This is a genomic window from Sphingomonas aquatilis, assembly GCF_014196115.1.
Lineage (GTDB): Bacteria > Pseudomonadota > Alphaproteobacteria > Sphingomonadales > Sphingomonadaceae > Sphingomonas > Sphingomonas aquatilis.
Map to the genome: position 1 here is coordinate 163833 of NZ_JACIDB010000004.1, position 112206 is coordinate 276038.

Below are 112206 nucleotides of genomic sequence, written 5' to 3' on the forward strand. Positions count from 1 at the left end.
GGGCAAGACCAGAACAAGATCATGGTCGGCATCATGGCCGGCGCCGAGGTCGGGCTGACGCCTTTTGCCGCGCTCCAGTCGATCGCCGTCATCGGCAACAACCCCTCACTGTGGGGCGACGGCGCGCTGGCGCTGGTGCAGGCGTCCGGCTTCTTGGAAGACATGGAAGAGACGGACGACGGCCAGATCGCGACGTGCCGCCTCAACCGCGTCGGCCGCTCTACGCCGATCGTGCGCAGCTTCAGCATGGAGGATGCGAAGAAAGCGGGCCTCGCCGGCAAGAGCGGTCCGTGGACGCAATATCCCGCCCGCATGCGTCAGATGCGCGCGCGTGCCTTCGCCCTGCGCGATGGCTTCAGCGACGTGCTGAAAGGCCTGCATATTGCCGAAGAGACGCGCGACTACCAGCCCATGAGCGGCATGCCTACGGTGCAGGCACAGCCCCTCTCTGCCGCCGCCCTGCTGGGCCATGCCGAGCCCCAGGCCAACGATGGCACGCTGTCTGACGATAACCCGAGCGCGCAGGAAGGGCCGGCCGACGAGGACCGCGGCGAGCGCATCACGGACGACCTGATCGCCGGCATGGGCGAACGCTGATGCACATCTGCGACGCGCGCACCGAACAGAACCCAACCGACTGCGCCTCCTGCTGCAAGATCATCGCGGCGGTCGAGGCCAAGTGGAGCCATCCCCATGCCCGCTAACCAAAGCACGCCAGAGGTCACGTTCGATATCCGGCGCAATCCTGAATCGATCTGGCTCTCTCCGATCTGCGACGACACTGCCGATCATGGCGACGGTCGCACTTGGGCATCGCCTGCACCGGAAGAGGTGTGCGAAGACCCGGAATGCGGCGAGCCCTGGGTCCGGTATGTCCGCGAGGATTTGGCTTCCCCGGCACGCGGGGGAGATGAACTGCGGGCCACCGCGCAATTCCTTTCCGATCGGCTGGACGATCTGGAATGGATGGACGGGGATCTGGAAAGCACGTTGCGCGACTTCATGGGTCACGTCGATCCTGCACACGCTCGCCTGAAATCCGCCCTCGCGTCTACCGACATGGCCGGTGCGGGGGACGTGGATGCGGCGATTGCGGTCGTTCGCGCGCACGCGACCCGCATCGGCGTCCCATCTATCACGATTGCCGCGGATCACCTTGCCAGCGTCGGCAAACCGATCGTCAATGCGGGGCAGGGCGAGCCATGCGACTTCTACCTCGGCGATTGCGTGCGGTGCGGGAAGCGAGCCGATCGCGATAATCAGCTCGAGCCGTGCGCCCGTCCGCGCCGTTCCGCCCCACAGGTGGAGGGGCTGACGAGCGAACGCCGCGACGATTACCGCGGCTGGCAGATCGAACATAACCCGCCACCCATTCCTACTCGTGCGTTTGACTGGACCGCAACCCACCCCAGCTTCGACGGCGAAGGCGACACCCGGCAAGTGTGGGGTGCGACCTGGGACGCCGTGCGCGCTGAAATTGACACTTGGCACGAGGAAAACGCAGCATGACGCCCGCACTCCACCCCGAAACCGAGAAGATGATCGACGCCTTCGCCCGGTCGCTGAAGGTGAAACTCGCCCGCGCGGAGGCGAAGTACGGCTATTCCGACAACTGGCGCACCGACGACTGGGAGGCCGACTGTCAATGCGATCTGGCGAAGCATGTCGCCAAAGGCGATCCGCTCGACGTTGCGGCATACGCGGCGTTCTGCTGGGCGCGGGGATATCGAACATCGCCTGTGGAGGGGCTGACGAGCGGGGAGGGGGAAGCTGACGCGGACCTGATCGCAGGCGTGAAGCGGGCGTTGCAGAACCCCGATGGTGAACATGACGGCTGGACGGATGCCGGCCTGAAGGACGTGTTTTTCCGCTGGCCCACCATCGTCCATGCGATCAACGCGGCCCTCGCCACGTCCCCCAAGGCCACCGCGACCGCGAGCGTGCGGGAGTGCGGTGCGGCACCCGATCACGCCGACATCATGGAGACGATTGAGAACGCGGCCGACGACTGGCAGACGAAGGGCTACACGTCGGCACTGGCCGAGGTGCGAGATATGGCGAATGTCGGGCGCGCGCTCATGGAGGCATTGCCAGAGGGCTATCACTACATGAACTACCCGTCCGAAATCGTGTCGGACCTGCAAAATCAAATATCCGACCTTCAGACGTTCGGGATCACGGACAGCGGTACCGCGACCGCGAGCGTGCGGGAACGCGCCAAGGACAAGGCGATCGGCCTGATCCGTGACCTTGTGGTCGAGTTGGAGACTTGGGAGCCGGAGTTGCTCGATGTGCTGCGCCTCACACCGCAAGCCAAGCTGTTGCGGGAATGGATTGCCAAGCCTGCCTCCCTCACGGACAGCGGTACTGCCGCCACCATCGGGGGAGAGCGGGCGTGAGCGGGCTGGACGAAGCACAAGACGCGCTTGACCGCATGAAGCGGGCGTATCAGCGCGGCACAGGCTGTCACCTGACCGCCGAAATGATCGCCGCGCTAAATTGCTCGATCGTCGGCCAGATGTGGGATGAGGAACGCCCCGCCACCATCGGCCAGCAGGACGGGGGGAAGTGATGAAGAACAAGCTATCCGACTTGAACGATCACCTGTTCGCTCAGATCGAGCGCCTGGGCGATGAGGAATTGACCGACGAGCAGATCGAAAAGGAAGCCAAGCGCGCCGACGCGATCGTGTCAGTAGCCGATCAGATCATCAAAAACGCGGACTTGCAGTTGAAGGCTGCGACCCTGCTTGCGGGTCATGGCTACCATTTCGCGCCGCACCTTGCGAACATCGCGCCCGATGCTGCCCCGCGCCAAATCGGTGACGGCAAATGAAAGGCTCGTGGATCCCCTACACCGCCGAGGAACTGGCGTGGATCGAGGCGCGCAAGACCGATCCACGGCATGAAACACATGCGGCGTTCTGTCGGCACTTTGGGCGCAATGACGTGTCCCTTCAGAACCTCAACGCCCTGTGCAAACGGAACGGCTGGCTGACCGGCAGGACTGGGCAATTCAACCCCGGCGATGTTCCCGTGAACAAGGGTAAGCGGATGCCGTACCACCCGAATAGCGCAGCCACCCGGTTTCAGAAAGGCTCCCGCACCGGTCGGGCGAATGCGCTCTACAAGCCTATTGGAACCGAGCGAATCACCGAAGACGGTTACCGCGAGCGCAAGATGCACGATGGGCTGCCGATGCAATCCCGCTGGCAGCTTGTTCAACGTATCGAGTGGGAAGCGGCAAACGGGCCGATACCGGACGGATACGCCCTCAAGTGCCTGGATGGCGACAAACAGAACTGCGCGCCTTCGAATTGGGAGGCGATCCCGCGCGGAGTGCTAGCAAGGCTGAACGGCGGTAGGCACCGTAAGACGCTGCCCTATGACGCCGCGCCCGATGAATTGAAGCCGCTGGTGATGAACGTAGCCAAACTGAAGCACCAGCTACATGTCGCACGCACATCGCCGCATGACCCCTCCATCCGGGACACGCCCAATGGACAATGAGGAACTAAAGACCCGCGAGATCGCGCAAGGAGACGTGCTGCACAGCATGGTCTTCGAACTGCTCAATGCGATGAAGCTGGCGACGACCCCGTACATGTCGATGGTAGACGACCCGCGCGATGCCATGTCCGCCGTCATGTCGGCTGCGTCGATGCTGGCAGGGGCTCAGTTCGGCAGCCTGATGGTGTTGGGCGCGGTCAGTCCGCAGGATACCCGCCGAGCCGTTGAAGCCGCCGGCCGAAACTTCCGCGAGGGCATCAAGATCGGTCAGTCCCAGGCTGCGCGGATTGAGCGGGAAGCAAACATCGGAGGCCGCGCATGACGCCCATGACGCCCGACGTGCCCGCGATCTGCGCTTCCCTCACGAAGGCGCAGAAGGCCGCTGTGCTGTGGATGCGCGAAGATGGGAAACCTCGTACCCATGATAAGGATGCGCCCCGAGAGGTTAGCTTCTGGGCCATCCGCAACCGGCTAGAGGGCGACCCTGAACAGCAAGTCGCCCGGACCTATTCGCTATGCAGGCGAGGCGATGGTGAGCGCCGCAAGGGACGGGTGTGGCCTGATACGACTTGGCGCCTCACCCCGCTTGGCCTCGCCGTCCGCGCCCACCTCCTGAAGGAGAAGCAGCCATGATGCCGCAGTATGACGCGCCACGCATGCCGGATGCCGTAGCCAAGGTGCAGCCGCCCCGCGATCATCCCGAATGGGAGCGACGGTTGCTGGAACAGCTGGATAAGGTGAAGGGGAGGGGGCATGGCTGAGGCACCCGATTGGCCGCGCATGATGAAGCGCACGACTGCTGCCCGGTATTGCGACCTCGCGCCCGCCAAGTTCACGCAGGAGGTTGCCGCTGGCCGTCTACCGCTACCGGTCAAGCTCGGCGGGGAAGACCACTGGTTCCGCGATGCTGTAGACGAGGATCTACGGCGCATTGCTGGCGCCGCAACAGATTGGCGAAAGGATCAGCCGGGCCTTGCTGCCTAAGTACGTCAAGCGCGTCCGCTCGAAGGGCAAGGACTATTACTACTTCGACACCGGCAAACTGGTGGACGGGAAGAAAGTCTACGTCCGGCTGCCGGCGCTGCGATCCTCGGACTTCGGCGGTAGCTACGCCACCCTTATGGGTCACCGCACGCGCAACGCTGGCGTGACGGTTGATCTAATGCGCGTGCCGAAGCTGGTTGGCCTGTATGAGAAAAGCCCGGCGTACCGTGCGCTGAAACCCGCCTCGAAGAAGCGCTATGACATTTACCTCCGAAAGCTAGAGAGACTGCTTCCTACCGCTCCGGTGGTCGAAATCACCAAGGGCGACATGCGAAAGCTGGTCGACGGGATGGCGGATAAGCCCGGCGCGGCAAATGCATTCCTCGCGACTTCATCAGCTTTGTTCACCTGGGCGATCGGCAACGAGTATATGGCCAAGAACCCATGCGACGGCATCCCGAAGTTCAAGATGGGCGAACATCAGCCGTGGCCCCCGCATATCCTGCGCGCCGCGCTGAAAACCGATGACGACACAATCCGTCTGGTCGCCCACCTGCTATACTATACTGCTCAGCGGATCGGCGATGTTCTGCGCATGGCGTGGAGCGATATCTATGATGATCGGGTCGCCGTCGCACAGGAAAAGACCGAGAAGAAGCTGCGCATCCGCCTGCACGGCGCGCTGAAGGTTGAGCTGGCCAAACACCCGCGGGCAGGACTGCTCATTTGCGTTGATGCCGCTGGCGCTCCGCTGAAACGCGACACCGTGTCGAAGTGGCTGTCCGAATATACCGCCGAGCTAGGCCATCGCTGCGTGCCTCATGGCCTGCGCAAGAACGCCGTTATCGCCCTTTTGGAGGCAGGCTGCCCCACAGGCGAGATCGCGGCGGTATCGGGTCAGTCTCTCCAGATGGTCGAGCATTACGCGAAGCAGCGCGATCAGGAACGGCTCGCAGATGCGGCCATTTTGCGTTGGGAGAACAAGCCGTGATTCTTCAAACCGAGGAAAACCGCGTCGATTTTGCTAGCTTTTCTGCGGGTTCGTGTTACCCGTCAAGTAACCCGACAGGTCGAGCGCCTCCAGCAGCCGAGCGTGCGCGGTTTCGACGTCCCGGACCAGCGCCGCATTCCCCAGCGCCGCCGGATCGATCGCCTCGGGCCACCAGCGCCGCACCACTCCTTCGATCGCATCCAGCTTTGCCGCATCGACCAGGAAACGCGGATCGACCGTCGCCGGGTCGGCGACCACGCGGAGCCGTAGGCATGCCGGCCCACCGCCGTTCGCCATCGACTGCGTGACGTCGACCGTCTCGACCCGGCGGATCGGCCCGTTGCCGGCCTGATGTCGCTCCAGCCAGCCCCAGACGGCGGCATTGGCGCGCGCCTCCATCGGCACAACCAGCGTCGGCCCGTCCGCCGTCGTGACGAGTTGGGCATTGAACAGATAGGAGGCGATGGCATCGGCCAGGCTCACCTCGCTGGCCGGCACCTCGACGATTTCCACCTCGGGCAGCAGGCGGCGCAGGTCGGCGTAGAAGCCGTCCTTGTCGGCAAAGGCCAATTCGTGCGCGAACAGCACGCGTTCGTTGGCGACCGCGACGACGTCGTTGTGGAACGCGCCCGCTGCCACGGCCTCCACCGATTGCTGCACGAACAGCGTCCGCTCGGGCGACAGGCGGTGCGCGCGCGCGATCGCCTCGCTGGCCGTCTGATGCTGGCGCGCGGGGAAGGGGCCGCCGGGCACCGTATAGACGAACACCTCGACGCCCGGCGCATCATGGCTCGCGCACAGCCGCATATGGTTGGCCGCGCCCTCGTCGCCGAACGGCACGGGCATGGGCCCGTGCACCGCAAAGGCGTCGTGCGCGAAGGCGGTGCGTAGCTGTGCCAGCGTCTCGGGCCATTCATGGCTGCGATGCGGCATCGTCATCAGATTAGCGACCAACAGATGGCAGCGGCCATCCGCCGTGTCCGGCGCGGGCGAGACGGTGGCGGCATTGGCCGCCCACATCGCCGACGCCGACATCGCCTGCGCCTGCAACAGGGCAGGGGCGCTCGCATAATCGGTCGACAGGCTCGCGAGCCAGCGATGGTCCGGCCGGCGATGCGGCAGCAGCACGCCCTGGCGCAGGCCTAGCGCCAGATTGCGTCGCATCTTGTCGAGGCCCTGCAAGGCCGCCGCGCGCGGCTGCGACACCTGACCCGCATGCGCGGTCGCGGCGAGATTGCCTGCCGACAGGCCGGCGTAATTGTGGCTCGGCCCGACGATCCCGTCGAAGTTGATTTCGGTCAGCATGCTCACCACCGCGATGCGAACAGGACGCGATCGTCGGGCTGCACGCCCAGCACCTTCGCGCAATCAGACGACAGCACCACGCCGTCGCCGACCATACGGACATGGCCGAAGGCGCAGCGGAAGTCCTGCAGCCGGCCCGCGGCGACCAGCGCCTCGTCCCCGCCATCGTCGTCGATCGCGATCACCGGGCAGTCGCGTGCGCTCTCGATCGTGCGCACCCGGTCGGTCCGCGCGGTCATCGTCGGTCCGCCATCGAAAATGTCGATGTAGTTTTCATAATGAAAACCCTCATTCTCCAACATGCGCATCGCCGCCCGGCCGCTCGGATGCGGCAGGCCGATCACCGCGCGCGCCGCTTCGGATAGCATCGCGGTATAGATCGGATGCTTGGGCATCAGGTCGGCGATGAATTGGTGGCCGTGCGTCGCATTGAACTGGTCGGCGTCCTGGAAATTCATGCCGAAGAAGCGACCTGCCAGACCGTCCCAGAACGGGGATCCACCCGCCTCGTCGATGATCCCGCGCAGTTCGGCGAGGATACGATCGGCGAAGCGCGCCCGGTGCGCGCGGATGAACAGATAGCGGCTGCGTGCCAGCAACAGGCCGAGCCCGCCCGCGCGCTCCCCCGGATGTAGGAACAGCCCACCGACCTCGCACGCGCCCTCCAGATCGGTGGTCAGCGCCAGCATTTCCGCGCGAAACGTGCGCTGCAGCTCCTTGCTGTGCTGCGTCAGCGTGCCCAGGCGATAGCTGTAGAAAGGGTGTTTCTGCCCCACCTGCGTGAACAGCTGACAGGTGCCGCGGACCTCGCCCGTCTCGCCATTCTCCAGCATCAGGACGAACAGCTCGTCAGTGATCGACCCATCCTCGCGCGCGAACGCCTCGCCGCTGCGGTCCAGCTTCGTGCGCAGTGCCTTGCGGTCGGGGGGCAGGTTGGTGAACCCTCCGCCGGTCAGCTTCGCCATTTCATAGAGATGCTGCAGATCGTCGGCGCGTGCGGCCCGAATGCGAAAGGTCATGGCCGTCCCCGCTGTACGATACGACTGATGGTGAGCGCCGACAGCGCCGCGCGCTCGGCGAGGCTGTCGACGATCATGAATTCGTCCGCCGAATGGATCGCGCCTCCGCGCACGCCCATCGTGTCGACCACCGGCACGCCGGCCGCGGCGATGTTGTTGCCGTCGCACACGCCCCCGGTGGCGCGCCAGCCGATGCTGAGGCCCAGGTCCGCGCCGGCGTCCGCGACGCAGGCGAACAGGCGTTCGGCACCAGCGTCGATCGGCTTGGGCGGGCGATTGAAGCGGCCATGCACCTCGATCCGTACGTCATGCGCCGCGGCGACGGCGGCGACGCTGTCGTCGATCGCCGCCTGCGCCCGTGGGATCGCATCCGCGGCGGCAGGGCGGAAGTTGACGCGCAGGATGGCGAGGTCCGGCACCACGTTGTTCGGTCCACCGCCATCGATCCGCGCCGGATTGACCGACAGGCCCGGACCGCCCGCCTCCGCCAGTCGTACCGCCAGCGCGGCAGCGGCGACGATCGCGTTGCGCCCCTCTTCGGGGTTGCGCCCCGCATGCGCGCTTCGCCCGCGGATCACGATGGAAAAATTGCCCGTGCCGCCGCGCGCACCGGCCAGTGTCCCATCGGCGAGCGCCGGCTCGTAGGTCAGCGCCGCGACCGCCCCGCGTGCCGCCGTCGCAAGCAACCCTGCGGACGAGAGCGATCCCGTTTCCTCGTCCGAATTGATGACGACGTCATAGCCGAAGCCATCGGCGCCTTCCGCCTCCACGGCGATCAGCGCAGCGAGCATCACGGCAAGCCCGCCCTTCATATCCGCCGTACCCGGCCCGTTGATCGTGCCGTCGTCGCGGTGGGTCAGCGTCTGAAACGGATGATCGACGGGATAGACCGTATCCATATGCCCGGTGAACAGCATACGGACCGGCGCCTCGGGCCGCACCCGCAGGTGCAGGTGATGGCCATGCGCCAGCGCGGCGACCGAGCCGTCCGCCGCGACCGCCTCGACCGGCTCCGGCTCGACCATCGCGATCTCGCCGGGCAGCACCGCAAAGGCATTGGCAAGCAGTGCGGCCATGTGCCCGACGCCGGCCAGGTTGCGCGTGCCGCTGTTCACCGCCGCCCAGCGCTCGACCTGCGCCAGCATCGCCACCTGGTCGATCCGCTCGACCAAGGCGCGTTCGTGGTTCGACATCCCTCTCATACCTGGGAGGCTAGTCGAATATGGTCTCCGATGAAACCAGGTTCAGAACGTATAGACCAGCGACGCCCGGCCGATCGTGTCGGTATTCTTGGACTTCACCGGCGGTTCGCTTTCATATTGGACATTATACGAAAACGCCGCGGACAGCGGCCCGATCAGCTTCGCATTCAGCGCGCTCGTGCCGCTCAGCGTCGAATTGGCGCTCTGCACGTAGGCGGAGGCGTTCTGCGTCAACGACAGGCCGGGCAGCACGCGCCAGTTGAACGCCAGCGTCCCGCGCGCGGCGATATTGCTCTGCCGGGTTTCGTCGGTGAAATGCGTCTGCCGGAACGCCGGGCCGAGCTCGACGTCGAGCCGCACCTTGGGGCTCTTGATCGCGCTATAGCCCGCACCCGCCGACGCCGAATAGCGGTTGTAATAGCCCAGGAACCGGTCCGATTCATATTGCGCGGCGCCATAGGCATACAGGCGGTCGTTGATCTTGTAGTTCGGTTCGTAGCTCGCGAGGTAATGTTCGCGCGTCGTGACGTTGGCGTTTTCCTGATAATCCGCCTGCACGTGGAATTTGTGGCGCCATTGCAGCCCTTCGCGCGTCAGGTCGAGGATCGCCGATCCGCCCTTGCTGTCGGTATTGCCGGTGGTGATGTAACCGCCCAGCTCCGCCCGGCCACTCCACAGGTCGAACATGCTCGCCTGCCTGATCGTGGTCTGCCGCGCCTGCGCTTGGTCGGTGCGCCACTTCTGCGCGATGGCGAGCACCGCATCGGCGCTCGCCGGATCGGCCAGCCGCGCGTATTTGACCACGACCGACACGTCGCCGTCGTTGCCGCTTTCGATCGCGGCATCCAGCATCGATCGGATCGCCGCGGGGATCGGCACCTTGGTGTCGTCCGGCTGGCCGCCATCGGCGACCGGCGCATTGGCGATCAGCAGGGGGGCAAGGCACAGCGAAAGGAGCAAGGTAGCGCGCACATCCGGCGCTCTAGCCGTTCGTCGTGCGTCTGACACCCCCCAACGCAGGTCAGCGCGGGCCCACTGCGGCGAGATGAGGCGCGAATGCGGCGAGCACGTCCTCGTACAGCGCACGCTTGAACGGCACGATCATCGTCGGCAGGTCGGCGGGGTCGCTCCATCGCCAGGCGCGAAACTCCTGATGCTCGGTCGCGATATCGATGTCGCGGTCCTCGCCCAGGAAGCGGAACAGGAACCAGCGTTGCCGCTGCCCGCGCCACTTGCCCTTCCACACCTTGCCGATCATGTCCGGCGGCAGGTCGTACAGAAAATCCTGCGGCGCCTCGACGATCAGCTCGACATGGTGCGGCGCGACGCCCGTCTCCTCACCCAGTTCGCGCACCGCGGCGTCATAGGCCTCTTCGCCCGGATCGATCCCGCCCTGCGGCATCTGCCACGCCTCCAGCGTCGTATCGATCCGCTGCCCGACGAAGACCTTGCCGTCGCGGTTCAGCAGCATCACGCCGGCACAGGGGCGATAGGGCAGGGCGCTGGGATCAGTCATCGTACGGCCTCCTGTCCTGCGGCCTGCGCCATGACGCGCGCCGCCTCCGCCTCCACGATCACGTCCTTCAGCGCCGCCAGATAGCCGGCGACGTCCCCCTGGCTCGACGGGATCGCCTTGCGCAGCGTGATGAAGCCATGGACGGTCCCCACCGCCTCGCGGAACACCACCGGTATGCCAGCCTGCACCAACGCGGCGGCATAGGCCCGGCCCTGATCGCGGATCGGGTCCAGGCTGGCGGTGACGATCACCGCGGGTGGCAGGCCCTCCAGCCGGCCGAGCAGCGGCGATCCGCGGCTATGCGCGATGTCGGCGGCATAGGCGTCAACGAACCACAGCATCGTGTCGCGCGTCAGCAGATAGCCGTCGGCAAACTGGTCGAACGACGGATAGGGTCGCGACGAATCGGCCGCCGGATAGATCGGCGCCTGGACGATCACCGGCACTGCCGCCGGCCGGTCGCGCAGGTCCATCGCCGCGACGATCGTCAGCGTGCCGCCCGCGCTGTCGCCGCACAGGATCAGCCCGGTAACGCTGCGCCCCAGTTCCGCCGGGCTCTCCGCCACCCAACGCGCCGCCGCCTCGCAATCGTCGGGCGCGGCGGGCCAGCGATGTTCGGGCGCCAGCCGATAGTTGACCGAGACGACCGGCACGTCGAGCACGCGCGCCATCTCGGCGCAGAAGCCCGCATGCGTGTCGATATTGCCGATCACGAAGCCGCCACCGTGGTAGAAGACCAGCACCGGCCCCGGCTGGCGGGTCTCGCGCGCGTCGAACAGCCGCGCGGGGATGGTGCCGCCGGGGCCAGGGATCGACAGGTCGCGGATCACCGCCAACTCGCCCACCGGCAGATCGGCGACGTCCTTCATCGCTGTGAACACCTGCCGGGCCGCCTCAGGCGTCATCTGGTGCGTGCGCGGCCCCGGCATCGCGTTCAGATAGTCCAGGAATCCGCGCACGTCCGGCCGGACGTAGGGAGTGGGGTCGGCGGTCGCTTCGGTCATTCGGCTCTCTCCGGCGGGCACCGCTTGGGGCGGCGCTCGATCGCTCCTACCTAGGCAGCGTGATCGCCGTCGTCCATCATCCCGCCTACGTCGCGCCCGCACCGGCGCGTTCCACCTATCGCTGGAACAAGAACGGCCTGATCCGCGACCTGCTGCGCGAGGCGGGTGACCGCGTGACGTGGCACGAACCCGAAGCGATGCCGCGCCGCTGGCTGGAGGCGGTCCACGATCCCGAATATGTTGCCGAGGTGCTGGAAGCGCGCGTCCCCGCGCCCAAGGCCCGCCGCATTGGTTTTCCGATCACCCCCGAAGTCGCGGCGCGTGCCGCGGCGGTGCCCGGCGGCACGTGGCTCGCGGCGCAGCTTGCGCTCCGCCATGGCTTTGCCGCCAATACCGCAGGCGGCAGCCATCATGCGCTCGCCGATACCGGCGCCGGCTATTGCGTGTTCAACGACCTCGCGCTCGCCGCGGTGCGGCTGATCGAGGGGGGCACTGTCGATCGCCTCGTCGTGGTCGACTGCGACGTCCATCAGGGCGACGGCACCGCGGCCTTGCTCGCCGGGCGACCGGGGATCGCCACCTATTCCATCCATGCCGAAAAGAATTTTCCCGCCCGAAAGGCGCGCTCGACGCTCGACGTGCCGCTTGCCGATGGCGTGGATGACGCCGGCTATCTCACCACGCTGGAAGCAACACTCGCGCCCTTTCTCGCCGAGCACTGGCCGCAGCTGATCCTGTACCAGGCAGGCGTCGATCCGTTCGTCGGCGACCGGCTCGGGCGCCTGTCGCTCAGCCTCGATGGGCTGGTCGCGCGCGAACGGCTGATCGCCCGGCTTGCGGCCGGCGTGCCGCTCGCAAGCACGGTCGGCGGCGGCTATGGCGACGACGCGATGGAGATCGCCCGCCGCCACGTCACTGCGATCCTCACGCTGGGCGAGGCGATGGCGCGCGACGCTGCGATTCCCTGACCCCCTTTCCACTGCGGCCAAGCTGCGGCATGAGCGCGCCCGACATGCCCGGGGACACATTTCAGCAACGCCTTTTCGCGCCCGCATTCCACCGCTTTCTCGACCGGATCGACACCGGGCTGGTGCGCGGTGGGATCGAGGCGCGGCTGCCCGATGGCACGCATCGGCTGCTCGGCGGGCGTAAGCCGGGGCCGGTGCCGCTCGTCACCATTCACCGTTGGCGCGCGCTCGTGCGCCTCGCCACGGGCGGTTCGGTGGGCTGGTACGAAGCCTGGGCGGATGGCGACTGGTCCAGCCCCGATCCGGTGCCGCTGTTCGACCTGTTCATGCGCAACCGCGTGCCGCTCGCCAATGTCGCGCGCGCCGGCGGTATCCCGAAGCTGCTGCTACGCGGCTGGCACGCGCTACGGCGCAACGACCGCAAGGGCTCGCGCCGAAACATCGCCGACCATTATGATCTCGGCAACGACTTCTATCGGGAATGGCTCGATCCCAGCCTCACTTATTCCAGCGGCATCTACGGTTCGGGCGATACGCTGGAGCAGGCCCAGCGCCGCAAGCTCACGGCGATCCTCGACCGCACTGACACCGCACCCGGCGACACCATATTGGAGATCGGCTGCGGCTGGGGATCCTTTGCCGCCACGGCATCGGCGGCGGGCCGCAGCGTCCATGGCCTAACTCTCTCGACCGAGCAGAAAGCGGAGGTAGATGCCCGTGCGCTTCCCGGCGTCGCGGTCTCGCTCACCGACTATCGCGACGTCACCGGCACCTATGACGCGGTCGCGAGCATCGAAATGGTCGAGGCGGTGGGCCAGGCCTATTGGCCCGCCTATTGCGACACGCTCGCGCGCGTCCTGAAGCCCGGCGGCCGCGCCGCGATCCAATATATCAGCATCGCCGACGACGTGTTCGAACGCTACGCCTCCAGCGTCGACTTCATCCAGCGCTACGTCTTCCCCGGCGGCATGCTGCTGTCGGACAGCCGCTTTCGCGCCTTGTGCGAAGCGCGCGGTCTCGTCTGGACCGATCACCACGCCTTCGGCCTCGATTATGCGCAGACGTTGCGCCACTGGCGCGAACGGTTCGACAATGCCGACAAGGCGGGCCGCCTGCCCGAACGGCTCGATGCCCGCTTCCGAGACTTGTGGCGCTATTACCTGATGTATTGCGAAGGCGGCTTCCGCGGCGGCGGCATCGACGTCGCGCAGGTCACACTGGTCAAGCAGGGCTAGGCCGCGCGAGCCAAAGTCCTCCCCCGCCAGGGGGAGGTGGCATGCCGCAGGCATGACGGAGGGGGAGGTCAGGGTACCGCCCTGTCACGAAAAACCTGCCGTCTGCCCCTCCGCGATCGCCTCGGGCGGCGTCACCTCCCCTGGCAGGGGAGGAACAATGCGCTGTCCGGACTGTCGATCAGCCCGACCCAAAGCCCAGGCCAACCCTCAGGCGTCTTCAACCTCGCGCGCCACCGGCGGATGCAGCCGCAGGCGATGGATACGCCGCTCGTCCGAATCGAGCACCTCGAACTTCCAGCCCGACGGGTGATCCACGCACTCGCCGACGTGCGGCACATGCCCCGCCAGCACCGCCGCAAGGCCGCCCAGCGTATCGACGTCGCTCTCGGCTTCGCCAAGCCGCGCATCGATCAGCTCGGCCGCATCCTCCAGCTCGGCACGGGCATCCGCGTCCCACGCGCCGCCGTCGATCGGCACCAGCAGCGCGCTCGGCGCCTCGTCATGCTCGTCCTCGATCTCGCCGACGATCTCCTCGATCAGATCCTCGATCGTCACCAGGCCTTCGGTGCCCGAATATTCGTCGAGCACGATGGCGAGGTGGACATGGCGCTGGCGCATGTCGGCGAGCAGATCCAGCGCGCCGCGGCTCATCGGCACGTACAGCGGCTCGCGGATCAGTCCGGCGATGCTCGTCGGATGGTCGGCGCCGGTCGCCAGGATGTTGAACACATCCTTGATGTGGACCATGCCGATGATCGTATCCAGCTGCCCGCGATAGACCGGCAGGCGGCTGTGCCCCGCCTCCGCGAAGATCTGCACCAGATGCGCGAAGGTCGTATTTTCCTCGACCGCGATGATGTCCGCACGCGGTACGCCGACATCGCCCGCGTCGCGCTCGCCGAAATGCAGCAGGTTGCGCACCATCTGCCGTTCCAGCGGCGTCAGGTCGCCCTTGGCGTCGGGGCCGGGATCGTCCTCATGCCGGTCGATCGCCTCTTCCAGCTGGTCGCGGAGCGATTCCTCCTGGCCGCCGCCGAAGATCAGCGTGCGCAGCCCGCGCCAGATACTCGATTCGTTGGAGTCGCCGTAACCGGCGCTACTTCGGTCCTCTGCCATGGCAGTCTGTGTCAGTCCTCACGCACGAGATAAGGGTCCGCGATGCCGAGCGTGGCCAGAGCCTGACGCTCGATCTCCTCCATCGCCTCGGCCTCGTCGTCCCCCATGTGGTCATAGCCTAGCAGATGCAGCGTGCCATGTACCAGCAGGTGCGTGGCATGTTCCTGCACGCTAACGCCCTTTTCGGCCGCCTCGCGTTCGCATACCCCATGCGCAAGCACGATATCGCCCAGCAACAGCTCGCCATCGTCGCTATTCTGGCTGACCGTATCGATCAGATCCGGCTGCACCATCGGAAACGACAGGACGTTGGTCGGCTTGTCCTTCTGCCGATACTGACGGTTGAGCGCGTGGACTTCGTCGTCGGAAGTCAGGCGGACGCTGATCTCGACGATCGCGGGCGTGGTGAGCAATTCGCCATGCGGCGTCCGCTCGATCGCCGCGCGCGCGGACCGGACGGCGAGCGCGTCCCAATCGATGACGTCGGGCCAAGGGGCCTCATGGGCGAGTTCGATGTGGATCATGCAAGGTCCGTCTGAGAGAAATCGTCACCCTTGTAGAGCAGGCGGGCGTCGTTGGTCTTGGCACAGGCATAGGCGAAACAGTCGCCCATGTTGAGGCGGGCGGGGTGGCGTGAGCCTTTGCCGTAACGCGCCGCCGCACGGATCGCTTCATCACGTTCCGGTTCGCCGATCGACACGACGCGCAAGCCGGCCTCATAGGCGAAACCGCTCACGGCTTCCGCTGCTTCGTGCAGGCTCACCTCCCGCAGACGGGCGATGGCATGGGCCGCTTCCCACGCGCCGACCGCACAATACAAGCGGTCGTTATGCGCCTCGATCGTATCGGCGAAATCGTCGGCCTCGGGTTCGCCATAGACAATCGCGACGATCGCCGAGGCGTCGACGAAGATGGTCAATCGTCGTCCTCGTCGTTGAGCGAATCGTAGAACGCCTTGTCCGCAACGAGGCCGGTCGGGCGACCTAACGGATGTGCCTCGCGCCACGCTTTCATGCGTTCGCGCAGCGGCACGTTAGGGGGGCGACGTTCCTGCTCCAGCTCACGCTTGCGGTGGAGCAGGGCATCGTGGACCGCGGCCGTCTTGCTCGTGCCGAGCAGCTCGGCGACTTCGCGCGCCAGATCGGCGGTGTCCGCATTCTTGATGTAGAGCGACGCCATCGTCCCCTCCGGTATATCCCGCCAAGGTGGCGAGGATATACGCTTCCGTCAATCGGCCTCCTCATACGCCTCGACGATCCGCCCGACAATCGGATGGCGGACGACGTCGGCACTGCTGAAGCGCGTCATCGAGATACCCTCGACGCCCTCCAGCCGCATCGTCGCATCGGCCAGGCCGCTTGCCGCGACGCCGCCGGGCAGGTCGGTCTGGTTGGGATCGCCGCAGATCACCATCCGGCTGTTCTGTCCGAAGCGGGTCAGGAACATTTTCATCTGCGCGGGTGTCGTATTCTGCGCCTCGTCGAGGATGACGAAGGCATCGGCCAGCGTGCGGCCGCGCATGAAGGCGATGGGCGCGATCTCGATCTCGCCGCTCGCGATCCGCCGCTCCACCTGCTCGGCGGGCAGACAATCGTGCAGCGCATCGTAGAGCGGCCGCAGATACGGATCGACCTTGTCCTTCATGTCGCCGGGCAGGAAGCCCAGCTTCTCGCCCGCCTCCACCGCAGGGCGCGACAGGATCAGCCGCTGGACGCTGCCGGTGATCAGCTGCGACACCGCCTGCGCGACCGCGATATAGGTCTTGCCCGTACCCGCGGGCCCCAGCGCGAAGATCATGTCGTGCGTGCTCAATTCGCGCATGTAATGCGCCTGCGCCGGGGTGCGCGGCACGATCGTCTTCTTGCGCGTGCGGATCATGATCGACGGGATCGCGCTACGTTCGGTGCTGACGATGCCGTCGAGCGTCGGTTCGGCCGCCATCGCGATCGACGCATCGACCAGACCCGTGTCGATCTCTTCGCCGCGCTGGATGCGCTGGTACAGGTCCTGCAACACGTCGCGGGCGAGCGCGACATTCTCGGCGGCGCCCTCCAGCCCGACGCGGTTGCCGCGTGCGGTGATGTAGACACCCAGCCGGTTTTCGAGCGCCACCAGATTCTGGTCATATTGGCCAAACAGCGTGGCAAGCAGCTGCGGCTTGTCGAACAACACCTCCGCCCGGCTGCGTTCACCGGAGCGGGCGGGGACGGGCTTGCGACTCATGCAATCCTTTCGTGCCGAAATGGCATGCACCGAATGTGGGATGCCCGCGCGCGAAAGGGAAGCGGCAAACGTGCCGATCTATGCGGCCTGCTTCACCCGCACCGCGCCCGCCATCGAGACCGGGCCGGCGGACAGCAGGTCGACCGTCACGATGTCGCCGATCGCCGCGTCGGTCATCATATGCACCGATTGCAGCCAGGGCGACTTGCCGAGCATCTGGCCGGGCAGCTTGGCCTTGCGCTCGATGAGCACGTCGCACGTCCGGCCGACGCTCGCCTGGTTGAACGCCTGCTGGTCGCGGCCCAGCGCGGCTTGCAGGCGCTGCAGCCGTTCGTCCATCACTTCGGGCGGCACGGCGCCGGCCATGTCGGCGGCGGGGGTGCCGGGGCGGGGGCTGTATTTGAACGAATAGGCCTGCGCGTAGCCGACCGCATCGACGAGGGCGAGCGTCTCGGCGAACTCCGCCTCGGTCTCACCCGGAAAGCCGACGATGAAGTCGCCCGACAGCGCGATATCGGGGCGTACGGTGCGCACGCGGTCGAGCAGGCGCAGGTAGCTGGCGCGGTCATGGCTGCGGTTCATCGCCTTCAGCACGCGGTCGCTGCCCGCCTGCACGGGCAGGTGCAGGAACGGCATCAGGCTCTCGACGTCGCCGTGGGCATCGATCAGGCCCTGCGCCATGTCGTTGGGATGGCTGGTCGTGTAGCGGATACGCGCGAGGCCGGGGATGCGGTCGAGTACACGGATCAGGTTGTGCAGACCCCGCCCGTCGTCGTCCCAGGCGTTGACGTTCTGGCCCAGCAGCGTGATCTCGCGCGCACCGGCATCGACCAGCGCCTTCGCCTCGTCGACGATCGCCGCGAACGGACGGCTCACCTCGGCACCGCGCGTATAGGGCACGACGCAATAGGTGCAGAATTTGTCGCAGCCTTCCTGCACCGTCAGGAACGCCGACGGCCCGACGCGGCGCCGCGCGGGCAGGGCGCCGAACTTCAACAGCAGAGGCATGTCGGTATCTAGCCCGGGTGCGCCGCTCGCCGCCTGCGCAACGAGGCCCGGCAGGTTGTGATACGCCTGCGGTCCGACCACGACATCGACGTTCGCGCGGCGGACGATCTCCTCGCCCTCCGCCTGCGCGACGCAGCCGGCGACCGCGATCATCGGCGCTGCCCGCTCAGCGAGGCGCGCGTCCTTGCGCAGTCGCCCGATGTCCGAATAGACCTTCTCGGTCGCCTTTTCGCGGATATGGCAGGTGTTGAGCACGACCAGGTCGGCGTCCGCCGCATCGGCAGCGGCGGTCATGCCCTCCGCGGTCATCAGTTCGGCCATGCGCTCGCCGTCATAGACGTTCATCTGGCAACCGAAAGACTTGACGTGGAAGGTCTTGGGCGCAGGCTTGGTGCTATCGGTGGGGGTCATGGCCGCGGGCCATACAGGAAGCGGGCGGGCGTCGCTAGCGCCCCCGCCTGACGGTCAGGCCGCGCCGATCGCCTCCCGCGCCCGCGCAGCGATCGCCTTGCGGCCGCCGATATCCGCCGGGTCGAAGGCATCGAGCATATGCAGCGTCACCGGAAACGTACCGCGCCGCCGCAGCACGCGCAGCGCATGGACCTGCCCCGGTTCATCGCCGACCCAGGCAAGCTCGGTCGTCGCCGGACCATAATCGACGCGCACCGGCTGCACCCGGCCGCCCGGCGGCGGCGGATCGAGCGCGGCGAGCAGCGCCGCCTTGAACGGCAGCAGCGTCGTGCCGTCGCTGGTCGTACCTTCGGGAAAGATCGTCACCGCCCAGCCTTCGGCCAGCGCATCGCGCAGCCGTGCGATCTGCGCCGACACATGCAACCGGTCCTCGCGCGTCACGAAGATCGTGCGGTTCAGCGTACACAGCCAGCCGACCAGCGGCGCCGCGCGCAGTTCCGCCTTGGCGACAAAGGCGCTGCCGGTCGCGCCGGCGATGGCGAGAATGTCGATCCAGCTCAAATGGTTGGCCAGGAACACGACGTCGCGCTTCAGCGGCCGGCCGATCACGCGCACGCGCGCACCGACGATCCACGCGACGCTGCCCAGGAACAGCCGCGGCCAGGGCGAGGGCAGGCGAACCGCCCGCCACAGGCCGTGGATGCAGAGCGCACCGATCAGGGCGATCACCAGCGCCGCCAACCGGATCGCGAGGCGCAGGTTGGCGATCACGCGCCCGCGCTTACGCCTTGCGATCGAGGCTGACGCCGTACAATTCCATGCGATGGTCGACCAGGCGGAAGCCCAGCTTCTCGGCGATCGCCTTTTGCAGCTGCTCCAGTTCCGGATCGACGAATTCGATGACCTTGCCCGTCTCGACGTCGATCAGGTGATCGTGGTGTGCTTCCGGTGACGGTTCGTAGCGCGCGCGGCCGTCACCGAAGTCGTGGCGATCCAGGATGCCGGCCTCTTCGAACAGGCGCACCGTGCGGTAGACGGTGGCGATCGAAATGCCCGGATCGATCAGCGAGGCGCGCTCATACACCTTTTCGACGTCGGGATGGTCTTCGGCTTCCGACAGGACGCGCGCGATGACGCGACGCTGTTCGGTGATGCGCAGGCCCTTCTGATTGCACAGGGCTTCGAGGTCGATCTTGCGAGGCATGAGCACCGTGTAGAACAGTGCGCTTGTTGCGAAAAGCGAAACCGACTCGCAACAGTGATCGAGTGCTACGATCGGTCGAGCCCGGTCGCGTTACACCGCCCGCCGATACGTATGCGCGTCGAACGCCTCGCCGCCGCGCCCGCGATAATAGCCGCGCCGCTCGCCCACCTTGGCAAAGCCCTGCTCGGTATACAGCGCTACCGCGGGATTGTTCGCGCGCACCTCCAGATGCAGGTCCGCGATGCCGCTCATCTGCGCCTCGGCGATCACCGCGCGGAGCAGGGCGGTGCCGATGCCCCGCCGACGAAAGGCGGGATCGACCGCGAGCAGCAGCAGTTCCGCCTCGTCCATCACGCTGCGCACCATCGCGAATCCGGCGGGGCGATCGTCGACCAGCGCCAGTGTCAGCCGCACGCCCGGCATCGCGAGCACGCCTAGACACTGATTGCGCGTCCACGCCTCGCCATAGCGGGGATCGAAGGCGGCGGTCATCAGCGCGTCGACCGTCGCGACGTCGCGCGGGTCGCCGGTGCGCAGCAGGATCTGGTGCGTCGCCATCAGGCCGCCGGCTCCGGCACGCGGCCGCCGGGCAGCTTGGCATCGGGCGCACGGCCGTAGACCGGACGCGCGGGCAGCGTCTTCAACGCCTCGGGCAGCAGCAGCGCGTCGCGCGCATCGGGCAAAGCGGGCTGGCCAGCGAGGTCGGTGGCGACCTGTTGCAGCCAACGCACGCCGTTGCCGACCGGATAGCGCTCCCCCAAGGCGGCGATCGCCGCCTCCGGCTTCAGCGAGGCGAGCGCATCGAGCGGCACCGGTCCGGCCGCGAAGCTCTGCACGAACACCTCGCCGTGTCCGCCCTCCAGCATCGCGGCGATCTGGCCCTCCCGCCCGCCGGCAAAGGCGGCGGCGGCGAGCAGCGACAGGCTCGAATAGCCGGCAACGGTGCTGCCCCAGCCGAGCGCCAGCGCCCGGGCCGCGGCGATGCCAACGCGCAGGCCGGTAAAGCTGCCGGGGCCGACGTCGACCAGGATATGTCCGGCGCGTCCACCATCGGGTAAAGCGGCGATCATCGGCAGCAGCTGTTCGGCATGGCCGCGCCCGACCTCGCGGTGCTCGGCGGCGATGACCTGCCCGCCTTCGATCAGCGCGATCGAGCAGGCGGCGGTGGCGGTGTCGATGACGAGAGTGCGGGCAGTCATAATGAAGCGCCTGCTTTGCGGCAGCCCGCGCGCCGGGGCAAGATGCGAGTGGCGGTTACCACGTGCCCTCCGTCACCCCGGACGTGGTCCGGGGTCCACTCTGCGGCGAGGGGAACGGCAAGAGGCTCCAGCTCCACCCCCGCGGGATGGTGGACCCCGGACCAAGTCCGGGGTGACGACGAATATGCGGAGGGACGCTCGCAATCGCCGATCGGCGAGGGTCTTACGCGACCGTGTTGAATTTCTCGAACGCCGGCCGCGGCGAGCGCGGGTGCAGGCTGGCGGGATCGCCATAGCCCAACGTCGCGATGAAGTTGCTGCGCACGCCCGGCTGGTCGGCGAAGAACGCCTTGTCCACCGCGCCCTGGTCGAAGCCCGACATCGGCCCGGTATCCAGCCCCAGCGCCCGTGCTGCCAGGATGAAATACCCGCCCTGCAACGACGAATTGCGGAATGCGGACGCGGTGCGCAGCTCGGTATTCCCGTCAAACCACGCCTTGGCGTCGGTGTGCGGGAACAGCTCGGGCAGATGCTCGTGGAATTCCACGTCCATGCCGATGATGACCGTTACGGGCGCCTTCATGATCTTGTCGCGATTGCCCTCCGACGCGCAGGCGGCAAGCTTCGCCTTCGCCTCGTCGCTGACGCACCAGACGAGGCGCGCGGGCAGCTGGTTGGCCGACGTCGGCCCCCATTTCATCAGGTCCCAGATCGCGCGCAGCTGATCCTCGCTGACCGCACGATCGGTATAATGATTGTAGCTACGCGCAGTACGGAACAGCGTGTCGAGCGCGGCGTCGTTCACGGCTTCGCTCATCAGACGGCCCTCACTTCGGTGACTTCGGGAACATAATATTTCAGCAGCTGCTCGATGCCGTTCTTCAGCGTCGCGCTGGACGACGGGCAGCCGGCGCAGGCGCCCTGCATGCGCAGGTACACCTTGCCCTTGTCGAAACCACGATAGACGATGTCGCCGCCGTCGTTCGCCACCGCGGGGCGGACGCGCGTGTCGATCAGTTCGCGGATCTGCGCAACGATCTCGGCATCGGCGGGGTCGTCGGTCGTCACCTCGTCGCTGTCGCCCGCCGGCACGCTGAAGCCCGCGCTGCCCTGGCGGAACAGCGGCATGTTGGCCGCGAAATGGTCGAGCAGGATGGCGAGCACGTCAGGCTTCAGGCCGACCCAGTCGACGCCCGGCGCCGCGGTGACCGAAACGAAGTCGCGGCCGAAGAACACGCCCGTCACGTCGCCCAACGCGAACAGCATCTCGGCGAGCGGGCTCGCCTCCGCTTCCTCGGGCGTCGCGAAATCGCGTGTGCCCGCGTCCATGACGATGCGGCCCGGCAGGAACTTGAGGGTCGCCGGATTGGGTGTGGCTTCGGTCTCGATCAGCATGGGGGCCATGTGGACCGCCTGCGGCTGCGGATCAAGCACAGCCGCAGAAAGGCTTTGTTTCCCGTCGCGAAGCGGGGAGCCTCAGCCCACCCGCTCGCGATGCCCCGCCGGGAAGCCCGCGATCGCCAGCGCCGCGATCCGATCCGCGACGACTTCCGGCGGCTTCACCGACTCCGGCGCCTCGCCCGGATAGGCGCGCGCGCGCATCTTGGTCCGCGTCGCGCCGGGATCGAGGATCGCGGTCCGGATGCCGCTGATCTCGCTTGTCTCGTCGCCATAGGCGCCGATCAGCGTCTCGAACGCCGCCTTGGACGCGCCATAGGCACCCCAATAGGCGCGCGGGTTGCGCCCGACGCTGGAGGTAACGCCGATCACCTTGGCCGCCGGCGCCTTGCGCAGCATCGCATCGAACGCCTGGATCATGGCCACTTGCGCGCTGACGTTCAGCGTCAGCACCTGCGCGAATTCCTTGGGGTCGATCGCCGGCACCGCCGCCAGCGTGCCCAGCATGCCGGCGTTGAGCACCAGCACATCCAGCGCCTGCCAGCGTTCGCCGACCGCGCTCGCCAGCCGGGCGATGCTGTCGGTCTGCGTCATGTCCAGCGGGGCGATCGTCGCCGATCCGCCCGCGTCGAAAATCGTTTCCTCGACCGCCTCGAGGTCTTTCGCCGTCCGCGCGGTCAGCACGACATGCGCGCCCGCCGCCGCCAGCGCGATCGCGGTCGCGGCGCCGATGCCGCGGCTGGCGCCGGTGACGAGCGCGAGCTGGTTTTCGAGTGGTTTGGCCATCAGTTCACCCGCTCTTCGAGCATCGCGAACTGGTCGACGTCGGCGACATCGTCATGGTCGGTCAGCGTCGTCGGATAGTCGCCGGTGAAGCAGGCATCGCAATATTTCGGTAGCCGCGACGCGCGCTGTTCCTCGCCCAGCGCCTTGTACAGGCCGTCGATCGAGACGAAGGCGAGCGTGTCGGCATGGATGAAGTCGGTCATGCCGCCGACGTCATGCTTGGCCGCGAGCAACTTGGCCCGCTCCGGCGTGTCGACGCCATAGAAGCAGCTGTGTCGCGTCGGGGGCGACGCGATACGCATATGCACCTCGGCTGCGCCGGCATCGCGCATCATCTGCACGATCTTCAGGCTGGTCGTGCCGCGGACGATCGAATCGTCGATCAGCACGATACGCTTGCCCTTGATCAGCGCCCGATTGGCATTGTGCTTCAGCTTCACGCCCAGATGACGCACCTTGTCGCCCGGCTGGATGAAGGTGCGGCCGACATAATGCGAACGGATGATGCCCAGCTCGAACGGAATGCCCGATTCCTGCGCATAGCCGATCGCGGCGGGAACGCCCGAATCGGGCACCGGAATGACGAGGTCGGCCTCGACCGGCGCCTCGATCGCCAACTGCGCGCCGATCGCCTTGCGCACCGAATAGACCGACTGGTCGCCCGCGATCGAATCGGGGCGGCTGAAATACACCCATTCGAAGATGCACGGCCGCGGCGCCACCGCTTCGAACGGCTTGATCGAGCGGATGTCCGTACCCTGCACGATCACCAGTTCGCCCGGCTCCACCTGCCGTTCGAAGGTCGCGCCGCACACGTCGAGCGCCACGGTTTCGGATGCGAAGATCACCGCGCCGTCCAGGCGCCCCATCACCAGCGGCCGGATGCCGAGCGGATCGCGGCAGGCGATCATGCCCTCGGGCGTCATCACGACCAGGCTATAGGCGCCTTCGACCTGCTTCAGCGCATCGATGAATCGGTCGAGCAGCGTCCGGTAGTTCGACGTCGCGACGAGGTGGATGATCGTCTCGGTATCGCTGGTCGACTGGAAGATCGACCCGCGCCGCACCAGCTCACGCCGCAGCTTCATCGCGTTGGAAATATTGCCATTATGCGCGACCGCAAAGCCGCCGGTCGACAGGTCGGCGTACAGCGGCTGGACGTTGCGCAGCGCCGTCTCGCCGGTCGTCGAATAGCGGACGTGGCCGACCGCGGTGGTACCGGGTAGCGCGCGGATCACGTCGTCGCGATCGAAATTACCCGCGACGTGGCCCATCGCGCGATGCGTGTGGAACAGCGTACCGTCGAAGCTGCTGATCCCGGCGGCTTCCTGTCCGCGATGCTGCAGGGCGTGCAGCCCCAGCGCGACCAGCGCGGCGGCACTATCGCTGCCGGACACGCCGAACACGCCGCATTCCTCGCGCAGCGTATCGCCGTCTTCGGTCGTGGTTTCGAACGGATTGGTAGTCAGCATGGGGAGGGGGCTCACATGACGGCGGGTGGCCATATAGGAGCGCAATCCGGCTTTGTCGCGCATTTGTCATGACCGATCGAACCGTTTCCCCTGCCTGCTCGTTGTGGCGCTTTCGGGAGTGGAGTCGGACGATGGCGAAGGATCACGGCGCACAGATCAAGGACGACGGCCTGTACGAAGAGCTGCGCAAACAGGGCAATTCGAAGGAAAAGGCCGCGCGCATCGCCAACGCCAAGGCGAACGGATCGCTCGACCACAAGGCGACGCACCTCGAAGATCGCACCAAGGCAGACCTGCTGAAGGAAGCGCGCGAGATCGGCATCGAAGGCCGATCGACGATGGACAAACCCGCTCTGATAAAGGCGATCCGCGGGCATAAGTGAGGGTCAATGCTAGAGGCGCGCGAACCTCGCCCCACTTCACCCGTGACCCCGGACTCGTTCCGGGGTCCACTCCGCGGCTGGGGGATGGTAAGATGCTCTAGTCGACCCCCGGCGGCCCGGTGAACCCCGGACCAAGTCGGGGGTGACGGTGGGGTTTGCGGCCCCCTATCGCGCCCGCTGCCTTACCCTTAGGCCGCACGCCGCCCAAATCTTCCGGCCCCTTCGCTGCTGGCACCGGCGAGGACACCGCCTTCGCCGCGGCCACCCGCACCGCGCCCAGCAACGCCTGATGCTTCATGCACTGCCGCCGTCCCACATCCCCCGTCACCCCGGACTTGTTCCGGGGTCCACTCCGCGGCTGGGGGAACGGCAAGAGGCTCTAGTCGACCCCCCGGCGGCCCGGTGGACCCCGGACCAAGTCCGGGGTGACGGCGCGTTTGCGGATGCCTACCGGCCGCCCGACACGGCATCACCCTTACGCCGCACGCCGCCCAAATCCTCCGGCCCCTTCGCCACCGGAACAGCCGCGGGCACCGCCGTCGCCGCAGCCACCGGCACGGCGCTCAGCAACACCTGCTGCTTCATACACTGCCGCCGGTCCGCGCGTTTGGTGAGCGTACAATTCCACAACGGTCGTTCGATCCCCGCATCCCGATCGCGCCAGTAACTGAACGCCATTGCCGCCACTTGCTCGGTCGTCAGCGGCGTCGCGGCGGGCGTGGCGGCGGCTTCGGTCCAGCCCGAAAAACGGCAGGTCTTGCGCTCGCCGCAGGCCTTCATCGCCACCGCGGGATACAGGTCCGGCATCACGCCCTTGGGCAGCGTCGCGAGGATCGTCTCGTTCGTCCCGTCCGCCACCGGCGCCGTCGCTGCGACCGTCGCGGCCGCACCATCGTCGCCCAGCATCCCCAACGCCTCCGCCGCATCGAGCAGCGCGGTATCCGCCTCGGCGAGCGCCGCGCCGGTCTTATGCGCATCGGACACGGGGGCGAGCTGGGCGATCACGGGCTCCGCGGAGCTCACCTGTCGGTTGAACGCGGGCGGCGTGCCCCACCAGCCCGTCCAGCGGAAAAACAGATGGCTGTGCACCGCGACCACCTTGTCCAGGCTCGTCTGCCAATAGGGGACGACCCAGTCGGTATGGTAATGCGTCGCATAGCCGACCGGTCGATAGACCGCGCCCGACAAGGCTGCGTCCGCCACGCCGCGTGCGCGTCGCCATTGGTCCGCGGTCGGGGTCCAGCGGCTGAGCGCATGGTCGCACGCGAAGCTGAACTGGCAGCCCGTGCTGCGCTCCTGCCCTTCGAAGATTACCCCACAGATCGTCTTCGGAAACGCCGGATGCCGCAGCCGGTTGAGCACCACCTGCGCGACCGCGCGCTCGCCTTCGGCATCGTCGCCCGCCTCGTACAGCACCCCTGCCGCCATGCAGTCGAGCGCCCGCGCCCGATCCTCCGCGCCCCCGGCGAAGCGGAACGGCCGCGCCGCCGGATTAGGCAAGGTAGAGAAGGGGATGGCGTCATTGTACGCCTTGGCATCCTCGGCCGACAGGTCGACGAACGCGACCGGCTCGACGTCCGGCACTTCGGCGGCGGGTACGACGTGGCGCGGGGGAAGCCGGACCGCCTTATGCGCTTTTGGGATCGCCGGCGGGTGCGCCACTACCCACGCCGGCACGCCGATCGCCAACAAGGCGGTGACGGCCAGCACGGGGCGCAGCCAAAGGGGGTAGGGGGCCGCGCCGCCGTGATTCGCCGAAGTCATTACGGCTGCGTGTGCTTCGCCTTGGGGCCGGAAGCAATCCGGCGTCCACTCGCCCCATCCTCGTCATCCCCGCGAAGGCGGGGATCCAGACACGCTACCGTTGCGAATCAAGCTGGGAGCTCAGCCAGTCTGGATTCCCACCTGCACGGGAATGACGGAAATGGGTTAGATGTGCCTCACTGCTCCGGCAGGAAGTCCGGCACCGACAGATAACGCTCGCCCGTGTCGTAATTGAACCCGAGCACGCGCGCATTGTCCGGCAGGTCCGGCAGCTTCTGCAGGATCGCCGCCAGCGTCGCGCCCGACGAAATACCGACGAGAATGCCCTCTTCGCGCGCCGAGCGTCGCGCCATGTCCTTGGCGACCGCGGCATCCACCTCGATCACCCCGTCCAGCGCCTGGGTATGCAAGTTGCGCGGGATGAAGCCCGCCCCGATCCCCTGGATCGGGTGCGGCCCGGGCTGGCCGCCCGCGATCACCGGCGAGGCCGCTGGCTCGACCGCGAAGACCTTCAGGTTCGGCCATGCCTTCTTCAGCGTCTCGGCAACGCCCGTGATATGGCCGCCGGTGCCGACGCCGGTGATGATGACGTCGATCGGCGAATCGCGGAAGTCGTTCAGGATTTCCTGCGCCGTCGTGCGGACATGGACATCGACGTTCGCCCCGTTTTCGAACTGCTGCGGCATCCACGCACCCGGCGTCGCATGGACCAGCTCGATCGCGCGCTCGATCGCGCCCTTCATGCCCTTTTCGCGCGGGGTAAGGTCGAAGGTCGCGCCATAGGCGAGCATCAGCCGCCGCCGCTCCAGCGACATCGATTCGGGCATGACGAGGATCAGCTTATAGCCCTTCACCGCCGCGACCATGGCGAGGCCGACGCCAGTATTGCCGCTGGTCGGTTCGATGATCGTGCCGCCGGGCTTCAGGTCGCCGTTCGCCTCCGCCGCCTCGACCATGGCGAGCGCGATCCGGTCCTTGATCGATCCGCCGGGGTTCGACCGTTCCGATTTGATCCAGACCTCCGAATCGGGGAACAGCTTCGACACGCGGATGTGCGGCGTGTTGCCGATCGTTTCCAGGATGGTGTTGGCCTTCATGGCTTGGCGTCTCCGTGGCTAGGTTCGGTTTGCAGGATTTCTGGCGGGTCAAAGGTTCGCGCGGCGCCGAGTTCCGGAAACAGCCGCGCCCACAGCAAGGTCACACCGATCGCGCCCAGCCCGCCGAACACGACCGCGCCCACCGGGCCGAGCAGCGAGGCCATCACCCCGCTCTCGAATTCGCCCAGCTCGTTGGACGCCGAAATGGTCAGCTGCGACACCGCGCTCACCCGCCCACGCATCGCATCGGGGGTGTGGAGCTGGATCAGCGACTGGCGGACGTACACCGACACCATGTCCGCGCCGCCCGCGACGATCAGCGCGACGAGGCTGAGCAGGAACGCCGGATGGACGAACACCGCGACGCTGCCGAGCTGAACCGTCCGCGTCGCCAGGCCGAGCGCGCCGGTGACGTGGCTTGCGATGCCGAAGGTCAGGATGGACAGGCCGAACACGACGACCGCGGCGAGCATCTTGACGCCGACATTGGTGGTCATCGGCTTGAACGAGAACCAGATCGCGGTAGTCGCCGCGCCGATCCCCATGCCCGCAGCCAGCACGCCCAGGCCCTGCGACCCGACATGCAGGATGTCGCGCGCATAGACAGGCAGCAGCGAGGTCGCACCGGCGAGCAGCACCGCGAACAGGTCGAGCGTGATCGCCGCCTGCACCAGCCGGTTGCGGCGGACGTAGGAAAAGCCCTCGGCGATTCGCGCCAGCGGCCGGTGGTCGGGCTGCGACGGCGGCTGCGGCACAGGGCCGATCAGGAACATGAAGGTCAGCGCGACCGCGAACAGCGCGGTGGCGACGCCATAGGCGACCTCGGGGTGGATGGCGTAGAGCAGCCCGCCGACGCTGGGACCGGCGATCGTGCCCACCTGCCACGCGATCGAGCTGACTGCGATCGCGGTCGGCAGGCTCTCGCGCGGCACCAGATTGGGCGCGAGCGCCGAATAGGCGGGGCCCGAAAATGCCCGCGCCACGCCGAACGCCACGGCCGCGGCGAACAGCGCGATCAGCGTCAGGCGCCCCGACCAGGTCAGAAACCACAGCATCCCCGCCGTAGCGACCAGCAGCGCGGTGGTGCTCCGCACGATCCAGCGTCGGTCGACGCTGTCGGCGACCAGGCCCGTGACCGGGGTCAGCAGGAACAGCGGCACGAACTGCGCAAAGCCGATCATGCCCAGCATGAACGCCGCCTGCCGCACGTCCATCGTCACACGCGCCAGATTGTAGACCTGCCAGCCGATGACGATCGACATCGCAGATACGGCGATCGTCCCGCTGAACCGCGACAGCCAATAGGCGCGGAAGTTGGCGATGCGGAACGGATGGACGGGGCGCGTGCTCATGTCGGACGAGCTTTGGCGTGGGCCGAGGGGAAGGGCAACATAGTTGCGCTTTTGCTGGCAGAGCAAAGTCCTCCCCCGCTAGGGGGAGGTGGCGCCGCGAAGCGGTGACGGAGGGGGAGGGGGCGGCCAGCTTCCCGTATGCGGGCGCGCCCCCTCCACCACGGCCTTGCGGCCGCGGTCCCCCTCCCCCGCTGAAGCGAGGGAGGACTGAACCCCACCAGAAACGCTACGTCACAGCCATCTTACCCCAGGGAATTGATGTTCCCCGTGAACCCGGCCTATAGGCTCGGTCACATCCCCAGGACCGTTGAGGTAATACGTGGCCAAATCGCCTGCTCCTCCCGCCGTACCGCTCAGCAATCGCGAGCGTCCCGCCGATCCCAAGCCGTTCGAGGCGACGAAGGAGCAACTGCTCGACTTCTACAAGCAGATGCTGCTGATCCGCCGGTTCGAGGAAAAGGCGGGCCAGCTCTATGGCTTGGGCTTCATCGGCGGCTTCTGCCACCTGTACATCGGCCAGGAAGCGGTCGCGGTCGGCCTACAGTCGGCGCTGGACGGCGACAAGGATTCGGTGATCACCGGCTATCGCGACCACGGTCACATGCTCGCCTATGGCATCGATCCCAAGGTGATCATGGCCGAACTGACCGGCCGTGCGGCCGGCATCAGCCGCGGCAAGGGCGGCTCGATGCACATGTTCTCGACCGAACATAAGTTCTACGGCGGCCACGGCATCGTCGGCGCGCAGGTGTCGCTCGGCACCGGCCTCGCCTTCGGCCACAAGTACAGCAACGACGGCGGCGTCTGCCTCGCCTATTTCGGTGACGGCGCGGCCAACCAGGGCCAGGTCTACGAAAGCTTCAACATGGCGGAGCTGTGGAAGCTCCCGATCATCTTCGTGATCGAGAACAACCAATACGCCATGGGCACCAGCGTCAACCGCGCTTCGTCGGAAGACCAGCTCTATCGCCGCGGTGAAAGCTTCCGCATCCCTGGCATCCAGGTCGATGGCATGGACGTGCTCGCCTGCCGTGGCGCCGCGGAGGAAGCGCTCGCCTGGGTGCGCGCGGGCAAGGGGCCCGTCATCCTCGAGATGAAGACCTATCGCTACCGCGGCCACTCGATGTCCGACCCCGCCAAGTATCGCAGCCGCGAGGAAGTGCAGGGCGTTCGCGACAAGTCCGACCCCATCGACCACGTCAAGAAGCTGCTTGAGGGCCACGGTGTGACCGAGGCCGATCTCAAGACGCTCGAACAGGATATCCGCAAGATCGTGAACGAAGCCGCCGATTTCGCCGAAAGCACGCCCGAGCCCGAAGAGGCCGAGCTGTATACCGACGTGCTGGTGGAGACGTACTGAGATGGCGATCGAGATTAAGATGCCCGCGCTGTCCCCCACCATGGAGGAGGGCACGCTTGCCAAGTGGCTCGTGAAGGAAGGCGATCAGGTCAAGTCCGGCGACATCATGGCCGAGATCGAAACCGACAAGGCGACGATGGAATTCGAGGCCGTCGACGAAGGCACGATCGGCAAGATTGTCGTCGCCGAGGGCACCGATAACGTGAAGGTCGGCGAAGTCATCGCCATGCTGCTCGAAGACGGCGAGAGCGCCGATTCGGTCGCCACGACGAAGAGCGACAGCCCCAAGGCGGACGAGAAGCCCGCCGATAAGGTCGAAGATTCCGCGCACCCGGCGCAGGAAAAGGTCGAGACGGGCACGCGCCAGATGTTCGAAGCGGCCGAGAACGAGGGCAAGCAGGACCCGGCGATCCCCGAAGGCACCGAGATGGTGAAGACCACCGTCCGCGAAGCGCTGCGCGACGCGATGGCCGAGGAAATGCGTCGCGACGAGCGCGTGTTCGTGATGGGCGAAGAAGTCGCGCAGTACCAGGGCGCCTATAAGGTGACGCAGGGCCTGCTCGACGAATTCGGCGACAAGCGCGTCATCGACACGCCGATCACCGAATATGGCTTTGCCGGCGTCGGCACCGGTGCGGCGATGGGCGGCCTGCGTCCGATCATCGAATTCATGACGTTCAACTTCGCCATGCAGGCGATCGACCACATCATCAATTCGGCCGCCAAGACCAACTACATGTCCGGCGGCCAGATGCGCTGCCCGATCGTGTTCCGCGGCCCCAACGGTGCGGCGAGCCGCGTCGGCGCGCAGCACAGCCAGAACTACGGTCCTTGGTATGCCAGCGTCCCCGGCCTGATCGTCATCGCGCCCTATGACGCGGCCGACGCCAAGGGCCTGCTGAAGGCCGCGATCCGTAGCGAAGACCCCGTCGTCTTCCTCGAAAACGAGCTGATGTACGGCCGCTCGTTCGACGTGCCCAAGCTCGACGATCATGTCCTGCCGATCGGCAAGGCGCGGATCATGCGCGAAGGCAAGCACGTCACGCTCGTCAGCTATTCGATCGGCGTCGGCCTCGCGCTCGAAGCCGCCGAAACGCTGGCCAAGGACGGCGTAGAGGCGGAGGTCATCGACTTGCGCACGCTGCGGCCGCTCGACACCAAGACGGTGCTGAATAGCCTCGCCAAGACCAATCGCCTCGTCGTGGTCGAGGAAGGCTGGCCGACCTGCTCGATCGCCAGCGAGATCGCCGCGGTGGTAATGGAACAGGGCTTCGACGACCTCGACGCGCCGGTGCTGCGCGTCACCAACGAGGACGTGCCGCTGCCTTATGCCGCGAACCTCGAAAAGAAGGCGCTGATCGACGCCGCGAAGATTGTGGCGACCGTCAAGAAGATCGTCTGATACGGACGGGAAGGGGGCGGCGCTGCCGTCCCCTTCGACCGCTTACGCCGCGAACAGGTCGCAGGTCGACGGCGCCGCCGAATTGAGCGGATTGTAGATCTGCCGGAAGTCGCGATTGTTGCGGACGATCATCGACGCGACGTAATGCATGCGGAACGGCTTCGCGAGCCACGCACTGACCAGCGGCTGATACTGGTAATTCACCTCGACGAAGATCACGCCCGTGTCGGCGGGCGCGCTGACCATACGGCCGGGATCGCCCATGCCGTTGGGGGCCAAGGTGCCGGCGTCCGACGACGTCGCGGTCGATCCGGCAGTCGCCGACGTCGTGCCATAGCTCGACTCGTAGCCTGCACCGCGCTTCATTCCCATGCATCGCTGCCAGTGAATGCGCTGCACGCGCGCGCTGTCATAGCTCTGCTGGATATATTCCAGGCTGGAGATCGTGACCCGGCCGTACGTCCCGAGCTTCAGCGGCGCACCCTGCAATCGAGCCGCCTGCAGCACGTCGTTCATGTCGCCGTCGCGCATCTGTTCGATGTTGTTCGCCCCCATCTGCCCCATGCGCGAGGCATTGTCGGCGAGGGCGAGCGTGATCTGGCTGATCCGCATATGCGTCAGCGCCTGATTGCCCATCTCCGCGCCATACAGGCCGAGCGCCAGCACGACCGGCCCGGCGAAGGCGAATTCGATCATCGCGACGCCGCGGCGGTTGCGCGCCAGCCGCCGCCACAGGGCCTTGGGCCGGGGTGTCAATTGCATAGACGATTCACCGTCGGTGCCGCCTGCGTCGCATAAGGCTGGTTCTTCAGCAGCGTCTCGGCAGTCACCGTCTGATAGGGCGAGGCCCCGATCAGCGGGGCGACCGGAAAGATCCGCGGATAGGTGATGCGCATGCGATACAGCGTCACGTCGTTCGCGCCGCCCTGGCCGGTCGTGCCCGGCTCCGCATCCCAGCTGCCGTTACCGTTGATGTCGCGATAGCATTCGCCCGGATCGCGTTGGTTGTTGCCGTTGGTATCCTCGAACGGTTCGGGGCCGACCGCGCCGAACGTCGCGTAGCTGAGCCGCGTCGAGCAATAGGTGCCCGGCATTGGCGTGGTGGCGCAGGACGCGATCGGCATCGCCATGACGCCCGTCATCATCTGCAGCACGCGTGCGTCGATGGTCGCGGTCTGCTGCGCGCCACCCTGAATCCCCGAATCGCGCGCCGCCTTCTGGATCGCACCGTACAGCAACTGCTTGACGTACATCTGGTACAGCATGTCGCCGAGGCCCATCATCATCAGCGCCATCACCGGAAAGATGATTGCGAATTCGACGAGGGTGACACCGCGCCGGTCGCGACCCAGCCGCGACAGCAGCTCGCGGCCGATCCTCATTTCGACACCCGCAGCAGCGCCACCTGGTTCGCGATCCGGCGGAAGGCCGCATCCAGCGACGCATTGTCGCTGGCGTAGAACGCCTGGCCGGGCGAGGCGCATTGCGTCAGCTGCGGCGTCAGCGTCTGGCCGAAGCCGATGACGAATACGGTGATGTTGCGCGCCTTGGCCGCGGTGCATTCGGCGAGGAAGCGCGCATTGTGATAGGGGACCAGGCCGTTGGCATCCGTACCGGTGCTCGCGACCCGGCCGTCATAGGCCTGCAGCCCGTACATGCCGTAAATCATCGGATTGGGCGCCATGTCGCCGTCGGTCATGAACACGATATACCGATTGGGCGCCTGACGCCCCGGCCAGGCGGCGGTATCGGTCGCGAACAGGCCGGTCGGCGACAGCAGCCGCGTGCCCCAGATCATGCCCGTGTCGTGATAGGTGCCGCCCTGCGCCTTGAAATCGACTGCGTTGACGTAGTCGGACACGTCGCTGCGGGTCATCACGCCCAGCCGGCGCACGGGCTTGCCGCACGACACATAGGCCGCCCGCAGGTTCGCGGTGTAGGCGAGCGACGTCCAGGTCGCCGTGGCGTTGGTCGTCGTGGTCGACACGTCGCCGTATACGAAAGGCGAGATCGGCGAATAGGGCCGCGCGGTATTGCCGGCATTGGGGTTGGACGTCGAACCGCGATAATAGACGACCTCCGGCCACATCGGCCGCCAGCGCGTCGCATCGCTGGTCGCGACGGCGTCCGGGTCCAGGTCGGGCGGCAGGTTGCTCTGGTCGAAGCTCAACGCACCGTAGGTGGTATTGCGCTCCTCCAGGCACCCCTGCCATTTGGCGGTCTGCCCGGTGACCTTGCTGGGATCGGGCACCGCATTGCCCAGCTTGAATTGGCTGACGTCATACGACACCGGCTGATATTGCCAGACCGGCATCTTGGGATCGGTGGTGACGGTGCAGGTGCCGCCGGAATAACTAGACCAGCTCGACGTGACATATTCCGCGGTGCCGTCGGCGCGGAAGACATAGGTCGCGACTGATCCGTCGGGGTTAATTACGTTCTGCGGCGAACGTCCCGTCGCGCGGTTGTTGCAGTTTCTCTGCGAGACATTGTAGCTGGTGCTCGACGTATCATCGCCATTGTTGGTTTCGCCGACGATCCGTCGCGACTGATAGGTCCAACTGTCGACGATGGCGCTCGATGGCAGCGCGAACCCGGCATTGACCGTCGACGTATAGGTGACGAAGCCATAGCGCACGTGCGTCGACGTATCCGCATTCGCCGTCATCGTGTCGTAGAAGCTGAGCACCGCCGATCGCAAGCCGGAAATCTTGGATCCATCCGCCTCGACCGCATAATAACCGGTCGTCCCGTCGGGACGGGTGTAGGTGCTGGTCTGGTTCGTGCAGCTGTTGGCGGGCGTGCAGGCCATCGACCCGGTCGTGTCGAGCACGAACATGACGTCCGAATCGGCGACGTCGAAGCGCGCTTCGCAGTTTACCGTCATCGTCCGCGCCGGCATGCCGAACATCTTCATCACCGTCGTCGGCACCCGGACGGAGGCGGTGCCGGCGACCTGATTGTCGCTCGTCTTGGTCGGCGTGAAGGGCACGGTCGCGCTGGTATAGGCCGGCGTCCCCATGATCCCGCTGGGGAAGTTGTTGGCGAAGAACGTCTTCGCCGTCGCCGCCGCGGCCGGGTCCAACGTGCCGCTGCTGCTGTCGGCCATCGCCTTGCGACCGGCCAGCGCACCCGCATCGCACGCCTGTTGCAACCGCACTTTCACCAGATACATGCGCCCGAAGTCGACCGCCGATCCGGTGAGTGCGGACATTGGGATCAGGAAGGCGGCGAGCATCGCGAGCGTATTGCCGCCCTTCGCCCGGGCGAAGCGGGACAGGAACGAAGGCTGGCCGTTGGTATCCGTCAGTTGCCGATCGATCGTCACGCCGCGCGAGCCCTGTCCATAATCGACTGATATTCTAAGCGCTTAATGCTGACGATTACGTAAATGCCGTGTCCGGTCCGGCCCTATCGCGCCATCCGCCCGACGCGGTCGCGGGGCTTGCAAGTCGCGATCCGGACGGGCAGCGATCCGCCACCATGGACGATCCCTCCGCTGCCCCGCCGCCCGATCGCGAACTGATGCTCGCCGCCGCCCCGCATGCGGCGCGGGATGCGCTGCGCACGCTGTTCGACCTCGACGATCGGCTCGCGGGCATCGTCCGGACGACCCGCGAACCGATGGTCGGCCAGATGCGGCTCGTCTGGTGGCACGATGCGCTGGAGCGGCTCGACACCGCGGCGCCGCCGGCCGAACCCCTGCTCCAGGACATCGCACGCCTGCTCCTGCCGCGTGGCGTGAGCGGCGCGGCGCTCGCTGCGATGACCGACGGGTGGGAAGAGCTGGTCGTCACTGATCCACTCAATGATCAGGCGCTAGCGCGGCATGCCGATTCGCGCGGGGGCACGCTATTCGCGCTCGCAGGACGTTTGCTGGGCGCCGAGCCGGCTGTTCTGCGGATCGCGGGGCAGGGCTGGGCCTATGCCGATCTCGCTCGCCATCTCACCGTCGCCCCGCTCGCCGATCACGCGTTGGCGCAGGCCCGCGCCACGCTTTCCCGAGCCTTCACCGCCACATGGCCGGCGCTAGTGCGATCTGTCGGCGTGCTCGCACTGCTCACATCGCTCGATCTGGAGGGCGGCACGCCGCTCGCCAAGGCGTGGCGCGTCGCGCGCTTCCGCTTCACCGGGCGATAGCGGCATTGCCTGCGCTGCATCGCATGATAGCCTTCCGCTGCAATCGGGAGGGCGGGCGATGTGGCGGTATCTGGCGGGTGGCGGAGCGCTGGCGGCGGCGGTCGGGGCAGGGGTGCTGATCGCCGGGCATCGTGGCCAGCCGGACCTGCTGCCCGCGCAACCGCTGGTCCAGCAGGCCGCCGCGCAGACCACCACCGACGCCGAAGACGCACCCGTTCCGGAAGCCGCGCCCGCCACGCGCGAACAGAAACGCTTCAACCGCTACGACAAGGATCGCGACGGACGCATCACCCGCGACGAATATCTCGCCGCCCGCCGCAAGGCCTTCGCCAAGCTCGACACCAACGGCGACGGCCGGCTCAGCTTCGACGAATGGGCGATCAAGGCGACGACCAAATTCACCGCCGCCGACAAGGACGCCTCCGGCGCGATGACCGCAGCCGAATTCGCCACCACCGCCGTCAAGCGGAAGGCACCGTCTCGCGCGAAATGTCCGCCGCCGCAGCAGGCTCCGTCGGAAGAGAGCTGAGCCACGGTTCGAACGCGGCGCGCGCCCGGTCGGTGTACATCCGCTTGCGATCCGCCTTCTTCGTGCGACCGGGGATCGGCGGCATCAGCCCGAAATTGACGTTCATCGGCTGATACGTCTCCGCCTCCGCACCGCCGGTGATATGCCCCAGCAGGGCGCCGAGCGCGGTCGTCACCGGCGGGGGGCTGAGCGTCTCGCCCCGCAGTTCGGCCGCGGCGAACCGCCCGGCGAGCAGGCCGATCGCCGCACTCTCGATATAGCCCTCGCACCCCGTGATCTGCCCGGCGAAGCGCAGGTTCGGCCGGTTCTTCAACCGCAGCGTCTCGTCCAGCAGTTCGGGCGATCGGATGAAGGTGTTGCGATGCAGGCCGCCCAGCCGCGCGAACTCGGCATTCTGCAAGCCCGGGATCGTCCGGAACAATCGCACCTGCTCGGCATGCTTCAGCTTGGTCTGGAAGCCGACGATGTTCCACAACGTGCCCTGCCGATTGTCCTGGCGCAGCTGCACCACTGCGTACGGCCAGCGCCCGGTGCGCGGATTGTCGAGGCCCACCGGCTTCATCGGCCCGTAGCGCAGCGTATCGATCCCGCGCTCCGCCATCACCTCGATCGGCATGCAGCCGTCGAAATAGGGCGTGTCCTTCTCCCATTCCTTGAACTCGGTCTTCTCGCCCGCCAGCAGCGCGGCGTGGAAGACCAGATACTGCTCCTTGTCCATCGGGCAGTTGATGTAATCCGCCTCGCCCTTGTCCCAGCGCGACGCCTTCCACGCGATATCCATGTCGATCGTGTCGAAATGGACGATCGGCGCCAGCGCGTCGAAGAACGCCAGCGCCTCCGCTCCCGTCGCGCCGCCGATCTCCTGCGCCAGAGACGCCGCGGTCAGCGGCCCGGTCGCCAGGATCGCCGGCCCCTCCGGCAAGGCATCGACCCGCTCGCGCACCAATGTGACGTTGGGATGGTTGGCCAGCGCCTGCGTCACCCCGTCCGAATAGCCGTCGCGATCCACCGCCAGCGCCGACCCCGCCGGCACGCGATGCGCATCGGCCTGGGCCATGATCAGCGACCCCAGCCGCCGCATCTCCTGATGCAACAACCCCACCGCATTCGCCTCCGCGTCGTCGGACCGGAAGCTGTTCGAGCACACGAGTTCGGCAAGCCCGTCGGTCTGGTGCGCCGGCGTGCGCTCACCGCTGCCGCGCATCTCGGACAGGCGCACGCGAAACCCCGCCTCGGCCAGCTGCCACGCCGCTTCCGATCCGGCGAGCCCGCCGCCGACGATATGGATGTCATGAGTCATGCGCAATGCCTCTAGGCGGCAGCGGGCAGGGGGGCAACGCGCGAGGGGCCCCATGCGTTATCCCGCCATGACGACCATCTACACGATCGGCTACGAAGCGACGACCATGGCCGACTTCCTCGCCGCGCTCATCAAGGCGGGGGTCAAGCGCGTCATCGACGTCCGCGCATTGCCGCTATCCCGCCGCCCCGGCTTTTCCAAATCCTCGCTCGCCGCCAGTCTGAAAGAGGCCGGCATCGATTACGTTCACCTGAAGGCGCTCGGCACCCCAAAGCGCGGCCGCGACGCCGCCAAGACGGGCGACGTCGCAACCCTGACCGCCGTATACGACGACCAGCTCGCGTTACCCGAGGCGCAGGCGGCGGCAGCCCAGATGCTCGACCTCGCCCAGGAAAAACCCAGCGCCCTCCTCTGCTACGAACGCGAACCGACCCACTGCCACCGCACCCTGCTGCTCGACGCAGTGGGTGAGGGGGTAGAGGTGGTCGATCTTTACGCCTGAGGCGCCGTCGCCTCCCGCAGCCGTTTCACCCGCCGGATGCGCGGTTCGCGGTCGATCTCCGCTTCGGCCTTGATCGACTGGCGCAGTTCGTCGCGCTTTTCGTGGATCGAGGCGATCACCGGGCCCATCGCGACGCCCAGATCGACCAGCACCGCTTCCGACAATTGGAGCGAGCTTTCGAGCGTCTCGGGCACCGCGTCGGTCACACCGGCGCGGTACAGTTCGGCGGCATGCTGCGGATCGCGGGCGCGGGCGATGATCGGCAGCTCGGGCGCCAGCGCGCGCATCCGCCGCGCCAGCCGCACGGTCAGCACCGGATCGTCCATCGTCAGGATGAGCGCGCGCGCGCTGGCGAGGTCCAACCGGTCGATCAGTTCGGCGCGCGCGACGTCACCGAACAGCACCGGATGCCCCGCCCGCCGCGCATCGGCGACATTGTCGATGTCGGCATCCACCGCGAGATAGCGCTGGCCGTGAATCTTCAGCATGTCCGCGACCATCCGCCCGACGCGCCCGAAGCCGATCACGACCGTCCCCGGCCCCTCGCCATCGTCGATCGGCCCCGCGTCGATCGGCGCGCGATCGATGCCGCGCGACAGCCGCTGCCCGGCCTTGGCGAGCAAGGGCGTGATCGTCAGGCCGATCGCGGTGACCGTCTGCCAGAAAGCGGCTGTCGAGGGCAGGATCAGCTGCGCCTGCGCCGCGGTCGCCAGCACGATCAGCGTCGTCTCCGACGGGCTGCCCATCAGCAGCCCCGTTTCGGCGGCGATCCCGCGCCCAGTCTGCGCGACGCGCAGCAGCAGGAAGGTGACGACCGCCTTAACCCCCACGACCGCGAAGACCGCGGTCAGCAGCGCCGGCCAATTGTCGAGCACCTCGCGCAGGTTCACGCTCATGCCGACCGTGATCAGGAACACGCCGAGCGCCAGCCCCTTGAACGGCGCGGTCATTACCTCGACCTCGGTGTGATATTCGGTTTCGGCGATCAGCAGCCCGGCGAGCAGCGCGCCGACGATCGGCGACAGCCCCGCCGCGGTCGTCGCGACGCTGGCGACGATGACGACCAGCAGCGATGCGGCGAGGAACAGCTCCGGGCTCTTCGTCCGCGCCGCTTGCGCGAACAATCGCGGCAGTACCAGCCGCCCGCCCAGGTACATCACCACCACCGTCGCCGCCCCGCGCAGCGCGACGCCGGCGATGCCGACCCAGCCTTCCGCGCTTGCGGTCGGCGCCATTGCGCCCAGCGCAAAGATGATCGGGACCAGCGCCAGATCCTCGAACAACAGCATCGCGAACGCGCCGCGCCCGACCGGACCCGTCGTCCCCACCAGCGGCAGCACGAGCGCGGTCGACGACAGCGCCAGCGCCAGGCCCAGCCCCGCCGCGCCCGCCCAATCCTGCCCCAGCAGATGCACCGCGATCGCGATCAGCACCGCCGACCCGATCAGCTCCGCCGGCCCGGTGCCGAACACCTGCGCGCGCATCGCCCACAGCCGCTTGAACGACAGCTCCAGCCCAATCGAGAACAGCAGCAGGATGATGCCGAATTCGGCGAACGGCTCGATCGAATGCGGGTTGGATATGGTGAGATAATAGAGCCACGGCGCCTGCGTGGTCAGCTGTCCCAGCCCGAACGGCCCGACCAGCATCCCCACCAGAATGAAGCCGATGACGGGGCTCACCCGAAATCGCGCAAAGGCGGGAATCACAAGCCCCGCCGCCCCCAGGATCACCAGCGCGTCGCTGAACCCCGCATTATCCAGTCCGATCGCCATGAGGGCGACTGTAGGGACCGTGGGCCATTTGTCAGCCCCCGGATGGCGTTTCTACAATCCGGCAACATATCGTCATTTCCGTGTGGCGCCCCTCCGTCATTCCCGCGCGGCGCGCCCCTCCCAAGAAAGCCTTTATTCCCGCGAAGGCGGGAATCCAGACTGGCTGGCCGTGCGGTTCCATCGCTGACGTCAGAGGTTATGGATTCCCGCCTTCGCGGGAATGACGGAGGGCAGGAGACCACCACCCCTCAAGTCGTCATCCCGGCGAACGCCGGGATCCATGGTCACGTGCGGCCGATAATGCGCGCTAGACCGGCGTCATCGTATCCATGGATCCCGGCGTTCGCCGGGATGACGAAGGGGGCCGGGGCGGATCAGCAACAACCCCTCACGCCGCCAGCTTGAAATCCTTGAATTGCTCCCGCAGCGCCGTCTTCAGCAGCTTCCCCGTCGCAGTGTGCGGCAGGCTGTCGACGAACACCACCGCATCGGGCAGCCACCATTTCGCCACCGCGCCCTTCAGATGCTCGACGATCTCGCGCTCGCTCACCTCGCTGCCCGGTTTGCGAACCACGACCAGCAGCGGGCGTTCGTCCCACTTCGGATGCGCGATGCCGATCGCCGCCGCTTCGGCGACGCCGGGACAGCCGACCGCGGCATTTTCCAGCTCGACCGAGCTGATCCACTCGCCACCCGATTTGATCACGTCCTTCGACCGATCGGTGATCTGCATCGTGCCGTCCGGATGCAGCACCGCGACGTCGCCGGTGTCGAACCAGCCGTCCGCGTCGATCGCATCCGCCTCCGAACCATAATAGCGTTTCACCACCCACGGCCCGCGGATGTGCAGCCGCCCGGCGCTGGTCCCGTCGCGCGGCAGATGCCGGCCCTCGTCGTCGATCACCGCCAGTTCGACGCCATAGGGGATGCGCCCCTGCTTGGTCAGCACGTCGAGCTTGGCATCCTCCGGCCAGTCGTTCCAGTCGGGCGGCGGCGCCGCGGCGGTCGCGACGGGCGAGGTTTCGGTCATGCCCCACAGATGCTTGACGTCGACGCCCATGCCCATCAGCCGCGCGATCATCGCGCGCGGCGCGGCGGACCCGCCGATCGTCGCCATGCGCAGATGGCGCGGGGTCTCGCCGGTCGCATCGGCATAGGCGAACATCGCCAGCCACACCGTCGGCACGCCCGACGATATCGTCACGCGCTCCTCGTTCATCAGCCCGCACAGTACTTTGGGGTCGTTGACCGCGGAGAAGACCAGCTTCGTCCCCGCCATCGGCGCCGCGAACGGCGTGCCCCAGGCGGCGGCATGGAACAGCGGCACCACCGGCAGCAGCACGTCGGCCGACGACAACCCCAGCACCGCAGGCGACGACGCCAGCATCGCATGCAGCACGGTCGAACGATGTTCGTACAGTACGCCCTTGGGGTTACCCGTCGTCCCGCTGGTATAGCAGAGCATGCACGGATCGCGCTCCGATCCGGTCGCCCAGGCATAGTCGTCGTCTTCCGAGGCGATCAGCGCCGCGAAACTGTCCGGACCGTCGCCGTCCATGACCACATAATGTTCGATGGTCTGCCATTGCCCGCGCAGACGATCGACGATCGGCTGGAAGGCGCGATCGTAGAACAGCACCCGGTCCTCGGCATGGTTGGCGATATAGACCAGCTGGTCGTCGAACAGCCGCGGGTTGATCGTATGGACGACGCCGCCCATGCCGATCGTGCCGTACCAGGCGATCAGGTGGTGCGCGTGGTTCATCGCCAGCGTCGCGATCCGGTCGCCCGCGCGCATGCCCAGCCGTTCCAGCGCCCGCGCCAACCGCCGCGAATCGCGCGCGACGCCCTGCCAGTCGGTCCGCGTCTGGCTGCCGTCCGCCCAATGCGTCACGATCTCGCGCGTGGGATGTTCGCGCGCCGCGTGATCGAGCAGCGTCGATACCCTGAGTTCGAAATCCTGCATGCCGCCCAGCATCCGTGGCTCCTCTCAGTCCTTGCGCATCCGTGCGCCTCTTGCCGAAGCGGACCATACCCGAGACAGGAGCAAGGGCAAGATGGCCGATGTGACGAAGAATTGCCGGCGGCGGGTGGTGGACGCTGATGGCCACGCCTCTCCGTCACCCCGGACTTGATCCGGGGTCCCGCTAACACCGTCTGCCAAAGCGGGATCCCGGCCTAGGCAGGGATGACGGGACATAGCTGCCGCCAAAGCATCGCAAGTCTTACCCCGCCCGGGGAACCGTACGGCGTCAGCCAAAAAGATCGGCGGGAACAACGCACCCCCTAACCGAGCGCACCGCGTACCGCCCCCTCCGTCACCGCTACGCGGCGCCACCTCCCCCTGGCGGGGGAGGACTTAGGAGAGCTTAACTTCCAGGGACCACCGCCGATCGCGACGACACACGCCCGGTCACGGTCGTCGCCGATCAGCCGAAGGGTAGCGCAGCCGTCAAGTCCTCCCCCGCCAGGGGGAGGGGGGCCGTTCGACGCCAGCCGAATGGTGGAGGGGGAGGACACGGCACGCGTCCTTACCGAACGCACCGCTTACCGCCCCCTCCGTCACCGCTAACGCGGCGCCACCTCCCCCTTGCGGGGAAGGATTTGGACGCCCCTAATTCCCCGACACCGTTGTCGACTGCGGCGACACGCGCCCGTTCACCGCGATCGCCGTCGCGGGCCGCGCGTTCATCCGCACCGCCGCGGCGCCCGGCAGGCCGGGGAAGCGCGGCCACATGCCCTGCGCCAGCGCAGACCGGCTCACCGACGCCTTGCGACCGCCCTGCGCCTCATACATCCAGTAATTGCGCAGCACGGTGGTCACGTAACCGCGCGTCTCCCAATAGGGGATGCTCTCGATATAGAGCAGCGGATCGCCATTATCGTGGACGATCGCATTCCAGTCGCCCACCGGGCGCGGGCCCGCATTATAGGCGGCGATCACCTTCGGCAGCAGCCCGCCCGTCACGCCCGCCATGTCGCGCAGCCGCTCCAGATGGCGCTGGCCGATGTCCATATTGGTCGCCGGCTTGGTCAGCGCGCTCTTGTCGACGGTATAGCCGCTCTCGCGCATGTAATCGGTCGCGGCGGCGGGCATGATCTGCATCAGACCATAGGCGCCGGCGGGGCTGACGACCTTGTTGCGAAAGCCGCTTTCCTCCAGCGTATGGGCGTAGACCAGCGCCTTATCGACGCGCCAGCCGCTGGTCGGCGTCCAGTTCGGCGTCGGATAGCGTGCCTCGGCGGCGGCGACGACGCCCTGCGGGCAGTTATGCGCCAGCCATACGGTGGTTGCCGGCAGGCTGAGCGCCTCGGCGACGCGCACCAGGCTGCCGAACTCGGACGGATCGCCGATCCGCGCCTGCTGGCGCACGACGCTGTCGGCCAGGTCGGTCTCGCCGATCTCGGTCAGCGCCGCGGCGACGCGGAGATTGGGCCGCTTGTCGAGCCGCGCCCAGTCGGCGGCGACCACCTGCGTCTGCGGCCGGCCCTTGTCGCGGATCAGCAGCGCCTGTCGCGCCAGCTGGCCGTAGAAGCTTTCGGAATATTGCGCGGCATTCTGCAGGCGCGGCTGCACCTTGTCGGGCCGTCCGCACACCATGTCCGCGCGCGACGCCCAATAGAGCGCGGCGGCACGCAGATCGACGTCGGTCGCACGCGCGGCAACGCCTTCGAAGCCGGTGCCGGCAGCGGCGCAGTCGTTCTGCCGCCACGCCGACAGCGCCCCCATCCAGCGACCCTGCACCGCCCAGTCGCCCACGCCGTTCGCGGCCTTCGCCGCCATCGCCCGCGTGTTCAGGTCGTCGCCGGTCAGGAAATACATCCAGGCGATCTTCGCCTGCCATTCGGTCTGTGCCTCGGGCGTCAGGCCCGCGGTCGATTCGAGCAGCACCTGCGCCTCGGCGCCCTGGTCGCCCTTGATATAGGGCTGCATCTTCACCGCCAGCTCGGCGGCGATTTCGTCGCTGCGGGTCGTCTTGGCGCGGACGCGGCGCGGCGCGCCATCCTGCCAGATGAGTCGTTGCGCGACGGGCAGCGGCGGGAGTTCGCTCGCGCCGCGTACCTTGGCCAGCCGGGCCAGATCGGCGGCTTGGGGCAGCTCGGGCGCTTCGTTGAGCAGCGCGACCAGCGGCTCCAGTTCGACCCTGGGCGATCCCTTGGCGGTATATAGTTCGGCGCGGGCGATGGCGTGAAGCGGACCCGGCTTCATCGCGTCGAGGCCCATCTGCGCATCCTGCCAGCGGCCGTCGCGGATCGCCTGGAACACTGCGCGATACCCCTCGCGCTGCGCGCTATCCAGCTGGTCGGGAATGCGATCGTTGCGGCTGGCGGTTGTGATCCGGGCGTCGCCGCCTGCGGATGTGCCGGGCTCGGCGGCCGAAGCGGCCTGCGGCACGGTCAGCGCGACGATCGCGGCCATCCCCAGTGCCGCTAGTCCTGACGCCAGCATACGGGTCATGCGGACAAATTCCCCATCAGCAATTGCAGGTCCTTCCAGGCCTCCGCTTTCGCCGCGGGCTTCTCGATCAGGAAGCGCGGATGAAAGCTGGCGACCACGCCTGTCTTTCCCCGTCTATGGTTAAACGCGTGTAAAGACCCGCGCGTCCCGGGCATTTCCGCCCCCAAAATCGCACGGCTCGCCGCATTGCCCATCAGCAGCAGCCGTTTCGGCGCGACGAGGCCGATGTGGTGCTTGGCGATATCGGCCAGTTGCGTTTCCACCTCGCGCGGCATCCGCCCCGCCACGGGCCGCTTCGCACACACCGAAGCGAGGTGGATCGTCTCACGCGACAGGCCGATCGCGGCGAGCATGCGGTCGAACAGCCGCCCCGTCTCGCCGCTCATCAGGATGCCGGCGGCATCGTCGTCCTTGTCGGGGCAATCGACCAGCACCATCACCGCGGCATCCGCCGGGCCGGTCGCCGCGATCGACACGCCGCGCCACGCCACTTCGGGCACGGCATCGCCGCCGCGCCATGCGATGAAGTCGGCGAGGTCGGCGGGCATCGCCGGGGCCAGCTCCACCGGCGCGGCGGGGGAGGGCGCCCGCGCGAAGACCGGCGCGACCATCGGCTGGGTCAGCCAGTCGCGCGGATCCGCCTCGACGAGCGTGTCGACGCCCGCCTCCTGCCACCAGTCGAGCGCGCTCGCGAGGCTCTCATTCCAACTGTGATGCTGATCGGCCCCCACGTTTCTCTCTTTCTGTAGGTTGACGTTTTCGTCAACTTGTCCGATCGCGGTTCAGAGACGAGACGTTGTCGGCCTGCGCCTGACCGCTATCCCCCGGCGCCGACAACCGCAACCGTATCCGGGAGTGGATGACAATGACGCAACGTGAATCGATGCCTTACGACGTGGTGATCGTCGGCGCCGGCCCGGCGGGCCTGTCGGCGGCGATCCGGTTCAAACAGGTGGCGGCCGAAAAGGGCGCGGACCTCAGCGTCTGCGTGCTCGAAAAGGGCTCGGAGGTCGGCGCACATATCCTGTCGGGGGCGGTGATCGATCCGCGCAGCCTCGACGAACTGCTGCCCGACTGGCGCCAGGACTGTCCGCTCGCCGAAGTGCCGGTGACCGAAAACCTGCACTGGGTGCTGACGGAAAAGAAGAAGTCGATCCTGCCGCACGCGCTGACGCCGCCGTTCCTGCACAACAAGGGCACCTATACCGGCAGCCTCGGCAACCTGTGCCGCTGGCTGGCGGGCAAGGCCGAAGAACTCGGCGTCGAAATCTTCCCCGGCTTCGCCGCCGCCGAAATCCTGTTCGACGATCAGGGCCGGGTGATGGGCGTCGCGACCGGCGACATGGGCGTCGCGCGCGACGGCACCCACAAGCCCGATTACCAGCCCGGCCTCGAGCTTCACGCCAAATATACCTTCTTCGCAGAGGGTTGCCGCGGACACCTCACGAAGGAAGTGATCCGCACCTTCGACCTCGCCAAGGACAGCGACCCGCAGGTCTATGGCCTGGGCGTCAAGGAGTTGTGGGATATCGACCCGGAGCTCCATCAGCCCGGCCGCGTCATCCACACGCAGGGCTGGCCCCTGGGCGACGATGCCAATGGCGGCGGCTGGCTGTATCATCAGGCGAACGGCCAGGTCAGCCTCGGCTTCGTCACCTGGCTCAACTATTCCAACCCCTACATCTCGCCCTTCCAGGAGATGCAGAAGTGGAAGACCCACCCCGAAATCGCCGCGATCCTGAAGGGCGCCAAGCGCGTCAGCTATGGCGCGCGCGCGATCAGCGATGGCGGGCTCCAGTCGATCCCGAAGCTCGTCTTCCCGGGCGGCGCGCTGATCGGCGACAGCGCCGGCTTCCTCAACGTGCCGCGCATCAAGGGCACGCACACCGCTATGAAGAGCGGCATGATGGCCGCCGAAGCCGCGGCCGATGCGATCCTGTCGCAGCGCCAGCATGACGAACTGGCCGCTTATCCCGAAGCGTTCGAGCACAGCTGGGTGAAGAAGGAGCTGTCGATCGTCCGCAACGTCGTGCCCTTGGTCAAGAAGTTCGGCGATTTCCTGGGGTCGGGCCTAGCCGGCATCACGATGTGGCTCGAACATTTCGGCCTCAAGATGCCCTTCACGATGAAGCACCACCCGGATCATGAGACGCTGTGGCGCAAGGATCTGGTGAAGGCCCCGGTCTATCCGAAGCCCGATGGCGTCCTGACCTTCGACCGCCTGTCGTCGGTGTTCCTGTCGAACACCAACCATGAGGAGGACCAGCCCGTCCATCTGACTCTGAAGGATCCCAACGTCCCCGTCGAATACGATCTGCCGCTCTACGACGAACCCGCGCAACGCTATTGCCCGGCCGGCGTTTACGAGATCGTCGGGCAGGAGACGGGCGATCCCAAGTTCGTCATCAACGCGCAGAATTGCGTCCACTGCAAGACGTGCGACATCAAGGACCCCACGCAGAACATCAACTGGGTGGTGCCGGAGGGCGGTGGAGGCCCCAATTATCCCAATATGTAAGCGTCTGTTCCTCGCGTCGGTTCTGAGCATCGCGGTCGCCGCGCCCGCTCAGGCCGATGCGGCACGCCGCGCCGATCCGGTCGCGGACTATATGCAGGCCCGCGTCGCCGATGCTGACGGTGATGTGGCGACGGCGATCGCCGGCTACGCCCGCGCGCTCGCCGCCCGGCCCGCCGATATGACGGTCGCGCTGAGGGCGTATCGCGAAGCGCTGGCCGCCGGTGACATCCCGCTCGCCACCCGCGCCGCCGCGGTGCTGCGCAACCAGCCCGGCGCGCCTGCCGACCTCGCGCTGCTCCCCCTCGCGCTCGCCGCCGCGCGCAACGACGCGACAGGCGCCGAGGCCGCCACACAGGCGCTCGCCCGCACGCCGCTGTCGGTGATGGTCCCGGCGCTTCGGGCGTGGATCGCCTACAGCCGCGGCGGAAATCCGAGCGCCCCGATCGTTGCTGCCAATGTCGGCAGCACGCCCGTCGCCCAGCGCCTCGCGGCCGAAACCGCGGCCTTGCTCCAGATCGCGATGGGCGACGTGCAGGGCGGCCTGAGCGGGGTGCAGGCGCTCCGCGAAACCGGCTCGCCCGTCGATCTGCGCCTGTCCGCCGCGCAATTGCTGTTCGGCACCGGCCATGCCGACGAGGCGCGCGCGCTGCTCGCCGGTGACGACCCCGCGCTCGCCGCCCTCCGCCAGGGTGCTCCCGCCAAGCCGACGCTCGCCTATGGCGTCTCGCGCCTGCTCGCCCGCGTCGCCGGCGACCTCGTCGATCAGGACGTCGCGCCGCTGTCGATCGCGCTCACCCGCACCGCGCTCGTCGCCTCGCCTGCCAATGATCGCGCCCGTCTGCTGCTCGCCCAGGCGCTCGCGGGGGAGGATGCGACCGATCAGGCGCTCGCGACGCTCGACGCCGTGCCCGCGTCCAGTCCCTTCGCCTCCACCGCCATCGCCGCGCGCATATCGATCCTCGCCCGCGCCGATCGCACCGCCGACGCGCTCGCACTCGCCCGCCGCGACGCCGAGCGTGCCGACGCCGGTCCCGCCGCCTGGCAGCTCTACGCCGATCAGCTCAGCACTGCCGGCAACAATGCTGAAGCCGCCCGCTGGTATCGCCGCATCGCCGAGGCGCAGCCCACCGCGTGGAACGCCTGGCTGCAATATGGCGGCGCGCTGGAGCAGGCGGGCGATTGGCCTGCCGCCCGGGCCGCGCTCCAAAAGGCGGTGGCGCTCGCCCCGGCCGAGCCGCTCGCGCTCAATTACCTCGGCTATGCGCAGGCCGAACGCCGCGTCGACGTTCCTGCCTCGATCGCGATGCTGCAACGCGCGCACGGTGCCAAGCCCGACGATGCCTCGATCGCCGATTCGCTCGGCTGGGCGCTGTTCGTCAACGGCGACACCGCGCGTGCGCTGCCGCTGATCGAGCGCGCCGCCGAGGCGGAGCCGACGAATGCCGAAATTGCGGAACATCTCGGCGACGTCTATTGGGCGCTGGGCCGCCGTTACGAAGCCCGCTACGCGTGGCGCGCCGCGGCGTTGACCGCTCCGGCCCAGGACGCCGCGGCGCTCGCCACCCGGATTGCACAAGGCCCGCCCGCCCGATGATCGTCGAAGCCGCCCCCGCCAAGATCAACCTTGCGCTCCACGTCCGCCATCGCCGGCCGGACGGCTATCACGAGCTCGAAACGCTGTTCGCCTTCGCAGCCGATGGCGACACGGTGACCGTCGTACCCGCCGACACCGACAGTTTCGCCATCACCGGCCCGTTCGCCGCGGCGCTCGAGACGGCATCCGGCCCGAACCTCGTGGAGAAGGCCGCCGGCGCCTTCCGCGAGACGTTCGGCACCGCCGGGCATCACGCGGTCACGCTCGACAAGCATCTCCCCATCGCCTCAGGGATAGGCGGCGGATCGGCCGACGCCGCCGCGACGCTGCGCGCGCTCGCCCGCCTGCATGGCGTCGCCCCGCAGGACCCGCGCCTGTTCGTCCTCGCCGAAACGCTCGGCGCCGACGTGCCCGCCTGCCTCGACGGCCGCACCACCTTGGGCACGGGTAAGGGCGAGGCGCTGATCCCCATTGCCGGCCTCGCCGGTATGCCGCTGCTCCTGGTCAACCCCGGCGTCGCGGTCAGCACCGCCGCGGTCTTCGCCCGCTGGGACGGCACCGACCGCGGCGGCATCGCCGGGGAGGGCGACCTCCTCACCCGCGCCATCACCGGCCGCAACGACCTGCAACCCGCCGCGCTCGCACTGGCGCCAGAGATCGCCGACGTCCTGTCGCTCCTCGAAGGGGCAAATGGCGTCCGCCTCGCCCGCATGTCCGGCAGCGGCGCCACCTGCTTCGCGCTGTTCGCGGACGAAGCGGCAAGAGACACCGCCCGCGACGCCGCCGTCGCCAAAGGCTGGTGGACCCTAGCCACGACCCTTACCTAAAAGGGCTATCCCTCCCGCTCTCCAACCGTCATCCCAGCGCAGGCCGGGATCTTATATTTACAGCGCGCCACCAGCGCCGAGAAAGACGCAAGCCTCCGCTGGGGTGACGCCAAAGGCTGCGAAAAGCCGCCGCTGCCACAAGCGCAACCCCTCCGCGTCCTCCGCGCCTCCGCGCGCAAAACCTCTTCGCGTCTTCGCGTCTTCGCGCGAACCATATCCACCAACTCCATGGCCCAAAACCAAAGTTCCCCTCTTGTTCTCATGGAACAAACATCGTACATACAGAACAGACGCGTTGCTCATGCTGCGCGCTTGCTCTAGCGAGGAACCCTCCCGATGGCCGCCAATCTGAAAGTGATCGACACCGGCATGGCAACCGCAAACGCAGACCGTCAAAAGGCTCTCGACGCCGCCCTCGCGCAGATCGACCGCGCCTTCGGCAAGGGCAGCGCGATGAAGCTCGGTCAGAAGGAAACGATGCAGGTCGAGGCGATCTCGACCGGCTCGCTCGGCCTCGACATCGCATTGGGCGTCGGCGGCCTGCCGCGCGGCCGCGTGATCGAAGTCTATGGCCCTGAATCGTCGGGCAAGACCACGCTCGCGCTCCATGTCATCGCCGAAGCGCAGAAGAACGGCGGCACCGCCGCCTTCGTCGACGCCGAACATGCGCTCGATCCCGTCTACGCCAAGAAGCTGGGCGTCAACATCGACGAACTGATCGTGTCGCAGCCCGACACCGGCGAACAGGCGCTGGAAATCACCGACACGCTCGTCCGCTCGAACGCGATCGACGTGCTGGTGGTCGATTCGGTCGCCGCGCTCGTCCCCCGCGCCGAAATCGAGGGCGAGATGGGCGACAGCCACGTCGGCCTGCAGGCGCGCCTGATGTCGCAGTCGCTGCGCAAGCTCACCGGTTCGATCAGCCGCTCGCGCTGCATGGTGATCTTCATCAACCAGCTGCGCATGAAGATCGGCGTGATGTACGGCAACCCGGAAACGACGACGGGCGGCAACGCGCTGAAGTTCTACGCCTCCGTCCGTCTCGACATCCGCCGCACCGGCGCGATCAAGGATCGCGAGGAAGTTACCGGCAACACCACGCGCGTGAAGGTGGTGAAGAACAAAGTCGCCCCGCCGTTCAAGCAGGTCGAATTCGACATCATGTACGGCGAGGGCATTTCGAAGATCGGAGAGATCCTCGACCTCGGCGTGAAGGCGGGCCTCGTCGAAAAGTCGGGCAGCTGGTTCTCCTACGATTCGGTACGGATCGGGCAGGGGCGTGAGAACGCCAAGAACTACCTGCGCGAGAATCCCGAAATGGCCGACCGCCTCGAAAAGGCGATCCGTCAGCGCACCGAAAAGGTCGCCGAGGAAATGATGGCCGGCCCGGAAGCCGACGACGATCTGTGATCGCCGCGCCGTCTGATCGAATGCTACCAGGGGGCTCGCCGGGAACGGCGGGCCCCTTTCGCATGGAGGCGTTCCGGACGATGACGTATCCTCCACTTCGTCCACTTCCACGCTCGTTTTGGCGGAAATGGGTTGGGTGGGTAGAAGGACGACGGCGATAATAATCAGGGCATCACCCTCACCCTTCCGGCGCTTCGCGCCTCCCTCCCTCTCCCATTGGGAGAGCAGTGTCGGGTGGGCAGCGCCCCGCGCTGCCCAGACCATGCCGGGGGCATGGTCGACCCGACACTGGGCCCGCCCGGCGCAGCCGGGTGGGAAGGGTGAGGGCGACGCGTCACTGAGCCAGAGCCACCCCATCACAACCGGACCCACCCCATGACCACCGCCACAGACTGGACCGGCCGCGTCGGCTGCACTTGGGCCGCCGAATGGCAGCGTACCGACCGTTCCTTCGCCAATTTGTCCCCGCATCTCGACGCCGCGATCCACAGCGCCGCCCCCACCGGCCCCTTCCACGCGATCGACATCGGTTGCGGCGCCGGCGCCACCAGTCTCGCGCTCGCCGACGCCCGCCCCGACGCCACCGTCACCGGCCTGGACCTGTCCGCCGACCTGATCCGCACGGCGCGCACCCGCGCCGGCGACCGTGGCACCGTCACCTTCCATCATGGTGACGCCATCGCGATGGCCCCGCAACTCCCACCCGCCGACCTCATCGTCTCGCGCCACGGCGTCATGTTCTTCGCCGATCCCGTCGCCGCCTTCGCCACGCTCCGCACCGCGGCCAGCCCCGACGCCCGCCTCGTCTTCTCCTGCTTCCGCGATCGCGGCGACAATGTCTGGGCGTCCGATCTGATCGAGCAGGTCACCGGCACCCGTCCACAACCCTCAGAAGGCTACGCCCCTGGACCCTTCGGGTTCGCCGACCGGAGCGTTACCGCCGCGATCCTGACCCAGGCGGGCTGGAGCGTCGACAGCGCCACCCGCATCGACTTCGCGTACGTCGCCGGGGCCGGCCCCGATCCGGTCGCCGATGCCGCCGATTTCTTCCACCACATCGGCCCGCTCGCCTCGGCGCTCAAGGACGCCGCCGATCCATCGCTCGACGATCGGCTCAAATCGGCATTGCAGCGTTATACAGCCGACGGCATCGTCGCGCTCCCGGCCTCCGCCTGGATTTGGCGCGCGACCGCAACAGGGGAACAGCCATGATCATCGTCCACCATCTCGAAAACAGCCGGTCGCAGCGCGTGCTGTGGATGCTCGAGGAATTGGGCCTGCCCTATCAGGTCAAGCGCTACGAGCGGAACAAGACGACGATGCTCGCGCCGCCCGAGCTGAAGCAGGTCCACCCCTTGGGCAAGTCGCCCGTCATCGAGGATACGGACGGCGGCCACGTCATCGCCGAAACCGGTGCGATCGTCGAATATCTGGTCGAGAAGGCGGACGGCCGTCTGGGCGCGCCCGCGCACCGCGACTCGGCGCTCCGCTACCGCTTCTGGCTGCATTATGCCGAGGGCTCGCTGATGCCGCCGCTGCTGCTGAAGCTCGTCCTCAGCAAGGTGCCGCTGATGGGCAAGCCCGCGATGAAGCGCATCCAGCCGATGATTGACGTCCATCTCGACTATGTCGAATCGGAGCTGAAGCAGCGTCCCTGGTTCGCCGGCGATGCGATGACCGCCGCCGACATCATGATGAGCTTCCCGTTGGAGGCGGCGCGCAGCCGCGCCGGCCTCGATACCGCTCGCCCGGCGACGATCGCCTGGCTGGAAAAGGTGCATGCCCGCCCGGCCTACCAGGCCGCGCTGGCGCAGGGCGGGCCCTACGCCTACGCCTGATCCCCGGTGCTTAGTGCCGGAAGCTGGTGGCCGGCGGCAGCGCCGGTCCCTCCGCCACCGCCGGGTCGATCTCGGCCGGCTCGCGCGGATCGAAGCCGCCCTCCCACTTGGCGACGACCGACGCCGCCACCGCATTGCCAATCACGTTGGTCGCGGTGCGGCCCATGTCGAGGAAATGGTCGATGGCCAGGATCAGCAGCAGCCCCGCCTCCGGAATGTCGAACACCGGCAGCACCGCGGCGATCACCACCAAGCTGGCCCGCGGCACGCCCGCAATGCCCTTGGACGAGATCATCAGGAACAGCAGCATCGCTACCTGCGTCCCCAGTGGCATGTCGATGCCATAGGCCTGGGCGATGAACAGCGACGCGAACGTCATGTAGATCATCGACCCGTCGAGGTTGAACGAATAGCCCAAGGGGAGAACGAAACTCGCGATCCGCGGCGGCACCCCGAACTTGTCGAGCGCCTCCAGCATCCGCGGATAGGCCGCTTCCGACGAGGCGGTGGTGAAGGCGACCAGCAGCGGCTCGCGAACGTAGCGGATCAGATCCTTGATCCGCGGTCCGATGACGAGGAACCCGACGCCGAGCAGCACCGCCCACAGGCACAGGAGCGCGAAATAGAAACTGCCCATGAAGAAGGCGAGCTGCCCGATCACCCCGGCACCGCGCTCGGCAAGCGTTGCGGTGACGGCGCAGAACACAGCTACCGGCGCGACGCGCATCACATAGTCGGTGATCCGCAGCATGACGGCGACGAGGCCGTCGACCGCCCGCACCAGCGGCGCGCCACGCTCGCCGACCGCGGTCAGCGCGACCCCGACGAAGATCGAAAAGACGACGATCTGCAGGATCTCGTTGGTCGCCATCGCCTCGATCATCGATGCGGGGACGATATGCGTGATGAACTTGTCGAGGCTGAATGCCGCGGTCGCAACCCCGGCATCGGTGCCGGCCGGCGGCAGCGCCAGGTTGATGCCGACGCCCGGATGGATCGCATTGACCAGCACGAGCCCAAGGCCGAGCGACACCAGGCTCGCGCCGATGAACCAGCCGATCGCCTTCGCCCCGACCCGCCCCAGCGCCGCGGTATCGCCCATCTGCGCAATGCCGCTGACCAGGGTCGCGAAGACGAGCGGCGCGATGATCATCTTGATCAGCCGCAGGAACACCGTCGTGCCGATGGTGAAATAGCCAGCGATCGCCTTCAGCCGCGCCGCGGCCTCCGGCGTGCCGTCGTCCAGCCAGCCGTTCAGAACCAGGCCGGTAACGATGCCGAGCAACAGGCCGATAACAATATACACAGTCAGCCGCTTGGCCATTCATTCCCTCCCGGATTCGCGCTTAAGGGAAGGGGATTGCGAGCGCCGGGTCAAGCGCCGTATCGTTTCGCGATGCCCTTCACCCCCTCGCGCCGCACGTTTCTCGCTGCGGCCGCCGCTACGCCGTTGCTCTCGTCGGCCATCCTCCGCGCCGCCGAACCCGACCTGTCCGCGCTCCGCGACATCACCACCGGCGCCCAGCCGATCGGTCCCGACGAGCGCGCCCGCCGCCTGGCCCGCGCTCAGGCGCTGATGGCGCAGAACGACATCGGCGCCGTCCTGATCGAGCCGGGATCGTCGATGATCTACTTCACCGGCGTGCGCTGGGGTCGCAGCGAGCGGCCGACGCTCGCCATCCTGCCCCGCGAAGGCCAGCCGCTGATCGTCACGCCCTTCTTTGAAGAACCCTCGGTGCGCCAGACGCTCGCCGTCCCCGCAGAAGTGCGCGTCTGGCAGGAAGACGGCAACGCGCTGGCCATCGTAGCCGGCTGGCTGAAAGAGCGCGGCCTCGCCAACGCGAAAATCGGCATTGAGGAAACCGTCCGCAGCTTCATCCCCGCCGACCTCGCCCGCTTCGCACCCGCCGCGCGGCACGTGAGCGCCAACCCGATCGTCCGCGGCTGTCGCATGGTGAAGACCCCGGCCGAACTCGCGCTGATGCAGACTGCGACCGACGTCACGCTGGCCGCCTATCGCTGGCTCGCCCCCCGCGTCGAAACCGGCATGACCGGTGCGGAGATCGGCGCACTGATGAACGCCGCGACGCGAAAGCTGGGCGGCGATCCAGAATTCGCGCTCGCGCTGATCGGCCCCGCCGCGGCACTGCCCCACGGCAGCCGCGAAATATATCGCGTCACGCCGGGCGAAATCCTGCTGATGGACTGCGGTTGCACCGTGCAGGGCTATCAGTCCGACGTCTCGCGCACCTGGGTGCCGAAGGGGGCGCCCAGTGCAGACCATCGCAAGGTCTGGGATCAGGTCGCCCGCGGCCAGCAGGTCGCCTTCGCCGCCGCGAAGCTCGGGGCCACCGCGGGCAGCGTCGACGACGCCGTCCGCCGCTATTACACCGGCCTCGGCTACGGCCCCGACTATAAGCTGCCCGGCCTGTCGCACCGCACCGGTCACGGCATCGGCATGGACGGCCACGAACCCGTCAATCTGGTCCGCGGCGAAACGACCCGCCTCGCACCCGGCATGTGCTTCTCCAACGAACCGGGCCTCTACCTCCCCGGGAAGTTCGGCGTCCGCCTGGAAGACTGCTTCCACATGACCACCGACGGCCCCTGCTGGTTCAGCACGCCGCCCCGTTCGATCGAACAGCCGTTCGGATGAAGCGGGCGCTGGCAGAGCAGGGTTTCACCCTATGGCCCGGACGGCTCGACGCTGCGGCGCTCGCCGAACTGGAGCGGCTGTTCGACGCCATGCCTGCCGATCGCCCGGGTTTGCGGATCGCACCGGGAGACGCGGCGCGACTGGGTGCCTGTCGGGCGATCCACGACGAAGTCCGGCGTTTGATCGGTTCCGCGGCGCGGCCGGTACGGGCGCTGATGTTCGACAAGCGCGACGCGAGCAATTGGGCGCTCGGCTGGCATCAGGATCGTACGATTGATGTTGCCGAGCGGGTCGATGTTCCCGGTTATGGTCCATGGACGGTAAAACAGGGGCGCTTGCATGTCGCGCCGCCGATCGCCGTGCTCGAGACGATGGTGACCGTACGCTTTCATCTCGATCCCGTCGGGTCTGACAATGCACCGCTCAATGTCGCCCCGGGATCACACCGGCTGGGGCTTGTCGCCGAAGACGCGATTCCCGACGTCGTTGCCCGATGCGGCACCGCGACGTGTCTCGCAGAGGCCGGCGAAGTCTGGTTCTACGCCACACCGATCCTGCACGCATCGGCGCGCAGCGCGCCAGGCCTTCGCCGCCGCGTCTTGCAGATGGACTTTGCCGCGATCGATCTACCCGGCGGTCTGCGCTGGGCCGCCGATGATGCTTGAGGGGAGGGGCGCTCTCGCCTAAGTCACGACGCCTATGATCTCGACCAACGATATTCGCCGCGGCTTCCTCGATTACTTCGCGTCGCAGGGCCACACCATCGTGCCATCCGCGCCGCTGGTGCCGCAGAACGACCCGACGTTGATGTTCGTCAACGCCGGCATGGTGCCGTTCAAGAACGTCTTCACCGGCCTCGAAACCCGGCCCTACGTCACGGCGACCAGCAGCCAGAAGTCGGTACGCGCCGGCGGCAAGCATAACGACCTCGACAATGTCGGCTACACCGCACGGCACCACACCTTCTTCGAAATGCTCGGCAATTTCTCGTTCGGCGACTATTTCAAGGAACAGGCGATCCACCACGCCTGGACGCTGCTGACGAGCGTCTGGGGCATTCCGGCCGAAAAGCTCACCGCCACCGTCTACCATACCGACGACGAGGCGTACGGCCTCTGGACGAAGTACCTGCCCGAAGAGCGGATCATCCGCATCGCCACCAAGGACAATTTCTGGGCGATGGGCGACAGCGGACCCTGTGGCCCGTGCTCGGAAATCTTCTACGATCACGGCGAACATATCTTCGGCGGCCCTCCGGGCAGCCCGGATGAGGACGGCGATCGGTTCGTCGAAATCTGGAACCTCGTGTTCATGCAATATGAGCAGGAGGCCAATGAGATCGTCGGCGAACTGCCCAAGAAGTCGATCGACACCGGCATGGGGCTGGAGCGGATCGCGGCGGTCCTTCAGGGCGTCCACGACAATTACGACACGGATACGTTCAAGGCGCTGATCGCCGCATCGACTTCGCTGACCGGCACCGACGCCGAGGGCGAGCGGCGCGCGTCGCATCGCGTCATCGCCGATCACCTGCGCTCGTCGGGCTTCCTCGTCGCCGACGGCGTGCTGCCGGCAAACGAAGGTCGTGGCTACGTGCTGCGCCGGATCATGCGCCGCGCGATGCGCCACGCGCATCTGCTCGGCGCGAAAGAGCCGTTGATGCACCGGCTGGTGCCGGCGCTCGTCGCCGAAATGGGTGCGGCCTACCCGGAACTGGTGCGCGCCCAGCCGCTGATCGAGGCGACCTTGCGCCAGGAGGAGACGCAGTTCCGCAAGACGCTCGACAAGGGGCTGAAGCTGCTCGACGAGGCGACCGCGGGCATGGGCGAGGGCGATACCCTCGCCGGTGAAACCGCGTTCAAGCTCTACGACACCTATGGCTTCCCCTATGACCTGACCGAGGACGCGCTGCGCACGCAGGGCCTGCACGTCGATCGCCGGGGCTTCGACGCCGCGATGGCGGAACAGAAGCGTGCGGCGCGGGCGGCATGGAAGGGCTCGGGCGCCAAGGCGTCGGACGATCTGTGGTTCGACATCGCCGAGGAAGCCGGGTCGACCGAATTCATCGGCTATTCGGCCGATATCGGCGAGGCGGAAGTCGTCGCGCTGGTCAAGGACGGCGCGCGCGTCGACACGGCGACTGCGGGCGACACCGTCGCGATCATCGTCAATCAGACGCCCTTTTATGGCGAGAGCGGCGGCCAAGTCGGCGACAGCGGTACGATCTCGACCGACGCGGGCCTGCGCGCCACCGTTAGCGAAACATCGAAGCAGTTGGGGCGGATCTTCGTCCACCATGCGGTGGTCGAGGCCGGGTCGATCACGGTCGGCGATGCGGTGAAGCTGCAGATCGACGTCGCCCGCCGCGCCGCGATCCGGGCCAACCATTCGGCGACGCATCTGCTGCACGAGGCGCTGCGCCAGCGTCTCGGCACGCATGTCGCGCAGAAGGGCTCGCTGGTCGCACCGGAGCGGTTGCGCTTCGACGTGTCGCATCCGGTCGCGATGACGCCGGCCGAACTCGCCGACGCCGAAGCCGCGGTCAACGCGCAGATCCGCGGCAACGGCACCGTCACCACGCGGCTGATGACCCCGGATGAGGCGATTGCCGAAGGCGCCATGGCGCTGTTCGGCGAGAAATATGGCGATGAAGTCCGTGTCGTGTCGATGGGCACCGAGGATGGCGGCAAGACCTATTCGATCGAGCTGTGCGGCGGCACCCATGTCAACGCGCTCGGCGACATCGGCCTGTTCAAGGTGGTGGGCGAGGGCGCGGTATCGTCCGGCGTCCGCCGGGTCGAGGCGCTGACCGGCGAGGCGGCGCGCGCCTATCTGGTCGGCCGCGACGAACGCCTGCGTGAGGCGGCGGCGACGCTCAAGACGACGCCAGACGAGGTGCCCGCCCGCGTTGCAGCCCTGCTCGACGAACGACGGCGGTTGGAGCGTGAGCTGTCCGAGGCGAAGAAGGCGCTCGCCATGGGCGGCGGTGCCGGTGGCCCGGCGGGGCCGGAGCAGGTCGGCGGCGTCGCATTCATCGGCCAGGTGCTGGACGGCTTCGATGCCAAGGGGCTGCGCGGTGCGGTCGACGAGGCCAAGCAGCGGCTCGGCGGGTCGGGCGTCGCGGTGATGGTCGCGGTGAACGATGGCCGCGCCTCGATCGCGGTCGGCGTGACCGACGATCTGGTCGGGCGCATCACTGCGGTCGACCTGCTGCGCAAGGCGGTGGCGGTGCTCGGCGGGCAGGGCGGCGGCGGCCGTCCCGACATGGCGCAGGGCGGTGGCCCCGATGGCGGCAAGGCTGCCGACGCGGTCGATGCGATCCGCGCGGCGCTGGCCGAGGCTCCGGTCGCAGCCTAGGCTTTCGGGACGGCGCCGGGCAGGCTCTGCTGGCGCCGTCCTGATCCTGATCAACTAGAAAAACCTATATCGTGCCGAGACTTAGGCGGCATCCGGCCGTTGATTGATCGTCCCCTTCAACGATCGAAAGACAGCACGCCATGACAGCCCAGTCGGACCGCCTGCGTGACCTCTTCATCGTCGGCCTGCGCAATGCGTACGCCGTGGAAAAGCAAGCGCTGTCGATTATGACGCCGCAGGTCAGCCGCATCGAACATTATCCCGAAGTCGCCGACCAACTCCGCCGCCACATTGAGGAAACCAACCAGCAGATTGCCCGGCTCGACGAACTGCTCGAAGGGTTCGACACCCGCGGTTCGCTGTTGAAGGAGGCGGCGCTTAGTCTGTCCGGCACCATGGCGGCGATCGCCCACGTTCCGGCGGGCGATGAAATCCTGAAGAACAGCTTCGCCAACTATGCCTTCGAACATTTCGAAATCGCGGCATACAAATCGCTGCTGACCCTCGCCGACGATGGCGGGTTCAGCTCTGCGACGAGCTTGCTGTCGCAATCGCTCGGCGAGGAAGAGCGGATGGCGGCATGGATCGACGACGCTTTGCCGACGATCACCCGCCGCTATGCCACCCTCTACGCCGAGGGCGGGTCGAGCGCCGCCAAGGTGTAAGCCGCCTTACGACCCCAGGAACGCAGCGGTTCGCGCCGCTGCGGCTTCCCAATGGACATTATGGGCGCTGAGCCACGCATCGTCGTAATAGGTGCAGCCGTACCGCTCGCCCCCGTCGCACAGCAATGTGACGACGCTGCCGGTGCGGCCCGCCGCCGCCATGTCGTCGATCAGCGTCATGCAGGCGATCAGGTTGGTGCCGGTGGACCCGCCGACCCTCCGCCCCAGCCGATCCGACAGCGCACGCATCGCGCCGATACTGTCCGCATCCTCGACCGCGATCATACGGTCGATCACGCTCGGCACGAAACTCGGCTCGACTCGGGGGCGGCCGATCCCTTCGATCCGCGAACCGCAGCCTTCGGGCAAGGCCGTTACCGTGGCATCCTCGAAATGGCGGTGGAAGACCGAATGCACCGGGTCTGCAACGCAAAGCTCGCTGTCATAGCGACAATAGCGAATGAAGCGCCCGATCGTCGCCGACGTGCCGCCGGTCCCAGCGCCACACACCACCCAGGACGGCACCGGATGCTCCTCCGCCGCCATCTGCGCGAAGATCGATTCGGCGATGTTGTTGTTGCCACGCCAGTCGGTCGCGCGCTCGGCATAGGTAAACTGGTCGATGAAATGCCCGCCGGTTTCCGCAGCGAGCCGATGCGATGCCTCGTAAATCGCACGTGGATCATCGACCGTATGAATTTCGCCGCCATGGAAGCGGATCGCGTCGAGCTTGGGCGCCGCGGTGCTGGCGGGCACCACCGCGATGAACCGCAGCCCCAGCATCCTTGCGAAATACGCCTCGCTCACCGCGGTCGAGCCCGAAGACGCCTCGATCACGCACGTATCGGGCCCGATCCACTCGTTGCACAAGGCGTAGAGGAATAGCGAGCGCGCCAGCCGGTGCTTCAGGCTGCCGGTCGGATGCGAGCTTTCGTCCTTCAGATACAGCGTGATGCCCGGAAAGCGCGGCAGGTCGACGCGGATCAGATGCGTGTCGGCGGATCGGTTGAAGTCCGCTTCGATCCGCCGCACCGCCTCGGCCAGCCAGGTTCGGTCGGTCCGCGTCCGCATCATTGCAGGCCGTGCCGCACCAGCATCGCGACCGGATCGGGGTCGCGACCACGGAACGCGCGGAAGCTGTCCGCCGCCGGCCGTGTCGCGCCGCGCGCCAGCACTTCCTCGCGGAACAGGTCGCCGGTCGCGCGGTCGACGAGGCCCGCCTCACGGAAGCGGTCGAAGCCGTCGGCAGCCAGCAGCTCTGCCCACAGATAGCTGTAATAGCCCGAGGCATAGCCGCCCGCGAAGATGTGGCTGAACGCATGCGGAAAGCGATTCCACGCCGGCGGGCGGATCACCGCCACCTCGTCGCGTACCGCCTCGATCACCTCGATCGGGTCGGACCCCATCGTGCCGAGGTGGAGCAGCAGATCGAACAAAGCGAATTCCACCTGGCGGACGATGAACAGCCCCGCCTGGAAATGCCGCGCCTTCACCATCCGATCGAACAGGTCCTGCGGCAGGCGCTCGCCGGTTGCTACATGGCCGGACATGCCGGTGAGGACATCGGCATCCCAGGCGAAATCTTCCATCAGCTGGCTGGGCAGCTCGATCGCGTCCCATTCGAACCCGTTGGTGCCCGCGATACTCGGCCGGTTCACCCGCGTGAACAGCAGGTGGAGGACGTGGCCCGTCTCGTGGAGCAAGGTGGTGACGTCATTGTGGCTCAGCAGCGCCGGCGACCCCTCACTCGCCGGCGGGAAGTTGCACACCAGATAGGCAACCGGATTGGCGATCGTATTGCCGTCGTGCAGCCGCGGCCGTGCCTCGCTCATCCAGGCGCCGCCCCGCTTGCCGGCGCGTGCGTGAAGGTCGAGGTACATTCCTGCCAGCACCGTGCCGCCCTCGTCGATGACGTCGAAATAGCGCGCGTCCGGGTGATAGAGCGACACGTCATGACGCTCGACCAGCGTGACGCCGAACAGCCGGGTCAGCAGCGCCTGCCACCCCGCCACGACGCGTTCGACCGGGAAATAGGCGCGCACCAATTGCTCGTCGACCGCGTAGCGCGACTGGCGCAACTTGTTCGAGGCGAAGCCGACGTCACAGGGCTGCAGATCGGCGATGCCCAACTCCGCGGCGGCAAATGCCCTCAACTCGGCCAAGTCGCGCTCCGCGGCCGGCTTGGCCCGGCGCGCCAGGTCGCGCAGGAAGGCGAGCACTTCGCCAGCGTTGGGTGCCATCTTGGTAGCGAGCGACCATTCAACGGGATCGGTAAAGCCCAAAAGCTTGGCGGCCTCATGCCGCAGCTCCAGGATGCGGGCGATGCGCGGCGAATTGTCAAACTTCCCGGCGTCCGGCCCCTGATCCGACGCACGCGTCGCCGACGCGCGATAGACCCGCGCGCGCAGATCGCGGTTCGTCGCGAAGGTCAGGATGGCGTTGACGCTGGGTTGCTGCAGCGTGACCAGCCAGCCGCCGAGCCCCTTGGCCTTCGCGGCGGCGGCAAACATCGTTTGGTCCGCGTCGGACACGCCATCGAGCAGCGCCGCATCGGTGACGTGCTCGCTCCAGCTTTCGGTCGCATCCAGCACCGCGCTGCCGAAGGCGTTGGACAGTGCCGACAATTCGACCGAGATATCGCGAAAGCGGTCGCGATCCCCAGCTTCCAGCGCCACGCCCGACAGGCGAAAATCGCGTACCGCATGCTCCACCGCGACACGATCGGCCACGGGCAGGGCGGCGAACTCGGGTGTGGTCGTCAGGCCGACGAGGATGTCGTAGAAGGCGCGGTCCTGCCCGACGGCGATGCTATGCTCGGTCAGCCGGCGCTGCGCTTCGGCATGCGCTGCGCGAATGTCGGGCGTGTCGGCAACGCCGTGCAGGTGCGAGACCGCGGACCAGATCGCGTCAATGCGCGTGTTCGCCCGCTCATAGGGGAGCCATACGGACGCGAAATCGATGGGCTTCGCCGCCTTGATCGCGGCAACCGTCGCGTGATGCTCCGCCAGCGCAACGTCCAGCGCCGGCGCGATCATCTCGGGCGTGATCTCGGCGAAACGGGGCAGCGCATCGGTATCGAGCAGCGGATTGGTCGTCGAAGTATCCATCGCGCCGATAAAGCCGCTCGCGCCACCAATCGCAAATCCGAATTGACGATAGGGCCATCAATCGTGCGAATGACGGGACGGCGGACCGGCGTTCAGGACACCGCTATCTCGAACGCCCCCACCGGCAGCCCGGCATCGTCGGTCAGGTTGGTGATCGCGCTGTCCCCCCATGCGTAGCGCACGCGCGTGACGGGCTTACCGTCGCCCGACAGCATGACGCCGTCGTTACCCACCGTGCCCGCGGCAAAGCGACACGTGCCCGGCCCAGCGCCACACAGTTCGAAGCCGATCGCCAGCGCGGCGCCACGCGCATGCAGCGCCCCGGTGACGCCAGTGAACCGCAACGCCACGCCGGTACCACTCGCGCGGGCCGTCGCGATGGAGGGCCCCGATGCGCCGATCGCGTCCTTGTGGACGATGGCGCGCATGACGCGGGCGAGCCGCTGGCCCACCGCATGCTTCTCGCCGGGGTGGATATCGAGCGGATCGCCGATATCGTGCGATACCGCGATGCCCGCACGTCCGTCGCGCTCGGCGACCAGGCGTTGCGCATTGCGCACCTCGCCCCAGCCGCTCTCGCTCGGCGCGGCGGGGACGGCGCCGTAGGACGACAACTGCACGACGCCCCATGCCGCCTGCGGGCTGCCCAGCCGCGTGCGCCAGTCGGCAAACAGGGCGGCGAGGCGTCGGTCGTATCCCGGAATGCCGGTATCCGATTCACCCTGATACCAGGCGATTCCCGCGACGTGCGGCTGCCCCAGCGGCGCGATCATCGCATTGTAGAGCGTGCCCGCACCGTTGATGTCGTCCCAAGGCACGCGCGGCGCCGCGCCGTGCAATCGCTTGGCGATCGCGTAACGCCAGCCGGAGCCCAGCGGAATGCTGCTGCCATCGGCAAAGGTGATCCGCATCGCCTCGGTCGGGCCGGTCATCCCGCCGAGCGCATAGACGTCGTCGTCATTGACGGTGATGACGTTGCGTCCCGTGGTCAGCGTTCCGGCGGGCAGGGCGTAGACCCGCATCTGCGATGCCAGGCTGCTGCCGCCAACTCCCTTGCCATTCACCCAGGTCCGATCCGCATCGTCGATCGCGCCCAGCGTCAGCGTCGCCGGGCCCCGCGCTTGCTCGGCCGAGACATCGATATCGCGGCTATACCAGAGCATGCCGTTATAATCGGCGAGTTCCGGCACACCCCAATGTTCGAAGTTGGTCATCGACGGCACCGGTCGCCAGTCGAGCCGCGCTTCCGGCTGCCAAGGCTCGTGTCCCGCGGCATCGCCCGATCCCTTCCGCCACCACGCCTCCCACGCAGCCATCGCGTGTGCATTGGCCGCGGCGGGATCGCGCGCGTACAGCGCCAGCAAGTTTGCGGCATCCGCCATGCCGGCACGGCGCAGCGCGGCGTCGCTCATCCACGCGCTGATCCGCGACCCGCCCCAGCTCGAATGGATCGCGCCGATCGGCACGTCGGCGGTGCGGCGGAGCGTCTGCACCATGTAATAGCAGGCGGCCGAGAAGCCGGGCACGCTCTCGGGTGTCGCCGCGACCCAGCGGGGCTGCTCGACAAAGCGGGCCAGAGGCGTCGCGGAAGACACCTTCGCTACGGTGAGCAGCCGCAGTCTGTCGTCGGCGGGGGCATGCGCGTCGGCGATCATGTCCTGCGCGCTCGAGACCGTCATCTCCATGTTGCTCTGCCCCGAACACAGGAACACATCGCCCACCAGCAGGTCGCGCACCACCGCAGCACCACTCGGAGCGGCAATGGTCAGGTCATGCGGGCCGCCGGCGGGAAGCGCGGGAAGCTGCGCGGCGAAGCGGCCGTTGCGGTCGGCGCGGGCGGTGACGCTATGCCCGGCGAGCGTCACCATCACCGTTTCGCCGGGGGCCGCATCGCCCGACAGGTCGACGGGTTGGCCGCGTTGGATCACACCATGGTCGGTCAGGACGCCATCGAGCCGGGGCGCGGCACCGGCCGCGGCACTCGTGGCGGTCAGGAGCAAGGCAAATAGCGGCTTCATGACAGGCCCTCTCAATAATCGGCGCTCGACGGTGACGCCTTTTCGGCAATGGTAACGCCATCATCGGAACGAGAAAAGGCTGCAGCCAGAAGAACAGGCGCCCGCTTCCCATCGGGCGAATCTTCTGACACACCTCATGCTAACGATATCACGATGGGAGAGGGCGCATGGATCGCCGCGATTTTCTGACGAAGGGCATGTTGGGCGGCGCGGCCGGTTTGGCGGCGAATGGCTTCGCGACGGTCGCGGGCGCCGATCCCATGAAGCCGGAAGACCTCAGCTTTCCCAAGGATTTCCTATGGGGCTGCGCCACGGCTTCCTATCAGATCGAAGGCGCAGTGGAGGAGGACGGCAGAGGGCAGACGAATTGGGACGTGTTCTCGCATACGCCGGGCAAGGTCGCCAATGGCGACACCGGCGATGTCGCCTGCGACAGCTATCACCGGTACAAGGACGACATCGGCCTCCTGAAGGCCCTCGGCGTAAAGGCCTATCGCCTGTCGCTCGCCTGGTCTCGCATCTTTCCCGACGGTCGTGGCAAGCCGAACCAGAAGGGCATCGACTATTACAACCGCGTGATCGACGGCCTGCTGGCGGCGGGCATCCAGCCCAACGTCACCCTGTTCCACTGGGATCTGCCGCAGGCGCTGCCCGGCGGTTGGCAGAACCGCGATACGGCCAAGGCCTTCGCCGATTATGCGGGCGTCATGGCGGGCAAGCTGTCCGACCGCGTCCACCGCTTCATGACGGTCAACGAGCTGCGCTGCTTTACCGACCTCGGCCATATGGTGGGTATCCACGCGCCGGGGCTGAAGCTGCCCCAGGGACAGGTCAATCAGGTCCGCCATCATGGCGTGCTCGCGCATGGCCTGGGGGTGCAGGCTATTCGCGCCAACGTGCGGGCCGGGACCGAGGTGGGCCTTGCCGACAACGCCAACATCTTCGTCCCCGTTATCGAGACGCCCGATCATATCGAGGCGGCGAAAAAGGCGCTGCGCGACGACAATGCCATGTTCCTGACCGCGATCATGGAGGGGGCCTATCCGGACAGCTATCTTAGCGCCGCCGGGGCCGACGCGCCCAAGGTGCAGGCAGGCGACATGGCGGCGATCGGTAGTCCGATCGATTTCGTCGCGCTCAACATTTATACGCCGACCTATGTGAAGGCCGATCCGTCAGCGCCCCGCGGTTACACGCCGCTGCTGCATCTGCCCTCGTCCCCGCGGATGGCATCGCCCTGGCTGTATGTGGGGCCGGAGGTCGCCTATTGGGGCGTGCGGGCGGTCAGCGAATTGTGGAAGCCCAAGGCGATCTATATCAGCGAAAACGGCTGTTCGGCGGACGATCCCGTCAACGCGAGCGGGCTGGTCGATGATTCCGACCGGATCATGTACCTTCGCAACTACCTGGGCCAGTTCCGCCGCGCCGCCGCCGAAGGCTATCCGCTCAAGGGCTATTTCCTCTGGAGCCTGATGGACAATTTCGAATGGGCGGATGGCTATAGCAAGCGCTTCGGCATCCACCACGTCGACTTCGCGACGCAGAAACGGACGCAGAAGCTGAGCGCTCTGTGGTACAAGGAACTGATCCGCCGCAACGCCTTGGTCTGACGCGTGCGCCGCCCGGTCACGTGCAGAGCGTGGCGGGCGGCAGCGGGGCATCGGCGGGGATGGGGACCCCCTTTGCCGCTGCGGCCGCTTCCAGCGTCGGGCTGGGGCCCGGCAAGGCCAGATCGGTGGCTGCCGCATAGAAGGGGTCCGCCTCCGCGCGTTGCAGTGTCGTGAAGGTGAAGCCCATCTCGCGATACTGCGCCAGCAGGCGCGGCATCATCCGTGCATCGAACGCCCCCAGATGCATCAGCAGGACATAGGGAATGTCGCGCCCCAGAGCGGCTTGCGACAAGGCCCGCGATCGGAGCGCTTGCGCGCGTGCGGCGGCGAGGAAGCTGGTTTCGAGGCTCGTGATGGCGGCGGCGTCGTTCTTCGCGACGCAGCGCGCATAGGCGTCGTTCCAGCCGTAATCGCCGAAGCTCATCGTCACCGCGGCAATGCGATAGCCCTTGGCCCGCAATCCTGCGCGGACCGCGCCGACCTGCGCCGCATCCTTGCCCTCGCTGAGGAAGGGATAGCGGAACCAGCGCCAGTCGCTGCCTTTGCCGGCCGCAGCCAGCGCCGGCTCGTCACGGGCAACGTCGGCGAGGAAGGCGGGGGCGGTCATCGTCGCCAGATTGCCGTGGCTCCAGCTGTGATTGCCGATCGGCAGCCCGGCACGCCGCCACGCCGCGACCACCTGGGGCGCGGTCGCATCGCTGGCGAAGCCGCCGTTGTAGAAGCCGAACGCCGGCGCGCGTTCGGCTTTCAGCGCCGCGATGATGCGCTGCGCGATGTGCAGGCGATCGTCCCCGATCGGCAACGGACCATGCGCAGGCAGGTCGTCGTAGGTCAGCGCGATCTGCGGCGACGGGGGCCGCGGCCCGACCGTGATCGGGGCGGCGGCGCCAAGGATGCGTCGCTCGGCGAAGAGCGAGAGGGGGATCGCCTGGGCCATCGCGCGATAGCCGGCTTCATTCGGATGAAGATGGTCGCCGGTATCATAAGCGGGTAGCAGCCGGTCCAGACGCGCCGGATCGCGGACCGCCGCGTCGAAATCGACCACCGCATCGAACGTGCCGGAGGTCCGGATGAAGCGGTTGATCGCCTGCCGATCCGCCTCGGTCTCGGGGCCGGCATGATAATTGGCGTTGCCGACCAGCGGCGTGATCGTGCCACCGATCAGCCGGATGCCATGCGCATGAGCCCGCGCCGCGAGTTGGCGGTACGCAGCGGTGATGGCGGCAACCATCGCGCGATGGGTCGCGGCATCCACGGGTCGGTCGCGGGTCAATGTGCCGAGATCGTTGACGCCTTCCAGCACGATCGCCGCGCGCACGTTGGGCCGGTCGATCACGTCCCGATCGAAGCGTGCGAGCAGATTTGGGCCGGCGCCATCGAGCAGCACCCGATTGCCGCCGATCCCGGCGTTGACGACCGACAGGCCCGCCGTGGCGCGGTTCGCGGATAGGCGGCGCGCAAATTCGTCGGGCCAGCGCGTGTTCGCATCATCACGCACGCCGCGGCCATCGGTGATCGAATCGCCGATCGCGACGATCGTCCCCGTCGTGTCGCCACCGCTGACCTCGACATCGGCAAGGCTCCACCAGCCGCCGATCGTCTGCGGGTCGGTCAATGTCGCCGCGGCGGTCTGGTCGCCGCGCGCGGCAAAGGTCGTCGCGCGGGCGCCGGGGTGGCCGGTGCGTGGGGCGGGCGCGTCGGGGAAGAACAGGCTGATCGTCAGATCGCCCCCCGCCTTTGTCGCAAGCGGCAGCGGATCCGAATAGACGTCGGCGCCCGCCGGGATGGTGACCGCAGGTGCTCCCGAGAAGGTCAGCCGCGCGTTGTCGCTTACGGTGGCACTGGCTGGCGCGCCCTTACCCAGCGCGGCGGCGTCGACCCGGAGCGGCGCGGCGCCGGCGCTGTTTGACAGCCGAACGCGCACCATCGTGCCACCGCCCGAAAGGTGGACGATCTGCCGCACCGTCACCGGCCCCAGCGCTGCCAGCTTGTCGGCTTCGGCCTGGGCGGCGACCATCTGTGCCGATCCCCAGGCGGGCACCCAGCGCGGCCCCTGCGCCCAACCCGTGGCCGCCATCCCGGCGAGCAGCAGCGTGCCGCCCGTCACCATCGTCGTCCGCCGCACCCGGCCCCGCCATGCCGCCCTCATCCGCCCGATCCTCTCCACCCAATGCCTAGCGCGGCATTGCCAAATACGCCGCGACCCAGACCAGTGGCGCGTTCCAGTTGATGGCCACCTCATTGTCCGCAAAGGCGCGCGAATCGTCCAGCCAGCACCGCTGCGCAACGCATCGCCCCTTCAGCGAGGCCGACACGGGATCCGCAAAGGAGGTGTTGTTCGCTCCCCCACTCAGCACGCCCGGCGGCGGCCCCGGCAGTCGCGCGTCGAACTGATGCGCCCAAAAGCGATGGTGCGGGTGCTGCATCGGCTTCCATCCGAAGCCGGTGACATAGCTCTGATCCAGCGGATTGCGCCCCAGCACGTAATCCGCGGTATCGACCACTGCATCACGATAGCGCGCCTCACCGGTAAAGCGCGCCGCCAGGGCGAGCATGAGTCCACGGCTCAGGATCGCGCCGTTCGATCCCCAGACATAGTCGGTGGTTGCATAGGGCAGGTGATATCCCGACCGCTCCCGCTCCGCCAGGAATGCGTCGGCGAGCGCCACGAGCTTTGCCCGCGCCGCATCGCGTTCGGCCAAGGGGACGCCATCGGCGGTCGCCAGCGTGATCGTCCCTAGCGTCCCGACGTTGGCCCATCCGGCCTCGCCCCACAGTGGTGCGGCATGCAGCGGCATGCGATGCAGCGCCTCGGCCAGCTCTGGCATCTTGGTCGTCGCATACAGCTCAGCAGTCGCCCAATAGCGCTCATCGTCGAGGTGCGTGTCGCCATAGCCGCCGCTGCCCTCGAAATCCTGTGCGGCATAGATATCCGGGTTGCGCAGCGCTGCTCGATAGGCCTTGCCCGCCGCCACGAGGCAGCGATGCGCGAAGGCCTTGTCGATCGCCCGCCAGATTCGCGCGCATTGCGCGGCGGTGGCCGCTAGGTTCAGCGTGGCGGCGGTGCTCGGCGGATACAGCAACCGCTCCTCGCGATCCTCGGCGGGGATGGTCGGCAGCGGGGTCCAGTGGCGATCGGCGACCTTGTGATGCGCCATGCCACCGGCATCGACGTTGGTCAGAGTCATCGGCCGGCGTGGCTGCGGCCCGACCGGCAGCGCCAGTTGCGTGCCATCCGGCACCTGCACCGCCAGCAGGAACCGCATCTCCCATCGGCTTTCGTCGAGCAGGTCGTCGATGCCGTTGCCGGCCTCGGGCAGCATCGCGCTGCCATCAGCGAACGGCGGGGCCGCGGCATTGACCTCGTAGAGGTTCTGCAACGTCCACAGCGCGATGCCACCGTTGACCATATACTTGCCGTGATCGCCCGCATCATACCAGCCGCCGGTCACGTCCAATGTGTAGCGACACCCGGGCCAGACCGTGCCGGCTGTGTCGCGCCCGGCAAAACAGGTCGCAACCTCATGCGGATGCCCCGCCGCGCGCGCCCATTGCGGACCACCGGCATAGCGCGCGTCGATCGCGATGCCGGCGCGGTTCTGGTAGAAGAAGTTGAGCGCCGCGCGCGCCAGCGGCGCATAGGTGTCGGCCTTGATCGTAAAAGGATGGCTGGTCACGCCATCCACCGTCAGCCGATACGTGCCGGGCACCCGCACGGCGCTCAGGTCGATCTGATGGACGTGATCGCCCGATGCCACATCGCCGCCGAACGGCCGGGTCTTGCCCTCCGCCACGGCCTTGCCGCTTGCATCGACGACGCGCCACGGCAGCGGCGCCTTGGCATCGTCTGACAGGATCGCCCATTTCGCCGTGTCGGGGCGAAAGCCGATCTGGTTGAGATGCACCGCCGGCGGTGGTGGCGGTGGCGGTGGCGGTGACGCCGCGCTTGCCAGCGCCAGCGGTAACAGCAGCGCCCAGGCCTTGCTCATCGGGTCTGCCCCCAATTGGCGAGCGGGGAGGGGGCCACCATCCGCAGAAAATCGCCATGCGTCGGCAGCCGCTCGGCGGTGTCCGCATAGCCGCGCCGCATCGTCTCTATCGCCTCGGCGACCAACGTTTCGTCCAGTGCGTCCGCGGCCGGCTCCCAGGTCGATGGCACCAGCCCCTGGCCCAGGCACACCGCGACCCAGCTCGGCACGCTGAACAGGTCATAGCCTTCGCGGAACAGCCGCCCCTTACCGCGCCACAGGTCCAGCTTGCGGGTCAGGCTGTCGGGCAGCGGCATGGTGCGGACGCGATCCCAGAACGCCGTGTCGGTCCGCCGGGTCTGGGCATAATGCAGGATGATGAAGTCGCGGATATCCTCGTACAGATCGTGCAGCTGGCGGTTGAATTCGTCGCGTTCGGCAGGGTCGAAGCGCGTGTCGGGGAACATCGCGACGATCCGCTGAATGCCCGCCTGGACCAAGTGGATGCTGGTCGATTCGAGCGGTTCGATAAAGCCGCTCGACAGCCCCAGCGCGATGACGTTGCGGTTCCAGCTCTGCCGCCGCCGTCCCGCGGTGAAGCGCAGCCGGCGGGGATCGCCCAGCGGCCCGCCCTCGAGGCTGGCGAGAAGATCGAACTCCGCCGCCTCGTCGGAGAGAACATCGCTGCAATAGACATAGCCGTTGCCCATCCGGTGCTGCAACGGGATACGCCACTGCCAGCCGGCCGCACGGGCGGTGGCACGGGTGTACGGATCGGGCTCCCGCGCATTGGGCAGCGCGCACGGCACCGCCACCGCGCGGTCGCATGGCAGCCACTGCGCATAGCTCTCATAGCCCGTGTGCAGCGCCTCCTCGATCAACAGCCCGCGAAAGCCGGAACAGTCGATGAACAGGTCGCCCGCCACCTGCCGCCCGTCGGCGAGCGTCAGCGCCTCGACATAGCCATCCTCGCCCCGCAGCCGGACGTCGACGATCCGCCCCTCGATCCGCGTCACCCCGCCGCGCTCGGCGTAACCGCGCAGATAGCGCGCATAGAGCGAGGCATCCAAGTGATAGGCGTAGAACAGCTCGCGCACCGGCGAGCGCGCATCCTCGCGCGCCCGGCCGAACCGCCCGCGCGCTGCCGCCTGCGCGCTCATCGACCAGGCGGTGATGTCAGGTATCGTCCGACGGCTGCGCTCGCGCAGCCACAGCTGGTGGAAGGATATGCCCTGCAAATCCTGCCCGAAGGTGCCGAACGGATGGATGTAGCGATCGCCGATCGCGCCCCAGTCGCGAAATTCGATGCCCAGCTTGAACGTACCTGCGGTCGCCGCGAGGAACTCGTTTTCGTCGATCCCCAGCATCCGATTGAAATTCAGCAGCGGCGGGATGGTCGCCTCGCCGACGCCGACCGTACCGATCTCTTCCGATTCGATCAGCGTCACGCGCGTATAGCCGGTGTTGAGCAGGCGCGAGAACGCGGCGGCGGCCATCCAGCCGGCGGTGCCGCCGCCGACGATGACGATATTGCGGATGGCATGGTCGGGGACGGGCAGAGTCATCGGGCAAGGGGCCTCGCTTGCGCCGCGAGCCAGGCGGCATGGGTGGGGGCGTGCGGCAGCGCCGCCGCGATGGCGTCGGTGATGCCATGCATCGCCGCATGCGCGTCGGCCAGCGGCACGGCGTCCGCCAATGGATCGATCCGCCGCGGGCGTATCCCCTGACCGATCATCACCGCCGCCCAGCCGTCGCGCGTGAACGTTTCCTCTTCGTAGAAGGGCAGGCGCCCGCGCTCTTCGAACTGGCGTAAGGTATGGGCCAGGCTATCCGGCGCCGCCGCGGAGGCCACCGCCCGCGACATCGGTTCCGGCCGGGCGGTCGCGCGATAATGCAGCGCCAGCATGTCGCGTACGCGTTCCGCCTCCGCCAGCGTCTGGCGATTGAAATCCGTCGCCTCCACCGGCGCCATGTCCCGGTCGGGCAGCATCGTGATCAGGCGATCGATCGCGCTCAGCGCCAGGTGCAGGTTGCACCATTCCAGCGGATCGATCGCCGTCGCGGCGTCGCCGATCGCGACGCAATTGGCTCGCCATGGCTCCCGGCGCGTCCCCGGTCGGATCGTGACGCGCGCAGCACCGGCCGCCCCCAGTAACGCCGCCGCGTCGTCATCGGCCAGCCGATCGGCGGCGTAGACGATACCGCGTTGCGTGCCGCCATCCCACGACCAGCCCGCCGCATGCGCGGTGACGAGCGTCAGCAGCGGCGGCTCGGCCGGCGGCCCATCGGCCAGCATCACCCGATCGCACGGCAGCCACGCGCTCCAATCGTCGCGCGCGGTGTCGATCGCATCGCGCAGCCGCGCCTCGGGCCCGCTCGCATCGACGTACAGGTCCGCTGTCAGCCTTCTCCCGTCGGCAAGCGCCACCGCCGCGATCCCGCCACGATCGTCGCGCGCGATGTCGCCGATCCCTCCCGCCACCACGTCCACGCCGACATGCGCGGCAAAGGCCCGGATCATCCGCGTGTAGCGCGGCAGGTCCAGCGTCAGCCCAGCCTGATGCCGGGCGAAGATCGTCCCCGGCGTCGGCGGCGCGTATCGCCCGGCCCGGCCGAGCGCGGCGGCGGGCGCGAACGCATCGAACCGCGGCACCGCCCCCTCCCACTCGGCGCGCAGCCAATGCAGATGGAAGGCCGTCGCGCCAAACGCTTGGCCATAATGATCATAGGCATGGACATAGTCTGCGTCTTCGCGTCCCCACCCGATGAAGCGCGTGCCCAATCGATAGCCGGCGCCGGTCCGCACCACCGCATCCTCGTCACCGATGCCCAGATCGGCATGGAAACCGGCGAGCGAGGGCAGGGTACAGGCGATCCGATCCGCCAGCGCATTCGGCGACGGCGCGCTATCAAGCAGCGTCACCGCCAGAAACGGCGCGCGCCGCTTCAGTGCGGCCGCGGCCAGCCAGCCGACGATCCCGCCCCCCGCCACCAGAATGCTTCGAATGGCGCGGTCCTGCGTCACGCCGCCTCCGCCATCGGGCAATAGCCATCGATAAAGGCGCGATGCCCCGGCCGTCGGGCCACGTCGGCGGCAATCTGTTCGGCAAGGCTGCCAATGCCACGACGCAGGTCACCGTCGGGGGCCGCATCGGCTCGCGGGTCCCAGCCCGCCGGTACGATGCCCTGGCCCATGTAGACCGCGATCCAAGACGCATCGAGGAATACGCCTTCGCGATATTTCACCACCCGCCCTCGCCGGCGCCACAGCTCCAGCTTCTCCGACAGGCTGTCGGGGATCGGCATCGTCCGCACATAGTCCCAGAACGGCGAATCGCTCCGCGTCGTCGCGTGATAGTGCAGGATCAGGAAGTCGCGGATCCGGTCATACTCCAGGTCGATCACGCGGTTGAACTCGTCGCGATCCGCGGCGCTGGTACGCCCGTCCGGGAAAAGCTCGATCAGCAACGTGATCGCCTGCTGCACCAGATAGATGCTGGTCGATTCGAGCGGCTCCAGAAACCCGCTCGCCAGCCCGATCCCGACGCAATTGTGCGACCAGCTGTGCCGCCGCCGCCCCGCCTTGAAGCGCAGCGGCCGCGGGTCGGCGAGCGCTTCGCCCTCCACCACGCCGCGCAGCGCCGCGGCGGCGGCATCGTCGCTCAGGAAGTCGCTGGCATAGACATAGCCGTTGCCGGTGCGGTGTTGCAGCGGGATGCGCCACCGCCACCCGGCCGGCATGGCGATCGCGCTGGTATAGGGCGTCACCGCCGTCTCGGTCCGGCACGGCATCGCCACCGCCCGATCGGCGGGCAGCCAGCGCGACCAGTCCTCGAACGGCTCGCCCAGTGCCTCGCCCAGCAGCAGCGATCGGAAGCCGGAGCAGTCGACGAACAGGTCGCCTTCGATCCGCGTGCCATCGGCCAGCGTCACCGCGACGATATCGCCGCTCTCGCCGTCGCGTTCCACGTCGACGACGATCCCCTCGCTCCGCCGCGCGCCCATCTCCTCCGCGAGGCCGCGCAGATAGGGCGCGAAGAGCAGCGCATCGAACTGATAGGCATAGCCGAACGTCCCCGCGAGCGACCGCCGGTCCGTCTCCGGCATGGCGAACCGCCCCTCGCGCGCCAACGCGCAGGCATAGGACAGCCGGTCGAGCGGCGGCAGCTCGGCGCCCTCGCGCAGCAGTCGCGTATAATAATGGTGGAAATCGACCGCGCCCGATCCGGTGCCGAACGTACCGAAGGGGTGGATATAGCTGTCGCCAATCGCACCCCAGTCGCGAAACTCGATCCCCAGCTTGAACGTCGCGCGCGTCCGCGCCATGAATTCCGCCTCGGGGATGCTCAGCCGTTCGTTGAAGGCGCGGATATGGGGCAGGGTCGCCTCGCCGACGCCGACCACACCGATCGCCTCCGATTCGATCAGGTGAACCTTGGCGCGATGCGGCAGCAATCGCGCGATCGCCGCCGCGGTCATCCAGCCCGCGGTCCCGCCGCCCACGATGACCACGCGGGTCGTCCGTTGCCGTTCCCCGGCCATCCTCATCCCTCCCCGACACCCGCATGGTGGCGCTCCCACTCATGCGACGTCTTGTCTGATCAATGTCCTACAGCAGTTCTGACGAAGCGCCAATGTTGCGCGAACGTCACACTCCAGACACAAAATAGAATGCCACCAGACCGGGCGTTACCGCAACCATTGCAGTCGGAACGCGGCTCTGCTCAGACAAATAGAACAGGAGACCCGCGGATTCGAAACCGTGCGGCTCATTGGGGAGGATCACCATGCGCCCAACCGCGCCATCGCATTCGACTGCCGCATCGCTCGTCCGCCTCCTGCGCGGCGCCTCGGTGGGAGCCCTCTGCATCGCCAGCGTGACGGGCGTCGCCCATGCGCAGTCGGTCGAGCAGACCGAACAAACCTCCCCGACCGCGGCGAAGGCCGGCACCGGCACCGCAGGCACCGCGTCGGCCACCACGCCCGCCGCGAGCGCACAGGTCGATCCGGCCGCGACGTCGCAGGCGAGCGATTCGTCGGCATCGCCCGAAGACATCGTCGTCACCGGCATTCGTCAGAGCCTCGCCAATGCGCAGAACATCAAGCGCAATTCCGATACCGTCGTCGATGCCATCACCGCGACCGACATCGGTGCGCTGCCCGATCGCTCGGTCACGGAGGCGCTGCAGCGCGTGCCGGGCGTGTCGATCAGCCGATTCGCTGCCGCCAACGATCCCGACCACTTCTCGGTCGAAGGATCGGGCGTCGTCGTCCGCGGTCTCAACTTCGTTCGGTCCGAATTCAACGGCCGCGATGCCTTCGCGGCGGGCATCGGTGGCCAGTCGCTCAACTTCTCGGACGTTCCCGCCGAACTGCTCGGCTCGGTCGAGGTGTACAAGAACGTCACCGCCGCCGCGATCGAGGGCGGCCTCGCCGGTACGGTCAACCTCAACACGCGCAAGCCCTTTGACAATCGCGGCTTCCACATGGGCGTCGATGCGGAGGGGAATTACGGCGATTTCCGCAAGAAGTGGACGCCGACGGGCTCGATCCTGATCAGCGACACCTTCGAAACCGGTATCGGCACGTTCGGCATCCTGGGCGATCTATCCTATTCACGCATCCGCAGCCGCGCCGATGGCGTGCAGATCACCAACTTCCAGACACGCGATAACACGCAGGTGCCCTTCCAGAACGGCAATGGCGTGCTCGTCTGCCGCAACCCGTTGCCGAGCAACAGCAACACGACGACGCTGCCGCCGGCCGGATCAGCGTGCGGCACGGCATCGACGGCGGGGGCGGATGGCTTCGCCGATCTGCTGCCCAAGGCCTATGCGCCGCTCGGCGGCCAGTATCGCACGCAGGAATTCGACCGTAAGCGCGACGGCATCGCGCTGGCCGCGCAGTTCGAAACGCGCGACAAGTCCTTCCTGCTGACCGCGCAATATCTGCGGTCGCACACCACCAACACGACGGATGAGCACACGTTCGAAGCGGCGCCCGATCTGTCGGAATACAGCACCTTCCCGGTCGGCTGCGTGCAGAACAACGACGGCCCGCTGTACAACGGCAACGGCACGGTGCGGGCGGAATGCCCGGTCGGCCAGTTCAAGAATTACGTCTACGATTCGAACGGACTGTTCCAAAGCGGCTACATCACGTCGCCGGGCACCGGCTATCGCACCAGCCGTAGCGGCGCGCCGGCCACCACCTTCCTGCCGACAGGTGGTGCGCAGCTCCAGCTCGCGCGCGGGCAGACCTACGATCGCAACCTCGTCAGCGATTACGGCCTCAACGCCGAAATCCATCCGGCCGAGCGTTGGTCGATCAACCTCGATGCGGACTATACGCGGTCGGAACACAACAACTACAGCCTGAGCATCTTCGGCGCGACCTTCGCCGATCAGGAGCTGGACCTGACGGGCAAGCTGCCCAGCGTCATTTCGCACAAGCCGAACACGCTGTCGGCGAGCTGGGCGCAGCCGGCGAATACGATCCTCGCGGGCGAAACCGACGCCCAGTATTTTGCTGATCCCCGCGCGCAATATTGGCGCGCCGCGATGGACCACAGCGAAGACAGCGTCGGTCAGGAATATCAGTTCAAGGCGGACGTGACCTACGATTTCGCCGAAGACAGCTTCTTCAACAAGGCCCGCTTCGGCGCACGCTATGCCGACCGTGACCAGAATGTGAAGTATTCGACGTATAACTGGGGCATGCTCAGCGAAATCTGGGCGGGCAATTATCCGGTCACGCTCGACCAATACGGCGGCAACCAGGCGCAATATTACACCTTCCCCAACTTCTTCCGCGGAGCCACCAACTCGCCGCCGGGCGCCTATTTCTACAATGGCGACATGATCAACGGCTACGGCACGGCGGTGAACTTCCTGAAGCAGGTGGAAGCCGTGTCGCGCAACCAGAACGGCAATACGCAGCAGCAGTGGCTGCCGCTCGCCGAGCGTCCGGGCGTCGTGGCGGGCACGCCCTATCTGCCCAGCGAAATTCAGCGCGTGCATCAGCGCGATACCGCCGCCTATGTGATGATCTCGTTCAAGTCGCGCAGCGGTCTCGATTTCAGCGGCAACGCCGGCGTCCGCTATGTCCGCACGGGTCTGGACTCGTTCGGGACGACCACGGTGCCCAACCAGGCGACGCTGAACATCTCGAACCCGTACAGTTCGCGTTGCGCCATCGCGGCTCCCCCTGCCGGTGCCCCTCCCGGTGCGACGCCCAGCACGCCTGGCGGTGTCTGCAACCTGGGGCCGACGGGCTATGCGCTGCTGCAGCAGTTCGCCGGTGTGAACTCGGTCAACCTCTACAACCAAGCGAAGAACAGCTACACCTATTGGCTGCCAAGCGTGAACCTGAAGTTCGGCCTGACGCGAAACCTGATCGCGCGTCTGGCCGGATCGAAGGTGCTGACGCGACCGGATTCAGCGCTGATCCGCAACTTCCAGCAGATCACGATCGACGGCAACGGCAACTTCCTCAGCACGGTCGGCAATCCGTATCTGAAGCCGGCAACGGCATGGCAGTTCGACGCAACGGCGGAATGGTACTTCTCGAAGGTCGGGTCGTTGACCGTCGACGCCTTCTACAAGGACGTGTCCAACTTCTTCTACCAGTCGGTGGTCAGCCTGCCGCTCCAGAACAATGGCGTCACGTTCCCGCTGCTGACCCGCGGGCCGGCGAACTATAACGGTCACGGCAAGATCAAGGGTGTCGAGGTCGCTTACCAGCAGACGTTCAGCTTCCTGCCCGGCTTCCTCAACGGCTTCGGCTTCACGGGCAACTATTCGTATATCGAAAGCTCGGGCCTGCCGAACTCGTTCCTCAACGGCGGTGCGCCGGTGACGAACGTGGCCGCGCAGACGGTGCGTGGCAGCCTGCCGCTGGAGGGTCTGTCGAAGCACAACGTCAACGCGACGCTCTTCTACGAAAAGGGGCCGATCTCGCTGCGTGCCGCCTACAACTGGCGCTCGAAATATCTGCTGACCGCGGCGGACGTGATCTTCCCCTATACGTCGATCTTCCAGGACGCCTCGGGTCAGCTCGACGCGTCTGCGTTCCTGAACGTGACGAAGGCGATCAAGATCGGCGTGCAGGGCGTGAACCTGACCAACACCGTCACCAAGACATTGCAGGCGTATACGGGCGATCCCGCCCAGCTCGCCCCGCGTTCCTACTTCATGAACGACCGCCGCTTCTCGTTCATCCTGCGCGGCAACTTCTGACGAAAAAGGCGGCGGGATATGCCCGCCGCCTCCACCTCGCCGGGCCGGTTCCTCGTGATCGAGGTGCCGGCCTTTTTTCGTATCCGTCAGTTGTGCGGCAGCTTCGATCGATCGAACCCGGCGCCCAAATCGAGCAGGAACGCCGGCCCCACCTCGATCACCTGCTTCGCTCCGGCGAGCTGTACGCCGATCCGCGCCTTGCCCGCCGCGAATGCCTGGTTCGACACGCCCGACACGAAATAGCGCTTCCACCCCGCGCCGACATTCACCGTCTCGCCGATGATCTGCGGGTAGGGGGCATCGGCGCCGCCGACGTTGACGGGGATCGGCACAGTCGCGCCGTCCTTGGCATCCGGCGCGCGCAGATAGACCATCACCAGCAGCGTATCGCCGGCCGCGATCGGCTTGATCGTCGGATAGGTCGCGCCGACGTCCCACACGTTCGCCCCCGCCTTGCTCACCTGCACCCGTACGGCGGCGCCGCCGGGCACGTCCGTCGCCGGCACCTGCTTGGCGGTCTGGCCGGGACCATAGACGCTCCACCCGATGCCCGGCTGATTGATCGTCTTGTCGAAGATGCTCCCCTGTGCCGGCGCCGCCTGTTGTCCCGCCGCCACGGCGCTCAGCGGCACCATGGCGAGCGCCGCTGCGAACATAGCCTTCATCATCGTCTCCCTGTATGGCCGGCCGGCTCCATGCCGGTCCGGAAACGGATCAGCGCGGACGCGCCGCGCTAAAAGCGTCCGCAATGGCGGTGCGCATAGGCTTCGGCCGCAATGCGGCATCATACGGGGTCGGGCGCCGCGCGGCACGATCGGTGCGCGGCTCGAACCCCGGAATCCAGCTGTGCGCATCGCTCAGGCCCCACACCAGCACATCGCGCAGCTGCGGATAGGCGAGCGTCACGTCCAGATAGCCGCGGGTAAAGTCCGCCACCGCACGATCCCGCACCGCAATGTCCGCAGGCAGGTTGTTGTCGCGCACGTCGAGCTCGGTGATCAGCAACGCATAGCCCATCCCCGTCACCGCATCCAGGAAGCGCCGCCACTCACCCTGCAACCGCCCAACATCAGCGCGGGCGTCCGTGCTCTGCGTGATGAGGTGCGATTGCACGCCCAGCGCGTCCACCGGCACGCCGCGCCGCCTGAACCCCTCGAGCAGCCGCAGCACGCCCGCGCGATGCGCCTCGTTGTGCGGTTCCCAGCTCATATAATCGTTATAGACCAGCTGCGCGCCCGGCGCGGCTGCGCGCGCGGTGTGGAAGGCAAGGTCCAGCGTCGGCTCCGCGCCGCCGATCGCCTTCGACAGTGCGGTCTCGTACAGGTGGCCGTCCGCCGGATCGACCGCCTCGTTGACTACATCATAGCTGCGGATTGTACCGCCATACCGACCGAGCACGGTGCGGATATGCGTCGTCAGCACCCGTTCGCCCTCGGCGCGGGGTCGGCTGCCGAAATCATAGGCGTTCAGCCATTTCGGCTGCCATTTCGGCTGGTGCCACAACAGATTGTGCCCGCGCACCGCCAAGCCGTTGCGCTCCGCCCAAGCGACGATCGTATCGAAGGGCGCGAAGTCGAACACGTCGGGCGCCGGGCGCAGCCGCTGCCACTTCATCTCGTTTTCGGCGACGACCAGCCCGCATTGCTGGGCGATCAGTTGCGCATAGGCCGGGTCGCGGACCGGCAGGCCCGGCGGCGAGCCCGGCTGCCACGGGATCGCCGATCCGAAGCGCAGCCCCTTGCGCGCGGCGATCGCCTCCAGACTGTCGGCGGGGTGCGCGGCCCATGCAGCCGGCGCCGCCATGCCGGCGACGGCGAGCGCCGCGCCTCCCAAAACATCGCGTCGCGACGGCGGTGCCATGATAGCCTCTCCAACTTTCGTTATCGCTATCATTGGCCTCGCTAACGCTGCCGTCAAGGACGCAGCGGTGCTACCGCCCGATCACCATGACCAGCGGATCGAGCGCCTGCCCGGTCGGCAGCCGTCCCTCCACCGACAGTTGGCCGCGGGCATCGTCCCACACCAATGTCGCGCTGCGTCCGCCCCCCGTGCGCCAGCCGTTGGTCGTCCCGTCGTCGTCATACAGCGTGAAGCGTGCGTCCCGCCCCGGATAGACGCGCACCTTGGCCAGCCCTTGCTCGCGGGCGGCGCTTTGCACCTGATCCCCGATCGGCAGGATCGATCCGGCGCGCACGAACACCGGGATGCGGTCGATCGGCGCCGCCGCATCGATCCACTGGCCGCCGGTGTGGCGCTTGTCCGTCCACAAATCGTACCAGTCCGTCCCGGCGGGCAGATAGACGCGGCGGCTGGTCACGCCCTGTTCGGTGACGGGCGCGACGAGAAGGGCGGGGCCGAACATATATTCGTCGCCCAGCGTCTTGGCCGCCGCGTCGTTGGGGAAGTCCATGAACAGCGCCCGCATGAACGGTGCGCCGGTCAGGCTGGTCTGGCGTCCCAGCGCATAGATATAGGGCAGCAGTTCGTACCGCAGCCGCAGCGAGGCGGCCAGCACCGGTTCGGCCGCCGTGCCATAATCCCAGATCGCCGTCGCCGGTCGCTGGCCATGGATGCGCAGCGTCGGCGTGAACACATTATACTGGAGCCAGCGCACGAACAGCTCGGGATAGTCGCGATACGACGGCGCCATGGCGGTCGCCCCCGCCGGATCGATCAGCACGGGGCGCTGCGCCGCCGGGCCGTTGGGCCACTGCCACCCGCCCGTATCGCTCGACCAATAGGCGATCCCGCTTGCCGTCATGCCTAGACCCGCAGGCACCTGCCGCCGCAACGCCTCCCACGTCGATCGCACGTCCGACGACCAGAACAGACAGCCGTTCGCCTGCGTCCCCAGATACGCCGCCCGGCATAGGATCAGGTTGCGCATATCCGGCCGGTCGCGCGCCGAGCCTTCCGCGACGCTCAGCGTATGCAGCAGCGGAAAGACGTTGTGATAGCGATCGCCCGTGCCGATCGCATAGTGGAAGCCGTCCGGCACCAGATCGGGTTCGGTCTCGTCCAGCCAGGCGAAGTCGAAGCCTGCGCTGAAGATATCGTCGCGGATCTTGCCCCAATACCAAGCGCGCGCATCCGGATTGGTGCTGTCGATCAGCGCGCCCGCGCGATCCGACCGGATCGGCAGCCCGTCCACCGGCTTGCCCTCCGCGTCCTTCAGCAGCCAGCCCTTGGCAGCGAGCGTGTCGAACCAGCGGCTCTCCTTCTCGAACCGCGGCCAGATGCTCACGATGCTGCGGACGCCCTGCGATTTTAGATGGGCGTTCATGGCGACCGGATCGGGAAACGCCGTCCGGTCGATGTCCATCTGCCCCATCCGGGTCCAGTAGAACCAGTCGAGCACAATGATGTCGAGCGGATAGCGGCGCTGCCAATACCCGTCCGCCACCGCGGTCAGCTCCGCCTGCGTCTCGTAGCGCGCCTTGCTCTGGATCAGGCCGAACGCCGATTTGGGCGGCAGCGGCGTCGCGCCGGTCAACCTGGCATAGCCCGCATACAGATCGTCGCTGGTGCGCCCGGCGATGACGAAAAACGACACGCGCTCGCCGACGTTGGATTGCAGATGCGTCTGGCTGTGCAAACCGGGCGAGACGATCGTCGCCGACGGATTGTCCCACAGGATCGCATAGCCTTTGTCCGTCACCATGAACGGCACGCACACCGCTTCGCCGGCGGGGCGATCGTAATCGTGGCGGCAGTCGATCGTCCGCCCGCGCAGGTCGAGCACGCCGTCCTGATATTGGCCCAGACCGTAATAATGCGTGTCGGGCGTGTCCGCGAAGGTCGCGCCGACGCGGAACGTATGCTCGCCCGTCACGTCATGCGGCGCCATCTCCCACCCGGTCATCGCGGTCAGCGGCGTGCCGTCGGCACGGTCGAAGCGGATCGACACGGGCGGCAGGGACGGAGCGAAGTAGCGTTCCATTTGGCTCGGAGGCTTGGGCCAAGGTTGCGCCGCCACGGTGACGCGCAGGTCGCCCGAGGCGAAGACGTCGCCGCCGTCGCTACCCTGCTGTCGGGTCCAGCCCGCGGCATCGCTTTTGCCGGAAATGCCATAGCCCGGCAGGCCTTCCGCTTGGCCCCGATCCGTCGCGATCGTCACGCGCACGATCCCCGGCCCGTAGGGCTCCACCGACACCAGCGCCCCATGGCGCTCCACGGTCGCCAGCCGCTGTGCATAGGCAGGCGCGCTGCCGGCCAGCAGAGCGGCGATCAGGGCGAGGCGCTTCATCGGCCCGCTCCCCGTTCGCCCAGCGCCCGGCGGATCGCCGCCTCGGCCACGGGCCGCATCGCCGCATAGCCCGCCGCCGTCGGATGCACGCCGTCGCTCGCCAGCCCCGGCTTCATCGCGCCGTGCCCGTCGTCCAGCACGGGATGATAATCGACATAGGTAAACCCCTCGCGCTGGGCATAGTCCCGGATCCACGCATTCAGCGCCGCGATCTGCGGCACCGGCTGCTTGTCCTTCGCCCAGGGGAAGGCGCCCGCCGGCGGCACGGAGGCAAGGATCACCCGGATGCCATGCGCGCGCGCCAGCTCCGCCATGCTCGCGATATGCCCTTCCACCGTCTCGATCGTCGCCGCACCGGTGTTGCCGGCGATGTCGTTGGTGCCGATCATGATGTGGACGGCCTGCGGGTGCAGGTCGATCACGTCCTGGCGGAAGCGGACCAGCAGCTGCGGCGACGTTTGCCCGCCGATCCCCCGATCGATCACGCCGTCGCTGAAGAAGGCAGGATCGAAATTGATCCAATTGTCCGTGATCGAATCCCCCGCGAACACGACCCGCGGCCGTTCCTTCAGCGCGGCATTGGCGGCGCGATAGCGGCATAGCTGCCCGAAATCGCGGGTCAGATTGTGCAGCTGCTGCTCGGTCCAGCCGACCTTGGGATGGGCAGGGCAGGGATCGGCGACGATCCCGGTCGGGTCGCTTGCAAAGGGATCGACGGCGGCGCTGACCTGTGCCGCGGCGGGCACCGCGCCCGACACCAGCACCGCGGCGCCCATGATACCCAGCCAACCACTGCCCACGACATTCTCCCCTACCTCTTGTGAGCGCTATCGTAGCCGCCCGGTCGCGCGAGTCCAACCTGTCAGCCGGTCGGATTGAAAAAGGGGCTGTCCTACACGCTTCGTTCGATCTATGTTCCTGGCATAGGCCAAGGGATCGTCACGGAAAAACACCCTCTTCGGCGTGACTTTTGTGACCTTTCGAAGGGACGTTCGTGGACCAGTTGCTTGTCGTTGCCATTCTCGCGCTTGCCGCCGGCCTGCTGATCGGTTGGCTGCTGGCGGCCCGTCGCAGCGGCCGGCTCGCCGCCGATCTGGCGGTCGCGCAGAGCAGGGTCGCCGACGCTGAGCTCGTCGCCCGGACGCGTGACGCGGTGGAGCGCGAACGCAACGACGCGATGCGCGAACTCGCCGGTTTGCGTGCCCAGGTCGACGATCGCATCGCCACCGCCGATTCGCTGCGTACCGAACTTCTCGCCGTCCGCAGCGACCGCGACGCGGCACGCGCCGACCTTGCCGCCGCCGGCGCGCAGGTCGAGGCCGCGGAGGTCCGGCTGATCGACCTCCGCGCCCAGATCGATCAGAGCCTCGCCGCGGCCGACCTGCTCCGCCGCGAACTGGCGACGATCCGCGCCGATCGCGATGCCGCCCGCGCCGATCTTGCCGCGATGCAGGCACAGAGCGAGGCATTCGAAGCCCGCCTCGCCGACATGCGCGAGGCGAAGGAGCTGATGGCGAGGCAGTTCAACGATCTCGCCAACAAGGCGCTGACCGACGCCCAAAAGGCGTTCCTTGACCGCGCCGAGGCCCGTTTCCGCCAGTCCGAAGAACTCGCCGGCAGCAACCTCAAGTCGCTGCTCCAGCCGGTCAACGACCGCCTGGCGCGCTATGAAGAGGGCGTCGCCAAGGTCGAGGCCGAGCGCCGCGACGCCTTCGGCGACCTCAAGGGCCAGATCGAGCAGATGCGTCTCGGTCAGGAACGCGTCTCGGGCGAAGCTGCCAAGCTCGTCAACGCGCTTCGCAACGCGCCCAAGGCCCGCGGTCGCTGGGGCGAACAGCAGCTCCGCAACGTGCTCGAAACCTGCGGCCTTGCCGAGCATACCGATTTCGCGATGGAGGTCAGCGTCGCGGACGGGGAGGGCGGCCGTCTGCGCCCCGACGCGATCGTGCGCGTACCCGGCGGCAAGTCGCTCATCATCGACGCCAAGGTGTCGCTCAACGCCTATCAGGACGCGTTCGGCGCGGTCGACGAGAACGAGCGCCATATCGGCCTCACCGCCCATGCCGCCTCGATGCGCGCGCATATCAATGGCCTCAGCGCCAAGGCCTATTGGTCGCAGTTCGACGATACGCCCGAATATGTCGTGATGTTCGTCCCCGGCGAACACTTCCTCTCCGCAGCGCTCGAGCATGATGCAGGCCTGTGGGACTATGCCTTCGACAAGAAGGTCCTGCTCGCCACCCCCACCAACCTCATCGCCATCGCCCGCACCGTCGCTGCGGTCTGGCGTCAGGAAAAGCTCGCCAGCGAAGCCCGGGCGATCGGCGCGCTGGGCAAGGAGCTGTACGACCGTCTCGCCAAGGCCGGCGAGGATCTGCGCAAGGTCGGCAGCGGCCTCACCACCGCAGTGAACAATTACAACAGCTTCGTGTCGAGCTTTGAGAGCCGTGCTCTGGTGTCCGCACGCAAGTTCCGCGACCTCAACATCGAACCCGGCGCGCGCGAGATCGGCGTTGCGGAACCGGTCGAGGCTTTGGCGCGCTATGGAGACGACGTACTGCGCCTTCCCGACGCAGCCGAATGAGGAACCCGCGATGAAGGGCATGCACGCCGGCGATATCGTGATGGATCAGGACGGCCGCATCGCCGGCATGGTCGCGGGCGATGTCGTCATCCGTGCCGGCTGTGACGTCCGCATCAGCGGCATGGTCGCGGGCGACATCTATGTCGAAGAGGGTGCCCGCGCCCGGATCAGTGGCATGGTATCCGGCCGTGTCTTCAACGACGGCGGCGCGGTGCGCGTCAGTGGCATGATCGGCGGATAAATGGCTTGCTCTACCCTGCGGCCTTTCTGCGGGCGGCGTAGGTAAAGCAATCGGAACAATCAGCCCCGATCGTTTTGGCCAAGGTGTTCATATTGCTGCAAAAATGGGCAATCACCGGCTCTGCTGAGCCAGCACCTCATAGGCCATTACCGCCGTCGCAACCGCGGCGTTCAGGCTGTCCGCCTTGCCCAGCATGGGGATCTTGACCAGCAGGTCACACGCCGCGGCATAGTCCGCCGGCATCCCCTGCGCCTCATTGCCCGTCAGCAGGAACGTCGGCGCTGCATAATGTGCGCCGCGATAGTCGTGGGTGGTGTCGAGGCTCAGTCCCACCAGCTGTCCCGGCCCCTGCCGCAGCCACCCGAGGAACTCCTCCCAACCGCTCCGCACCACCGGCACGGTGAACAGCGCCCCCATGCTCGCGCGGACGGCCTCGACCGAGAAGGGATCGACGCATTCGCCGATCAGAATCAGCCCGCCGGCCCCCACCGCATCGGCGGTGCGCAGGATGGTGCCCAGGTTGCCCGGATCGCGCAGCCGCTCGGCGACCAGCCAGATGCCCGCACTGTTGCGGTCGAGGTCGGCCAGCGTACGATCGAACTCATCGAACACCCCGACGACGGCCTGCGGGTTATCCTTGCCCGACAGCTTGGATAGGATGTCGGGCGTCGTCTGGATCGACTCGCCGCCCGCCATCTCGACGTCGATCGACAGGGCATGGACCAGCGGATGGTCGGCATTGGCCGCCGCGTAGAACAGGATGCGGGGCAGGCGGCCCGTCTCGCGCGCTTCGGTCAGGATGCGCAGGCCCTCGGCCATGAACTGCCGCGCGCCGCGCCGGTGCTTCTTGTCGCGCAGCTCGCGGGCATATTTGACCAGCGGGTTGGAAAAGGCGGTAATCTCTCGGGGCATGGCGTGTCGGGCCTTCGCGCCAGCCGCAGGCTGACGCAAGGCAAAAGCGACACGCCCGGCCGGCGCGGCCGACAGCCGCGTCCGACGACGCGGCTTTGCCGCGGCGCTGCCCTAGACGGAACGCCACCCGAAATGCGGTGGCCGCCCCGCTCAGTCTTCGCCGAACTTCGCCTCGACCAGCTCGCACAAGGCGCTCACCGCCGCCTCGGCCCCGTCGCCCGCCGCGCTGATCGTGATCGAATCGCCCTTGGCGGCGCCCAGCATCATCAGCCCCATGATCGACGTGCCGGTGACGGCGCCATCGTCCTTGCGCACCTGCACCTCGACCGGCTGGCTGGAGGCGAGGGTCACGAACTTGGCGCTCGCCCGCGCGTGCAGTCCGCGCTTGTTGGTGATCAGGACGGTGCGCTCGATGCCGGCGCTCATGCCGCCGCCTCGCCCAGCACCTCGGATGCGACCGAGATATATTTGCGTCCCGCCTCGCGCGCCGCCGCCACCGCTTCGACGACTTTCATCGATTTGCGCGCCGACCCCAGTCGGATCAGCATCGGCAGATTCATCCCCGCAATCACCTCGACATGCCCGCGCGTCATCAGCGAGATGGCGAGGTTGGAGGGGGTTCCGCCGAACAGGTCGGTCAATACGATCACGCCGCGCCCCGTATCGACTGCCGCGATCGCCGCAGCGATATCCGCGCGGCGCTCTTCCATGTCGTCGTCGGGACCAATCGAGATGGTGGCGATCCGCTCCTGCGGCCCCACGACATGCACCATGGCGGTCACGAACTCTTCGGCGAGCCGTCCGTGCGTCACCAGAACCAGGCCAATCATATCGGTTACGTTACTCATTTGCTGGCCGGCGGCCCCTCGAGCGAGTCCTGCGGTGCGGCCCCCAGGTCGCGATGCGTGATGGTGGGCGAAAAACCCGCGTCGCGCAACCGTCGAGCGAGATGTTCCGCGACATGCACCGAACGGTGCCGCCCGCCAGTGCAGCCGATCGCCACGCTGACATAGGCTTTCCCCTCAGCGCGATAGCGCGGGATCAGAAGTTCGAGCAGGCTGCCGATCTGCTCCATCGCGGCGGGATAGGCGGGGTCTGCCGCAACATAAGCGGAAACGTCGGCGTCCAGACCGGTGCCCGGACGCAGCACGGGGTCCCAGTGCGGATTGCGCAGGAAGCGCATGTCGAATACCAGATCGGCGTTGCGCGGGATGCCGCGGGCGAAACCGAACGACTGGATCGACAGCACCGGCGCGTCGCTGCCCGACACCGCGAAGGTCGACCGCACCTTTTGCGCAAGCATGTTGGCGCTGAGGTCGGTGGTGTCGATCAGCCGATTCGCCCATTCGCGCAGCGGCGCCAGCAGCTCGCGCTCACGAGCGATGCCGTCGCTCGCCGGCCGGTCCGGTGCCAGCGGATGGCGCCGTCGCGTCTCCGAATAGCGTCGCTCGAGCTCGGAGCCCGCGCAATCGAGGAACAGCATGCCGACATCGAGCCCATGGCCTTCGCGCAGCGCGCGGATGCGCTCGATAATCCGTTTCGGGTCGAAGTCGCGCGTCCGCGCACCGATACCCAACGCCAGCGGCTGCGAGCCATCCGCGGAGCCCTGCGCCAGCGGCGCTTCCAGCAGGCGGTCCAGCAGGGCGAGCGGCAGATTGTCGACCACCTCCCACCCCAGGTCTTCCAGCGTCTTCAGCACGGTCGACTTGCCCGCACCCGACAGGCCGGTGACGAGCAGAATGTCCTTGGTCATCAATACGTCCCTGCAATGCGGGCGGAGGGGAGGGGGCGTGTCACGCCGGCGTCGCGCCGGGTTGGCGGACCGCCCATTCGATCTTCAGCGGGGTCGAGGCGTGATGTGCGTCGAAGGAAAGCTCGCGGACGGCGATCCCCGCGAGCAGCCGCTGTCGCCGCTCGGGCATGCGATCGGGCTCGCCGCCCAGGTGCACGATCAGCGCGACCGGCAGGTCATTGACCTGTGGCAGGCTGACGATGCCGAGGCCCCGGACCTCGATCCGGCCACGGATCGTGTCCGGCGCCCGCGCGAGCAGGGCGGTTCCCTGCCGCACCACCAAAGTGCGATCGTCGCTGACCAGCACGGCGCCGCGATCGATCAGGCGCAGCGCCAGATCGGACTTGCCAATGCCGGACACGCCCTGGATCAGCACGACATGCCCATCGATCGCGACACTGGTCGCGTGCAGCATTTCTGACGAAAGGATGGTCATGATGCTCAGTCCGCCGCAGATGGCGCGCCGGCGATCGGCAGGCGCACGACGAAACGCGCGCCCGCCAGCCGGTCTTCGCGCGATTCGACGATGATGCTGCCCTGATGCGCCTCGACGATGGTTCGCGCAATGGCGAGGCCCAGGCCGCTATGCTGGCCGAACGCCTCGCTCTCCGGCCGGATCGACTGGAAGCGGCGGAAGATCGCCTCGCGCGCTTCTTCGGGCACGCCGGGGCCTTCGTCCTCGACGCGGACGACGATGTCTTCGTCGCCTCGTGCCGCGGCGATGGCGACGAGACCACCGTCGGGCGAGAAGGATAACGCGTTCTCGATCAGATTTTCGAACACCCGCTCCAACCGCGCGCCCTCACCGAGCACGACCAGCGGCTGGCCATCATCGTCGACCCGCAACCGGATGTGTCGCTCCACGACGCGCTCGATGCGCTGGGCGACGAGCGCATGGATCATTGCGGCGACATCGATCGGCTCGAAATGCGCGCGGCTGAGCTGCGCATCGAGGCGCGATGCCTCGGAAATGTCGGTGATCAGTCGATCGAGCCGGTGCACGTCGTCGCGCACGATGCCGAGCAGGCGGGCTTGCAATTCGGGGTCCTTCACCCGCCCCAGCCCTTCGACAGCCGACCGCAGCGAGGCGAGGGGGTTCTTCATTTCATGCGTCACGTCGGCCGCAAACGCCTCCGTCGCATCGATCCGCGCGCGGAGTGCGAGGCTCATGTCGGACAGGGCGCGAGCGAGGCTGCCGATCTCGTCGCGGCGCGAGGGCAGGCGCGGCACCACGACCTCGCGCGCGCGTCCCAGCCGCACCCGCACCGCCGCCCGCGCCAGCCGACGCAAGGGCCGCACGATCGTGCGTGCCAGAAACAGCGAGAGCAGCACCGAAACGAGCGTTACGACGAGCAGCACGATGCTCAGCCGGAACCGTTCGATCCGCACCGTCTGCGTGATGTCGCGCGCATTGATCGTACTCATGACCACGCGTCTGCCGGGCAGCGGCGCCGCGACGGTGATGACCGGGGTGCGATCGGGCGCGCGCCAGATGCTGCCCGAGACCTTGCTCTGCGCTGCCGCGACGGAAACGTCCGGCCATTCGCGCCCGTCTCCGCGCTCGCGGTACAAGGGTGGGCGGACCGCGCCGACGATCGTATCGATCGCCGCGTCGAGGAAACGGGCGACGCTCTGGTTCCACGCCTGCTTGTCCGGGTCGAGCAGCACGGCGTTGCGGACGCCGAGGTCGCGACTGTCGGCGATCGTCCGCCCGCCACCATCGAAGATACGCAGCCGCGCCCCCGTGTCTCGCGCCAGTCGCGTGATCAGATCGTCCCGCTGTTCCGGCCCCACCATCGCCAGCGATTCGGCGATCAGCCGGCCTTCGCGGACATATTGCGCCACCCGCGCATCGAGCAGCCGGCTGCGGTACGAATCGAGGTAGAAGAACCCGCCCGCCAGCAACAGCAACGCGAAGATGTTGACCGCCAGGATGCGGCGGGTGAGCGAGATCTGGCCCGACCAGCGGAGCGCAAGGTCGCTCGCCTCGCGTCGCCGGTCGCTGCCTTCACTCTTCGGAGAAGCGGTAGCCGGCGCCATACAGCGTCTCGATGGCGTCGAATTCGGGATCGACCTGCCGGAACTTGCGGCGCAGCCGCTTGATGTGGCTGTCGATCGTCCGATCGTCGACGTAGATGTCGTCCTGATAGGCGGCATCCATCAGCTGGTTGCGCGTCTTCACGATCCCGGGGCGCTGCGCGAGCGTTTCGAGGATCAGGAATTCGGTGACGGTCAGCGTGACCGGCGCATCGTCCCAGGTGGTGCGATGCCGCGCCGGGTCCATTGACAGGCGCCCGCGGATGAGCGGGGCCGCCGCCGTCGGGTCGCCCTCCTCGGCGGGGCTCGCCACCGCCTCGGTCCGGCGCAGGATCGCGCGGATGCGCGCGATCAGCAGCCGCTGACTGAAGGGCTTGGCGATATAATCGTCCGCGCCCATCGCCAGGCCGAGCGCCTCGTCGAGCTCGTCGTCCTTGCTGGTCAGGAAGATGACCGGAATCTGGCTCTTCTCGCGCAATCGCCGAAGCAGCTCGAGGCCATCCATCCGCGGCATCTTGATGTCGAAGATGGCAAGGTCGGGCGGGTTGTCGGTGAGGGCCTTCAGCGCCGTCTCGCCATCCGAATAGACGCGGGTCAGGAACCCCTCCGTCTGCAGCGCGATGGACACGGACGTCAGGATATTGCGGTCGTCGTCGACCAGCGCGATCGTCGCGGTCATGCTCGGGGGCGCCTTCGATCCATATGGTGTGGCCTAGGGCAAAGCGCGCCGCGGCTCAACACCTGCCCCTGCGGCAAGTGTTTGACGTGTTAAACGCCGTGTCCTATATGATGGGACATCAGCGGCGTGCGCACAGCCCCTCCCCAGGATGTGCAGGCCGTGGCGAGTCATGGGAGGATGATTGTGAACGAGCGCATTCCGCACGCGGGTCTTGCCGCACAGGGTATCGAGACGCGCGCCGACCTGCATTGGAACCTGGTGACGGCGCGGCTGGTCGAGGCCGCCGTCGCGCGCGGCGAAGGTAAGCTCAGCGCCGACGGACCCCTGGTGGTCGAAACCGGCGCTCACACCGGCCGGTCCGCGCAGGACAAGTTCATCGTTCGCGATGCCGAAACCGACGGCACCGTCTGGTGGGGCAAGTCGAACAAGGCGATGACGCCGGAGCATTTCGCCGCGCTGAAGGCGGACTTCCTGACCGCGCTGGGCAGCAAGGAACATCTGTTCGTCCAGGATCTGTACGGCGGATCGCAGCCCGAAAACCGCGTCCGCGTGCGCGTCATCAACGAACTCGCCTGGCACAATCTGTTCATCCGCACGATGCTGGTCCGCCCCGAAGAGCATGAGCTGCGCGACTTCCAGCCGGAATACACGATTATCGACCTGCCGACCTTTCGCGCCGACCCCGCCCGTCACGGCACGCGCAGCGAGACGGTGATCGCGGTCAACTTCACCGAAAAGCTGATCCTGATCGGTGGCACGCGCTACGCCGGCGAGATGAAGAAGAGCGTATTCGGCCTGCTCAACTATCTGCTGCCGACGACCGGCGTCATGCCGATGCACTGCTCGGCCAATATGGGCGCGGATGGTTCGACTGCGGTGTTCTTCGGCCTGTCGGGCACCGGCAAGACGACGCTGAGCGCCGATGCCAGCCGCACGCTGATCGGCGACGACGAACACGGCTGGTCCGACACGGCGGTCTTCAATTTCGAAGGCGGCTGCTATGCCAAGATGATCCGCCTGTCGGCCGATGCCGAGCCGGAAATCTTCGCGACCACCAAGCGGTTCGGCACGGTGCTGGAAAACGTGGTGATGGACCCCGTCACGCGCCAACTCGACCTCGACGACAACAGCCTCGCCGAAAACAGCCGCGGCGCCTATCCGATCGACTTCATCCCCAATGCCTCCGAAGAGAATATGGGGGGGGTGCCCAAGAACATCGTGATGCTGACGGCGGATGCCTATGGCGTGCTGCCGCCGATCGCGAAGCTGACGCCGGATCAGGCGATGTACCACTTCCTGTCGGGCTACACCGCCCGCGTGGCGGGGACCGAGATCGGCGTGACCGAGCCGGATGCGACCTTCTCGACCTGCTTCGGCGCCCCGTTCATGCCGCGTCACCCGTCGGTCTACGGCAATCTGCTCAAGGAGCGCATCGCCAAGGGCGGCGTCGACTGCTGGCTGGTCAACACCGGCTGGACCGGCGGCAAGTACGGCGTTGGTAACCGCATGCCCATCAAGGCGACGCGGGCACTGCTCAACGCGGCGCTCGACGGCAGCCTGAAGGACGCGGAGTTCCGCACTGATCCCAATTTCGGCTTCCAGGTGCCGGTTGCGGTGCCGGGCGTCGATGCCGCCATCCTCGATCCGCGCAGCACCTGGGCGGATAAGGACGCCTATGACGCGACCGCCGCGCGTCTAGTCGACCTGTTCGTCGAGAATTTCGCGCAATTCGCCGACCATGTCGACGAGGGCGTTCGTCAGTCCGCGCCGCAGGTGAAGGCGACCGAAGCCGCCTGACGCGCATCGCGCCGCGGGTCCGGAGGGGCTCGCTGCGCTGTCATGCGATCATCGCAGGACTTTCCCCAGCGCGTCACAATCAGCGCGCATGGCGCCGCTCGACGCACAGCCGAGGGGTGGGCAGATGACGGGTAACACGCAGAAGGCGGTGGCCGCAGCGATGCAGCGGCATGGCCATCTTTCCAAACAGGGCCTGCTGGAGCGCGCCTTCACCTGGGCGTTTCGCGGCCTCGTCTATGCGCAGATCTGGGAAGACCCGGTCGTCGATATGGCAGCGCTGGCGATCACGCCGGACTGCCACGTCGTCACCATCGCGTCCGGCGGCTGCAACGCGCTGTCGTATCTGACCGCCAATCCGGCGGCGATCACCGCGGTCGATCTCAACACCGCGCATATCGCGCTCGGCACGCTGAAGCTCGCCGCAGCCCGGCACCTGCCGGATCACGCGAGCTTCCTGCGCTTCTTCGGCCACGCCGCCAGCCGTGACAATCTCGACGCCTATCAGCGCTATATCCGCCCGCATATCGATGAGCCGACGCGCCGCTATTGGGAAGGCCGCGACCTGATCGGCCGACGCCGCATCGGCGGCTTCGCGCACGGCGTTCACAAGCGCGGTCTGCTGGGCCGGTTCATCGGCGCCGCGCATCTGCTCGCCAAGCTCAACGGCGTCGATCCGCGCCTGCTGCTCGATGCGCGATCGATCGAGGAACAGCGCGCGATCTTCGATCACAAATTCGCGCCCGTCTTCGATCGGCGCTTCGTCAAATGGTTGACCGACCAGCCGGCCTCGCTGTTCGGCCTTGGCATTCCCCCCGCGCAGTTCGATGCGCTGGCCGGCGAGGCACGTATGGCCGGCGTCCTGCGCCAGCGCCTGGAAAAGCTCGCCTGTGGCTTCGACCTCAAGGACAATTATTTCGCCTGGCAGGCCTTCGGCCGTCGGTATGGCGAAGGCCCCGCCGCGCCGCTGCCGCCCTATCTGCAAGCCGAGCATTATGACGCCATCGTCGACCGCGTCGGCCGCATCACGCTCGCCCATGCCAATCTGACCGAGCATCTCGCGAGCATGCCCGATGCCTCGCGCGATCGCTACATCCTGCTTGACGCGCAGGACTGGATGACGGACGCGCAACTGTCCGCGCTGTGGACGCAGATCACCCGGACGGCGCGCCCCGGCGCGCGCATCCTGTTCCGCACCGCCGGGGAGGCGGACATCATCCCCGGCCGCATCCCCGACTCCGTCCTGTCGCGCTGGTCGTATCAGGCCGAGGCGTCGAAAGCCTTCACCGCGCAGGATCGGTCCGCGATCTACGGCGGCGTCCATCTCTACATTTTGCAGGATGCGTGAGGTGGATCATGCCGCGCGGATGGACCGCATCTACGCGGGCCAGCGCCACATCTACGATCTGACGCGCAAATATTATCTATTCGGGCGCGATCGGATGATCGATCGTCTGGACCTTCAGCCGGGTGCGACCGTGCTGGAGGTCGGCTGCGGGACGGGACGCAATCTGATCCGGGCGGCGCGGGCGTGGCCGGATGCGCGTTTCTACGGTCTCGATATCTCGGCCGCGATGCTGACCACGGCGCGGGCCAAGGTTGCGGCGGCGGGTCTGTCCGGTCGGATCACGCTGGCGCAGGCCGATGCCGCTGACTTCGATCCCGTCGCGCTGTTCGGCCTCGCGCGCTTCGACCGCGTCGTCTTCAGCTATACGCTGTCGATGATCCCGCCCTGGCGCGCCGCGTTGCAGCAAGGGTTGGCGGTCACAGCAGCGAACGGGCGGCTTGCGGTGATGGACTTCGGCACGCAGGGCGGCTGGCCCGCGTGGTGGCGCACGGCGTTCCTTGCTTGGCTGGGCCATTTCGACGTGACGCCGCGCGCCGATCTGGCGGAGGAGGTCGCGAGCCTCGCCACGCTAGCCAACCGACAGGCCGATACGCGGGCGTTATGGGGCGGTTACGCCTGCGAAGCGACGATCGCCTGAGTCGTTGTCAGCGGCGTTCGACCAGACCCGTGGCGGGCAGGGGCCCTTCGCCCAGCTGGAAGAAGCGTTCGACGATATCACGCGCGAGCCGTGCGGGCCGCAGCGTTTCCGCATCGAGGCAGCACCAGCTCGATTTCACCTCGGCGACCACCTCTTCACCGCGGCGGATGACGGTGTCGTAGAAGGCGCGTGCGCCCTGGACCTTTTCCAGCAAGACCGTCGCGATCACGTCGTCGCCCAGGAACGTCGGCTTGCGATAGGTGATCTCATGCTTCAGCGCGACCCACAGGTGGGCGGCGACCGCATCGGCGGGGGCGAGCTTCTGCCAATGGCTGACGACGGCGTCCTGCACCCACTTCAGATAGCTTGCGTTATTGACGTGCCCCATGAAGTCGATGTCGGCCGGATCGATCGGAACCGGAAATTGATGCGGAATGCTCTGCGTCACGCCTGTCGATATAGCAGTTCGCGCGCGATCTGACAGGGCCGATCGGGATGGATGCGACGAATGGCGCGGTGAACGTCGGTCAGTCGCCCGCCTGTTCGACGGTAACCATGCCGCCGTCGACCGCAACGATGCGGACACGGTCCCCCACTGCCGCATGCGGTCCTCTCGCCGGCCAGCTGCCATCGCCGATCCGCACCCGGCCACCGGCCTCGCCGATCGCTACGTCGACCAGTACGATCTCGCCGATCAGGCGCGCCGCCCGGTCATTCAACTTGGGGTCGCTGCTCGACACGGGAAAGTCCCGATACCAGCGCCGACCGACCAGCACGGCGATGACGCTCCAGACGGCGAAGGCCGCGATCTGGGCTGGCAGCGGCAGATCCGGCACCACCAGCACGACCGCGCCGACGACCGCTGCGGCCGCCGCCAGAAAGATCGCGAACACGCCGGGGATCAGCAGTTCCGCAATGCCCAGCGCCAGCGCGGCGATGAGCCACGCGCCGCCGGCCCCGCCGATCGTGTCGAGCGTCACGCCTGCGGCAATTCGAACGGCCCGCGCTTTGGTTCGGGCTTGGCCGTGGTGGGGGCAGGGGATTTCGCCAGCGCATCCTTCGCCAGCTCTCCAATGCCGCCCAGCGTGCCGATCAGCTGCGTCGCTTCCACCGGGAACAGGATCGTCTTGGCGTTGGGACTGGTCGCAAACTTCCCGACCGCCTCGACATATTTCTGCGCGACGAAATAGTTGATCGCCTGCGTCCCGCCTTGCTCGATCGCCTCCGACACGACGCGCGTCGCTTTCGCCTCGGCCTCTGCGGCGCGTTCGCGCGCTTCGGAGTCGCGATAAGCCGACTCGCGCCGTCCCTCCGCCTCCAGGATCCGCGCCTGCTTCTGGCCTTCTGCCCGCAAAATCTCCGATGCGCGCGCGCCCTCGGCCTCCAGGATGTTGGCGCGCTTCTCGCGTTCGGCCTTCATCTGCCGGCCCATGGCGGCGACGATATCGGCCGGCGGGCGGATGTCCTTGATCTCGACGCGGGTGATCTTGACCCCCCAGGGCACCGTCGCATGATCGACCACCGACAGCAGTCGCGCGTTGATCTCGTCGCGTTTCGACAGCGTTTCGTCGAGGTCCATCGACCCCATCACGGTGCGCAGGTTGGTCGTCGTCAGCTGCAGCAGCGCGGTATAGAGGTTCGATACTTCATATGCCGCCTTGGCCGCGTCGAGCACCTGGAAGAAGACGACGCCATCGGTCGAGATGATCGCATTGTCCTTGGTGATGATCTCCTGACCCGGAATGTCGATCACCTGCTCCATCATATTCATCTTGCGCCCGACCCGATAGAAGAAGGCGGGGTAGAAGTTGAAGCCCGGGCTCGCCGTGGTCGTGTAACGCCCGAAATGTTCGATCGTATATTGATAGCCTTGGCGGACGATCTTGATACTGGTCATCAGGTAGAACAGCACCAGGACGAGGGCGAAGGCGGCGATCGTAATGGCCATCGGTGTCGTATCCCCTTGCCGCGCGAATCTGCCCCGCGCTGTGGTGCGACGATAGCACAGTCCGTCGGCCATGCACGGCCCTCTAGCGCTTCTGCTGCACTGCGGTTACATGGCCCGCCACTTACTCCCCTCCCGCGAGGACATGGCACCTTGGATATCCGGCTCGGTCTCACCTTCGACGACGTATTGCTCGTACCGGGCGAGTCGGACATCCTGCCGAGCACCGCGGATACGCGCACGCAGCTGACGCGCGGCATCGCGCTCAACATCCCGATCCTCTCGTCCGCCATGGATACCGTGACGGAGGCCGACATGGCGATCGTCATGGCGCAGTTGGGCGGGATCGGCGTGCTCCACCGCAATCTGTCGATCGAGGAACAGGTCGCTGCGGTGCGGCAGGTCAAGCGCTTCGAATCGGGCATGGTGGTCAACCCGATCACCATCGCCCCCACCGCGACGCTCGCCGAAGCGCAGGCGCTGATGGCGCATCATCGGATCAGCGGCATCCCGGTCGTCGAGCGCGACGGCAAGCTCGTCGGCATCCTGACGAACCGCGACGTGCGCTTCGCGGGCAATCCGAAGCAGCCCGTCGCCGAATTGATGACGCATGAGAATCTCGCCACCGTCACCACCGACGTCGGGCAGGAAGAGGCGCGCCGCCTGCTGCATCAGCGCCGGATCGAGAAGCTGCTGGTCGTCGACGATGCCTATCGGTGCGTCGGCCTGATCACGGTGAAGGACATCGAAAAGGCGGTCACCTATCCCTCGGCGACGAAGGATGCCGCGGGTCGCCTGCGCGTCGCCTCCGCGACGACGGTCGGCGACAAGGGCTTCGAGCGGACCGAGGCGCTGGTCGACGCCGAATGCGATCTGATCGTCATCGACACCGCGCACGGCCACAATCGCGACGTCGCGCGCGCGGTCGAGCGGGTGAAGAAGCTCAGCAATTCGGTGCAGGTCGTCGCCGGCAACGTCGCGACCGGCGAAGCGACGCGCGCGCTGATCGACGCGGGGGCGGACGGGATCAAGGTCGGCATCGGCCCGGGTTCGATCTGCACCACGCGCGTCGTCGCTGGCGTGGGGGTGCCGCAGCTGACCGCCGTCATGGACTGCGCCGAGGCGGCGGCAAAGGCTGGCGTGCCGGTCATCGCCGATGGTGGCCTGCGCACCTCGGGCGACCTCGCCAAGGCGCTTGCTGCGGGCGCCTCGACCTGCATGGTCGGCTCCTTGCTCGCGGGCACCGAGGAAGCGCCGGGCGAGACCTTCCTCTACCAGGGCCGCGCCTATAAATCGTATCGCGGCATGGGCTCGGTCGGCGCGATGGGCCGCGGCTCGGCCGATCGCTATTTCCAGGGCGATATCAAGGACCAGATGAAGCTGGTGCCAGAGGGCATCGAGGGGCAGGTCGCCTACAAGGGTCCGGCGAAGGACGTGATCCACCAGCTGGTCGGCGGCATCAAGGCAGCGATGGGCTATACCGGTTCGGCGACGATCCCCGATCTCCAGACGCGTGCCCAATTCGTCCAGATCACCGGCGCGGGCCTGAAGGAAAGCCACGTCCACGACGTGACGATCACGCGCGAAGCGCCCAATTATCCGACCCGCTAAGTGACGCCCGCCGCCCGCACCCAGGCTGCGATCGAGTTGCTCGATGCGGTGATCGACGCCGCGCGCAGCGGCGGCGCGGCGGCAGACACGTTGATCGCGCGCTATTTCGCGACGCGCCGCTATGCGGGATCGAAGGATCGCCGCGCGGTGCGCGACCTCGTCTATGCCGCGATTCGGCGGGCAGGGGACGTGCCGGCATCCGGCCGCGCCGCCATGCTGTCGGTCGCGGCAAGCGACGCCGCGGTCGCCGCGACCTTCGACGGCTCCGCGCACGGTCCGGCCCCGATCGGCGCGGACGAACCGGTGGCGGCCAGCGGTGTCATGCCCTCGTGGCTCGCGGCAGCCTTGTCGGCCTCCGGCGTCTCACCCGATCAGCAGGCCGCCCTCATCGACCGGGCGCCCCTGGACGTGCGCGTCAATCGCCAGTTCGCCGATCCGGCATCGATCGCTCAGGCCTTGGGTGGCGAACCGATCCCCGGCGTGCCCGATGCGCTTCGCCTGCCGACCGGCACCAACGTCGATGCCTATGCGGGCCAGATCGAGGTCCAGGATGCCGGCAGCCAGATCGTCAGCCTCGCCGCCCGTGCGCGGCCCGGCGAGCGCATTGCCGATCTGTGCGCCGGCGGTGGTGGCAAAACGCTGGCGCTCGCCGCAGCGATGCGGAACGAGGGCCACATCCTCGCCACCGATATCGACCGGGCGCGGTTGTCCCGTCTGGCGCCGCGGGCCGAAAAGGCTGGCGTGACGATCGTCGAAACCCGCCTGCTCGATCCGAAGCGCGAGGCGGCGGCGCTGACCGACTGGGCGGAGACGGCCGACACGGTGCTGATCGATGCCCCCTGTTCGGGCACCGGAACCTGGCGCCGCAACCCCGAGGCGCGGTGGCGGCTCACCGCCGACCGGCTTGCGCGTTTCGCCGAGCAACAGCGTCATGTGCTGGATGTCGGGGCGGCGCTCGTCCGACCCGGCGGGGCATTGGTCTATGTCGTCTGCTCGCTGCTCGATGCCGAAGGCGCCGGGCAGGTGGAGGCGTTCCTTGCCGATCATCCCGACTGGCGCGCCGAACCACTCGATCTGCCGGCAGGCAGCCCGCGCGGTGCCGGTCTGCGGCTCGATCCGGCAAGCCATGGCACCGACGGATTTTTTGTCGCGCGGCTGATCCGCGCCTGCTAGTCCTCGGGGCGTGCCCCCCGTGGAGACCTTCATGCGCGTTACGTCCGTCGCCCTTGCCGCTGCGCTGACCCTCGTCTGCGTGTCCACCTCGCTCAGCGGCCAGCGTCCCGACGACCAGATCGACGCGCGGTCGTTGCAATTGCTGAGCGAAGGACGTTCCGCCAAAGCTGCCGGCAATCTCGATCAGGCGACGGACCTGCTCGAAACCGCCCTCGCGGTCGATCCGCGCAACCGTCAGGCGTTTATCACGCTGGCGCAGGTCGCCGAAACGCGTGGGCTACCCGGCAAGGCGATCCGCCTGTATCGCGAGGCGCTGACGCTCGAGCCCAACGATGTCGCCGCATTGCGCGGGCAGGGCGAGGCGCTGGTGATGAAGGGCGCCGTCGCGGTGGCGAAGGGCAACCTCGCCAAGATCCGCACGCTCTGCAAGGGCGCCTGCCCGGAGGCCAACGAACTCGCCGCCGTGATCGCCAAGGGCCCGCCGGTGACGACGGCACAGAACGACGCGAAGCCGGCGACCGCCAAGCCCTAAGCGCCGGCGCCGACCTCCCGCGCGAGGGCGACGAACTCCGCGACGCTCACCGTTTCCGCCCGCCGGGTGGCGTCCATACCAAGCCGCTCGAGCGCGGCGAGCGCGCCCGGCACGCCCTTCAGGCTTTGGCGCAACATCTTGCGCCGCTGGCCGAAGGCCGCAGCCGTCACCCGCTCCAGCACGCGCACATCAACGCCGTCCGGCGCTTCGCCCGGCACGATATGCACCACGGCCGACATCACCTTGGGCGGCGGGGTGAAGGCCGAGCGATGCACCGGCATCGCGATCCGCGCGGTCGAGCGCCACTGGCTCAGCACCGCGAGCCGGCCATAGGCATCGTCCCCGGCGTCGGCGACGATCCGGTCCGCCACCTCCTTCTGGAACATCAGCGTGCAGGATTGCCACCACGGCTGCCAGTCACTGGTCAACCAGCCGACCAGCAGCGCGGTGCCAACGTTATAGGGGAGGTTCGAGACGATATGCGGCCGCCCCGCGAACAGCGTCGGCGCGTCGATTTCCAGCGCGTCGCCCTCGATGACGTGCAGCTTGCCCGGATAGGCTTCACCGAGTTCGGCCAGCGCTGGGATACAGCGCCGGTCGCGCTCGATCGCGGTCACCTGCGCCCCCGCCGCCAGCAGCGTCCGCGTCAGACCACCGGGACCGGGGCCAACCTCCAGCACCTCGGCGCCTGCAAGAGGGCCCGGCACCGCCGCGATGCGGGCGAGCAACTGCCCATCGAACAGGAAATTCTGCCCCAGCGCCTTGCTGGCGCTCAAACCGTGCCGGGCGATGACGTCGCGCAAGGGGGGCAGGGTCGGCGCAGGCGCACCGGTCGCCGGGGCATCGCTCATGCCCGAGCGCGCCGGTCCGCCGCCTGCCCCGCCATCGCGATCGCCGCGATCATCGCACCGGGATGCGCCCGGTCGCTGCCCGCCAGATTGAACGCGGTGCCATGATCGGGCGAGGTCCGCACGATCGGCAGGCCCAGCGTCATGTTGACGCCCTCGTCGAAATGGAGCGTCTTGATCGGCACCAGCGCCTGATCGTGATAGCAGCACAAAGCCGCATCATAATGTTTGCGTGCGCGGGCATGGAACAGCGTGTCGGCCGCGAACGGCCCGGTGGCGTCGATGCCCTCGGCGCGGAGCTGCGCGATCGCAGGCTCCAGAATGTCGATCTCCTCGCGTCCGATCGTCCCGCTCTCGCCCGCATGCGGATTGACGCCGGCAAAGGCCAGGCGCGGCGCGGCAATGCCGAAGTCGCGCCGCAGGGCGGTCGCGGTCGTCCGTGCCTTCGTCACGAGCAGATCCACCGATAGCAGCGACGGCACCGCCGCCAGCGGCACATGCGCGGTCAGCGGCACGACGCGCAGCGACGGCCCCGCCAGCATCATCACCGCATCCTCGGCGGCCACGCCGCAGCGTTCGGCGACGAATTCCGTCTGCCCCGGCTGGTTGAAGCCGATGCCGTAGAGTTGCGCCTTGGAGACCGGTCCCGTGACCAACGCCTTCGCTGCGCCACGCTGTGCGAGCGCGATCGCGCATTCCAGCGCGCTCAGCGCGGCCCGCGCGCCGGAAATCGTGGCCGTGCCCGGCACCACGTCTCCAGCGGGCTCGACCGCCAAAACCGGAAGCGCCCGATCGAACACGACGGGCGCCTCGGCGATGTCGTCGATCACTTCGATCGGGCCATCCCACACACGCGCGACGGCGCCGGCATCGCCGACCATCGCAAAGGGCGGCAGGCTGCGCAGCGTGCGCACCACCCAGCTCTTGGCGATGATCTCCGGGCCGACCCCCGCGGGGTCGCCCATCGCAATCGCCAGCGCCGCCCCGCCCGTCATATCAACGATACTCGATGACCGCGTCACGACGCAGGTCGCGCAGCTTGCTCTGCGCGCGCAGGTTGACGCGCTGCTGCTCCAGCTGACCCTGGATCTGGGCAGCGCCCGGCACCACAGAGGCCTGCGGATCGTCACGACCGCACAGCACCAACGCGCGCACGCCTTCGGTCGGCGAACCGAACGGTGGGGTCGCCTGACCGACCTGCATCTTCAGCAGAATTTCCTGAAGTGGCGCGGGCAGGTCGCGGATGCGGATCGAATCGTTATCGACCACTTCGGCGCCGATGCCGGCAGCAATCTTTTCCACGGTGCCGCAGCCCTGGATCGATTGCACCGTCTTGGCGAAGGTCGCGGCGCGTGCCGAGGCCTGCGCCTGCGTCGTGCCCGCCGGGAAGGCGACGGTCAGCTGCTTCAGGCTCAGCTTCGCATCGCGCGGATCGGCCGCACCGATCGTCCGCTTGTCGGTGAGGTACAGGATCGAAAAGCCGCCCGGCGTTTCGATCGGGCCGGCGATCTGGCCGACCTGCATCTGCTGCGTCGCCTCTGCGAGCGGCTGCGGCAGCGTGACGAGGCGGATCCAGCCGAGATCGCCACCGACGCCGCGCGTCGAGGCTTCGGAATAGTTGCGCGCGAACAGTTCGAAGGGCTGCTGCGCCTTCTGGATTTCGCCGATGATCTGCTTGGCCTTGGCGAACACCTGCGCGCGATTCGCGTCATTGGCGCTCAGGTAGATTTCCTTGAGGTTATATTCCTCGGTGCCGCGCGATGCCTCGATCCGCTTCTGGATCGCCGACACCTCTTCGTCGCCGACGTTGACGAACGGCTCGATCTTGCGGCGCAGGTAACGGCTCCAGGCCAATTCGCCCTCGATCGCACGACGCAGCGAGCGTTCCGACGAGCCCGCCTTGCGCAACGCGACGCGCAGCTGCGGCACGGTCATGTTGAACCGCTTGGCAAGGCCCGCCTCGCTCTGGTCGAGCTCGGCCTGTGTCACGGTGATTTCGGCGCTCTTCGCCTCCTGGATTTCCAGCGTCTCGTCGATCAGCTGGCGCAGGATCTGGAGCTTGAACTCGTCGATCTGGTCGGGCGGGGGCGTGCGGCCGCCATTGTTGAAGACGGTGAGCGCCAGGCGCTGGTCGACGTCGGTGCCGGTGATGACCGTGTCGTTGACGATCGCGGTCGGCTTGCGGATGTTGGGGTCGAGCTTGCCGAAAATCTGCAGGTTCGCGGGGATGTTCAGGTTCGTGTCGGGCACCTGCTGATCGGCGACCGTCTGCGCGATCGCGCCGGTGCTGAAAGCGGCCAGCGCGGTCCAGCCGAGCAGGCGCACGGCCTTGCCGCGGAGATTGCGTCGAATGTTGTGCGTCACGTCGTTCCGTTACCCCAAAAAGCGCGGGCGCGCCGCAGCACGGCCTTGCGGCCCGTCTTGCCCCGTCGCAGCTGAACTTCGGCTTAGCGGCCGAGGTTGGTCAATGCCAGCGTCAACAGGAAGCTGTTGCCCGAGCGGGCGTCGCCCGTATCCTGATAATCGCGGCGCCACGTTGCCCCCAGCCGGATGCAATCGTCCTCGTACTGCACACCGATACGGTGGCGGATCGGATCGAATCCGTCGGACAGCGACAACGGGTCTTCGTTGCGGTCGGTCAGATCGATGACGGTCGACCCGAACGCCGACCAGAAGCGTGCGAACTGGACGCGGCCGGCAAGGCGCAATTCCTCGCGATCCTGCAAATCCTCGATCTCGGGGAAGATATTGCGGTTGAGCCGCAGATAGCCCGCCATGACATAGGTGGAGCGCGATCCGATCGTCGCATCCACTTCGTTGCGGCGCACGGCCAGCCCGTCCTTGTCGAGGCGGTAACGATGCGTGATCGACACGAAATCGCGGATGCGCAGCGTCGTCCGGCCGACGATGTCGGAAAAGCGATCCGACAGGCCCGTGCCGCTCGGCAGGATGGTCGGCCGTTCCGACAGGCGATAGCTCTGGCCGATCACCGCATCCAGCGTCGCGCCGGGCAGCGCGACGGACCATTCCGCGCCATAGGTCGCGCGGCTGCTGTCCTCGAACCGGTCGTACCCGGCAAAGCGATTGAGCGCGAACAGGTTCGAATCCTCGAGGTCGACGGCCCGCGCATCCTCGTTCGGCACGGCGAGGTTCGCGATCCGCGGCGCACCGACGATCTGCACCCGTGGCGTCAGGCGCTGCGTGCCGCCCAGGAAGCTACCGACGAACGGCCACTTCACATCCACCGCCACCGCACCGATCGCGCGCGTCTGGAACCCCTCCAGCCCACGATAGCTGGCGACGCTGGTCAGCTGCGTATCATGCGTGTTGTACGCGTCGAGACGGGCATAGCCGGTCAGCGTCACTTCCTGGCCCCAATTGGTCAGGCGACGAAGGTCCCACTGGCCCGCGACGAACGCGCGCTGCGTATCCTGCCCGGCGGTGCGGGTGAGGGCGAGCGTGTTGGCCTGAAGCTGAAAGCGCCCGCCGGCCAGGTCCATCCGCTTGCGGAAATCGAGCTCGGGCAGCGCGATCGGCTGCGTCCCCTGCGGATCGTTGACGCGCATCGACTGCACGTACCAGCCGGTCAGCGCGAAATAGGTATTGGGGTCGATCCGCTCCAGCGACGCCGTCGTGCGCAGCCGGTCGTCGCGCGAGATGTTGTAGCGGCGCAGGAACGTGCGGTCGCTCGCCAGGCGCACCGATCCGCTGACGCTCCAATAGGGCGACAGCTGATAGCGGGCGACGCCATCGATATAGCCGCGCAAGGCGCGCTCGGTATCGGTCGGAGTGATCGTGACCAGATCGTCGCTGCGCCGGCTTTCGGTGCCATAGGCCGTGATGCGGAAGGCGCCGTTGGTGCCGAGCGCCTCATATTGCGCCTCCATCATCGGCAAGACGGCCGAGAAGACGTGCGGCGTCAGCGTCAGCCCCTTGTTGGGCGCGAGCCGGAAATAATAGGGCGCGACCAGTTCGAGGCCGTTGACCCGGTCGAGCTGGAAATCGGGCGCCAGCAGGCCGCTTTCCGCCTTGCCGCCGATCGGCAGGGAGAAGGCGGGCAGGGGAAGCGCGGGTAGGCCGAACAGATGGAATTGGCCGCCGCCGAAATACACGCGCTCGCGATCCGGGCGATAGGTGATGCGGATCGCCGTGATCTTCCACGACGGCTCCTTGGGGCAGCCTTGCGGATTGGTCACAGTGCAGGGCGTATAGGCGGCCTTGTCGAGCTGGAGCGTGCCGTCGGCGTAGCGCTGCCCGCGCTCGGCCGCCATGCGCCCGCCCTGTTCCAGCACGACGAGCATATTCTCGACGACGCCGTCCTTCATCGAATCGGTCAGCTCGATCGAATCGCCGTAGGCAACGTCACCTTCCGGGTTGGTGACCGCGATATTGCCGGTGGCGACGACACGCCCGGTCTTCCGGTTCCACACCACCTTGTCGGCGCGCAGGCGATCGCCCTGCCGGAACATCCGCACGTCGGTCAGTGCGGTGACGATGTCGGTGTTCGTATCATATTCCAGGCTGCCGGCGCTGAACTGCACCTGCTCGGCATCGTTGGGCTTGGCCGCAGGCGCAGACAGAGCCGGATCGCTGGAGGACGGCGGCGCGACGGGGCGGCTCTGCAGGTCCTGCGCATGCGCCGATCCGGCGAACAGGGTCGCGGCGAGCGCACAGCCGGCCAGTAGGTCGAAACGCAACACGATGATCCCGGCACCCTTTTCCGTACACCACGGCCTCGCCCTGATCGACGCCGCACGTCTGCCGCCTATCGCACCCCTGATGCGCACCTGCAATCGTTGTGCTTCACCACCTGCGATCCTAGATCGGGCATCAGTCATAGTCGTTGTCGGAAAGTCGAAAGATGCAGATTGCCTTCACCTCCACTGCGCCGAGCGCGCCCGCCATTCTGGCGCTTCCAATCGACAAGGATGCTGTCGGTCGCGGGCAATGGGGCGGTCTGGATGAAGGTCATCGCGCGATCGCCGATGCCGCGGCCAAGGCGGCACGGTTCGACGGCGAGGCCGGCGCGATCGTCGAACTGTTCGTCGCGGATGACGGTCAGGCAAAGCAGCTGCTGTTGGTCGGCGTCGGATCCGGTGACGAAGCCGGCTGGAGCAAGGCGGGCGGCGCGCTGGTCGCGCGGTTGCTGACCTCGGGTGCGACCGAATTGGTCGCCGACCTGAGCGGCGCGGACGCCACCCCGCAGGCCGCCGCGCGTTTCGCCGCCGCCGCCGCCCAGCGCGCATGGCGCTACGATCATTATCGCACCAAGCTGACCGACAAGCAGAAGGTGAGCCTGACCACGCTGACGATCGCCGGGGCCCCCGACGGCACCGACGCCGCATGGGCCGCCCAGGACGCCGTGACGCAGGGCCTCGAACTCACCCGCAACCTCGTCGCCGCGCCGCCCAACATCCTCTACCCCGAAACCTTCGTCGAGCAGGTCCGCGAATCGGTCGAGGGATTGGGCCTCGAGATCATCGTCCTTGGCGAGGACGAGATGCGCGAACATGGCATGGGCGCGTTGCTCGGCGTCAGCCAGGGGTCGGTGCGCGACGCACGCATTCTGGCGCTCAAGTGGAACGGCGCAGGCGAGGGCGATCCCACGCTCGCGCTGGTCGGCAAGGGCGTGACGTTCGACACCGGCGGCATCTCGCTGAAGCCCGGCGCGGGCATGGAAGACATGAAGTGGGACATGGGCGGCGCCGGTGCGGTCGCGGGCACGATGAAGGCGCTCGCCGCGCGCAAGGCGAAGGTCAACGTCGTCGGCGTGATGGGCCTCGTCGAGAACATGCCCGACGGCAACGCGCAGCGCCCCGGTGACGTCGTGACCTCCATGTCCGGCCAGACGATCGAAATCCTCAACACCGATGCCGAAGGGCGGCTGGTGCTGTGCGATGCGATCACCTGGACGCAGAAGACGTTCCGGCCGAAGACCATCATCGATCTCGCCACGCTGACCGGCGCGATGATCGTCAGCCTGGGCAACGAATATGGCGGCCTGTTCTCCAACGACGACGGCCTTGCCGACAAGCTGCTCGCCGCCGGCACGGCGACCGGCGACAAATTGTGGCGCTTCCCGCTGTCCGACACGTACAACAAGCTGATCGATTCCCCGATCGCCGACATGAAGAACGTCGGCCCGCGCGGCGCCGGTTCGATCACCGCGGCGCAGTTCATCCAGCGCTTCGTCGATGAGGGCGTGCATTGGGCGCACCTCGACATCGCCGGCATGGTATGGAGCGACAAGGCCGCCGCGACCTACGACAAGGGCGCGACGGGCTATGGCGTGAAGCTGCTCGACCGCCTCGTCGCGGAGCATTTCGAAGGATAAGCCACAGCGATGCGGGGGTGGAGCCATGCCCTTCGGCAGGCTACACCCCCGGCATGCAGGTCGACTTTTACCACCTCACCGCGACGCCCCTCGACCGCGCGCTGCCGCAGATTGCGGCGAAGGTCGTGGAAAGCGGCGCGCGTCTGCTGATCGTCAGCGCGCGCAACGAGCAACGGGCCGATCTCGACCGCCTGCTGTGGACCTACCGCCCCGACAGCTTCCTGCCGCACGCGCAGGCGGGGGCTGGGGATGACAGCGTACAGCCGGTGCTGCTGGCGCCCGCGGTCACGCCGGCCAACGATGCCCGCCACGTCGCGCTGGTCGACGGCCTGTGGCGCGACGAGGCCCTGGCCTTCGATCGCGCCTTCCACTTCTTCGAGGACGAGCACATCGGCGCCGCGAGAGAGGCTTGGCGTGCGCTCGGTGGCCGCGATGGGGTGGAGCGGCGCTATTGGAAACAGTCCGATACCGGCCGTTGGGAACAGGCCGCCTGAACCCGAAGCGGTTGCAAAGCCGCCGCCCCGCGACTAGGGCGGCGCCACTTTCAAACCCCTCCCAAATCACAGGAGCCCGTGACCATCATGGCCGCGACCCGTACCTTTTCGATCATCAAGCCCGACGCTACCCGCCGCAACCTGACCGGCGCGGTCACCAAGATGCTGGAGGACGCCGGTCTGCGCGTCGTCGCGTCGAAGCGTATCCACATGACCCGCGAGCAGGCCGAGGGCTTCTACGCGGTCCATAAGGAGCGCCCCTTCTTCAACGATCTGGTCGAGTTCATGATCTCGGGTCCGGTCGTCGTGCAGGTGCTCGAGGGCGAGAACGCGATGCAGCGTAACCGCGACATCATGGGCGCGACGAACCCGGCGAATGCCGAGGCCGGCACGATCCGCAAGGAGCTCGCCGAGTCGATCGAGGCCAACACGGTCCACGGTTCGGATTCGGACGAAAACGCCGAAATCGAGATCGCCTACTTCTTCAAGCCCGAAGAGATCGTCGGCTGATGACCGACTGGCGGCTGCGGCGTGCGTCCGTCGAGGATGCGCCCGCGGCCGCTTTGGTTGCCGGCGCCAGCTTTCTGGCGACTTTCGCCGGCATCCTCGATGGCGCCGACATCGTCGCGCATGTTGCGAAAAATAGCGCGCCCGCGACCTTCGCGGCATGGATCGGCGATCCCGGCAGCGTCGTCATGCTTGCGGACCATCCGATCGGCGCGGCCCCCGTCGGCTACAGCGTTTTGACCACGCCCGACCTGCCGGTCGACACGCACGGCAGCGATATCGAGCTGCGCCGCATTTACACTTTGCCACTCGCGCAGGGCACCGGCCTTGGTCGCGTCCTCATGCAACGGGCCGTCGCTGACGCCATCGTGATGGGCAAAACACGCCTGTTGCTCGGCGTGTTGGGCCGTAACGCCCGTGCGCGCGCCTTTTACGAACGGCAAGGCTTCGAGGTCGTCGGAACGCGCCAATATCGCGTCGGTAGCGCTTTGTGCGATGACGTGATCTACGCACGTCCGCTGTAAGCCCCCTCCCGACCCTGTCGGGAGGGGGCCCGTTTGGGCTCAGGCCGGCGCGAACACGCCGTCGTCGTCCATCACGTGCAGCACGCCGTCGGCGATCGCGAAATAGGCGCCGCGTAGCTTCAGCGTGCCCTGCGCCTCGCGCTTCGCCACGAAGGGGAAGGTGCGCAGGTTGTTCAGACTGACGCGCACCGCCTCATGTTCCATTTCGCGCGAAGCGTCCGGGCCATCGCCATGCTTCGCGATCACCCGCTCGCGTGCGGCGTCCAGCATTCCGACCCAGTCGGAGATGAACTTGCCCTCGCCGGCCTTCGCATCCTCGAAGCCATGGGTCAGCGCCGCCTTGCAGCCGCCGCACGATGCGTGGCCCATCACGAGCACCTCGGGCACTTCGAGCTGCGTCACCGCAAACTCCAGCGCTGCGGACACGCCGTGATAGCCGCCGCCGACCTCATAGGGCGGCACCAGGTTCGCGACGTTGCGCACCACGAAGATTTCGCCGGGCGACGTGTCGAAGATCTGCGACGGATCGACGCGGCTGTCCGAACAGGCGATCACCATCACCTTCGGGCTCTGGCCGTCCTTCAGTTCGTCCCAGCGCTCGCGCTGTTCCGACCAGCCGGTGTCGCGAAACCGATGATAGCCACCAATCATGTCGGAAAAGTCGGTCATTGTGCCTCCGTTATGGTCTAGGTCCGGTTCGGCGGGGATAACGCGTTTGCGGCCGACTGGTGCCCGCCCGGGCGCGTCAGCAAAGCAACGTCACAATCGAGCGATGGTTGTTCCATCCGCCCGACATCGCTATCTCGCCCGAATGAACGAGATGACTCCGGTGGCCCGCCCCGAACGCCAGCGCAAGCCCGACTGGATCCGCGTGAAAGCGCCGACCAGCGCCGGCTTCGCCGCGACGCGTGAACTGATGCGGTCCAAGAGCCTGACGACCGTCTGCGAAGAGGCCGCCTGCCCGAACATCGGCGAATGCTGGTCGAAGAAGCATGCGACCGTCATGATCCTCGGCGATACCTGCACGCGCGCCTGCGCCTTCTGCAACGTGAAGACCGGCATGCCGCGCGCCGTCGATCCGATGGAGCCGAACAACGTCGCCGATGCGGCTGCGCAGATGGGCCTCGAACATATCGTCGTCACCTCGGTCGATCGCGACGATCTGCCCGATGGCGGCGCCAAGCAATTCGTGAAGGTGATCGAGGCGATCCGCCGCGCCAATCCGAAAACGACGATCGAAATCCTGACGCCGGACTTCCGCAACAAGCACGAAGCGGCGGTCGAGGCGATCGTCGCCGCGCGGCCGGACGTCTATAACCACAATCTCGAAACCGTGCCGCGGCTGTATCCGACGATCCGGCCGGGCGCCCGCTATTATGCGTCGATCCGGCTGCTGGAGAGCGTCAAGAAGCTCGACCCGTCGATCTTCACCAAGTCGGGCGTCATGCTGGGGCTGGGCGAAGAACGGCTCGAGGTGCATCAGGTGATGGACGACATGCGCTCGGCCGACATCGATTTCCTCACCATGGGCCAGTATCTTCAGCCGACGCCGCGCCATGCGAAGGTCGCCGAATTCGTCACGCCCAAGGCGTTCGACAGCTATGCCGCGATCGCCCGGGCCAAGGGCTTCCTGCTCGTCGCATCCTCGCCGCTGACCCGCTCCAGCTATCACGCCGGCGACGATTTCGCGAAGATGCGTGCCGCGCGTGAGGCCAAGCTCGCCGTCCATGCCTAAACATTCGGAAACGCGGCATCTGCCATATTCGGCCGAACAGATGTTCGACATGGTCGCCGACGTGAAGCGCTATCCGGAGTTCCTGCCCTGGGTCAGCGCGATGCGCGTACGCCAGGACAGCGACACCGCGACGCTCGCCGACATGATCGTCGGTTTCAAGGGGCTGCGCGAGACGTTTACGTCGAAGGTCGAAAAGCAGCGCCCGGGCAGCATCCACGTCGAATATATCGACGGGCCGCTGAAGTATTTGCATAACGATTGGCGCTTCCGGCCGGAGGAGGGCGGCTGCGCGGTCGATTTCAGCGTCGACTTCCAGTTCAAGAACCGGATGTTCGAGATGCTGGCGGGGCAGGTCTTCGGCGTCGCGCTCAGGAAGATGATCGGCGCGTTCGAAGACCGCGCCCGCGTCCTTTACGGCAGCAACAGTTCCAGCGCGACCAGCGCCGCCTGAAGGCGGATTCCACCGCGCCCCAGGTCGCCGAACTGCTTTCGATCGGCGTGGACATCGGCGGGGTCGCCGCCCCGTTCCGCGCGGGCGAAAACGACCGTGCCGACGGGCTTCTTCTCCGATCCGCCACCGGGACCAGCGATGCCGGTGATCGCCACCGCGACATCGGCATCGCTATTGGCGAGCGCGCCCTGTGCCATGCTCCAGGCGACGGCGATCGACACCGCGCCAAATGTTTCGAGCACGTCGGAATTGACCTTCAGCAGGCGCATCTTGGCTTCGTTCGAATAGGTGACGAAGCCGGCACCGAAGACGTCGGACGAACCGGGAATTTCGGTCAATGCCGCCGCGACGAGCCCGCCGGTGCAGCTTTCGGCCAGCGCCACGGTCCGTCCGGCGACGCGGTTCGCTTCCACGACACGGCGTGCAGCATCGATCAGTTCGGTGGGGAGCAGGCTGTCCATCATCGCGCCTCCGAACACAGCGGCAGGTCGGGCACGTTGATTGCCTTGCCCTTCGCCTTCTCCGCCTTGAAGTAGCGCAAGGTCGTCACGATGACCCCTGCGGTATTCTGCGGGGGAAGGGGCGCGAGTTGCGTCACGAAGCGGTCGATCGTCCCGCAATCGGCGGGGTTGATCCGGCCGACGAGCAACGGCGCCAGCGCCGCCGTCAACAGCGGGCGGGCGAATTCGGATTGCAGCAGCGAATCGATCATCGGATCGGACAGTTTGACGATCGCGGCACGGGCATTGGGCCACGCCCGATCCGCGGCGGACTGGTAGCGTGCCAGAAAGTCGCTGTCCGTCCGCCGGATCAGGCTCGTTGCGGGCAAGCGCGTCGCACACACGATGCCGGTCTGTTGGATGATATCCGGCAAGGCGACCAGCGTCATCGCCTCCGCCTCGGGCGTGGTGATGCAGCGGCTCTGCGCTTCGGCAGGCGCGGCCGCGAGCAGGGCTGTGACGGCGAGCAGCGCAGTCTTCATCGCGGCAGGCTCACGGTTGCCACCGCCTGCGCAGCAATGCCCTCACCGCGGCCGGTAAAGCCCAGCCGTTCCGTCGTCGTCGCCTTGATGCTGACGCGGTCTTCGGACAACCCGAGCAGCGCGCCGATGCGCGTGCGCATGGCCTCACGGTGCGGCCCGATCTTCGGGGCCTCGCAGATCAGCGTCAGGTCGACGAAGTCGATGCGGCCGCCCTTGTCGGCGATCAAGCTGGCGGCATGCTGCAGGAACTGCGCGGAGTCGGCGCCCTTCCACTGCGGGTCGCTCGGCGGAAAGTGCGTGCCGATGTCGCCAGCCGCGATCGTGCCCAGCAGCGCGTCGGTCAGCGCGTGCAGCCCGACGTCGGCATCGCTATGCCCTGACA

Annotated in this window: 107 protein-coding genes (2 of these 107 running past the window's edge); 45 read left to right on the plus strand and 62 right to left on the minus strand. The window is 67.3% G+C overall.

Annotation, left to right across the window (positions count from 1 at the left end):
• From GGR47_RS11715 to GGR47_RS11760, 11 genes are all read left to right on the plus strand, one after another.
• Nucleotides 1-597: the 3' portion of a hypothetical protein gene (locus GGR47_RS11715; RefSeq protein ID WP_147035283.1), read on the plus strand. Its footprint begins 156 nt before the window's first position; 597 of the gene's 753 nt are visible here — the last part of the coding sequence; the start codon falls outside the window, past its left edge; its stop codon occupies nt 595-597.
• 96 nt (nt 598-693) lie between these two features.
• A complete protein-coding gene (locus GGR47_RS11720) occupies nt 694-1509 on the plus strand; it encodes a hypothetical protein (RefSeq protein ID WP_147035285.1) in 816 nt (271 codons plus the stop codon).
• Between the two features lie 29 nt (nt 1510-1538).
• Nucleotides 1539-2399: a hypothetical protein gene (locus GGR47_RS11725; protein ID WP_183949544.1), complete on the plus strand. Its 861-nt coding sequence runs from the start codon at nt 1539-1541 to the stop codon at nt 2397-2399.
• Nucleotides 2396-2572: a hypothetical protein gene (locus GGR47_RS11730; protein ID WP_167509705.1), complete on the plus strand. Its 177-nt coding sequence runs from the start codon at nt 2396-2398 to the stop codon at nt 2570-2572. The genes GGR47_RS11725 and GGR47_RS11730 overlap by 4 nt, the downstream gene beginning before the upstream one ends.
• Nucleotides 2572-2835: a hypothetical protein gene (locus GGR47_RS11735; RefSeq protein WP_147035289.1), complete on the plus strand. Its 264-nt coding sequence runs from the start codon at nt 2572-2574 to the stop codon at nt 2833-2835. Before GGR47_RS11730 ends, GGR47_RS11735 begins: the two co-directional genes overlap by 1 nt.
• Nucleotides 2832-3509: an HNH endonuclease signature motif containing protein gene (locus GGR47_RS11740; protein WP_147035291.1), complete on the plus strand. Its 678-nt coding sequence runs from the start codon at nt 2832-2834 to the stop codon at nt 3507-3509. The genes GGR47_RS11735 and GGR47_RS11740 overlap by 4 nt, the downstream gene beginning before the upstream one ends.
• Entirely contained in the window at nt 3499-3831 is a 333-nt protein-coding gene (locus tag GGR47_RS11745) for a hypothetical protein (protein ID WP_147035292.1), read from the plus strand. Before GGR47_RS11740 ends, GGR47_RS11745 begins: the two co-directional genes overlap by 11 nt.
• The gene (locus tag GGR47_RS11750) at nt 3828-4142 is read left to right on the plus strand and encodes a hypothetical protein (protein ID WP_147035294.1); all 315 of its coding nucleotides are present in this window, start codon (nt 3828-3830) and stop codon (nt 4140-4142) included. The genes GGR47_RS11745 and GGR47_RS11750 overlap by 4 nt, the downstream gene beginning before the upstream one ends.
• The gene (locus tag GGR47_RS19290; protein WP_276509298.1) at nt 4139-4270 is read left to right on the plus strand and encodes a hypothetical protein; all 132 of its coding nucleotides are present in this window, start codon (nt 4139-4141) and stop codon (nt 4268-4270) included. The genes GGR47_RS11750 and GGR47_RS19290 overlap by 4 nt, the downstream gene beginning before the upstream one ends.
• Nucleotides 4263-4493, plus strand: a complete 231-nt coding sequence (locus GGR47_RS11755; RefSeq protein WP_147035296.1) for a hypothetical protein — start codon at nt 4263-4265, stop codon at nt 4491-4493. The genes GGR47_RS19290 and GGR47_RS11755 overlap by 8 nt, the downstream gene beginning before the upstream one ends.
• Entirely contained in the window at nt 4483-5484 is a 1002-nt protein-coding gene (locus tag GGR47_RS11760; RefSeq protein ID WP_167509706.1) for a site-specific integrase, read from the plus strand. The genes GGR47_RS11755 and GGR47_RS11760 overlap by 11 nt, the downstream gene beginning before the upstream one ends.
• Nucleotides 5485-5517: 33 nt before the next feature.
• On the opposite strand, the gene GGR47_RS11765 is transcribed toward GGR47_RS11760, so the two are convergent.
• The 6 genes from GGR47_RS11765 to GGR47_RS11790 are packed head-to-tail and all read right to left on the minus strand — an operon-like array spanning nt 5518 to nt 11530.
• Nucleotides 5518-6789 carry an N-succinylarginine dihydrolase gene (locus GGR47_RS11765; protein WP_147035300.1) on the minus strand — a complete coding sequence of 424 codons (1272 nt, stop codon included), beginning with the start codon at nt 6787-6789 and terminating at the stop codon, nt 5518-5520.
• Between the two features lie 2 nt (nt 6790-6791).
• Nucleotides 6792-7808 carry an arginine N-succinyltransferase gene (locus tag GGR47_RS11770; protein WP_147035302.1) on the minus strand — a complete coding sequence of 339 codons (1017 nt, stop codon included), beginning with the start codon at nt 7806-7808 and terminating at the stop codon, nt 6792-6794.
• Nucleotides 7805-9001, minus strand: a complete 1197-nt coding sequence (locus GGR47_RS11775; RefSeq protein ID WP_147035304.1) for a hydrolase — start codon at nt 8999-9001, stop codon at nt 7805-7807. The genes GGR47_RS11770 and GGR47_RS11775 overlap by 4 nt, the downstream gene beginning before the upstream one ends.
• A gap of 51 nt (nt 9002-9052) precedes the next feature.
• The gene (locus GGR47_RS11780; RefSeq protein ID WP_147035306.1) at nt 9053-9982 is read right to left on the minus strand and encodes a DUF481 domain-containing protein; all 930 of its coding nucleotides are present in this window, start codon (nt 9980-9982) and stop codon (nt 9053-9055) included.
• A 49-nt stretch (nt 9983-10031) separates the two neighbouring features.
• The gene (locus GGR47_RS11785; protein ID WP_147035308.1) at nt 10032-10526 is read right to left on the minus strand and encodes an RNA pyrophosphohydrolase; all 495 of its coding nucleotides are present in this window, start codon (nt 10524-10526) and stop codon (nt 10032-10034) included.
• Nucleotides 10523-11530 carry an alpha/beta hydrolase gene (locus GGR47_RS11790; RefSeq protein ID WP_183949546.1) on the minus strand — a complete coding sequence of 336 codons (1008 nt, stop codon included), beginning with the start codon at nt 11528-11530 and terminating at the stop codon, nt 10523-10525. Before GGR47_RS11790 ends, GGR47_RS11785 begins: the two co-directional genes overlap by 4 nt.
• Nucleotides 11531-11589: 59 nt before the next feature.
• On the opposite strand from GGR47_RS11790, the gene GGR47_RS11795 reads away from it, so the two are divergent.
• A complete protein-coding gene (locus GGR47_RS11795; protein WP_147036755.1) occupies nt 11590-12498 on the plus strand; it encodes a histone deacetylase family protein in 909 nt (302 codons plus the stop codon).
• A gap of 29 nt (nt 12499-12527) precedes the next feature.
• Nucleotides 12528-13733 carry an SAM-dependent methyltransferase gene (locus GGR47_RS11800; protein WP_147036756.1) on the plus strand — a complete coding sequence of 402 codons (1206 nt, stop codon included), beginning with the start codon at nt 12528-12530 and terminating at the stop codon, nt 13731-13733.
• A 207-nt stretch (nt 13734-13940) separates the two neighbouring features.
• Here the strand turns inward: GGR47_RS11800 and GGR47_RS11805 are convergent, their stop codons facing one another.
• The 14 genes from GGR47_RS11805 to purF all read right to left on the minus strand — a co-directional run bounded on the left by GGR47_RS11805 (nt 13941) and on the right by purF (nt 24550).
• Nucleotides 13941-14849, minus strand: a complete 909-nt coding sequence (locus GGR47_RS11805) for a hemolysin family protein (protein WP_017978923.1) — start codon at nt 14847-14849, stop codon at nt 13941-13943.
• Between the two features lie 11 nt (nt 14850-14860).
• Nucleotides 14861-15373 carry an rRNA maturation RNase YbeY gene (ybeY, locus tag GGR47_RS11810; protein WP_147036757.1) on the minus strand — a complete coding sequence of 171 codons (513 nt, stop codon included), beginning with the start codon at nt 15371-15373 and terminating at the stop codon, nt 14861-14863.
• The gene (locus GGR47_RS11815) at nt 15370-15768 is read right to left on the minus strand and encodes a type II toxin-antitoxin system VapC family toxin (protein ID WP_147036758.1); all 399 of its coding nucleotides are present in this window, start codon (nt 15766-15768) and stop codon (nt 15370-15372) included. Before GGR47_RS11815 ends, ybeY begins: the two co-directional genes overlap by 4 nt.
• Nucleotides 15765-16028, minus strand: a complete 264-nt coding sequence (locus GGR47_RS11820; RefSeq protein ID WP_147036759.1) for a type II toxin-antitoxin system VapB family antitoxin — start codon at nt 16026-16028, stop codon at nt 15765-15767. The genes GGR47_RS11815 and GGR47_RS11820 overlap by 4 nt, the downstream gene beginning before the upstream one ends.
• A 48-nt stretch (nt 16029-16076) precedes the next feature.
• A complete protein-coding gene (locus tag GGR47_RS11825; RefSeq protein WP_147036760.1) occupies nt 16077-17072 on the minus strand; it encodes a PhoH family protein in 996 nt (331 codons plus the stop codon).
• A gap of 78 nt (nt 17073-17150) precedes the next feature.
• Nucleotides 17151-18491 (minus strand): tRNA (N6-isopentenyl adenosine(37)-C2)-methylthiotransferase MiaB, encoded by a 1341-nt coding sequence (gene miaB, locus GGR47_RS11830; protein ID WP_147036761.1) that lies wholly within the window; start codon nt 18489-18491, stop codon nt 17151-17153.
• A gap of 54 nt (nt 18492-18545) precedes the next feature.
• Entirely contained in the window at nt 18546-19262 is a 717-nt protein-coding gene (locus tag GGR47_RS11835) for a lysophospholipid acyltransferase family protein (protein ID WP_147036762.1), read from the minus strand.
• Between the two features lie 10 nt (nt 19263-19272).
• Entirely contained in the window at nt 19273-19695 is a 423-nt protein-coding gene (locus GGR47_RS11840) for a Fur family transcriptional regulator (RefSeq protein WP_017978916.1), read from the minus strand.
• A 90-nt stretch (nt 19696-19785) separates the two neighbouring features.
• Nucleotides 19786-20253 (minus strand): ribosomal protein S18-alanine N-acetyltransferase, encoded by a 468-nt coding sequence (gene rimI / locus GGR47_RS11845; protein ID WP_063689428.1) that lies wholly within the window; start codon nt 20251-20253, stop codon nt 19786-19788.
• Nucleotides 20253-20894 carry a tRNA (adenosine(37)-N6)-threonylcarbamoyltransferase complex dimerization subunit type 1 TsaB gene (gene tsaB / locus GGR47_RS11850; protein ID WP_147036763.1) on the minus strand — a complete coding sequence of 214 codons (642 nt, stop codon included), beginning with the start codon at nt 20892-20894 and terminating at the stop codon, nt 20253-20255. The genes rimI and tsaB overlap by 1 nt, the downstream gene beginning before the upstream one ends.
• A gap of 223 nt (nt 20895-21117) precedes the next feature.
• On the minus strand, nt 21118-21711 hold the full coding sequence (locus GGR47_RS11855) for a malonic semialdehyde reductase (RefSeq protein WP_147036764.1): 594 nt from the start codon (nt 21709-21711) through the stop codon (nt 21118-21120).
• A complete protein-coding gene (locus GGR47_RS11860) occupies nt 21711-22289 on the minus strand; it encodes a NifU family protein (protein ID WP_024310548.1) in 579 nt (192 codons plus the stop codon). Before GGR47_RS11860 ends, GGR47_RS11855 begins: the two co-directional genes overlap by 1 nt.
• Before the next feature lie 81 nt (nt 22290-22370).
• Complete coding sequence (locus GGR47_RS11865) at nt 22371-23078, minus strand: SDR family NAD(P)-dependent oxidoreductase (protein WP_147036765.1); 708 nt, start codon at nt 23076-23078, stop codon at nt 22371-22373.
• On the minus strand, nt 23078-24550 hold the full coding sequence (gene purF / locus GGR47_RS11870; RefSeq protein WP_043059267.1) for an amidophosphoribosyltransferase: 1473 nt from the start codon (nt 24548-24550) through the stop codon (nt 23078-23080). Before purF ends, GGR47_RS11865 begins: the two co-directional genes overlap by 1 nt.
• 131 nt (nt 24551-24681) lie before the next feature.
• On the opposite strand from purF, the gene GGR47_RS11875 reads away from it, so the two are divergent.
• The gene (locus tag GGR47_RS11875; protein WP_147036766.1) at nt 24682-24933 is read left to right on the plus strand and encodes a DUF7218 family protein; all 252 of its coding nucleotides are present in this window, start codon (nt 24682-24684) and stop codon (nt 24931-24933) included.
• Between the two features lie 447 nt (nt 24934-25380).
• On the opposite strand, the gene GGR47_RS11880 is transcribed toward GGR47_RS11875, so the two are convergent.
• The 3 genes from GGR47_RS11880 to GGR47_RS11890 all read right to left on the minus strand — a co-directional run bounded on the left by GGR47_RS11880 (nt 25381) and on the right by GGR47_RS11890 (nt 29146).
• Nucleotides 25381-26697 carry a cell wall hydrolase gene (locus GGR47_RS11880; RefSeq protein WP_147036767.1) on the minus strand — a complete coding sequence of 439 codons (1317 nt, stop codon included), beginning with the start codon at nt 26695-26697 and terminating at the stop codon, nt 25381-25383.
• A 176-nt stretch (nt 26698-26873) separates the two neighbouring features.
• A complete protein-coding gene (gene cysK, locus GGR47_RS11885) occupies nt 26874-27794 on the minus strand; it encodes a cysteine synthase A (RefSeq protein ID WP_147036768.1) in 921 nt (306 codons plus the stop codon).
• Complete coding sequence (locus GGR47_RS11890) at nt 27791-29146, minus strand: MFS transporter (RefSeq protein WP_147036769.1); 1356 nt, start codon at nt 29144-29146, stop codon at nt 27791-27793. The genes cysK and GGR47_RS11890 overlap by 4 nt, the downstream gene beginning before the upstream one ends.
• Nucleotides 29147-29465: 319 nt before the next feature.
• On the opposite strand from GGR47_RS11890, the gene pdhA reads away from it, so the two are divergent.
• Both pdhA and GGR47_RS11900 read left to right on the plus strand, forming a co-directional pair.
• A complete protein-coding gene (gene pdhA / locus GGR47_RS11895; protein WP_017978905.1) occupies nt 29466-30506 on the plus strand; it encodes a pyruvate dehydrogenase (acetyl-transferring) E1 component subunit alpha in 1041 nt (346 codons plus the stop codon).
• A 1-nt stretch (nt 30507) separates the two neighbouring features.
• Complete coding sequence (locus tag GGR47_RS11900) at nt 30508-31908, plus strand: pyruvate dehydrogenase complex E1 component subunit beta (RefSeq protein ID WP_147036791.1); 1401 nt, start codon at nt 30508-30510, stop codon at nt 31906-31908.
• Nucleotides 31909-31950: 42 nt separating this feature from the next.
• Here the strand turns inward: GGR47_RS11900 and GGR47_RS11905 are convergent, their stop codons facing one another.
• Genes GGR47_RS11905 through GGR47_RS11915 form a run of 3 tightly spaced genes read right to left on the minus strand, consistent with a single transcriptional unit; the run spans nt 31951 to nt 35236 of the window.
• A complete protein-coding gene (locus GGR47_RS11905) occupies nt 31951-32670 on the minus strand; it encodes a TadE/TadG family type IV pilus assembly protein (protein WP_147036790.1) in 720 nt (239 codons plus the stop codon).
• Nucleotides 32661-33290 carry a TadE/TadG family type IV pilus assembly protein gene (locus GGR47_RS11910; protein WP_147036789.1) on the minus strand — a complete coding sequence of 210 codons (630 nt, stop codon included), beginning with the start codon at nt 33288-33290 and terminating at the stop codon, nt 32661-32663. The genes GGR47_RS11905 and GGR47_RS11910 overlap by 10 nt, the downstream gene beginning before the upstream one ends.
• Entirely contained in the window at nt 33287-35236 is a 1950-nt protein-coding gene (locus GGR47_RS11915) for a TadE/TadG family type IV pilus assembly protein (protein ID WP_147036788.1), read from the minus strand. Before GGR47_RS11915 ends, GGR47_RS11910 begins: the two co-directional genes overlap by 4 nt.
• A gap of 155 nt (nt 35237-35391) precedes the next feature.
• Here GGR47_RS11915 and GGR47_RS11920 point away from each other — a divergent pair, with 155 nt between their 5' ends.
• A complete protein-coding gene (locus GGR47_RS11920) occupies nt 35392-36048 on the plus strand; it encodes a squalene/phytoene synthase family protein (protein WP_147036787.1) in 657 nt (218 codons plus the stop codon).
• Between the two features lie 58 nt (nt 36049-36106).
• Nucleotides 36107-36577 (plus strand): EF-hand domain-containing protein, encoded by a 471-nt coding sequence (locus GGR47_RS11925; protein ID WP_147036786.1) that lies wholly within the window; start codon nt 36107-36109, stop codon nt 36575-36577.
• On the opposite strand, the gene trmFO is transcribed toward GGR47_RS11925, so the two are convergent.
• Nucleotides 36510-37877, minus strand: a complete 1368-nt coding sequence (trmFO, locus tag GGR47_RS11930; protein ID WP_147036785.1) for a methylenetetrahydrofolate--tRNA-(uracil(54)-C(5))-methyltransferase (FADH(2)-oxidizing) TrmFO — start codon at nt 37875-37877, stop codon at nt 36510-36512. The genes GGR47_RS11925 and trmFO overlap by 68 nt on opposite strands.
• Nucleotides 37878-37944: 67 nt before the next feature.
• On the opposite strand from trmFO, the gene GGR47_RS11935 reads away from it, so the two are divergent.
• Complete coding sequence (locus GGR47_RS11935) at nt 37945-38379, plus strand: DUF488 domain-containing protein (protein ID WP_147036793.1); 435 nt, start codon at nt 37945-37947, stop codon at nt 38377-38379.
• Here GGR47_RS11935 and GGR47_RS11940 read toward each other — a convergent pair.
• From GGR47_RS11940 to GGR47_RS19155, 4 genes are all read right to left on the minus strand, one after another.
• On the minus strand, nt 38370-40154 hold the full coding sequence (locus GGR47_RS11940) for a cation:proton antiporter domain-containing protein (protein WP_147036784.1): 1785 nt from the start codon (nt 40152-40154) through the stop codon (nt 38370-38372). The two genes, GGR47_RS11935 and GGR47_RS11940, sit on opposite strands and share 10 nt — an antisense overlap.
• 388 nt (nt 40155-40542) lie before the next feature.
• A complete protein-coding gene (locus GGR47_RS11945; protein ID WP_147036783.1) occupies nt 40543-42132 on the minus strand; it encodes a long-chain fatty acid--CoA ligase in 1590 nt (529 codons plus the stop codon).
• A 636-nt stretch (nt 42133-42768) separates the two neighbouring features.
• Complete coding sequence (locus GGR47_RS11950) at nt 42769-44574, minus strand: lytic transglycosylase domain-containing protein (protein ID WP_147036792.1); 1806 nt, start codon at nt 44572-44574, stop codon at nt 42769-42771.
• A 35-nt stretch (nt 44575-44609) separates the two neighbouring features.
• Nucleotides 44610-45344 carry a uracil-DNA glycosylase gene (locus GGR47_RS19155; RefSeq protein ID WP_147036782.1) on the minus strand — a complete coding sequence of 245 codons (735 nt, stop codon included), beginning with the start codon at nt 45342-45344 and terminating at the stop codon, nt 44610-44612.
• A 134-nt stretch (nt 45345-45478) separates the two neighbouring features.
• On the opposite strand from GGR47_RS19155, the gene GGR47_RS11960 reads away from it, so the two are divergent.
• The 6 genes from GGR47_RS11960 to GGR47_RS11985 all read left to right on the plus strand — a co-directional run bounded on the left by GGR47_RS11960 (nt 45479) and on the right by GGR47_RS11985 (nt 52800).
• A complete protein-coding gene (locus GGR47_RS11960) occupies nt 45479-47131 on the plus strand; it encodes an electron transfer flavoprotein-ubiquinone oxidoreductase (RefSeq protein WP_017978892.1) in 1653 nt (550 codons plus the stop codon).
• Nucleotides 47103-48725: a tetratricopeptide repeat protein gene (locus GGR47_RS11965; RefSeq protein WP_277286326.1), complete on the plus strand. Its 1623-nt coding sequence runs from the start codon at nt 47103-47105 to the stop codon at nt 48723-48725. Before GGR47_RS11960 ends, GGR47_RS11965 begins: the two co-directional genes overlap by 29 nt.
• Entirely contained in the window at nt 48722-49552 is an 831-nt protein-coding gene (locus GGR47_RS11970; RefSeq protein WP_147036196.1) for a 4-(cytidine 5'-diphospho)-2-C-methyl-D-erythritol kinase, read from the plus strand. The genes GGR47_RS11965 and GGR47_RS11970 overlap by 4 nt, the downstream gene beginning before the upstream one ends.
• 336 nt (nt 49553-49888) lie before the next feature.
• Nucleotides 49889-50962 carry a recombinase RecA gene (gene recA, locus GGR47_RS11975; protein WP_017978889.1) on the plus strand — a complete coding sequence of 358 codons (1074 nt, stop codon included), beginning with the start codon at nt 49889-49891 and terminating at the stop codon, nt 50960-50962.
• Nucleotides 50963-51337: 375 nt separating this feature from the next.
• Nucleotides 51338-52174 (plus strand): class I SAM-dependent methyltransferase, encoded by an 837-nt coding sequence (locus tag GGR47_RS11980; RefSeq protein WP_147036197.1) that lies wholly within the window; start codon nt 51338-51340, stop codon nt 52172-52174.
• Complete coding sequence (locus GGR47_RS11985) at nt 52171-52800, plus strand: glutathione S-transferase family protein (RefSeq protein ID WP_017978887.1); 630 nt, start codon at nt 52171-52173, stop codon at nt 52798-52800. The genes GGR47_RS11980 and GGR47_RS11985 overlap by 4 nt, the downstream gene beginning before the upstream one ends.
• Before the next feature lie 10 nt (nt 52801-52810).
• Here the strand turns inward: GGR47_RS11985 and GGR47_RS11990 are convergent, their stop codons facing one another.
• The gene (locus GGR47_RS11990; protein WP_147036198.1) at nt 52811-54124 is read right to left on the minus strand and encodes a dicarboxylate/amino acid:cation symporter; all 1314 of its coding nucleotides are present in this window, start codon (nt 54122-54124) and stop codon (nt 52811-52813) included.
• A 72-nt stretch (nt 54125-54196) separates the two neighbouring features.
• Here GGR47_RS11990 and GGR47_RS11995 point away from each other — a divergent pair, with 72 nt between their 5' ends.
• The 4 genes from GGR47_RS11995 to GGR47_RS12010 all read left to right on the plus strand — a co-directional run bounded on the left by GGR47_RS11995 (nt 54197) and on the right by GGR47_RS12010 (nt 59478).
• Nucleotides 54197-55456, plus strand: coding sequence for a M24 family metallopeptidase (locus GGR47_RS11995; RefSeq protein ID WP_147036199.1), 1260 nt, complete (start codon nt 54197-54199; stop codon nt 55454-55456).
• Nucleotides 55453-56121, plus strand: a complete 669-nt coding sequence (locus tag GGR47_RS12000; RefSeq protein WP_147036200.1) for a phytanoyl-CoA dioxygenase family protein — start codon at nt 55453-55455, stop codon at nt 56119-56121. The genes GGR47_RS11995 and GGR47_RS12000 overlap by 4 nt, the downstream gene beginning before the upstream one ends.
• A gap of 34 nt (nt 56122-56155) precedes the next feature.
• A complete protein-coding gene (gene alaS, locus GGR47_RS12005) occupies nt 56156-58813 on the plus strand; it encodes an alanine--tRNA ligase (RefSeq protein WP_147036201.1) in 2658 nt (885 codons plus the stop codon).
• 140 nt (nt 58814-58953) lie between these two features.
• Nucleotides 58954-59478: a ferritin-like domain-containing protein gene (locus GGR47_RS12010; protein WP_147036202.1), complete on the plus strand. Its 525-nt coding sequence runs from the start codon at nt 58954-58956 to the stop codon at nt 59476-59478.
• A gap of 6 nt (nt 59479-59484) precedes the next feature.
• Here the strand turns inward: GGR47_RS12010 and GGR47_RS12015 are convergent, their stop codons facing one another.
• The 3 genes from GGR47_RS12015 to GGR47_RS12025 all read right to left on the minus strand — a co-directional run bounded on the left by GGR47_RS12015 (nt 59485) and on the right by GGR47_RS12025 (nt 64603).
• The gene (locus tag GGR47_RS12015; protein ID WP_147036203.1) at nt 59485-60552 is read right to left on the minus strand and encodes a PLP-dependent cysteine synthase family protein; all 1068 of its coding nucleotides are present in this window, start codon (nt 60550-60552) and stop codon (nt 59485-59487) included.
• Nucleotides 60549-62585, minus strand: coding sequence for a M3 family metallopeptidase (locus GGR47_RS12020; protein WP_147036204.1), 2037 nt, complete (start codon nt 62583-62585; stop codon nt 60549-60551). Before GGR47_RS12020 ends, GGR47_RS12015 begins: the two co-directional genes overlap by 4 nt.
• Nucleotides 62586-62677: 92 nt before the next feature.
• Nucleotides 62678-64603 (minus strand): sialate O-acetylesterase, encoded by a 1926-nt coding sequence (locus tag GGR47_RS12025; RefSeq protein ID WP_147036205.1) that lies wholly within the window; start codon nt 64601-64603, stop codon nt 62678-62680.
• Nucleotides 64604-64770: 167 nt separating this feature from the next.
• On the opposite strand from GGR47_RS12025, the gene GGR47_RS12030 reads away from it, so the two are divergent.
• Entirely contained in the window at nt 64771-66213 is a 1443-nt protein-coding gene (locus GGR47_RS12030; RefSeq protein WP_147036206.1) for a GH1 family beta-glucosidase, read from the plus strand.
• A gap of 16 nt (nt 66214-66229) precedes the next feature.
• Here the strand turns inward: GGR47_RS12030 and GGR47_RS12035 are convergent, their stop codons facing one another.
• From GGR47_RS12035 to GGR47_RS12055, 5 genes are read right to left on the minus strand one after another with little or no spacing between them, the layout of a single operon-like run.
• Nucleotides 66230-68362, minus strand: a complete 2133-nt coding sequence (locus GGR47_RS12035) for a GDSL-type esterase/lipase family protein (RefSeq protein ID WP_244305061.1) — start codon at nt 68360-68362, stop codon at nt 66230-66232.
• A gap of 25 nt (nt 68363-68387) precedes the next feature.
• Nucleotides 68388-70202: a glycoside hydrolase family 9 protein gene (locus tag GGR47_RS12040; RefSeq protein ID WP_147036207.1), complete on the minus strand. Its 1815-nt coding sequence runs from the start codon at nt 70200-70202 to the stop codon at nt 68388-68390.
• Nucleotides 70199-71746, minus strand: coding sequence for a tryptophan halogenase family protein (locus tag GGR47_RS12045; protein WP_147036208.1), 1548 nt, complete (start codon nt 71744-71746; stop codon nt 70199-70201). Before GGR47_RS12045 ends, GGR47_RS12040 begins: the two co-directional genes overlap by 4 nt.
• Complete coding sequence (locus tag GGR47_RS12050) at nt 71743-73206, minus strand: tryptophan 7-halogenase (RefSeq protein ID WP_244305063.1); 1464 nt, start codon at nt 73204-73206, stop codon at nt 71743-71745. The genes GGR47_RS12045 and GGR47_RS12050 overlap by 4 nt, the downstream gene beginning before the upstream one ends.
• A complete protein-coding gene (locus tag GGR47_RS12055) occupies nt 73203-74723 on the minus strand; it encodes a tryptophan halogenase family protein (RefSeq protein ID WP_183949547.1) in 1521 nt (506 codons plus the stop codon). The genes GGR47_RS12050 and GGR47_RS12055 overlap by 4 nt, the downstream gene beginning before the upstream one ends.
• Nucleotides 74724-74968: 245 nt before the next feature.
• Here GGR47_RS12055 and GGR47_RS12060 point away from each other — a divergent pair, with 245 nt between their 5' ends.
• Nucleotides 74969-78418, plus strand: coding sequence for a TonB-dependent receptor (locus GGR47_RS12060; protein WP_147036820.1), 3450 nt, complete (start codon nt 74969-74971; stop codon nt 78416-78418).
• A gap of 86 nt (nt 78419-78504) precedes the next feature.
• Here the strand turns inward: GGR47_RS12060 and GGR47_RS12065 are convergent, their stop codons facing one another.
• The 4 genes from GGR47_RS12065 to GGR47_RS12080 all read right to left on the minus strand — a co-directional run bounded on the left by GGR47_RS12065 (nt 78505) and on the right by GGR47_RS12080 (nt 83440).
• On the minus strand, nt 78505-79086 hold the full coding sequence (locus GGR47_RS12065; protein ID WP_244305183.1) for a hypothetical protein: 582 nt from the start codon (nt 79084-79086) through the stop codon (nt 78505-78507).
• A 46-nt stretch (nt 79087-79132) separates the two neighbouring features.
• Entirely contained in the window at nt 79133-80278 is a 1146-nt protein-coding gene (locus GGR47_RS12070) for an endo-1,4-beta-xylanase (RefSeq protein WP_147036821.1), read from the minus strand.
• A 70-nt stretch (nt 80279-80348) separates the two neighbouring features.
• Nucleotides 80349-82664, minus strand: coding sequence for a glycoside hydrolase family 31 protein (locus GGR47_RS12075; protein ID WP_147036822.1), 2316 nt, complete (start codon nt 82662-82664; stop codon nt 80349-80351).
• Nucleotides 82661-83440, minus strand: a complete 780-nt coding sequence (locus GGR47_RS12080; RefSeq protein WP_147036830.1) for an SGNH/GDSL hydrolase family protein — start codon at nt 83438-83440, stop codon at nt 82661-82663. The genes GGR47_RS12075 and GGR47_RS12080 overlap by 4 nt, the downstream gene beginning before the upstream one ends.
• Nucleotides 83441-83658: 218 nt before the next feature.
• Here GGR47_RS12080 and GGR47_RS12085 point away from each other — a divergent pair, with 218 nt between their 5' ends.
• Both GGR47_RS12085 and GGR47_RS12090 read left to right on the plus strand, forming a co-directional pair.
• Nucleotides 83659-85248: a DNA recombination protein RmuC gene (locus GGR47_RS12085; protein ID WP_147036823.1), complete on the plus strand. Its 1590-nt coding sequence runs from the start codon at nt 83659-83661 to the stop codon at nt 85246-85248.
• Nucleotides 85249-85258: 10 nt separating this feature from the next.
• Nucleotides 85259-85489, plus strand: coding sequence for a hypothetical protein (locus GGR47_RS12090; RefSeq protein WP_147036824.1), 231 nt, complete (start codon nt 85259-85261; stop codon nt 85487-85489).
• 111 nt (nt 85490-85600) lie between these two features.
• Here the strand turns inward: GGR47_RS12090 and GGR47_RS12095 are convergent, their stop codons facing one another.
• The 7 genes from GGR47_RS12095 to GGR47_RS12125 all read right to left on the minus strand — a co-directional run bounded on the left by GGR47_RS12095 (nt 85601) and on the right by GGR47_RS12125 (nt 90909).
• On the minus strand, nt 85601-86401 hold the full coding sequence (locus GGR47_RS12095) for a TrmH family RNA methyltransferase (protein WP_147036825.1): 801 nt from the start codon (nt 86399-86401) through the stop codon (nt 85601-85603).
• 150 nt (nt 86402-86551) lie between these two features.
• Entirely contained in the window at nt 86552-86827 is a 276-nt protein-coding gene (locus GGR47_RS12100) for an HPr family phosphocarrier protein (protein ID WP_017978864.1), read from the minus strand.
• Nucleotides 86824-87231, minus strand: a complete 408-nt coding sequence (locus GGR47_RS12105) for a PTS sugar transporter subunit IIA (protein ID WP_017978863.1) — start codon at nt 87229-87231, stop codon at nt 86824-86826. The genes GGR47_RS12100 and GGR47_RS12105 overlap by 4 nt, the downstream gene beginning before the upstream one ends.
• Before the next feature lie 14 nt (nt 87232-87245).
• A complete protein-coding gene (gene rapZ / locus GGR47_RS12110; protein ID WP_147036826.1) occupies nt 87246-88154 on the minus strand; it encodes an RNase adapter RapZ in 909 nt (302 codons plus the stop codon).
• Between the two features lie 40 nt (nt 88155-88194).
• A complete protein-coding gene (locus GGR47_RS12115; RefSeq protein ID WP_147036827.1) occupies nt 88195-88629 on the minus strand; it encodes an HPr kinase/phosphorylase in 435 nt (144 codons plus the stop codon).
• A gap of 5 nt (nt 88630-88634) precedes the next feature.
• Nucleotides 88635-90233 carry a sensor histidine kinase gene (locus GGR47_RS12120; RefSeq protein ID WP_147036828.1) on the minus strand — a complete coding sequence of 533 codons (1599 nt, stop codon included), beginning with the start codon at nt 90231-90233 and terminating at the stop codon, nt 88635-88637.
• Nucleotides 90202-90909, minus strand: a complete 708-nt coding sequence (locus GGR47_RS12125) for a response regulator transcription factor (RefSeq protein ID WP_183949548.1) — start codon at nt 90907-90909, stop codon at nt 90202-90204. The genes GGR47_RS12120 and GGR47_RS12125 overlap by 32 nt, the downstream gene beginning before the upstream one ends.
• 177 nt (nt 90910-91086) lie before the next feature.
• On the opposite strand from GGR47_RS12125, the gene GGR47_RS12130 reads away from it, so the two are divergent.
• The 3 genes from GGR47_RS12130 (at nt 91087) to GGR47_RS12140 (ending at nt 94688) form a co-directional block, all read left to right on the plus strand.
• Nucleotides 91087-92706, plus strand: a complete 1620-nt coding sequence (locus GGR47_RS12130) for a phosphoenolpyruvate carboxykinase (protein ID WP_221204753.1) — start codon at nt 91087-91089, stop codon at nt 92704-92706.
• 124 nt (nt 92707-92830) lie between these two features.
• Entirely contained in the window at nt 92831-94051 is a 1221-nt protein-coding gene (locus GGR47_RS12135; protein ID WP_147035923.1) for a BtaA family protein, read from the plus strand.
• A complete protein-coding gene (locus GGR47_RS12140; RefSeq protein WP_147035922.1) occupies nt 94044-94688 on the plus strand; it encodes a class I SAM-dependent methyltransferase in 645 nt (214 codons plus the stop codon). The genes GGR47_RS12135 and GGR47_RS12140 overlap by 8 nt, the downstream gene beginning before the upstream one ends.
• Before the next feature lie 7 nt (nt 94689-94695).
• Here GGR47_RS12140 and GGR47_RS12145 read toward each other — a convergent pair whose 3' ends face one another.
• From GGR47_RS12145 to GGR47_RS12155, 3 genes are all read right to left on the minus strand, one after another.
• Nucleotides 94696-95136 carry an acyl-CoA thioesterase gene (locus tag GGR47_RS12145; RefSeq protein ID WP_017978855.1) on the minus strand — a complete coding sequence of 147 codons (441 nt, stop codon included), beginning with the start codon at nt 95134-95136 and terminating at the stop codon, nt 94696-94698.
• Nucleotides 95137-95215: 79 nt separating this feature from the next.
• Nucleotides 95216-95668, minus strand: a complete 453-nt coding sequence (locus GGR47_RS12150; protein WP_147035921.1) for an NfeD family protein — start codon at nt 95666-95668, stop codon at nt 95216-95218.
• Nucleotides 95665-96636 carry an SPFH domain-containing protein gene (locus GGR47_RS12155; RefSeq protein ID WP_147035920.1) on the minus strand — a complete coding sequence of 324 codons (972 nt, stop codon included), beginning with the start codon at nt 96634-96636 and terminating at the stop codon, nt 95665-95667. Before GGR47_RS12155 ends, GGR47_RS12150 begins: the two co-directional genes overlap by 4 nt.
• A 150-nt stretch (nt 96637-96786) precedes the next feature.
• Between GGR47_RS12155 and guaB the strand changes: the two genes are divergently transcribed.
• Genes guaB through GGR47_RS12170 form a run of 3 tightly spaced genes read left to right on the plus strand, consistent with a single transcriptional unit; the run spans nt 96787 to nt 99949 of the window.
• Nucleotides 96787-98244 carry an IMP dehydrogenase gene (gene guaB, locus GGR47_RS12160; protein WP_017978852.1) on the plus strand — a complete coding sequence of 486 codons (1458 nt, stop codon included), beginning with the start codon at nt 96787-96789 and terminating at the stop codon, nt 98242-98244.
• Nucleotides 98245-99417: an RsmB/NOP family class I SAM-dependent RNA methyltransferase gene (locus tag GGR47_RS12165; RefSeq protein ID WP_147035919.1), complete on the plus strand. Its 1173-nt coding sequence runs from the start codon at nt 98245-98247 to the stop codon at nt 99415-99417.
• 31 nt (nt 99418-99448) lie between these two features.
• Nucleotides 99449-99949, plus strand: coding sequence for a tetratricopeptide repeat protein (locus GGR47_RS12170; protein ID WP_020486501.1), 501 nt, complete (start codon nt 99449-99451; stop codon nt 99947-99949).
• On the opposite strand, the gene rsmA is transcribed toward GGR47_RS12170, so the two are convergent.
• The 4 genes from rsmA to GGR47_RS12190 form a co-directional block, all read right to left on the minus strand.
• Complete coding sequence (rsmA, locus tag GGR47_RS12175; RefSeq protein ID WP_147035918.1) at nt 99946-100800, minus strand: 16S rRNA (adenine(1518)-N(6)/adenine(1519)-N(6))-dimethyltransferase RsmA; 855 nt, start codon at nt 100798-100800, stop codon at nt 99946-99948. The two genes, GGR47_RS12170 and rsmA, sit on opposite strands and share 4 nt — an antisense overlap.
• Nucleotides 100797-101792 carry a 4-hydroxythreonine-4-phosphate dehydrogenase PdxA gene (pdxA, locus tag GGR47_RS12180; protein ID WP_017978848.1) on the minus strand — a complete coding sequence of 332 codons (996 nt, stop codon included), beginning with the start codon at nt 101790-101792 and terminating at the stop codon, nt 100797-100799. Before pdxA ends, rsmA begins: the two co-directional genes overlap by 4 nt.
• A gap of 1 nt (nt 101793) precedes the next feature.
• Nucleotides 101794-103161, minus strand: a complete 1368-nt coding sequence (locus GGR47_RS12185) for a peptidylprolyl isomerase (RefSeq protein ID WP_063689291.1) — start codon at nt 103159-103161, stop codon at nt 101794-101796.
• An 83-nt stretch (nt 103162-103244) separates the two neighbouring features.
• Nucleotides 103245-105497: an LPS-assembly protein LptD gene (locus GGR47_RS12190; protein ID WP_147035917.1), complete on the minus strand. Its 2253-nt coding sequence runs from the start codon at nt 105495-105497 to the stop codon at nt 103245-103247.
• Between the two features lie 161 nt (nt 105498-105658).
• Here GGR47_RS12190 and GGR47_RS12195 point away from each other — a divergent pair, with 161 nt between their 5' ends.
• The 4 genes from GGR47_RS12195 to GGR47_RS12210 all read left to right on the plus strand — a co-directional run bounded on the left by GGR47_RS12195 (nt 105659) and on the right by GGR47_RS12210 (nt 108656).
• Nucleotides 105659-107131 carry a leucyl aminopeptidase gene (locus tag GGR47_RS12195; protein ID WP_147035916.1) on the plus strand — a complete coding sequence of 491 codons (1473 nt, stop codon included), beginning with the start codon at nt 105659-105661 and terminating at the stop codon, nt 107129-107131.
• Nucleotides 107132-107184: 53 nt separating this feature from the next.
• A complete protein-coding gene (locus GGR47_RS12200) occupies nt 107185-107625 on the plus strand; it encodes a DNA polymerase III subunit chi (protein ID WP_147035915.1) in 441 nt (146 codons plus the stop codon).
• Between the two features lie 87 nt (nt 107626-107712).
• Nucleotides 107713-108135, plus strand: coding sequence for a nucleoside-diphosphate kinase (gene ndk / locus GGR47_RS12205; RefSeq protein ID WP_017978843.1), 423 nt, complete (start codon nt 107713-107715; stop codon nt 108133-108135).
• Nucleotides 108135-108656 carry a GNAT family N-acetyltransferase gene (locus GGR47_RS12210; RefSeq protein ID WP_147035914.1) on the plus strand — a complete coding sequence of 174 codons (522 nt, stop codon included), beginning with the start codon at nt 108135-108137 and terminating at the stop codon, nt 108654-108656. The genes ndk and GGR47_RS12210 overlap by 1 nt, the downstream gene beginning before the upstream one ends.
• Before the next feature lie 39 nt (nt 108657-108695).
• On the opposite strand, the gene GGR47_RS12215 is transcribed toward GGR47_RS12210, so the two are convergent.
• Nucleotides 108696-109325 (minus strand): carbonic anhydrase, encoded by a 630-nt coding sequence (locus GGR47_RS12215; RefSeq protein WP_017978841.1) that lies wholly within the window; start codon nt 109323-109325, stop codon nt 108696-108698.
• Nucleotides 109326-109467: 142 nt separating this feature from the next.
• Between GGR47_RS12215 and lipA the strand changes: the two genes are divergently transcribed.
• Together lipA and GGR47_RS12225 are read left to right on the plus strand one after the other, a co-directional pair.
• Complete coding sequence (gene lipA / locus GGR47_RS12220; protein WP_017978840.1) at nt 109468-110391, plus strand: lipoyl synthase; 924 nt, start codon at nt 109468-109470, stop codon at nt 110389-110391.
• Nucleotides 110384-110842: a type II toxin-antitoxin system RatA family toxin gene (locus tag GGR47_RS12225; RefSeq protein WP_147035913.1), complete on the plus strand. Its 459-nt coding sequence runs from the start codon at nt 110384-110386 to the stop codon at nt 110840-110842. The genes lipA and GGR47_RS12225 overlap by 8 nt, the downstream gene beginning before the upstream one ends.
• Here the strand turns inward: GGR47_RS12225 and GGR47_RS12230 are convergent.
• The 3 genes in view from GGR47_RS12230 to GGR47_RS12240 are tightly spaced (each overlapping or abutting the next) and all read right to left on the minus strand, a layout consistent with a single transcriptional unit that may run on beyond the window.
• Nucleotides 110803-111306, minus strand: coding sequence for a CinA family protein (locus tag GGR47_RS12230; RefSeq protein WP_147035912.1), 504 nt, complete (start codon nt 111304-111306; stop codon nt 110803-110805). The genes GGR47_RS12225 and GGR47_RS12230 overlap by 40 nt on opposite strands.
• Nucleotides 111303-111824, minus strand: coding sequence for a hypothetical protein (locus tag GGR47_RS12235; protein WP_147035911.1), 522 nt, complete (start codon nt 111822-111824; stop codon nt 111303-111305). Before GGR47_RS12235 ends, GGR47_RS12230 begins: the two co-directional genes overlap by 4 nt.
• Nucleotides 111821-112206 carry the end of a bifunctional 2-C-methyl-D-erythritol 4-phosphate cytidylyltransferase/2-C-methyl-D-erythritol 2,4-cyclodiphosphate synthase gene (locus GGR47_RS12240; RefSeq protein ID WP_147035910.1) on the minus strand. 739 nt of this gene lie beyond the right edge of the window, so only the last 386 of its 1125 coding nucleotides appear in the window; the start codon falls outside the window, past its right edge; the stop codon is at nt 111821-111823. The genes GGR47_RS12235 and GGR47_RS12240 overlap by 4 nt, the downstream gene beginning before the upstream one ends.

What these genes read in the sequence shown, in the direction of transcription:
- GGR47_RS11720 (WP_147035285.1), top strand. Translation starts at nt 694, where the DNA reads ATGCCCGCTAACCAAAGCACGCCAGAGGTCACGTTCGATATCCGGCGC.
- GGR47_RS11725 (WP_183949544.1), top strand. Translation starts at nt 1,539, where the DNA reads ATGATCGACGCCTTCGCCCGGTCGCTGAAGGTGAAACTCGCCCGCGCG.
- GGR47_RS11735 (WP_147035289.1), top strand. Translation starts at nt 2,572, where the DNA reads ATGAAGAACAAGCTATCCGACTTGAACGATCACCTGTTCGCTCAGATC.
- GGR47_RS11740 (WP_147035291.1), top strand. Translation starts at nt 2,832, where the DNA reads ATGAAAGGCTCGTGGATCCCCTACACCGCCGAGGAACTGGCGTGGATC.
- GGR47_RS11745 (WP_147035292.1), top strand. Translation starts at nt 3,499, where the DNA reads ATGGACAATGAGGAACTAAAGACCCGCGAGATCGCGCAAGGAGACGTG.
- GGR47_RS11750 (WP_147035294.1), top strand. Translation starts at nt 3,828, where the DNA reads ATGACGCCCATGACGCCCGACGTGCCCGCGATCTGCGCTTCCCTCACG.
- GGR47_RS19290 (WP_276509298.1), top strand. Translation starts at nt 4,139, where the DNA reads ATGATGCCGCAGTATGACGCGCCACGCATGCCGGATGCCGTAGCCAAG.
- GGR47_RS11755 (WP_147035296.1), top strand. Translation starts at nt 4,263, where the DNA reads ATGGCTGAGGCACCCGATTGGCCGCGCATGATGAAGCGCACGACTGCT.
- GGR47_RS11765 (WP_147035300.1), bottom strand. Translation starts at nt 6,789, where the DNA reads ATGCTGACCGAAATCAACTTCGACGGGATCGTCGGGCCGAGCCACAAT.
- GGR47_RS11770 (WP_147035302.1), bottom strand. Translation starts at nt 7,808, where the DNA reads ATGACCTTTCGCATTCGGGCCGCACGCGCCGACGATCTGCAGCATCTC.
- GGR47_RS11775 (WP_147035304.1), bottom strand. Translation starts at nt 9,001, where the DNA reads ATGTCGAACCACGAACGCGCCTTGGTCGAGCGGATCGACCAGGTGGCG.
- GGR47_RS11785 (WP_147035308.1), bottom strand. Translation starts at nt 10,526, where the DNA reads ATGACTGATCCCAGCGCCCTGCCCTATCGCCCCTGTGCCGGCGTGATG.
- GGR47_RS11790 (WP_183949546.1), bottom strand. Translation starts at nt 11,530, where the DNA reads ATGACCGAAGCGACCGCCGACCCCACTCCCTACGTCCGGCCGGACGTG.
- GGR47_RS11800 (WP_147036756.1), top strand. Translation starts at nt 12,528, where the DNA reads ATGAGCGCGCCCGACATGCCCGGGGACACATTTCAGCAACGCCTTTTC.
- GGR47_RS11805 (WP_017978923.1), bottom strand. Translation starts at nt 14,849, where the DNA reads ATGGCAGAGGACCGAAGTAGCGCCGGTTACGGCGACTCCAACGAATCG.
- ybeY (WP_147036757.1), bottom strand. Translation starts at nt 15,373, where the DNA reads ATGATCCACATCGAACTCGCCCATGAGGCCCCTTGGCCCGACGTCATC.
- GGR47_RS11820 (WP_147036759.1), bottom strand. Translation starts at nt 16,028, where the DNA reads ATGGCGTCGCTCTACATCAAGAATGCGGACACCGCCGATCTGGCGCGC.
- GGR47_RS11825 (WP_147036760.1), bottom strand. Translation starts at nt 17,072, where the DNA reads ATGAGTCGCAAGCCCGTCCCCGCCCGCTCCGGTGAACGCAGCCGGGCG.
- miaB (WP_147036761.1), bottom strand. Translation starts at nt 18,491, where the DNA reads ATGACCCCCACCGATAGCACCAAGCCTGCGCCCAAGACCTTCCACGTC.
- GGR47_RS11840 (WP_017978916.1), bottom strand. Translation starts at nt 19,695, where the DNA reads ATGCCTCGCAAGATCGACCTCGAAGCCCTGTGCAATCAGAAGGGCCTG.
- rimI (WP_063689428.1), bottom strand. Translation starts at nt 20,253, where the DNA reads ATGGCGACGCACCAGATCCTGCTGCGCACCGGCGACCCGCGCGACGTC.
- tsaB (WP_147036763.1), bottom strand. Translation starts at nt 20,894, where the DNA reads ATGACTGCCCGCACTCTCGTCATCGACACCGCCACCGCCGCCTGCTCG.
- GGR47_RS11855 (WP_147036764.1), bottom strand. Translation starts at nt 21,711, where the DNA reads ATGAGCGAAGCCGTGAACGACGCCGCGCTCGACACGCTGTTCCGTACT.
- GGR47_RS11860 (WP_024310548.1), bottom strand. Translation starts at nt 22,289, where the DNA reads ATGCTGATCGAGACCGAAGCCACACCCAATCCGGCGACCCTCAAGTTC.
- GGR47_RS11865 (WP_147036765.1), bottom strand. Translation starts at nt 23,078, where the DNA reads ATGGCCAAACCACTCGAAAACCAGCTCGCGCTCGTCACCGGCGCCAGC.
- purF (WP_043059267.1), bottom strand. Translation starts at nt 24,550, where the DNA reads ATGCTGACTACCAATCCGTTCGAAACCACGACCGAAGACGGCGATACG.
- GGR47_RS11875 (WP_147036766.1), top strand. Translation starts at nt 24,682, where the DNA reads ATGGCGAAGGATCACGGCGCACAGATCAAGGACGACGGCCTGTACGAA.
- GGR47_RS11880 (WP_147036767.1), bottom strand. Translation starts at nt 26,697, where the DNA reads ATGACTTCGGCGAATCACGGCGGCGCGGCCCCCTACCCCCTTTGGCTG.
- cysK (WP_147036768.1), bottom strand. Translation starts at nt 27,794, where the DNA reads ATGAAGGCCAACACCATCCTGGAAACGATCGGCAACACGCCGCACATC.
- GGR47_RS11890 (WP_147036769.1), bottom strand. Translation starts at nt 29,146, where the DNA reads ATGAGCACGCGCCCCGTCCATCCGTTCCGCATCGCCAACTTCCGCGCC.
- GGR47_RS11900 (WP_147036791.1), top strand. Translation starts at nt 30,508, where the DNA reads ATGGCGATCGAGATTAAGATGCCCGCGCTGTCCCCCACCATGGAGGAG.
- GGR47_RS11905 (WP_147036790.1), bottom strand. Translation starts at nt 32,670, where the DNA reads ATGCAATTGACACCCCGGCCCAAGGCCCTGTGGCGGCGGCTGGCGCGC.
- GGR47_RS11910 (WP_147036789.1), bottom strand. Translation starts at nt 33,290, where the DNA reads ATGAGGATCGGCCGCGAGCTGCTGTCGCGGCTGGGTCGCGACCGGCGC.
- GGR47_RS11920 (WP_147036787.1), top strand. Translation starts at nt 35,392, where the DNA reads ATGGACGATCCCTCCGCTGCCCCGCCGCCCGATCGCGAACTGATGCTC.
- GGR47_RS11925 (WP_147036786.1), top strand. Translation starts at nt 36,107, where the DNA reads ATGTGGCGGTATCTGGCGGGTGGCGGAGCGCTGGCGGCGGCGGTCGGG.
- trmFO (WP_147036785.1), bottom strand. Translation starts at nt 37,877, where the DNA reads ATGACTCATGACATCCATATCGTCGGCGGCGGGCTCGCCGGATCGGAA.
- GGR47_RS11935 (WP_147036793.1), top strand. Translation starts at nt 37,945, where the DNA reads ATGACGACCATCTACACGATCGGCTACGAAGCGACGACCATGGCCGAC.
- GGR47_RS11940 (WP_147036784.1), bottom strand. Translation starts at nt 40,154, where the DNA reads ATGGCGATCGGACTGGATAATGCGGGGTTCAGCGACGCGCTGGTGATC.
- GGR47_RS11945 (WP_147036783.1), bottom strand. Translation starts at nt 42,132, where the DNA reads ATGCTGGGCGGCATGCAGGATTTCGAACTCAGGGTATCGACGCTGCTC.
- GGR47_RS11950 (WP_147036792.1), bottom strand. Translation starts at nt 44,574, where the DNA reads ATGGCCGCGATCGTCGCGCTGACCGTGCCGCAGGCCGCTTCGGCCGCC.
- GGR47_RS11960 (WP_017978892.1), top strand. Translation starts at nt 45,479, where the DNA reads ATGACGCAACGTGAATCGATGCCTTACGACGTGGTGATCGTCGGCGCC.
- GGR47_RS11970 (WP_147036196.1), top strand. Translation starts at nt 48,722, where the DNA reads ATGATCGTCGAAGCCGCCCCCGCCAAGATCAACCTTGCGCTCCACGTC.
- recA (WP_017978889.1), top strand. Translation starts at nt 49,889, where the DNA reads ATGGCCGCCAATCTGAAAGTGATCGACACCGGCATGGCAACCGCAAAC.
- GGR47_RS11980 (WP_147036197.1), top strand. Translation starts at nt 51,338, where the DNA reads ATGACCACCGCCACAGACTGGACCGGCCGCGTCGGCTGCACTTGGGCC.
- GGR47_RS11985 (WP_017978887.1), top strand. Translation starts at nt 52,171, where the DNA reads ATGATCATCGTCCACCATCTCGAAAACAGCCGGTCGCAGCGCGTGCTG.
- GGR47_RS11990 (WP_147036198.1), bottom strand. Translation starts at nt 54,124, where the DNA reads ATGGCCAAGCGGCTGACTGTGTATATTGTTATCGGCCTGTTGCTCGGC.
- GGR47_RS11995 (WP_147036199.1), top strand. Translation starts at nt 54,197, where the DNA reads ATGCCCTTCACCCCCTCGCGCCGCACGTTTCTCGCTGCGGCCGCCGCT.
- GGR47_RS12000 (WP_147036200.1), top strand. Translation starts at nt 55,453, where the DNA reads ATGAAGCGGGCGCTGGCAGAGCAGGGTTTCACCCTATGGCCCGGACGG.
- alaS (WP_147036201.1), top strand. Translation starts at nt 56,156, where the DNA reads ATGATCTCGACCAACGATATTCGCCGCGGCTTCCTCGATTACTTCGCG.
- GGR47_RS12010 (WP_147036202.1), top strand. Translation starts at nt 58,954, where the DNA reads ATGACAGCCCAGTCGGACCGCCTGCGTGACCTCTTCATCGTCGGCCTG.
- GGR47_RS12015 (WP_147036203.1), bottom strand. Translation starts at nt 60,552, where the DNA reads ATGATGCGGACGCGGACCGACCGAACCTGGCTGGCCGAGGCGGTGCGG.
- GGR47_RS12020 (WP_147036204.1), bottom strand. Translation starts at nt 62,585, where the DNA reads ATGGATACTTCGACGACCAATCCGCTGCTCGATACCGATGCGCTGCCC.
- GGR47_RS12025 (WP_147036205.1), bottom strand. Translation starts at nt 64,603, where the DNA reads ATGAAGCCGCTATTTGCCTTGCTCCTGACCGCCACGAGTGCCGCGGCC.
- GGR47_RS12030 (WP_147036206.1), top strand. Translation starts at nt 64,771, where the DNA reads ATGGATCGCCGCGATTTTCTGACGAAGGGCATGTTGGGCGGCGCGGCC.
- GGR47_RS12035 (WP_244305061.1), bottom strand. Translation starts at nt 68,362, where the DNA reads ATGAGGGCGGCATGGCGGGGCCGGGTGCGGCGGACGACGATGGTGACG.
- GGR47_RS12040 (WP_147036207.1), bottom strand. Translation starts at nt 70,202, where the DNA reads ATGAGCAAGGCCTGGGCGCTGCTGTTACCGCTGGCGCTGGCAAGCGCG.
- GGR47_RS12045 (WP_147036208.1), bottom strand. Translation starts at nt 71,746, where the DNA reads ATGACTCTGCCCGTCCCCGACCATGCCATCCGCAATATCGTCATCGTC.
- GGR47_RS12055 (WP_183949547.1), bottom strand. Translation starts at nt 74,723, where the DNA reads ATGGCCGGGGAACGGCAACGGACGACCCGCGTGGTCATCGTGGGCGGC.
- GGR47_RS12060 (WP_147036820.1), top strand. Translation starts at nt 74,969, where the DNA reads ATGCGCCCAACCGCGCCATCGCATTCGACTGCCGCATCGCTCGTCCGC.
- GGR47_RS12065 (WP_244305183.1), bottom strand. Translation starts at nt 79,086, where the DNA reads ATGATGAAGGCTATGTTCGCAGCGGCGCTCGCCATGGTGCCGCTGAGC.
- GGR47_RS12070 (WP_147036821.1), bottom strand. Translation starts at nt 80,278, where the DNA reads ATGGCACCGCCGTCGCGACGCGATGTTTTGGGAGGCGCGGCGCTCGCC.
- GGR47_RS12075 (WP_147036822.1), bottom strand. Translation starts at nt 82,664, where the DNA reads ATGAAGCGCCTCGCCCTGATCGCCGCTCTGCTGGCCGGCAGCGCGCCT.
- GGR47_RS12080 (WP_147036830.1), bottom strand. Translation starts at nt 83,440, where the DNA reads ATGGGCGCCGCGGTGCTGGTGTCGGGCGCGGTGCCCGCCGCGGCACAG.
- GGR47_RS12090 (WP_147036824.1), top strand. Translation starts at nt 85,259, where the DNA reads ATGAAGGGCATGCACGCCGGCGATATCGTGATGGATCAGGACGGCCGC.
- GGR47_RS12095 (WP_147036825.1), bottom strand. Translation starts at nt 86,401, where the DNA reads ATGCCCCGAGAGATTACCGCCTTTTCCAACCCGCTGGTCAAATATGCC.
- GGR47_RS12100 (WP_017978864.1), bottom strand. Translation starts at nt 86,827, where the DNA reads ATGAGCGCCGGCATCGAGCGCACCGTCCTGATCACCAACAAGCGCGGA.
- GGR47_RS12105 (WP_017978863.1), bottom strand. Translation starts at nt 87,231, where the DNA reads ATGATTGGCCTGGTTCTGGTGACGCACGGACGGCTCGCCGAAGAGTTC.
- rapZ (WP_147036826.1), bottom strand. Translation starts at nt 88,154, where the DNA reads ATGACCAAGGACATTCTGCTCGTCACCGGCCTGTCGGGTGCGGGCAAG.
- GGR47_RS12115 (WP_147036827.1), bottom strand. Translation starts at nt 88,629, where the DNA reads ATGACCATCCTTTCGTCAGAAATGCTGCACGCGACCAGTGTCGCGATC.
- GGR47_RS12120 (WP_147036828.1), bottom strand. Translation starts at nt 90,233, where the DNA reads ATGGCGCCGGCTACCGCTTCTCCGAAGAGTGAAGGCAGCGACCGGCGA.
- GGR47_RS12125 (WP_183949548.1), bottom strand. Translation starts at nt 90,909, where the DNA reads ATGACCGCGACGATCGCGCTGGTCGACGACGACCGCAATATCCTGACG.
- GGR47_RS12130 (WP_221204753.1), top strand. Translation starts at nt 91,087, where the DNA reads ATGATTGTGAACGAGCGCATTCCGCACGCGGGTCTTGCCGCACAGGGT.
- GGR47_RS12135 (WP_147035923.1), top strand. Translation starts at nt 92,831, where the DNA reads ATGACGGGTAACACGCAGAAGGCGGTGGCCGCAGCGATGCAGCGGCAT.
- GGR47_RS12140 (WP_147035922.1), top strand. Translation starts at nt 94,044, where the DNA reads ATGCGTGAGGTGGATCATGCCGCGCGGATGGACCGCATCTACGCGGGC.
- GGR47_RS12155 (WP_147035920.1), bottom strand. Translation starts at nt 96,636, where the DNA reads ATGGCCATTACGATCGCCGCCTTCGCCCTCGTCCTGGTGCTGTTCTAC.
- GGR47_RS12170 (WP_020486501.1), top strand. Translation starts at nt 99,449, where the DNA reads ATGCGCGTTACGTCCGTCGCCCTTGCCGCTGCGCTGACCCTCGTCTGC.
- rsmA (WP_147035918.1), bottom strand. Translation starts at nt 100,800, where the DNA reads ATGAGCGATGCCCCGGCGACCGGTGCGCCTGCGCCGACCCTGCCCCCC.
- pdxA (WP_017978848.1), bottom strand. Translation starts at nt 101,792, where the DNA reads ATGACGGGCGGGGCGGCGCTGGCGATTGCGATGGGCGACCCCGCGGGG.
- GGR47_RS12195 (WP_147035916.1), top strand. Translation starts at nt 105,659, where the DNA reads ATGCAGATTGCCTTCACCTCCACTGCGCCGAGCGCGCCCGCCATTCTG.
- GGR47_RS12200 (WP_147035915.1), top strand. Translation starts at nt 107,185, where the DNA reads ATGCAGGTCGACTTTTACCACCTCACCGCGACGCCCCTCGACCGCGCG.
- ndk (WP_017978843.1), top strand. Translation starts at nt 107,713, where the DNA reads ATGGCCGCGACCCGTACCTTTTCGATCATCAAGCCCGACGCTACCCGC.
- GGR47_RS12210 (WP_147035914.1), top strand. Translation starts at nt 108,135, where the DNA reads ATGACCGACTGGCGGCTGCGGCGTGCGTCCGTCGAGGATGCGCCCGCG.
- GGR47_RS12215 (WP_017978841.1), bottom strand. Translation starts at nt 109,325, where the DNA reads ATGACCGACTTTTCCGACATGATTGGTGGCTATCATCGGTTTCGCGAC.
- lipA (WP_017978840.1), top strand. Translation starts at nt 109,468, where the DNA reads ATGAACGAGATGACTCCGGTGGCCCGCCCCGAACGCCAGCGCAAGCCC.
- GGR47_RS12225 (WP_147035913.1), top strand. Translation starts at nt 110,384, where the DNA reads ATGCCTAAACATTCGGAAACGCGGCATCTGCCATATTCGGCCGAACAG.
- GGR47_RS12230 (WP_147035912.1), bottom strand. Translation starts at nt 111,306, where the DNA reads ATGATGGACAGCCTGCTCCCCACCGAACTGATCGATGCTGCACGCCGT.
- GGR47_RS12235 (WP_147035911.1), bottom strand. Translation starts at nt 111,824, where the DNA reads ATGAAGACTGCGCTGCTCGCCGTCACAGCCCTGCTCGCGGCCGCGCCT.